Source organism: Sphingomonas sp. UBA978, assembly GCF_002292295.1.
Lineage (GTDB): Bacteria > Pseudomonadota > Alphaproteobacteria > Sphingomonadales > Sphingomonadaceae > Sphingomonas.
This window is the reverse complement of sequence record NZ_DBBS01000019.1, coordinates 77318-188845: the sequence shown is the minus strand read 5'-3', so window position 1 is coordinate 188845 and position 111528 is coordinate 77318. Positions and strand designations below refer to the sequence as shown.

The window sequence follows — 111528 nt, the reverse complement described above, 5'->3', positions numbered from 1 at the left end:
ATGACGGGAGCGCGATCGATGTCCGCATCGAAGATTATCATCGAGGATAACGGCCGCGTGCCTAACATCCATCCGGGGGAAATTCTGCGCGAGGATTTTCTGATCGGCAGCGACATCGCCGTCGCCGATGTCGCTGCCGGCGCCGGGATCGCGCTGGATGAACTTAATGCTCTTCTCGGGGGGGCGACTCCGGTCACGGCCGAAACCGCCCTGCGGCTGTCCCGATATTTCGGCCTGAGCGAACAGTTCTTCCTTGGACTACAGAACCACTACGACTTGGAGGAAGCAAAGCTGACCTACCAAGCCGATCTCGATCGTATAGTACGTCGCGCCGCGTGATTGCTTAACCCGTCGTCAGGTTCGCGCTGCTTACCCCGTAGTAGCTCGCGACGCGGTCGGCGTAGGCCTGATCGAACACCGGCGCGTTGTTCGCCCAGCTCGGGCCACCTTCCAGCATGCGGCGGTCGATCGTCACGACGTAGAGGTCGCGGACCGGATCGAATTGCAGCAGCTCGAAGGGCAAAGGGTAGAAGCTCTTGCCCATGCCGAGAAACCCGCCGAGGCTGAGCACCGCATGGGTCGAGCGGCCCGAGCCCTTGTGGACCATCAGCGCATAGACCGATCCGACCTGATCGCCGTCGCGGCTTTCCACTTTCAGCGAATGGGGGATGTTCGCCTGGACGAGCTGCTGCGTGGCGGTGGTGGTGGCCTGCGTATCGGTCGACATCGGATACTCCTGTTTGTTACGCCGGTGAACCGCCCGCCCCCCGCGCCGGTTCCACGTCGCGACGGGTTGAGGCAGGCCCGCCCTTCCCGCATAAGCCGCGGCATGCGTGCCATTCCCCGCCTCGCCACGATCATCGCCGCTTCGGGCGCGCTGCTGACCGCCTGCGTGCCCCAGCCGGTCGCGCCGCCGCCCGCGCCTGCGCCGGACCCCGTCGTCCGCACCGCACCGCCGCCGCCGGCCGCGACGTCGAGCGACTGGCGCGACTGGCCGCTGACGCCCGGTACGTGGGGCTATCGGCGCGAGGGCCGTGGCAGCATCGCCGCGTTCGGGGTCGCCGGCGCCGATCCGCGCCTGACGCTGCGCTGCGATGCCGATCGCCGTCAGGTGGTGCTGTCGGTCGCGGGCGGCGCGCCGGCGTCGCTGACCATCCGCACCACCAGCCTGACACGCGCCGTGCCGGTGCAGCCGACCGGCGGTGCGCCCGCGCAGGTCGCCGCGGCGCTGGCGGCGAACGACGGCCTGCTCGATGCGATGGGCTTCAGTCGCGGGCGGTTCGTGGTCGAGCAGCCGGGTGGTGCGACATTGGTCGTGCCGGCCTGGGCGGAGATCGAGCGGGTGACGGAGGATTGCCGCGGCTGAGCCTGCGGACGAAGGGCGGAAGGTCGTGCAAAACGCCGCGCAATACAAGTCTTGCATGTATCCGAAGCCATGCGCACATTGATCGCGTGATCGGACTACCGGTCACATGGCTATCAACAAGCGAAAGGAGGTGATCCGATGTCTCATGGTTCAGCAGTGGGGTCGGTTCAGTTCGTTCGGGGGATCGGCTTCTAAGCACCCGCTATACTCATGCCGGGGGGTATCCTCCCCCAATCAACGGCATGACGAGGGTTCGAAGAGGCCTCATGGTCTCCCGGGCTGGAGCTCTCCGGCCGCTGACCATGTTTGGGGGGTGTCGGGTCGCCGGGAGGCGCCCGGCACCCTCTTCTCATTTTGGCGGGGCGACATCCGCGGAGGACGCGGACGGGCATCGCATCCGGCTGCCCTGCTACCCGTGATGGGACGGGCCGCCTGTGCCACGGACGCGACACCTGCGTCCTCCGCGCCTCCGCGCGAACACAATCCTTTTCTCGCCGACCCGTCCCCGGGTCAGGACCGGACCGTCAGCCCTTAAAGGAACGACCGCGCACGGTTGAGCACGAGATTGCACATCTGCGTCTTGATCTGGCCGCGAAGCGAATCGAGCGACAGCGTCTGACCGTTCGCCGCCTGCACCTGTCCGGTCTGGCCCGCCTGATAGCCCGGCAGCGTGGTCACGTCCTTCTGCCCGGTCAGCCGGCCTAGCACACCTGCCGCGCCGGTCTGCCCACCGGTGGCGCCGAGCAGCTTGTTCTTGACGCAATAGCCGAGCAGCCCGGCGGCATTGCCGGCGCCGATCGTCCCCACCTGCGGCAATCCGCCCCCGAGCAGGCTGCCGGCCTGACCCAGCAGGCCGCCGGTGCGCGGCGTCGCGGCCTGTGCCGGGGCGGGAGCCGGCGCGGTCTGCGCGACCGCCAGCGCGGGGGTGACGAGCAACAGCGCGGAAAGGATCGTCTTCATGGCATGGGTCCCGGACATGATGAGAGGAGATCAGGCTCCAACCCCCCGCCACCCGGGCCGTTCCGCCGCGCCCTGTCCGGGCGCCGTGGCGATCAGGCGACGGTACGCTGTTTCGGCGGCGGCGGGATCAGCGCGTAGAGCACCGTCTCTTCCCGTCCGATCCGGTGGGTCAGCGCCTGCATGACGCGGCGCGTCTCGATCCCGAAGCCGGGCCATTCGGCGACGATCCGGTCCGACGACCAGTTGGCGACATAGTCGCGATAGGTCTGCGCGAGATCGCCCATCTCGTCGGCGAAGCGCGTCGCCAGCGCCGCGGCGCGCCGGTCGCTGCCCGCGATCAGCCGCGGGTAGAGCAACGTATCCTCCTTGGCGAGATGCGCGAGCAGCTTGCGCGTCATCTGCCAGCGCAGCTGCGCGATCCGTTCGGGCGCGGGTTCGGACGAGGCGACGCGGTCGAGCAGCGCCGCCGCCAGTTCCGCCAGCTCCCGATGTTCCGCGGACAGCATTTTCCGATCGAGCATCGCCTGTTCTCCCGCGGCGTCATCCCACTCCCCGCCTCCCCGAGCGGCGATACTTGATCGACGATAACAACTTCCGGGTTTCCAGCCGGTTAAGACGATCACGCCGGCTGGAGCAGGCCCTCCCGCGCGATCTTCTCGCGCCAGACGAGCGGCGCCAGCTGGTGGACGTTCTGGCCCGCGCTGTCGACCGCGACGGTGACCGGGAAATCCGCGACCTCGAATTCGTAGATCGCCTCCATGCCCAGATCCTCAAAACCGACGACCTTGCTGCCCTTGATCGCGCGCGCGACCAGATAGGCGGCGCCGCCGACCGCCATCAGATAGGCGCTCTTCGCCTCGGCGATCGCCTCGGTCGCCGCCGGGCCGCGCTCGGCCTTGCCCACCATCGCGAGCAGGCCCTGGTCGAGCATCATGCGGGTGAACTTGTCCATACGGGTCGCCGTGGTCGGACCCGCAGGGCCGACGACCTCCTCGCCGACCGGATCGACCGGGCCGACGTAATAGATCACGCGACCGGCGAAATCGACGGGCAGCGCCTCGCCCTTCGCCAGCATGTCAGCGATGCGCTTGTGCGCCGCATCGCGCCCGGTCAGCATCTTGCCGTTGAGCAGCAGTCGGTCGCCGTGCTTCCACGTCGCCACCACCTCCGGCGTCAGCGTGTCGAGGTCGACGCGGATCGCCGCCTTGTCCGGCGTCCAGTTCACCTGCGGCCAGTCGCTCAGCTTCGGCGCCTCCAGATAGACCGGGCCGGTGCCGTCGAGCGTGAAATGCGCATGGCGAGTCGCGGCGCAATTGGGGATCATCGCCACCGGCTTCGAGGCGGCATGCGTCGGCCAGTCGAGGATCTTGACGTCGAGAATCGTCGACAGGCCGCCCAGACCCTGCGCGCCGATCCCAAGGGCGTTCACCTTGTCCATGAGTTCGATGCGCAGCGCCTCGATGTCGTTCCGGGGGCCGCGGGCGCGCAGCTGGCCCATGTCGATCGCGCCCATCAGCGACTGCTTGGCAAGCAGCATCGCCTTTTCCGCGGTGCCGCCGATGCCGATGCCGAGCATGCCGGGCGGGCACCAGCCCGCACCCATTTGCGGGATCATCTCGAGCACCCAGTCGACGATCGAATCGCTGGGGTTCATCATCTTGAACTTCGACTTGTTCTCCGACCCGCCGCCCTTGGCCGCGACGTCGACCGACACCGTCGCGCCCGGCACCATCTCGACGTGCAGGACGCTCGGCGTATTGTCCTTGGTGTTGCGGCGGGTGAAGGCGGGGTCGGCGAGGATCGACGCGCGCAGCTTGTTCTCCGGGTGCAGATAGGCGCGGCGCACCCCCTCGTCGATCACCTCCTGCAGCGAGCGGTCGCCCTCCAACCGGCACTCCTGCCCCCATTGGACGAAGACGGTGACGATGCCGGTGTCCTGGCAGATCGGCCGGTGCCCCTCGGCGCACATCCGGCTGTTGGTCAGGATCTGCGCGATCGCGTCCTTCGCCGCCGGGCTCTGCTCCGCCTCATAGGCCTCGCCGAGCGCGCGGATGTAATCCATCGGATGATAGTAACTGATGAACTGCAATGCGTCGGCGACGCTCTCGATCAGGTCTGCGGCGCGGATCATAGTGGTCACAAGCGAGGCTCCTTCGTCGCCGCCTTTAGGACGCCGCCGCGCCCTCGCCAAGCACGCGCGCCCGGATGATCGCGGCCGTCGATAATTTGCGAGCGACTGCAAAGGTTTCTCAACCATCGTGGCTTATGGTCCGGATCATGCCGTATCTGGTTTCCCGTTCCCTGCCGGATACGCGCCGCGTCACCGCGTCGATATGGCAGCTGCTCGGGCTCAGCGGCGAGGGACCTGACCATCAGGCCCGACTCCATGCCACCCGCCTCGATGCGGTGCTGGCCGCCTGGCCGTTCGGGCTGATCGCGCAGGTCGTCGCCTGCGCCGTGCTGCTCGGCGCGACGCTCGCCGATACCACCCGCAACCTCGTCGAGGTCGCCGCCACCGCCCTGCTGCTGATCGTCCCCTCGCTCACCGCCTGGGCGATCCTGACCGCGCGCCGATCGCCCCGGTGGACGCCGCATTTGCGCGTCCGCTGCCTCGCGATCGCGGCGACGGGAATCGCGGCGGCGCTGTCGTCGCTGCTCTGGGCATCGACGCGGCTGCCCGCCGGACCCGTGCAGATCGGCTGTTTCGTCGCCGTCGCCGGCGCGATCGGCATGACCGCGATCGCGCTGCACCCGGTGCGCGCCGCGACGCTGGGGTTCGGCTGCGGCCTGGTGCTGATGCTGCCGATCCTGTCGGTCAGCATCCTGCCCTCGATCGTCGCCTGTGCCTTCCTCGCCTGCCTCGCGGTGGCGACGATCCGCCTCGCCCGCATCGATGCCTGCCACGCGCACGATCGCAACGCGGAATCGCGCGAGGGCCGGCTCGCCGCCAAGATGATCGCCGAATTCGAAGGCCATGGCACCGGCTGGTTCTGGGAGGCCGACCGCCACGGCCGGCTCACCTATCTGTCGGCGAAGGTCGCAGCGGAGCTGTCCGCGGCGCACCGCAACCCGGTCGGGCGGCTGCTGACCGACGTGTTCCGAATGGACAGCGCCGCGCCCGGCACCGAACGCACGCTCGCCTTCCACCTTTCCTCGCGCACCTCCTTTTCCGATTACACCGTCCGCGCCGCCGACGACGGCGACGGCGTCGAGGAACCGGAACGCTGGTGGTCGATCTCCGGCCGGCCCGTCGTCGACGAGCTCGACCGCTTCCAGGGCTTCATCGGATCGGGCAGCGACCTGACCGAGAAGCGCCGGTCGGATGCGGAGATCACCCGGCTCGCGCTGTTCGACGGGCTGACCGGCCTCGCCAACCGCCAGCGGATGCGCGCCAGCCTCGACAAGACGCTGCAGCAGCAGGTCGGCCCCTATCGCCCCGCCTCGCTGTTCCTGATGGACCTCGACCGGTTCAAGGCGGTCAACGACACGCTCGGCCATCAGGCCGGCGACGCGCTGCTCAAGCAGGTCGCGCAGCGGCTGCAACGCGGCGTCGGCGACGCCGGCCTCGTCGGGCGGCTCGGCGGCGACGAATTCCAGGTGCTGCTGCCCGGCATCGACAATCGCGACACGCTGGCGACGCTGGCGCGCGACCTGATCGGCGCGCTGTCGCAGCCCTATTTCATCGCCGGCGCCTCGGTGACGATCGGCTGTTCGATCGGCATCGCGATCGCGCCCCAGCATGGCGAGGATGCCGAGGAGCTGATCCGCAACGCCGATCTCGCGCTCTATGCGGCCAAGGCCGACGGGCGCGGCGTGCACCGTTTCTATTCCGAGGACATGCTGGCCGGCGCGCGCAGTCGCAAGGCGCTCGAGGACGACATGCGCACGGCGCTGAACGAGGGCGGCTTCGAACTCGGCTACCAGCCGGTCGTGTCGACGCGGACGACGCAGATCATCGGCTATGAGGCACTGCTGCGCTGGACCCATCCGACGCGCGGCCCAATCTCGCCCGCCGATTTCATCCCCGTCGCCGAGGAATGCGGGCTGATCGAGGCGCTGGGCGAATGGGTGCTGCGCACTGCCTGCGTCCAGGCGGCGCGCTGGCCGCGCGACGTCCGCATTGCGGTCAACGTCTCGCCGATCCAGTTCGCCAACCCGGCCTTTCCCGGCCTCGTCACCTCCGCGCTGGCGCATAGCGGCCTCGCCGCCGAACGGCTCGAGCTGGAGATCACCGAGGGCGTGTTCCTCGACGAATCGGGATCGACCGATGCGATGTTCAAGGCGCTGAAGGGGATCGGCGTGCGGCTGGCGCTCGACGATTTCGGCACCGGTTATTCGAGCCTCGGCTATCTGCGCAATGCGCCGTTCGACAAGATCAAGATCGACCAGAGCTTCGTGCGCGGCGCCGCACAGCCCGGCAGCCGCAACGCCGCGATCATCCGCGCGATCGTGACGCTGGCCGATACGCTCGGCATGGAGACCACCGCCGAGGGGGTCGAGGTGCAGGACGAGATCGAGCTGGTCCGCGCGCTGGGGTGCAGCCACATCCAGGGCTATGTCTATGGCCGCAGCGTGCCTGCGGACGCGGTGATCGAGCAGCTGGGCGGCGTGGTGCAGGTCGCGCCCGTCGGCCACAAGATCAGCCGCGCGCCGCGGACGACGATGCTGCGCTCGGCGAAGCTGGCGATCGGCCACAGCCAGGGCGACGTGCGCATTCGCAACATCTCGACCAGCGGCGCGATGATCGACGGCGTCGACATCGACGATGGGGCGATCGGCCTCGACGTGCTGATCGAGCTGATCGAGGACCAGATGTTCGCCGCCCGCGTCGCCTGGGCGAAGGACGGCAAGGCCGGCCTCGAGTTCGTCGAGGCGTTCAATCTCAACCGCCTCAACCAGTTGCAGCCCGGACGCGGCCAGCGCCGGGTGGTGTGACGCCGGCGGCGCCACGGCGCCGCCCGACCATCGCCGCGACGCTCAGGAAACGTCCGTTCCGCACCCACCCTTCGCACCGGCGGCCTTCCCCAAAAAATTTTCGTTGCCGCTCTGTTCCCTTGCGCTTTGCGAAACCCGCGGAAGTCCACGCGTCGTTCGCGGCGACCGATCGCGCCGGACCGGATCGCGGGGGAACGGCGTCGTCTCCGGATCATTACCCCCTTGCCTGCCGCGCCGCTTTGCCACAATTTGTGGGGGTTGAGTTCGGGGGCGGACCCAATTGCTGGTAGAGGGCAGGGCCGACACCCATATGGGACGTCGGCCCGACGCACGCCGCGACGCCGCGATGTGCTCATTTTGTTCTCTTCACGGGGCCGCCATGGTGGTAGTATGAAATACGCCGCCGATTCGAACACTTAGAGAACGCGAGGATCGGTTTCGATGGATTTCAGGGACACGCAGGGTGAAGCAATGAGCGACACGATCGAAGCCACCACCAGCGCCGTGACGCAGGACGTAGGCACCGGCAGCAAGGCCGTGCATGCGCGCCCCTATCCGGTCGAGGTCGACCACAGCCGCGACGCCCTGCTCACCGATTTCGGCAAGGAAACGCTGAACGACCGCTACCTGCTGCCGGGCGAAAGCTATCAGGACCTGTTCGTCCGCGTCGCCTCCGCCTATGCCGACGACGCCGCGCATGCGCAGCGCCTGTACGACTATATCTCGCGCCTGTGGTTCATGCCGGCGACGCCGGTGCTGTCGAACGGCGGCACCGGGCGCGGCCTGCCGATCAGCTGCTATCTCAATTCGGTGCCCGACAGCCTCAACGGCATCGTCGACACCTGGAACGAGAACGTCTGGCTCGCCTCGCGCGGCGGCGGCATCGGCACCTATTGGGGCAACGTCCGCGGCATCGGCGAACCGGTCGGCCTCAACGGCAAGACCAGCGGCATCATCCCCTTCGTCCGCGTCATGGATTCGCTCACCCTCGCGATCTCGCAGGGCTCGCTGCGCCGCGGCTCGGCCGCCTGCTATCTCGACATCAGCCACCCGGAGATCGAGGAGTTCCTCGAGATCCGCAAGCCGTCGGGCGACTTCAACCGCAAGGCGCTCAACCTGCACCACGGCGTGCTGCTGACCGACGCCTTCATGGAGGCGGTGCGCGACGGCGCCGAGTGGAACCTGCTCAGCCCGAAGGACCAGACCGTTCGGCAGACGGTCGACGCGCGCTCGCTGTTCCAGAAGCTGGTCGAGACGCGGCTGCAGACCGGCGAGCCGTATATCGTCTTCGCCGACCATGTGAACCGGACGATGCCCAAGCATCACCGCGACCTCGGCCTCAAGGTGTCGACCTCGAACCTCTGTTCCGAGATCACGCTGCCGACCGGCAAGGACCATCTCGGCAACGACCGGACCGCGGTCTGCTGCCTGTCCTCGCTCAACCTCGAGACGTGGGACCAGTGGAAGGACGACAAGGTCTTCATCGAGGACGTGATGCGCTTCCTCGACAACGTCCTGCAGGATTATATCAACCGCCACGAGCCCGGCATGGAGCGCGCCGCCTATTCGGCCGCACGCGAACGCTCGGTCGGCCTCGGCGTGATGGGCTTCCACTCCTTCCTCCAGGCGCGTGGCCTGCCGTTCGAGGGCGCGATGGCCAAGTCGTGGAACCTCAGGATCTTCAAGCACATCAACGCGCAGGTGAACGAGGCGTCGATGCAGCTCGCGGTCGAGCGCGGCCCCTGCCCCGATGCCGCCGACGTCGGCGTGATGGAACGGTTCAGCTGCAAGATGGCAATCGCGCCGACCGCGTCGATCAGCATCATCTGCGGCGGCACCAGCGCCTGCATCGAGCCGATCCCGGCCAACATCTACACGCACAAGACGCTGTCGGGCAGCTTCTCGGTCAAGAACCCCTATCTCGAAAAGTTGCTCAACGAGAAATCGAAGAACAGCGAGGCGGTGTGGAGCTCGATCCTCGAACATGGCGGTTCGGTCCAGCACCTCGACTTCCTCTCGGTGGAGGAGAAGGACTGTTACAAGACCAGCTTCGAGATCGACCAGCGCTGGCTGCTCGAACTCGCCGGCGACCGCACGCCCTACATCGACCAGGCGCAGTCGCTGAACCTGTTCATCCCGGCCGACGTCGAGAAGTGGGACCTGCTGATGCTCCACTTCCGCGCGTGGGAGCTGGGGATCAAGTCGCTCTATTACCTGCGGTCCAAGTCGGTGCAGCGCGCCGGCTTCGCCGGCAGCGGCGGAGTCGAGGCCGACAACACGATCGCCGCACCGACGTTCGAGATCGGCGAGACGACGGATTACGACGAGTGTCTGGCGTGTCAGTGAGCGGAGCGTAAGCCGGCTGTCCTCACCCTCCCACCCGGCCATGCCGGGCGGGCCCCTCCCTCTCCCGGAGGGAGAGGGGTGAAGGCAGACAATTCCCTCTCCCTCCGGGAGACGGAGGGAGCCGCGCAGCGGCGGAAGGGTGAGGACAGATGCGCCTCTATGCGAACCAGCCGGTCGGCACGGTCCCGCACGCCCGACAGTTGCGCAAAGCCGCCCCTGAACCCGAACGCCGCCTGCTCCGGGCATTGCGGGAATCGTTCCCGCATCTGAAGTGGCGTCATCAGGCGCCCATCGGCCCCTATTACGCCGACATCCTGTGCCTCGCCGAACACCTCGTCATCGAAGTCGACGGCGACACCCACGCCACCACGACCGCACACGACGCCACCCGCACCCGCTTCCTCCAGCACGAAGGCTACCAAGTGATCCGCTTCGCCAACAATGACGTGATGCAGAACTTGGACGGCGTGATCGCGCGCATTTTCTTCTCCCTCCGGGAGAAGGAGGGAGCGCCGGAGGCGCGGAAGGATGAGGGCAGCAGCACACAGAAAAAGGGCGGCACCGCATGACCGGCACCGCCCTCACCAACCGGCGTCCACGCCGCGCCGTCAGACGAAGCCAGCCATGCTGGCTCCGCTGCCCGCCGCGGTGGGTCCCGGGATTGCCAGAGCAATCCCGGGCCGCCCGCGCCTCACTCCGCCTCTTCAAACATGTCCACCGCGTTGGCGGCGGTGGCCGACAGGCGCACCGTGTCGCCCTCGATCTCCGCGACCAGGCCGGCGGGCAGGTAATGGTGCTTGCCGCCCGTCCCGTCCTGCGTGCTCGGCGAATCGTTCTTGGTCAGCTTGATGCGCTCGCCGTCGACATGGTCGACCGTGCCGACATGCACGCCGTCCGCGCCGATGACCGTCATATGCTCCTTGATGTTGCTGTGATCGTGCATCGTTCGTCTCCTGTGATGGGTTCGGATGTGCAACGAGCCGCCCGGCAATTGGATGCATCCACCGCCATCGGGATGCGCCGCTGATGCCGCTGCAAAGCCTCATCATGTTCGCGGTCGCCGCGGTGTTCGGCCTTGCCGGCGCGTGGATGCTGCTGCAATTGCGCCATGCCCAGCCACCCGCGCGCGTCTACGTCTATCGCATGGCGGGCATCATGGCGGTCAGCCTCGCCATCGTCCTCGCCTTTTCCGCCCATGCCATGTGGCAGTGGAGCGTCCCCGCCTCCCCCCTTTCCTGAAATTCCGTCGGAGTACCCCCCATGTCCCTTCTCGCAGCCTCCAAGCAGTACAAGCCGTTCGAATATCCCTGGGCGTTCGAATTCTGGAAGCGTCAGCAGCAGCTCCACTGGCTCCCCGAAGAGGTGCCCTTGGGCGAGGATTGCCGCGACTGGGCGCAGAAGCTGACCGATCACGAACGCAACCTGCTCACCCAAATCTTCCGCTTCTTCACGCAGGCGGACGTCGAGGTGCAGGATTGCTACCACGAGAAATACGGCCGCGTGTTCAAGCCGACCGAGATCAAGATGATGCTGACCGCGTTCAGCAACATGGAAACGGTGCACATCGCCGCCTACAGCCATCTGCTCGACACGATCGGCATGCCCGAGAGCGAATATGGCGCCTTCCTCGAATATGCCGAGATGAAGGAAAAGCATGATTACATGCAGAACTTCGGCGTCGACAGCGACGAGGACATCGCGCGCACGCTCGCCATGTTCGGCGGCTTCACCGAGGGCGTGCAGCTGTTCGCCAGCTTCGCGATGCTGATGAACTTCCCGCGCTTCAACAAGATGAAGGGCATGGGCCAGATCGTCACCTGGTCGATCCGCGACGAGAGCCTGCATTGCGAGGGCATCATCAAGATGTTCCACACCTTCTGTCAGGAGCGCCAGTGCCTGACCAAGGCGGTGAAGGACGACATCGCCGACGTCTGCCAGACCACCATCCGGCTCGAAGACAACTTCATCGATCTCGCGTTCGAAATGGGCCCGGTCAACGGCATGACGCCCAAGGAGATCAAGAAGTACATCCGCTACATCGCCGACTGGCGGATGGGGCAATTGGGCCTAAAGCCGATCTACATGATCGACGAACACCCGCTGCCGTGGCTCGCGCCGATGCTGAACGGCGTCGAGCACGCCAACTTCTTCGAACAGCGCGCCACCGAATATTCGAAGGCCGCGACCAAGGGCCAGTGGAACGACGTCTGGGATTCGTTCGACAAGCGCCAGAAGGCGAAGATCATCCGTCCGACCGAGCAGGATCTGGGGCTGCTGGAAAGCGGGGACATGTTCTCGCGCGCTGGCGTGGCGGCGGAGTGAGACGATGATCAAAAAGGCGGAACCAGCGACTAGCGAAGCTCAAGTAAAAAAGCCTAGGCGCGTTCCGCCTAAACGTAGTTATCCACGCACGCCGCTAGAAACCTGCGTTAAACTTACAGAGATTATTAAAGAGAAAAACGGCGGGAATCCATGGCCGCCAAGCGAGGTCTCCCGTGCACTGGGCCTCGGAACTAAATCAAGCAATCTTGACATATATACTGCCTCGGCTGCTCAATACGGCCTCACAGAGGGCACTCGATCTTCCGCCAGTATATCGATTACGCCGCTTGGTCGCGATATTGTATATGCGGATAGTCCAGAGAGAGAACTTGCTGCAAAAAGGAGTGCATTTCTTTCCGTTGACCTTTTTGCGAAGGTTCTCGACCACTATGGTGGAAATGAACTTCCGGAAAACAGTATCTATCAAATACGCTTCTAGATAAATTTACCATTCCGCTTGAACTTCAAGACGAATTTGTCGACGTATTCCAAAATAACTGCGAGTATACAAAGATTGGAGCGCGGTGGACAGCAAGCCCTCCCGACTCTCGTGGCAAGATCGATCACAGCCTCCCTATAATAAGAAGTTCTCCCGCCAATGGGAATGAACTTAAGTGCTTCGTAATTATGCCATTAGCTGAGCGCGATGGCATACGATCCTCTGGATATTTTAAAGAGGTATACGAAAGCATTATCAATCCGGCCGTCAAACAAGCTGGTTTCATCGCTCAGACGGCAATCCGAACTGGCAGCGACTTAATTCATTCTACGATTATTAACGAAATTGCCGATGCCGATATCGTTCTAGCCGATTTAACAGATCATAATCCGAATGTTCTATTTGAACTCGAATTACGCATGGCTCAAAATAAACCTGTCGCAATAATAAAATCAGACGACACGGGAAGAATTTTCGACGTAGATAATTTGCTGCGCGTGCACGAGTATGACGCCAACTTATGGCCTTCGACGGTCGCTCATGACGTGCCTAAGATAGCGGATCATGTCAAAGCAACCTGGGAAAATCGAGATACCGGCAGATCATACATAGACATTTTGCGAGGGCGATAATGCTCACTCCTACTCCACCATCGCCTCATTCCCGGCAAACCCCAGCCGCGTGATCCCCGCGCGCTTCACCTCGGCGAGCACGCATCGAAGCGATCGTAGCGCGCCTCCGGGTCGGTGCGCATCACCAGCAGGGCGGTGGGGTCGGCGCGCAGCGCCCCGAACCGCGCCGGCATCGCCGTATCCGTCAGCGCCATGCCGTCCAGCGTCACCGTACCGTTCCGCGCCAGCACCAGCGGGTGCGTCACCGTTTCGGAGGGCGGCGCGCTGCCCTGCGGCAGGTCGACCGCGACCTTGTGCAGCACCGTCGGCAGCGTCAGGATCATCATCACCAGCAACACCAGCATCACGTCGATCAGCGGCGTGATGTTCAGCTCCGACAGCGGCTCCTCGAACGCCGGCGATCCGGCGAAACGGCGGGCGGGGGAGAAGGCACGCGGACGTGGCATCGGAGATCTCCTGGCTATGTGATGGTATGTCATCACGCTTTCCGCCGACCGTCAAGCGCGGTTAACCGTCCCGGCTAACCCGGCGGCAAGGCCGGTTGCGCCATGCTGCCGCAGGCGATGCTCCCCTCCCCCCGCCTCTTCCGCAGCCGCTGGACGGCGTTGCTCTGGGCCGGCGGCATCCTGTGGCTCGCCTATGACGTCGCCGGATCGGCACCGGGCGGCACGGACAATGCCGCCGCGCTGACCGATGCCGATGGCGACGCCGTCAACGCCGCCGACCTGCGCGCGCTGGCCAACGTCATCGCCGAATAGGATCGCCCCGGCGCCGCGGCCCCGGATTACCCTCGTTGCATCGCCCTCGCCACGATTTTGCTGTCCTACACGTCGCGCCCCGGCTTAGCCTCTCCGTCGCGGCGTCGCTCCGGCGCGTTGCCGCACGGCTCTTTGCTATCGTCACAGAAACGGAAACGATCGGAGACGATCGTTCGCGCCAAGGTGTTCATGTTGTCCCTGTTGCCGCGGTCCGCCGCCGCTCAGGTCCAGCCGCACCAGCCGCGGCGGTGGCCGCCGTCGTAGCGGCGCGCGAGCCCTTCCGCGACCAGCCGATCGCCGAGCGAGGCGCCGTCACGCGTCACCAGCGCCAGCCGCCGGCCATAGCGGTCGTGCGGGCGCTTGTACGGTGCGATCGTCACCGGCCCGGCGTTGAGCAGCTCCTGCATCCGCGCGGTCGCGCGCTCGCCGAGCCGCGCCTCGCGCGCGCAGCGCGGCGGATGAGTCTCCGGCGTGTCGATATCGGCGATGCGGATCGTCTCGCCGGCGAACTTGAAGGTATCGCCGTCGACGACGCAATCGCCAGCATGGCCGCGGCGGCAGCGCGCGAATTGCGCCGTCACCGCCCCCGCCGCTTCGCCCGTCGTGCCCGCTCCATCCGTCGGACCCGCCGGCGCGGTGCGCGGCAGCGTCGGCACGGACAGGCCGGCGGGCAGCGGCGGCAGCGCGATCGCGCCCGCGGGCCATGTCACCCGGCCGGGGCGGGGCAGCTCGACCGTCATCCCCGCCGGCAGCAGCGCCTGCCAGTCGGTGCCGCGCAGCGACGGTATGGCCAGCCCGAGCATCACCCCCAGGATCGCGATCCGCAGCTGCGCCCATGCATCCGCGCCCTGTCGCCGCCGCCCGCGACTCGACGCCCCGCCGCTGATCGCGCGAGCAAAATCAAAGACATACTCCATGGGACCGGCATGGACATAAAAGACTGAAGGATCAATGACCGGAACGAATCGGGGACGATTATCGTCGGCGGCGGACCGGCGCGGTGAAGTCCGCAGGCTTGTCCGCGATCCATGCCGCGAAGCGCGCGATGCCCGGATGCGCCCGCAGCGCCGCCGGATCGGCATAGGTCCGCGCGAGCTCGGCATTGGGGATCAGCGCATGGACGGTGCGGTGGCAGATGGGGTGAACCGCGGCGGTGATCCGTCCGCCCTCCGCCTTGGGCACCAGATGATGCCATTCCACCTTCGCCTCCAGCGGCCGCTCGCAGACCGGGCATGGCGGGATCGCGACCTCGCGCGCCGCCCGTGCCGCCGCCTCCGCCAGTCCCGCCTTGCGCTTCACCCGTCCGACCATGTCGCACGATATAGGGACGCGCGCCGCCGCTTGAACGGCAAAGGGCGGGCCTGCCGAAGCAGACCCGCCCTCATGTCTTGCCCGGTTGCGGGACTTAGAAGTGCGCGACCACACCCGCCATCGGGCGGAAGCTGTTCGCGTCGTCGAAAGTCGAAACCTCCATGCGCAGGCGGAGGCCGGAATTGCCGGTGATGCCGCCCAGGCCGATGTCCTTCGGGCCGATCTCGGCGCCGATGCCATAAACGGTCGCGTGGTAATCGCGGTTCAGGTCGCCGGCGACGCCCGGCGCGAACTTGTCGAAGTTGTTCCAGCGATAGCCGACCTTGCCGTAGAACAGGCCGCTGTCGCCGGCGCGGAAGCCGAAGCGGCCATAGGCGCCATACTGCCAATCGATGTCGCCCGACACGCCCTTGGCGACCGAACCTTCGGCACCGACGAAGACGGGGCCGAGCGGCACGTTGACGCCGACGATGCCCTCGACCAGCGCGCCGTCCAGCTTGTAGCCGCGCGGCTGCGCGGGGATGCCGGCGACCGCTTCACGGTCGAACTGCTCCCAGCCGCCCATCACGGCGACGTACGGCTCGATGCCGAACGCGCGGGTGCCATCCGGTGCCCTGGGGGCGGTGTCGATCTGCGCATCGGTAGCGACGGTGGTGTCGGTCGTGCCGGTGGTCGACATGTCCTGCGCGAAGGCGGGGACGGCAAAGGACGCGGCCGCAACGGCGGCCGCGAGGGCGAACTTACGCATGTGTGATTACCTTGTATTGCCTCAACTCGGGCCGCGACGACGCATCGTCGATCAACCCAGGCCCGTCCAAACACCAGGATTACGGCTTTGTTGCACCGCATTGTCGCATTTGGACCGATGCCCTGAAACTGTTGCGTTCACGCAACACTTCCTGTCGCCCCGATGAACGAAGTGGCGGAATTGCGTGGATCAGCGCTCCGCCATCCGGGACGATGAGGGCCGCGGTTTCATCTCGCTGCTGCGAATGCGCCACGCCTGCGTATGCGGATCGTCGCTCTCGATACCGTCCGCCGCCTTGTGCAGGACGACCGGTCCCTCCAGCCGGAACGGACCGCCCGAGGTCAGCGTGCCGGTGACGGTGACCGGCACCGTGATATAGCGCTGGCCGGCACCGGCATCCGCGTCGAACGGCGTGCCGACCGTGGCGCGATAGCTGGCATATTTGGCAAAGCTCGCCGCGAATGCCGCCTGCGTCATGCCGGACGCGCCCCCGTCCTCGTCCCACAAGGCCCATGCCTCGTCGTAACGGCGGGCGGCGAGCGCATCGGTGTAGCGTCGGACGACCGCTTCGGGCGCGGCGTCATCCGGCAGCGGTACCGCGGTGGCTGCGGATGCGGCGACCGGCGTGGCAGAGGGGGCGGGCGTCGGCGCGACCGCTCCGTGCGGCGGTGCGGCGGCGTAATTGGCGATGTCGGACTGGGCCTGCGAGGCCGCCGCCGCGACGTCGACGCTGTTCGTGCCGCGCTCGTCCGGACCGGAGCAGCCCGCCGCAGCGAGCATCAGGCCGAGGCAGACTGGCGGCAAGATAGGGGATCGAGAGATACGCATGGGGCCGTTCCGATACTCAGGAAGGCAGCACGAACGCCGCCCCTGCCGCATCGTTCCGCCCGCCGGCCGGGGATCGTCCCCCGGCCGGCGGCACGGGATCAGGGCCGCAGGGCGACGTCGTCCGCGTCCGTGACGTCCGCATCGTCAGCGCTGGTGCCGGCGTCGAAATCGTCCTGCGCGTCATCCTCGTCCATGTCCTCTTCGTCCATGGTGACGCTGGCGTCGCTCTCGCCGACCTCGGTCGAATCCATGTCGAGGTCGTCGATCGATTCCTCTTCGGCGTCGTCGTCGCCCAGATCGGGGTCGAGATCGGTCAGGACGATGCCGTCGCTGGGGCCGTTGCGCGTCGCCTCGAGGATTTCGGCGCGCTGGCTCTCGTCATAGCCTTCCTCGTCGTAGCCGTCGTCGCCCGATCCATGGCCCATGACCTGATGTCCACCCATTGCAACCTCCATATGTGTGAAGTGCGAACGGCGGGACGGGGACGGCGGTTCCGCGGGCTTGCGTCAGGCCGACCGGAACAGGCGACCGCGCTCGGTCACCGCGACGACGGTCAGCGCGACCGCGCCGCAGATCAGGAAGCCGGCGGCAAGCGGCGCGGTGCTGCCGTCGAACGCCTGGCCGATGACGACGCCGATGACCGCGCCGAAGGTGACGCTGGTGAAGCCCTGCACGCTCGACGCGGTGCCGGCGATCCCGCCCATATTCTCCATCGCCATCGACGAGAAATTGGAGGTGGCTAGACCGAAGCAGCCCATTGTCAGCGCCTGCAGCACGACGAAGCCGACCAGCGTCTCGTAGCCGGCGAGCGCGATGGCGAGATGGATGGCGCTCAGCACCACGAGCGCGGTCACCGCGCTGTGGCTGATGAGCCGCGTGCCGAGCCGCATCACGAGGCGGGCGTTGGTGAGATTGGCGGCGGCCATCAGCATCGCGGTCAGCGCGAACATCACCGCGAGCAGCTTCGGCTTCTCGAACGTGTCGAACATGATCTGCTGGACCGAATTGAGATAGCCGTAGAGGGCGCCCATCAGCGAGGTCGAGGCGAGCGTGTAGCCGAGCGACCAGCGGTCGCCCAGCGTCTGCTTCCACCCCGCCACGATCCGCGCGACCGACAGCGGCTGCTGCGCATCGACGTGGAGCGTTTCAGGCATCCGCACGAAGAACCACGTCCAGATGCCCATGCTGAGCGCGCCGACCACCCAGAAGATGCCGCGCCAGTTGGCGAACAATAGCACCGTCTGGCCGAAGGCGGGGGCGAGCACCGGCACGATCATGAACACCATGAACGCGATCGACATCACCCGCGCCATCGGCCGGCCGTGGTAGCAGTCGCGCACCATCGCCACCGTCGCGACGCGCGTCGCGGCGACCATCGCGCCACCGAACACGCGCGCGGCGAGCAACAGCGTGAAGCTCGCCGAGATCGCGCAGGCAACGTTGGCGATCGCATAGCCGCCGATCGCCCAGAGCAGCACCGTGCGCCGGCCGAAGCGATCCGCCAGCGGCCCGTGCGCGAGCTGCGCGATGCCGAAGCCGAGGACGAAGGCGGTGATGATGAACTGGCGCTGGTTCTCGGTCGCGATGCCCAGCGCAGTGCCGATCGCGGGCAGCGCGGGCAGCATCGAATCGATGCCCAGCGCCGCCAGCGACATCAGCGCGGCGACCAGCGCGACGAATTCGGCGAACCCGATCGGCGCACCGGCGGGGCCGGGGGCGACGTCGGGATCGGCACCGGCATCGGCCGGCGCGGTGGATTTGGGCATGGTCGTCACGATGGCCCTCCCCTACCGGCATCGGGCCGCCTCCGGAACCCCGCTTGAACCGGCCGGCACGCGCGACTACGTGTATTGTATCGTCAACACACAAGGGATAAGCCGATGACGCGCCTGCTCCTCCTCGCCGCCACGCTGGCGCTGCCGCTCGCCGCCTGCGACCGTTCGGGCGACGGCACGTCGGTGTCGATCAACGCCGACGGCGGCAACGCGCTCGGCTCGATCGACGCGACATCCGGCGAGGTGAAGGTCGACGTGCCGGGCTTCTCGGGCCAGTTCAAGCTGCCGAAGGTCCAGCTCGACGCGACCGATTTCGACCTCAACGGCGTGCGCCTCTACCCGGGATCGACGATCGACACGGTCAACGTCGCGACCGCCGGTCGTGACGGAGGGCTGCGGCTCGGCTTCACCAGCCCGGCCAGTGCGGAACAGGTCCGCGGCTGGTTCCAGGAGCGGCTCGCCAAGGCGGGCTTCACACTGAAGCAGGACGGCCGCGGCCTCACCGGCACCACCGAGGAGAACAAGCCCTTCCGCCTCGAATTCGACGGCAGCGGCGGCGACACCGCCAAGGGGACGATCGTCCTCGGCGGGTGATCGCCGCGCGCGCCTAGAGTGCGTGCACCGCCTCCAGCACCGCGGCGGCATGGCCCGGCACGCGCACCTTGCGCCATGCCTTCGCCAGCCGCCCGTCGGCGCCGAACAGGAAGGTCGCGCGTTCGATCCCCATATAGGTCTTGCCGTACATCTGCTTCTCGCCCCAGACGCCGAATGCGTCGCAGGCGCTGCCATCCTCGTCGCTGGCGAGGCCGACGGTCAGGCCGTGCTTGGCGATGAACTTGCCGTGGCTGGCGGGCGGGTCCTTGCTGATCCCCAGCACGCTGGTGCCCGCCGCGGCGAAACCGTCCGCCAGCGCGGAAAAGTCCTGCGCCTCGCGGGTGCAGCCCGAGGTATCGTCCTTCGGATAGAAATAGATCACCGCCGGCAATACGAGGTCGACCAGCCGGATCGGCGTGCCGTCGGGGGTGGTGACCGTCACCGCGGGGATCGTCGCACCGTCATCCATTCGTCTCTCCTGTCATGCTGGTCCAGACCGCCGCGACCTCCTGCCGCGTCGCCGCGAAGGCGGCAAGCACCGCATCCCAGTCGTCGCGCCGCAGCACCTGCGCGATCAGCGCGCGCGTCGCCGGCGGCGGCTCGGCGGAGTCGGGCGCGACCAGCCGCAGCGTCACCAGCAGGCGGGTGAGCAGATCGTTCGCCGCCGCCAGCCCCGGCGGCAGCAGTCCCGTATCGACCAACGCCGCGATCGCGGTGCCGAGATGCGGGGCGAAGCCGGTGCGATGGCGCAACTGCGTCAGGTGGACGGCGAATTCGAGGTCGACCAGCCCGCCCGGCAGCAGCTTCGCATCGAGCGGCCCCGCCGGCGGCTTGTGCCGCGCCATTTCGGCGCGCATCCCCGCCGCCTCGCCGGCGAGGTCGCGATCCGGGCGGGCGCCGTCCAGCACCTCGGCGATCACCGCGGCCGCTGCCGCCCGCGCACTCGGCGACCCGAACACCGGCCGCGCGCGGGTCAGCGCCATATGCTCCCACGTCCACGCCTCCTCACGCTGGTAGCGGGCGAAGGATTCGAGCGAGACGACCAACGGCCCCTGCGTCCCCGACGGGCGCAGGCGGGTATCGACCTGATAGAGCGGCCCCGCCGCGGTCGCCACCGACAGCGCCGCGGTGATCCGCTGCGCCAGCCGGTTGTAGTAGAGCGTCGCGCCCAACGGCTTCGCCCCGTCCGATTCGGCGCTGAAGCTGCCGGTGAACAGATAGACGAGGTCGAGGTCGCTCGCATGGGTCAGTGCGCCGCCGCCGAGCCGGCCGAAGGCGAGGATGACCAACTCGCTGTCCGCCACCCGGCCGTGCGCCTCGGCAAAGCTGGCGATCGTCGCCGCCGCCAGCACCGCGATCGCCGCCTCCGCCAGCCGCGCATAGCCCGCCGCGGCATCGAGCGGGTCGGCGGCGCCGGCGACCACCTGCGACCCCAGCGCGAACCGTTTTTCGCCGACGCAGCGGCGGACATGGTCGAGCAGCGCCTGATAATCGCCGCCGTCGCCGCCGCGCATCTCCACCGCCAGATCGGCGACGCTGCCGAGCGGTTCGAACGCGCTGGCATCGATTAGCCAGTCGATCAGCTCGGGCCGGACGGCGAGCGCATCGGCGAGCGGCGCGGCATGGCTGAGGATCGTCGCCAGCAGGTTTGCCAGCCCCGGCCGTGCCTCGAGCAGGCGCAGGATGTTGATCGCGCTCGACAAGCGTTCGAGCAGACGGTCGAGCCGCAACAGCGCCGCCGCCGGATCGGGCGCGCCGGCGAGCGCCGGCATCAGCACGGGCAGCACCGCCTCCAGCGCCGCGCGCGCCGCGGGGCTGCGCAATGCCGGATAGCGGCCGGCCCGCCAGTCGGCGATGCGCGCCGCGGCCGCGTCCCCGTCGCCGAAGCCGGCCTCGCCCAGCGCCTGCGCCAGCGCGCCCGCCTCATGCGGCAGGCCGGCGGAACGACCTTGGTCGAGCGCGTCGTAGATACGGCCCGCTTGCTCGACCGGGCCGCGCAGCAACGCTACTAGCATGTCCCCGTCGGCCAAGCCGTGCAACCGCGCCACGCGATCCAGCGCATCGCCGGTGGGCAGGGTGTGCGTCTGCCGGTCGTCGATCATCTGGACGCGATGCTCGATCGTGCGCAGCAGGGTATAGGATTCGGTCAGCGCCGCCGCCTGTTCCTCCGCGATCCACCCGGCGGCGGCGAGTTGCGCCAGCGCGTCGCGGGTCGCGGGCGCGCGCAACGCCGGATCGCGGCCGCCATGGATCAGCTGATGGATCTGCGCGAAGAACTCCGCCTCGCGGATACCGCCGCGCCCGCGCTTGAGGTCATAGCCGGGCCCGAGCGCCTGCCCGCTCGCATAATGATCGCGGATGCGGCGCGACAGGTCGCGGATCTCGCCGATCGCACCGAAATCGAGGCCGCGCCGCCACACGAACGGCCGGATCGCGTCGAGGAAGTAGCGCCCCAGCGCCAGATCGCCCGCCGCGGCACGCGCGCGGATGAAGGCGGCGCGCTCCCACGCCAGTGCCTGCGATTCATAATAACCGATCGCGCCCTCGACCGGCAGGGCGATCGGTGTCACCTCCGGCGAAGGGCGCAGCCGCAGGTCGACGCGCAGCACATAGCCGTCGCCGTCGCGCGCCTGCAGCAGTTCGACGACGCGCTTGCCGATCCGCACCGCCGCCTCTTCCGGCTCCTCGCGGGGCCGGTGCGGCAGGGTGCGGGGATCGAAGATCAGGATCGGATCGATGTCGGAGGAATAGTTGAGCTCGCGGCTGCCCTGTTTGCCCAGCGCGATCGCGGCGAAGCCGCGCGGCTCGGCCCCCGGCGTTCGCTCCTCGATCGCGGCGCGGATCGCCTGGTCGAGCGCACGGTCGGCGAAATCGCTCAGCGCCTGGGTCACCGCGGTCAGGTCCATCGCGCCGGACAGGTCGCCGATCGCCACCGTCAGCGCCAGCGCCCGCCGGTCGAGCCGCAGCCGCCGTGCCGTGGGCATATCGGGTGTCGCGCTGGTGAAGGCAGGATCGCATTGCCCCGCCGCGAGCCGCGCCGCGAGGACCGGTTCGCGATCGAGCAGTAACGAAAGGAAGGGCGCATTGGCCCGCGCCCGGGCGAGCGCGCCGCTTATGTCCGGCAACATTGCCGTATACGACAGTAAGACGGGCGCAACGTTTCGGTCAGCCGGTCGTTGGAGGGAACATGAACATCGAAATGCATCTGTCCGGGAAGGCCAAACACGGCGATTACGTCGTGCGCACCCCGCGCCCGACCGATGCGCTCGGCCACGCGTTGCGCGGCGTGTTCAACGACACGCCGCTGCCCGACGACCTTCGGGCGCTGCTGGATCGACTGGATCGGGTGACGCACTAGCCGATCCGCCGCAGCCTCAATGGCCGCGGCTGAGTTCGTCGACTTCGCCCATGATCGTGTCGAGCGCCGTCTTGTTGACGTCGGTCTCATGCTCGCGCCGCGATGGCAAGGATCCGTCGTTGAGGATATTCTCCAGCGCGACACGACCGCGGGCGACCCGGCTCTTGATCGTGCCGACCGCGACCTGACAGATCTCCGCGGCTTCCTCATAGGCGAAGCCGCCGGCGCCAACGAGGATCAGCGCCTCGCGCTGCGGCTGCGGCAGATGCAGCAATGCGCGCTGCATATCGCCCAGTTCGACGTGGCGATCCTGGCTTGCCGGCGCCGCGAGAATCCGGTCGGCGACCAGATCGTCCCACTCACCCTTAAATCGCGCGCGGCGCATCTGCGACAGATAGAGGTTGCGCAGAATGATGAAGGTCCAGGCGCGCATGTTGGTGCCGGCCTGGAAGCGCTGGCGCGCCGCCCATGCCTTCAACAGCGTTTCCTGCACCAGATCGTCGGCGAGGTCGCGACTGCCCGACAGCGAACGGCCGAAGGCGCGCAGGTGTGGAATGACCTGCGCCAGCTGTTTCTTGAATTCGGGGTCGGACAGCGCAACGTGTTCGACGGGCTCTACGGGCGCGTCGTCATCTTCGTAATCGTCGTCACGCGGAGCGGGCTGGGTCATGCAAATCCGTTCGAAGCCGGGGACATCATTGCCGCCTGTGACGGCAAGATAAGAGCCCTCTCCGGCAAATGCCAGTGAAGCGTCGGAAGACGCTGCGTTATCGCAGGATCAGGAAGGCGAAGATCGCGATCACGAGAACCAGCGATATGCCAAGGACATAGCGCGTTACGCCCGGTGTCGCGCCTGCACGCGCTTCGGTGGTGGTCACATGCACGGTTTCGTCAGGATCAGCCATGATCGTCAAACCCTCGAAGTCCGTTTTGGGTCCGTAACTTTCTGCGCCGGGCGGTGATCGGGCACCCTGCCGGGCCCCCGATCACGCCACCGATCAACTACCTGGTCAGGCCATCGCCGCCGGGATCGTCGCCTCGTCGAAGAACAACGCCTGGCTGATCGCCGCCTTCACCGTCGACCGCTGGAACGGCTTGGTGATGAGGAAGGTCGGCTCGGGCCGCTCGCCGGTCAGCAGGCGCTCGGGGAACGCGGTGATGAAGATCACCGGCACCTCGAATTCGGCAAGGATGTCCTTGACCGCGTCGATGCCCGAGCTGTCGTCTGCCAACTGGATGTCGGCGAGCACCAGACCAGGACGATCCTCCATCGCCAGTGCCACCGCCTCGTCGCGGGTCACGGCGACGCCGGTCACCTCATGACCGAGGTCGCGGACGATCGTCTCGATATCCATCGCGATGATCGGCTCGTCCTCGATGATGAGCACGCGGGCGCGCGTCTGCTTCTCGATCTCGGCCAGCGCCTCGGCAACCAAGCTCTCGACCTCGCTGGTGTCGACCTCGATCAGATAGGCCGCGTCCTCGGGCGTGAACCCTTCCATCGCGGTCAGCAGCAGCGCTTGGCGCGACAGCGGCGTCATCCGGGCGAGACGCGCACGGGCCACCGCCTCGGTGCCTTCCGCGTCGTTCGGCGACGTCTGTTCCTCGCCGTCGACGTTCGCCGATGCCCAGATGCCCTGGAACATGCGGTACAGGCCCAACCGCGGATCTACGTCGCGCGGGAACTGGTCGGGCGCCGCGACGATCGCTTCCAGCGTGGCGCGGACATATTTGTCGCCCTGGTGCTGGCTGCCGGTCAGGGCCCGGCCGTAGCGCCGCAGGAAGGGAAGATGCGGTGCGAGTTGCTGTCCAAGCGACATGGGTGGTAATCACTCCCTGAGATTCTGAGCGGACGCCTGATCTGTGCTTGCGTCCGCGGCTTTGCAACGATGTTTGTCGAAGAACCCACCCGCCCCCTCGGACATGCGGAATTTTCGCGCGTCGATGGAACCAACGAACGCGAATTTGGTTTCATCGGCCATTGATTGGGTAAACCGCTTCGTCGAAAGCGGCCCCAAGTTGCGTTTGCGTCGATGCCCGGACCGCCGGGCCACCAGGGGGACATGTTGGAATTGCCCAGCGACAAGGTCACGAAAACGTCTTCCAAGAAGTCTCCTGCCAAGGTTCAGAGCAAGGATCGCGACATGGGCGCGGCCCTGCGCTCCGCCTATCAGCGGACGGTCGACGAGAGCGTTCCCGATGAAATGCTCGACCTGCTGAACAAGCTCGCCTAGCAGGGGGCATGGCCTCCACCTTCGACGCCGCCTCCTCCACCCGACGCGCGGCCATGGTCCCCGTGTCGGCGCTGTCGCGCCTACCGACCGGGGCCAAGCTGTTCATCACATTGAGCATTGCGTTGCTGCTGCTCGCGCTGATCGCGATCGGCGCGACGCTGCAGACCGGCCGCACCGCCGATGCCGAGGCACGCGCGCGGCTGCGGATCGCCGCCAACGAAAGCGCGCGCAGCATCGCGATCGAGCTGATCGGCGACATGACCGCGCTCCGCGTCGCGGTGAACGCGCTGCAGGTCGATGCCGCCGACGCGCCCAGCTGCGCCCGTGCGCAGGGCGTCTTCGCGCAGCAGGCGACCACCGGCACGCGTTTCTCGATTGTCGATCGCAACGGGCGCCTGCTCTGCGGCGAACCGCTCGACGCCACCGTGCCACTCGATGCCGGCACCGCGGTCGGTGCGACGGTGCTGCCCGATAAGGGACTGATCCTCTCCGTCGCCGGTCCCCGCCGCGGCCCGAGCGCGCGTGTCTTTTTCCCACAGGCTTTCCTCGCCCGCCTCGCGGCGCCGGCGAGCCGGGCGATGCCGCTGGCGAGCGCGCTGATCCACGACGACGAGGCGTTACAACTCGCCACCATCCCCGATCTCGGCCGGCTGGATCGCGTCGAGACGGTCGAGACCGATCTCGGCCTCGGCGGACTGGCGCTGCGCACCAGCATCCGCAGCGCGCCGATCACCTCGTCCTTCCTCGTCGCGCTGCTGCTGCCGCTGCTGATGTGGGCGGCGGCGGCGGGGCTGTCGTGGTTCATCGTCGACCGGCTGCTGATCCGCCCGCTGCGCCTGCTGCGCGCCAGCGTCGCCGCCTATACGCCGGGCGAAGTGATCGATCCCGGCAAGCTCGGCCCGCTTCCCGCGCAGGAGATCCGCGAACTCGGCGACACCTTCCGCGCGATCAGCCGTACCGTCGCGCTGCACGAGGCCGGCCTCGCCGAGGCGGTCGTCCGACAGACCAAGCTGACGCGCGAGGTCCACCATCGCGTCAAGAACAACCTGCAGGTCATCTCCAGCCTCATCAACTTCCACGCGCGCGGCGCGCCCAGCCCGGACGCCACCGCGGCCTATGCCTCGATCCAGCGCCGGGTGGACGCGCTGGCGGTCGTCCACCGCAACCACTTTGCGGAGATGGAGGACAATCGCGGCCTCAACCTGCGTTCGGTGATCGGCGAACTGTCGTCCAACATCCGCGCCACGGCCCCCGAAGGCGCGACCAGCCCGTCGATCGCGCTCGACATCGATCCCTATCTGGTCAGCCAGGACGTCGCGGTCGCGGTCGCCTTCCTCGTCACCGAGACGATCGAACTGGCGATGAGCTGCGATCCCGCCGCGCAGATCCGCGTCGCGGTCAAGCCGGGCGACGACGACAAGAAGGCCAAGCTGCGCGTCGTGTCGCGCGCCTTCGTCGAGAGCGAGACGCTCGAGACGCTGCTGTCGACCCGCTACGGCCGCGTGATCGAGGGGCTGTCGCGCCAGCTGCGGGCGCCGCTGCACCATGATCCGATGACCGGCGCCTATGAGATCGCGATCGCGATATTGGGCCGCGACTGACGGCCTAAAAAGATTCGCAAAAAGTGCGGAACAGGCGGAACCGGGTCGCCGGGTCGGGGTTATGCAATACGGATCGCGACCTTATGCCCCCCCGCTCTCGCGATCCACGACATAGGCCCGAAAGCATCCACCCTCCCCCCCCCGGTGATGCTTTCGGGCCTTCTACGTTTCAGCGATATCGCATGACGTCGGCGAACTGCCGGTCCGGCCTGATCGATGGGTTGCGCAGCCGGAACGAATGGCCGTGCCGAACATTTCATCCCCGGCATTCATGCATCAGGAGGTTCTATGCGTAAGGTTCTCGGATTGGTCGTCGTCGCCGGCGCGCTCATGGTCAGCGCTTGCAACACGGTCGAAGGCGTCGGCAAGGACGTGAGCTCCGCCGGCAGCACCGTCGCCAAGACCGCCGACGACGCCAAGTAAGCGCGTTTCGCCTCACCCGGCTGGAAAGCCCTCGCTCGCAAGAGCGGGGGCTTTTTTCATGGCGTGCGCCGTCGTCCGCCGTCTGCCGACGGTCCGCGCGTCACGCCTCGACGATGTCGGTGCCGGCGTCCTTCTGCCGCTTGCGCTCGGTGAACCAGATGCCGATGATCGCCACCTCGTAGAGCAGGATCAGCGGCACCGCGAGCAGCACCTGGCTCATCAGGTCGGGCGGCGTCAGCACCGCCGCGATCGCGGTCGCGCCGACGATCGCATAGCGCCGCGCCGCGATCAGCTGCTGACGCGTCACGATCCCCGCCCGCTCCAGCAGCATGAGCAGCACCGGCAGCAGGAAGGCGAGGCCGAAGGCGAACAGGAACTGCATGACGAAGGAGAGGTAGTTGCCGATCGCCGGCAGGGCCTCCTGCTGGACGCCGCCGACATTGCCCTGGAAGCTCAGCAGGAAATGCAGCGCCATCGGGATCGCCATATAATAGGCCAGGGCCGCGCCGCCGATGAACAGCACCGGCGTCGCCAGCAGGAACGGCAGCAGCGCGCGCTTTTCCTTGCGGTACAGGCCGGGCGCGATGAACTGCCACAACTGGTTGGCGATCACCGGGAAGGAGATCATCATCGCCGCGAAGAACGCGACCTTCACCTTGACGAAGAAGGCCTCGAAGATCTGGGTGTAGATCACCGTCTTCTGTCCCGCCGACAGCAACGGCTGGACGAGGAAGGCGAAGATGTCCTCGGCGAAGAAATAGCTGACGCCGAACGCCACCACCAGCGCGGCCATGCAATAAAGCAGGCGCCGGCGCAGCTCGATCAGGTGATCGAGCAACGGCGCGCGGCTGGCGTCGATCTCGTTTTCGATCTCGGGTTCGCTCATGACGGGGTGCTATCAGGGCGCGGGGCCGGCTGGTGTTCGGGTGCGGGCGCCACGACCGGCTTTTCGACCATCACCGGCGCATGGAGTTCAGGCTCGGGCTCAGGTGCGCGCTCCGGCTGGTCGGCGACCGGCTCGGCGGCGGCGAGCGATTCGGCATCGGACGAGGCGGGATGTTCCGCCATGATCCGCGCATTCTCCGCCGCCCAGCGCTTCTCCATCTCCTCCAGCTCGGCCTCGCGAACCATATTGTCGAATCCCTGGCGGAACGAGCGGCTGACGCCACGCGCCTTGCCGACCCAGTAGCCGACAACCCGCATCGCCTTGGGCAGGTCCTTGGGTCCGATCACCACGAGCGCCACGATGGCGATCAGCAGGAATTCGGACGAATCGACGCCGAACATCGGGCGCTATAGCTCTGTATCGGGTCTGGCTTAGCGGTCGTCGCGGACGCGCTCGCCGTCGCGGTCGAACGCGGGCTCGGCCGCCTTCTTCGCCTCGATACGGGGCGCGGGCTTGGCGGGGACGTCGTCGTCCTGTTCGGCCATGCCCTTCTTGAAATTCTTCACGCCCTTGGCGACGTCGCCCATCAGGCTGGAGAATCGACCACCACCGAGCAGCAGGATCGCAACGACGGCGAGAACGAGCAGATGGATCGGGCTGAAGCTGCCCATGGCATATCTCCTAGAATGCCGTTCCATCTAGTCGCTATCGCTGGCCTTTTCCACCTCCAAAGCGGCGTCCAGCGCACCTTCCAGTGCAACGTCGACGGGATCGAGCAGTCCCGCCGCCCTGAGGTCGTCGACGCCCGGCAGATCGCGGCGGCTGGCCAGCCCGAAATGCGCAAGAAAGCCCGGCGTCGTCGCGAACATCAGCGGGCGTCCCGGCACCTCGCGCCGCCCCGCCGGGCGCACCCAGCCCGCCTCCATCAGCACGTCGAGCGTGCCCCTGGCGGTCTGCACCCCGCGGATCGCCTCGATCTCCGCGCGGGTGACGGGTTCATGATAGGCGATGATCGCCAGCGTCTCGATCCCCGCCCGGCTGAGCCGGCGCGGCTCGTCGGATTCGCGGCGCAGCAAATGCGCGAGGTCGGGCGCGGTCTGGAAATGCCAGCGCTCGCCGCGGCGGACGAGCGCGATGCCGCGGCCGGCGTAATCCCGTTCCAACCGGGCGAGCGCGGCGCGCACATCGATGTCGCCGACATAGGCGCGGATCGAGTCCACGCTCATCGGCTCGGGCGCGGCGAACAGCAGCGCCTCGACCGCGCGCACGTCGGCGTCGGGCGGGCTCATCCGATCGCCCGCAGGTAGAGCGGGGCGAAGGGCGCATGCTGGCGCAGCTCGACCTTGCCCTGCTTGGCGAGTTCCAGCGCGGCGAGGAAGGACGAGGCGAGCGCCGAGGTGCGCAGCCGTCCCGATCCATTGGGAAGGAAGCTGTCCAGCGTCGCCCAGTCGATGCGGCTGCCGACCAGCCGCGACACGCGCTCCAGCGCCGCCTCCAGCGTCATGACTTCGCGGTCGGCGACGACGTGCATCACCGGCCGGGTGCGCGCGCTGACCCGGCCATAAGCGGCGATCATTTCGTAGATGTCGGCCTGCCAGCGGGCGCGCCGCACCACCCGCAGCCCTTCGGGCGCGCGCCGGGCGAAGACGTCGCGGCCCAGCCGGTCGCGCGCCATCAGCCGTGCGCCCGCCTCGCGCATCGCATTCAGCCGTTCCAGCCGGATCTGCAGCCGCAGCGCCAGCTCCTCGGGGTCGGGTTCGACGCCGGGATCGCGCGGCAGCAGCAGCGCCGATTTGAGATAGGCGAGCCACGCCGCCATCACCAGATAATCGGCGGCGACCTCCAGCTGCACCGTCTGGCGCTGGTGGATGTAGCGCAGATATTGCTCGACCAGAGCGAGGATCGAGATGTGGCGCAGGTCGACCTTCTGCGACCGCGCCAGCGTCAGCAGCAGGTCGAGCGGCCCTTCCCAGCCGTCCAGATCGAGCGTCAGCTGTTCGGGCGCGCTCATCCCATCAGGCGAGCGCGAGGAAGGCGTCGCGGCGGGCGATCAGTTCGGCGACATCGCCCGTCGGCGCGCCGACGCTCGCCATCGCGCGATCGAGCCGCGCGCGCGCGGCCTCGCCGATCGGGCCGAGCCGGTCGGCGATCGCCACCATCTCGTCCATCCGCGCCCAGCAATCGAGCACGAGGTCGCAGCCCGCGGCGATCGCGCCCGCCGCCTTGTCGCCGGCAGTGCCGGACAGCGCCTTCATATCGATGTCGTCGGTCATCAGCAGCCCGTCGAAACCGATCGCACCGCGGATCACCCGGTCGATGACGACCGGCGACAGCGTCGCCGGGCGCTCGCGGTCCCACGCCTCGAAGACGATGTGCGAGGTCATCCCCATCGGCGCGTGGGCGAGCGTGCGGAAGGGTTCGAGGTCGACCTCCAGCGCGGCGGCGTCGGCGGTGACGGTGGGCAGCAGGTGATGGCTGTCGACGCGTGCACGGCCGTGGCCGGGCATATGCTTGACCACGCCGACGACGCCGCCCACCGCCAGCCCGTCGAGCATCGCCCGGCCCAGCGCGGCGACCTGCATCGGCTCGCTGCCATAGGTGCGGCAGCTGATCGCCTCGGTCGTATCGGGCTGCGCGACGTCGATGATCGGCGCGCAATCGACTGTGATGCCGACCTCGGACAGCATCAGGCCGAGCGCCTGCCCGTTGGCGCGCATCGCCTGGATCGCCGACATCGGCGCCTTTTGGTAGAGCGCATCGAACGCCGGTCCGCCGGGAAAGGCCGGCCATTCCGGCGGCCCCATCCGCGCGACGCGCCCGCCCTCCTGATCGATCAGGATCGGCAGGTCGGCCCGCCCCGTCAGGTCGCGCAGGGAATCGGTCAGCGCCCTGACCTGGGCGCGGGTCTCGATGTTGCGTTTGAACAGGATGTAGCCGGCGGGCTCCGCCGCGGCGAAGAAGGCGCGCTCGTCGGGAGTGAGCGCGAGGCCGGCGATGCCGAAGATGACGGGCTTCATGGCCGCGTGGTTAGCTGGTTGCCGGGGGCGACGCTAGGTCGGGCTTGCCGCAAGCGACGCTCCATTCCTCCCCGGCACGGGCGGCTGGACAATGCCCGCCACCCGTACTCGGATGGACGGCCTAGCTCGCGACGAAGCAGCTTTCGCCCGCGACGCGCAGGCGGCCGCAGATGTCGGCGGCCTGGTTGGCGCTGCCCGCGTTCACGCGCAGCCGGTACAATGTGCGGCCGCCGGTGGCGACCGACTGGACCGACTTGCCGAGCGGGGCGAGATAGCTGAACCGCTTCGAAAAGCCGTTCCATGCCGTGTCCGCCGCCGCCTGCGTCGGATAGGCGCCGAGCTGGACCAGCGATCCGCTGCCCGCCGCATTCGCCGTCGCGTTGCGCTGCACCGTCACCGGCTCCGCGGCGACGAGGCGCCCGCCCGATGCCGGCACCTGCGCGACGGCGTTGCTGCCGCCGGTCGCGGCCGGCTTCGCGCTCGGCGCGACGCGGCGGCCCTCGACCGGCTTTTCCGGCACCGCATTGAGGTCGATCGAGCCGTTGCCCGCCTTGCCGTCGCTGGTCGCGATCGCGGCATCGCCCTCGCCCTTGACCTTCAGGCCGCCGGGATCGTCGGGCTTGACCTTATAGTCGCCCGCCTGCGCCGCGATCAACTGGCCGTCCGCGGCCTGCCGCGCCTGCAGCGCGTAGATGCCGTAGATGATCGCCGCGAGCACGGCGAGGCCGAGCACGACCAGCGCGATCACCTTGCCGATCGGCGCGCCGCGATCCTCGTCGGGCTCGACGGTTTCGAGCCACGGCAGCCGGTCCTCCTCGCGCAGGTCCATGTCGTCCGCCATCACTTCATCTCCGAAACCGCGACCACACCCATGATGCTCAGCCCGTTACGGATAATCTGTGCGACCGCCGTCGCCAAGAACAGACGTGCACGCGTCGCATCATGATCCTCGACCACCAGGAAGCGGCGGTCGGGGCGGTCGTTGCCGACGTTCCACAGGGCATGGAAACCGGCAGCCAAGTCATAGAGATAGAACGCAATTCTATGCGGCTCGCGGGCCGTCGCAGCGGTTTCCACGACACGCGGGAATTGCGCGGCGAGCTTCACCAGCGCCAGCTCCTCCGTGTCAAGCCGGGACAGGTCGGCCGCCCCCGCGGCGATCCCCGCCTCGCCCGCGCGGCGGTGCAGCGAGGCGATCCGCGCATGCGCATACTGGACGTAGAAGACCGGATTGTCCTTCGACGCCTCCACCACCTTGGCGAAGTCGAAGTCCATCTGCGCGTCCGAGCGCCGCGTCAGCATGGTGAAGCGCACCACGTCCTTGCCGACCTCGCGCACCACGTCGGCGAGCGTCACGAAGTTGCCCGCGCGCTTCGACATCTTCACCGGCTCGCCGCCGCGCAGCAGCCGCACCATCTGCACGAGCTTGACGTCGAAGCGGGTCTTGCCGCCGGTCAGCGCCGCGACCGCCGCGACGATGCGCTTGACGGTGCCGGCATGGTCGGCGCCCCAGATGTCGATCAGCTGGTCGGCCGACTGGCTCTTCTGGAAATGATAGGCGAGGTCGGCGCCGAAATAGGTCCATTGCCCGTTCGACTTCTTGATCGGCCGGTCCTGGTCGTCGCCGAACTGCGACGAGCGGAACAGCGGCAGCTCGACCGGCTCCCAATCGTCGGGAGTCTCGCCCTTGGGCGCCTCAAGTACGCCATCGTAGACGAGGCCGCGCGCGCGCAATTCCGCCTCCGCCGCCTCCGGCTTGCCCGCCGCCTGCAGCTCCGCCTCCGACGAGAACAGGTCGTGGTGGATGCCGAGCAGCGCGAGGTCGTCCTTTATCATCACCAGCATCGCCGCGACCGCGCGGGTGCGGAACAGCGCGAGCCATTCGTCCTCGGGCGCCGCGACGTAGCGGTCGCCATAGTCTGCGGCGAGTTCCTGCCCGATGCCGACGAGATAGTCGCCGGGATACAGCCCCTCGGGGATCGCGATCGTCTCGCCCAGCGCCTCGCGGTAGCGCAGGTGCGCGGAGCGGGCGAGCACGTCGACCTGCCCGCCGGCGTCGTTGACGTAATATTCGCGGATGACCGTATGCCCCGCGAATTCGAGCAGGCTGGCGAGCGCATCACCGACCACCGCGCCGCGGCAATGGCCCATGTGCATCGGCCCGGTCGGGTTGGCCGAGACATATTCGACGTTGACGGTCACCCCCTGCCCCAGCGTCGAGCGGCCGTAATCGTCGCCGGCGGCGTCGATCTGCGTCAGTTCGTCGCGCCACGCGGCATCGGTCAGCGTCAGGTTGATGAAGCCCGGGCCGGCGACACTCGCCGTCGCGACGTCGTCCAGCTTGCCGAGTTCGGCCGCGAGCGCCTCGCCCAGCGCACGCGGGTTCATGCCGGCGGGCTTGGCGAGCACCATCGCGGCGTTGGTCGCGAGGTCGCCATGGGTGACGTCGCGCGGCGGCTCGACCGTCACGTTCCTGCGATCGAGGCCGTCCGGCAGCGTGCCGGCGGCGGTCAGCGTGTCGAGAGCCGTCGCGACATGCGCGGCGAAGCGGGTGTAAAGCGTCATGAGCGTCCGTTCGGCAAAAGCGCCGCGCTCTACCCCACAACGGAGGCGGGTTCAAATCTATAGCCGCTCAGAGATCGCGGTCCAGCGGCCGAGCTCTACCCACAACGGGGGCGGATTCAAATCAGCTGCGCAACAATCCCCCGGTCGCCGCGGTTCGCGCGCTGGCGGGGAACAGCGCCGCCATCGCCCGGGCGGGGTCGACCGCGAAATGGTCCGCCACCGCGCCGCCGATGAACGCGTCGAGCTGCATCGTCGGCCTGAGGTCGCGCGCCTCGTACAGGCTGGCGGCGGCAAGGCCGGGCCAGTCGGCAACGACGCGCCCGCCCTTGACCGTGCCGCCGAACAGCATCGCCGCGGTGCCGGTGCCGTGATCGGTGCCGCCGGTGCCGTTGACCGCGACGGTGCGGCCGAATTCGGTCGCGACCAGCACCAATGTATCGTCCCACACCGGGCCGAGCCCCGCCTGCAGCGCGCCGATCATCGCATCGAGCCCCTTCAGCTGCGCCGCGAGCCGCCCGCGCTGGCCGGCATGCGTGTCCCAGCCGCCGGTCTCGATCATCGCGATCCGCGCCCCGTTGGCGGGGGCAAGCAGCCGCGCCGCCAGCGCACCCGTGGCGGCGGCGTTGCGGCCATTGTCCTGCGCCAGGTCGCCGGTCAGCTGCCGCGTCGCCAGCGCCTCGCCCCACAGGGCATGCAATTGTGCATCGCCCTGATACAGCTGCGTCACCCGCGCGAGCAGGTCGTCGGAGGCGTCAGGCAGCGACGAGGGCGCATAGCTCGCCACCTCGCGTCGCCCGCGCAATGCCATCGGTACGGTCGCGGCGATGGCGATCGCGCGCGCATCGTCGGTCGGGACAACGCCGAGCAGCCGGTTCAGCCAGCCGTCCTTGAGCTGATACGCGCCCGTCCCGCCCGTCTCGAGCACGTTCTGCCCGTCGAAATGCGACCGGTCGCGATAGGGCGAGGCGATCGCATGCGCGAACAGCGCCTGCCCCTTGCCGTACAGGCCGGCGGCATTGGCCATCGCCGGGTGCAGCGCGAACATCGCGTCGAGCTTCGTTCCCGCGGTCAGGTCCGCCGCGAGGTCGCCGCGCGCGCCGACGAAGGCGGGGTCGCCGATCGCCCCGATCGTGCCGAGCCCGTCGGCGGCGCCGCGCTGGATGACGAAGACGAAGCGCTTCGCGGTCGCTGCCCTGGCGAAGGCGATCCGGGGCGCGAAGCTGCCGAGCAGGCCGGCGGCGATGAAGGCACGACGGTCCATGGGATTATCTCCGCATCATTTCGGGGGATACCAGCAGCAGCGCGAGCGCCTGGCCCGGGCTTTCGGCACGCGCGAGCGCCTGCGTCGTCGCGGGCGACACCGCGGCGGGGAACAGCCGGGGGGCGAGCGCGCGGGCGTCGACGCTCGCGCCCGATCGCGCGGCGAAGCGCTCCGCCGCCTCGACCCGGCGCATGATCGCATCGGGTCCGGCCCATGACGGCGCGGTGTCGTCATAGCCGATCGGCTGCCCCGGCTTCCACACCGGCTGGCCGAGCTGGTTGAGCAGGCCCAGCACCGTCTGCGGCCGCACCTCCGCCAGCCCGAGCGCGCGATAGGTCGCGATCGTCCATTCCCACGGCGTGCGGAACTTGGCGGGCGCCGGCGTCCATGCCTCGGGCGAGGCGATCAGCGCGCGATAGACCGTCGGCAGGTCGCCGCCCGACGACAGGAACGCCCGCTCCAGCCGTGCGACCATCGCCGGCGGCGGCGTGTCGCCGGCGAAATGGCAGGCGAGCTTGGTCGCGACATGGCGCGCGGTGGCGGGATGCACCGCGAGATCGGCGAGCACCGCCTGCGCCTGCGCCTCGCCGCCCTCGGGATATGTCCGGCCGATGATCGTGCGAGCGCCCGGCTGATGGATCGGCGCGGCGAAGACGAAGCTGCCCGGCGTCGCCTCTCCGGCAAGGCGCGCGCCGGGACCGCCGCCGATGCCGCCGACCGTCCAGCCCGTCATCGCGCGGGCGAATTCGGTGACGTCGGCCTGGGTATAGCCGGTGCGCACGCCGAGCGTGTGCAGCTCCATGATCTCGCGCGCCAGATTCTCGTTGAGCCCGACCTTGCGCCGGCCGCGCCCGGCGATGCGCGCGCCGAGCGGGCTGTCGGGACCGACCGACACCGCCTGGTCGAGGTAGAGCAACATCGCCGGATGCCGCTCGACCGCGAACAGCATGTCGGCGAAGCGGCCCATCACATGCGGGCGGATCGCCTCCATCTCCAGCGTGCCGGCGAGGCCGACCAGCTCCAGTTTGTCGGCGGAGACGGCGAAATGGTTTGACCAGAAATGGACGAGCCGCTCGGCGAACGGCGTGTCGGTGGCGACCGCCGCGGCGGTGCGCGCGCCGACGAGCGCGACGTAGCGGTCCTGCGCGACGCGCCGCGCCGCCTGTCGCGCCGCCATCCGGGCGTCGCGCGCCGGCGGGACCGCGGGCGCCACCGCGGGCTGCATCGCCTGCCCCGCCATCATCGGCTCCGGCGCCACGGCGGGCAGAGGCGCGGGCGCCCCCGTCGTCTGGCGGATCGTGCGCTGTTCGGCCTGATAGGCGACGAGATCGGTCGCCACCGCCGCGCTGGTCGGGGCCGCGGCGACCGGCGGCGGCGCCGGGCGATAGCGTGCGATCTGCGCGGTCAGCCAGCCGCGCGGATCGTCCGCGAGCGGCTGATCCGGTCGGGCACCGAGACCGAATCGTTGCAAAGCGATGGCAGCGTCAGACACATCATGCTCCTCGCCCCCGGAACATGCCCTGCGCCCGAAATGTCGCAGAACTATGCCAGCGCCGCGACGCGACGTACGATTGCGATAAATGCACGCGCAGGCCGATCGCTTTGCATTTGATCGCCTTGCTGCACTGCAATATCCGCTGCACTCGAAAGTTGGGAAGGACCTGATCTGGCTCGACGCACACAATTGCGGGAGACGATCATGCGCAAGACCATTGCTATTCTGGCCACCGTTGCGGCCACCCTCACCTCGACCATCGGTATGGCCCGCGAGGGCGAACGGTCGTTCCAGCACGAGGGACAGACCTATGTCTACACGACCTCGGTCGCCAACGACCGTCAGGTCATCAGCGGCCGTCGCTATCCGTCGGGCGCGCCGTTCCGCCTCGTCGTTCGCGGCAACCGCGTGACCGGGACCGCCGGTGGCGTGCCGGTGTCCTTCCGCACCGCCGACGCCAAGGGCGCGGTGCGCGGGACGCAACTCGCGCTGCGCTGAGCGCGGCCGACACGACCCACTTCCGGCCGTTCGGCTGCTCGTAAGAGCGGCCGAATCCGGAATGTCATGGCGCATCCTCAGGCGTGAGCAGCCTATCCGCTAGCGCGACATTGCGATAGCGCTCACGCCTCGAGCGCGATCTGCTCTTCCTCATTCGGAGAGACGATCCTGACGCCGACCGGGCTCGAAGCCTGTCCTGCTTGCGCCGCCCCGACCCAGGCAAGACCTACCAGCTTCCAGACGGCGTCCCTGCCGCGTATCGTTATAAGATGCGTGACATCAGAAACATCGTCGTCCTGACCGGTGCGGGCATCTCCGCCGAGTCGGGCATCGCCACCTTTCGTGGGCCGGGCGGATTGTGGGAAGGCCATCGCGTCGAGGACGTGTGCACGCCCGAGGCGCTGGCCGCCGATCCTGCGCTGGTGCACCGCTTCTACGATGTGCGCCGGGCGGCGCTCGCCGGGGTCGCGCCCAATGCGGCGCATGTCGCGCTGGCGCGGCTGGATCGGGAATGGGCCGGCGACCTGCTGATCGTGACGCAGAACGTCGACGACCTGCACGAGCGCGCCGGTACGCGGCGGATGCTGCATATGCACGGCGAGTTGCAGTCGGCGCTGTGCGCTGGCTGCGGGGAGCAGCGTACGTGGCGCGATCCGCTGCCGGTCGGCTCCGTCTGCCCGGCATGCGGGGCGGCGGCGTTGCGGCCGGACATCGTCTTCTTCGGCGAGATGCCCTATCACATGGAGCGGATCGAGGCCGCGCTGGCCGGGGCCGACCTGTTCGTGTCGATCGGCACGTCCGGCGCGGTCTATCCCGCGGCCGGTTTCGTGCAGCTCGCCGACGCTTATGGTGCGGCAACGCTCGAGCTCAATCTCGAACGATCGGCCGGCAGCGGTTTCTTCGCGGAGACGCGGCTAGGACCGGCGGCGAAGTTAGTGCCGGAATGGATCGACCACGCGTTGACTATCTTACCTCACTAATCTTACGGTGTCCTGATCGGAGGAATCGTGACACCATACCTTCAACTTGCAGGGCAACTGGCGTGGCCAATCACCGCACTGATAATCATGATTGTGCTGCTTAAGGAAATTAAGAGTGGCATTGTCACCAAGATAATTCCGCCAGGCGGATCATTCCGTTACGGCGACTTTACTATCTCGCGGGAGATACAGCAAGCGCAACAAGCCATTGCCTCGACGGACGTCGAGCTCGAAACACCAGACTATGCACAACCGACGCACGATGAATACGACGACGAGCAGCTTACCCCATACGAGATTGTCATGAAGTCTTATTCTGGCATGTCGACGGCTCTGGCAGAACTGGCATCCCAACACGATGGTTGGAACGATCAGCGCTATGTTCGCGACAACATCGAACTATTGCTGAAGAAAAGGGTAATCGACGGCGGATTGTTTGGTGCGATCCGATCTTCCCAACAAGCTCGCAACAGCATCCGCCGCCTCGGTGAAAGCGCCGTTACCGAGGAACAAGCGCGCGCATATGCAGAGACCGCATACTCTGCGGAACGAGCCTTGCGTGAGAAGATTGTGCCAGCCTGATTAATCGACCCAGTCGAGTCCCAGGTCCTTGTAGACGTCGCGGTCCTCGTCCCAGCCGGGCTTGACCTTGACGTGCAGGTAGAGGTGGACCGGCCGGTCCATGATGCCGGCGAGTTCGGTCCGCGCCCGCGCGCCAATTTCCTTGATGCGGCTGCCGCCCTTGCCGAGCACGATCGCGCGCTGGGTCGGGCGTTCGACCAGGATCTGCTGGTGGATCTCGACCGAGCCGTCCTCGCGCTCGCTGTATTTCTCGGTCTCGACGGTGCTGGCATAGGGTAGCTCGGCGTGGAGCTGGAGGTAGAGCTGTTCGCGGGTCACCTCGCTGGCGAGCGCGCGCTCGGTGGCGTCCGACACCTGATCTTCGGGATAGTGCCACGGACCCGCCGGCATGGCGGCGGCGAGCGCCGACTTCAGCTCGGCCAGCCCGTCGCCGGTCTGCGCACTGACGAACCAGGTGTCGGCGAAATGCATCAGCGCGTTGAGCTTTTCCGCGTGGAGCAGCAGCTTCGGCTTGTCGGCGACGTCGACCTTGTTGAGGATCAGGATCTTGGGTTCGGGGCGATCCTTGAGCGCCTCTGCGATCGCGATGACCTTCGACCCGATCCCGCCCTTGCCATCAACGACCAGCGCGATCATGTCCGCGCCCTCGGTGCCGCTCCACGCGGCGGACACCATCGCGCGGTCGAGCCGGCGTTGCGGTTCGAAGATGCCGGGGGTGTCGACGAGCAGGATCTGCGCATCGTCCTGAATCGCGACGCCGAGCAGCTTGGTGCGCGTCGTCTGCGCCTTGGGGCTGACGATCGCGACCTTCTGGCCGACGAGCGCATTGACGAGGGTGGACTTGCCGGCATTGGGGGCGCCGACGACGGCGACGAGGCCGCAATGTTGGGTCTGGGTCATGATCTCTTCCTTGGCGGTCATGCCGCGGCAGGGCAAGGCGCACACCGCACGCTGGCGCGGAGTGCACGGTGGCTCATCCCGTCAGCTTCGCCAGCAGAGCCTTCGCCGCGGCGGTTTCCGCCTCCTGCTTGTTCGCGCCCGCGGCGGTGGCGTCGGCATAGGTGCCGATCCTGACCTGGACCGTGAAGCGGGGGGCGTGGTGCGGGCCGGAGCGGTCGATCACCACATATTCCGGCGTGCGACGCCCCGCCGCGGCGGCCCATTCCTGCAACGCCGACTTGGGATGCTGCGGCGGCTTGTGGCCGCTCTGGACGCGGGCGCCCCAGGCGGTGCGGACGAACTGGCGCGCGCCGTCGAGCCCGGTTTCGCGATACCAGGCGCCGATCAGCGCCTCCATCACGTCGCCGAGGATATTGTCGCTTTCATGCGCGCCGTCGTCGCGCGCCTGCTTGCCGAGACGCAGATGCGCGCGCACGCCGAGTTCGCGCGCGACGTCGGCGCAGACCGCGCCGGTGACCAGCGCGTTGAGCCGCTTCGACAATTGCCCTTCGGGTTCGTCGGGGAACAGCTCCCACAGCCATTCCGCCATGACGAGGCCGAGCACGCGGTCACCGAGGAATTCGAGCCGCTCGTAATTCTCGGCGGCCTGGCTGCCATGAGTCAGCGCGCGTTCGTAGGGCTTGGCATCGGCGGGCTTGCGGCCAAAGGTCGCTGCGAGCCAGCCGGACAGGTCGGTGTTCAGAAGCCCTCTCCTACGCGGCTCCAGCGCGCGGCGGAGAACCAGCTGACCGGATTGATCCACGACGCATTGCCGTCGGTGGAGAAGAAGGTGACGACCGCCTTGCCTTCGATCCGCTCCATCGGGATATAGCCCATGCCGATCGGTGCCGGGAAACGGCTGTCGGCGCTGTCGTCGCGATTGTCGCCCATCAGGAAGACGTTGCCCGCGGGCACGGTGTAGAGGCCGGTGTCGTCCGCCTGCGGGATGTCCGCCTGGTCGAGGACCATGTAGCTCTTGCCGTTCGGCAGCGTCTCGCGGAAGCGCGGATAGCGGCAGACCGGCACGCCGGCGGCGTCGACATCCTGGAAGGTCGCGCCGCATTTCTGTGCGTCGAAATTGGCGGTGAGCGGCAGCACGAAATCGGCGACGCGCTGTTTCGGGATCGCCTTGCCGTTCAGGATCACCTGCCCGCGACGAACCTGAATGGTATCGCCGGGCAGGCCGATGACCCGCTTGATGACGTCATGGTCGGCGTGCGCGGGGTCGGTATCGCCCGGTGCCGGATCGGGCGAGCGGAACACGACGACGTCGCCGCGGGTTGGATCACGCCCGAAGATACGGCCTGGGATCGGCGGTACGCCATAGGGCAGCGACCAGCGCGAATAGCCGTAATTCCATTTGGTGACGAACAGATAGTCGCCGATCAGCAGCCGCGGCAGCATCGATTCCGAGGGGATCGAGAAAGGCGCGAACAGGAAGCTGCGCAGGATCAGCACCGCGAGCGCCAGCTTCAGCAGGAAGCGGACCGTTTCGTTGAGCTCCGAACGCGGCTGTTTCGGTTTCGCAGGAGAGATTGCCATAGACGGGGAGCCTTAGCGCTCCCCGCGCGTCCTGAGTAGTCGTTCCCGTCGCCATCGTGGGGGCTTGGCCCGATGCGGATGGATCGATACGGGACTGTCACGATCAGCCTCCCCAAAGGACGGATACCATGAGCGACTGGACCGCAATCGAAGCCCTGCCCTCCCCCAGACTGGTCGACCTGTTCGACCAGGACGATAGCCGCCTGCAGCGGTTCAGCCTCGACGTGGCGGGCATCCATTTCGACTGGTCGAAGACGCATCTGACCAAGGACGCGGTCGAGGCGTTCGTCGCGCTGGCACAGGCGCAGGACCTTGCCGGTAAGCGCGACGCGATGTTCGGCGGCGAGCATGTCAACGTCACCGAGGATCGCCCGGTCGAGCATACCGCGGAACGCTACGAGGGCAATCCCGACAGCGTCGCGCGCGCGCGCAAGTTCCACGAGCGGATGCGCTCACTGATCGACGCGATCGAGGGCGGCGCGCTGGGCGACATCCGCCACGTGCTGCACATCGGCATCGGCGGTTCGGCGCTCGGGCCGCACCTGCTGGTCGACGCGCTGGGCCGCGAGGATTCGCGCTACGACGTCGCGATCGTGTCCAACGTCGACGGCGTCGCGCTGGAGGATGCGATCAAGGATTTCGATCCGGCGGCGACGCTGCTGGTGCTGGCCTCCAAGACCTTCACCACCAAGGAAACGATGCTCAACGCCGAATCCGCGTTGCAGTGGATGAAGGAGCATGGCGTCGAGGACCCGTACGGGAAGGTCATCGCGCTGACCGCCGCGCCCGACAAGGCGATGGAATGGGGCGTCGACGAAACCCGCATCCTGCCGTTCAGCGAAGGGGTCGGCGGGCGCTATTCGCTGTGGTCCTCCATCGGCTTTCCGGCGGCGATCGGGCTCGGCTGGGGCGCGTTCGAGGAACTGCTGGAGGGCGCGGCCGAGATGGACCGCCATTTCCGCCTGACCGCGCTGCACGAGAACGCACCCGCGCTCGCCGCGTTCGCCGACCTTTACTACACGCAGGTGCGCCATGCCGAGACGCGCGCGCCCTTCGCCTATGACGAGCGGCTGCGGCTGCTGCCGAGCTACCTCCAGCAGCTGGAGATGGAATCGAACGGCAAGGGCGTGAAGACCGACGGCTCGCCGGTCGGCCGCCCGACCGCGGCGATCACCTGGGGCGGGGTCGGCACCGATGCGCAGCATGCGGTGTTCCAGCTGCTGCATCAGGGCACGCACCTCGTGCCGGTCGAGTTCATCGCGGTGATCGAGGCGGGCGACACGCTGGCGCCGGACCATCACCGCGACCTGCTGCTCAACGCCTTCGCGCAGGGTGCGGCGCTGATGAAGGGCAAGCAGGCCGAGGACCCCGCGCGTTCGTACAGCGGCGACCGGCCGTCGTCGACGCTGCTGCTCGACGTGCTCGACGCGCGCACGCTGGGGGCGCTGATCGCCTTCTACGAACATCGCGTATTCGTGAACGGGGTGCTGCTCGGCATCAATTCTTTCGACCAGTTCGGCGTCGAGCTGGGCAAGGAAATGGCAAAGGCGGCCGACCAGGGCGGCCAGTCGTTCGACCCCTCGACCGAAGACCTGATCCGCCGCGCCGGTCTGGATTGATCGCAGCGGGATCGCTATGTGTATGGCTCTGCGGAGCCATACACATGCGGACCAATATCGAGATCGATGAAAACCTGATGGCGGAGGCGATGGAAGCGCTCGGTACCACGACCAAGCGCGACACGGTGATTGAGTCGCTGCGGCGAACGATCAAGGCGCGCCGGCAGCTGGCGGCCCTGCGCGGACTCGAAGGTTTGGGCTGGGACGGTGATCTAGATGATATGAGGACCAGCAAATATCTGCCGGCCGAGAAATGATCCTCGTCGACAGCAGTATCTGGATCGACAAACTGGCGCGCCGGCGCAATCTGCAGACGCAAGCATTGGAAGCGCTCATCATCGCCGGGCAGGACATCGGTGTCGGCGATCTGATGCTGGTCGAGGTGTTGCAGGGGACGCGAGACGAACGCACCTATCGCGCCGCGCATGCGCGTCTTTCCGAGTTCGCCACGGTCCAGATAAGCGACCATCGCGTCGCCGTGCAGGCCGCGCGGCATTATCGCTGCCTGCGCGGGCTCGGCATCACGATCCGCAAGACGATCGACACGCTGATCGCCACGCGCTGCATCCTTGACCGCCTTCCGCTGTTATACAGCGATCGCGATTTCGACCCTTTCGTCCAGCATCTCGGCCTCCGGTCGGCGCTCGCGGACCCGGAGTAAGATACCATGGCCGACTATGACTACGACCTCTTCGTCATCGGTGCGGGGTCGGGCGGGACACGGGCGAGCCGCGTCGCCGCCGCGCATGGCGCGAGGGTCGCCGTCGCCGAGGAATATCGCGTCGGCGGCACCTGCGTCATCCGCGGCTGCGTGCCCAAGAAGCTGCTCATCTACGGCGCGCATTTCGCCGAGGACCTGAAGGACGCCAAGCGCTTCGGCTGGCAGGTGCCCGACCAGTGCGACTTCGACTGGAAGACGCTGCGCGACAATGTGCTGGAAGAGGTCGACCGGATCAACGGCGCCTATACCCAGACGCTGGAGAACCACGGGGTCGAGATCATTCACAGCCGTGCGGTCGTCACCGGGCCGCACAGCGTCCGCCTCGCCGACGGGACGGAAAAGACCGCGGAACGCATCCTGATCGCGGTCGGCGCGCGGCCCGCGGTGCCGGAATGTCCGGGTGCCGAACACGGCATCACCAGCAACGAGGCGTTTCATCTGGATGCCTTGCCGAAACGGGTGCTGATCGCCGGGGCCGGCTATATCGCCAACGAATTCGCCGGCATCTTCCACCAATTGGGCTCGCACGTCATCATCATGAACCGGACGCAGGACATCCTGCGCGGCTACGACCTGTCGATCCGCGACCGGCTGCTCCAGATCAGCATGATGAAGGGGCTGGAGTTCAAGTTCGACGCCAATTTTGAGGGGATCGACAAACAGGAGGACGGCTGCCTGACGGTGCGTATGTCCGGTCACGAACCGGTCACCGTCGACATGGTCATGTTCGCCACCGGCCGCGTGCCGAACACGGAAGAGCTGGGGCTGGAGGATGCGGGCGTCGCGCTGGAGAAGGGCGCGATCGTCGTCGACGCGCACAACCGGTCGAACGTCGAGAGCATCTTCGCGATCGGCGACGTCACCAACCGCATCCAGCTGACCCCGATCGCGATCCGCGAAGGCCAGGCGTTCGCCGACACCTTCTATGGCAACAAGCCGACGACGGTCGACTATACCAACATTCCGTCCGCGGTGTTCAGCCATCCCCCGCTCGCTGGCGTCGGCATGACCGAGAGCGAGGCGAAGCAGAAGCTGGGGTCGGTCAGCGTCTATTCGTCCGATTTCCGGCCGATGAAGAACGTGCTGGCCGGCCGCAACGAGCGAGCGCTTTACAAGATGGTGTGCGATGGCGAGACGGGGCGGATCGTCGGGCTGCACATGATCGGGCCGGACGTGCCGGAGATCCTGCAAGCCGCGGCGATCGCGGTGAAGGCTGGGCTGACCAAGGCGCAGTTCGACGAGACGGTCGCGCTGCACCCGACGATGGCGGAAGAGCTCGTGCTGATGAAGTGACCGCGATCAGCGACCGGTGAAGTTTCCCGGTCGCCGCTCGTTCACCGCGCGCACGCCCTCGGCGAAGTCGGCGGTCTTTTGCAGCCATGCCTGTTCGGCGAGTTCGTGGTCGGTCTGGCGCTGGACCAGCGCCAGCAGATTGCCGCGGATCGTCGCGCGGGTCGAGCCCACCGCGAGAGGCGCGCCCGCCGCGATCTCCCGCGCCAGCGCCAGTGCCTCGGCGCGCAGGCGGTCGGCGGGCACCAGCACATCGACCAGCCCCCATTCGGCCGCCTGTTGCCCCTTGATGCGGCGGGAGGTGAGATTCATCAGCAGCGCGCGCTGGCGGCCGATCACGCGTTCCAGCACCGCCGATATGCCGAAACCGGGATGGAAGCCGAGCGCGACAAAATTGGCGACGAAGCGCGCCTCGGGCGCGGCGACGCGGAAGTCCGCGACCAGCGCCAGGCCCAGCCCTGCCCCCACCGCCGATCCCTGTACCGCGGCGACCACCGGCGTCTGCACCGCGAACAGCTGCGCCGCGGCGACGTAGAAGGGGTTGCGCGTGCCGGCCGGCAAATCCTCCGCGACCGGATTGTCGCGGGCGAGATCGGCGCCCGCACAAAAGATCCGCCCGTCCGACTGGAGCACGATCGCGCGCACCTGCGGATCGGCATCGCAGGCGGCAAAGGCCGCCCCAATCGCCTCGATCAGCGCCAGATCGGCGAAATTATGCGGCGGGCGGGCGAAGGTGAGGATGGCGACATGGCCATCCTGCGCGACGGAAACAGGGCTCATGCCGACGTTCTGCCCGCCGCGGGCGCTTCGCGCCAGCCCCGGGGACCCGTGATAGATTTGCAACAGACACGGATGGAAACAATCCGCTTCGGAACCGTAACGTTCGTCACCGCTTTACGATGGAACTGCCGGTGACACGCTTCTAAGGGAGCCAACCCGACAGCAGAGAGGCGGCGAACCGCCCGAGGAGACAGGGACGGAGCCGATGGCTCCACCTTGGGGAGGATGCCGGAAGGACTCTGGCGAGACCATTGTCCTTCGCATGGCCGAACAGGATCGGCCGCAGCACCATCCCCGGGCGCGTGAGATCAGGAAGCACGGGCCATGGCGGCGCCGCGCAGGGGAAAAGACATGAAGACCACCATGATCGTGGCGCTCCGCGCCGCGCTGGCCACCACCACCATTCTCGGCGGGGTCGCGCTGACCGCGCCCGCCTATGCGCAGACGACGACCGCCAGCGTGCGCGGTCAGGTTCGCGGGGCCGATGGCGCGCCGATCGGCGGCGCGAGCGTCGTCGCGGTCAGTACCGGTACCAACCAGACGTTCCGCGCGACCAGCGACGCCAGCGGCAATTACTCGCTGCGCGGCCTGCGCCCGGGCGAATATCGCGTCACGATCACCGGCGCGGAGGGCGCGACGTTCGAGCGCGTCGTCGCGATCGGCATCGGCCAGTCCGCCTCTCTGGACGCGACGCTCGGCGCGGCGGCCCCAGCCGCCGGCACGGCGGAAGCGGGCACCGAGACGACGACGTTCGCCGGCTCCACGAATACCAACGAGGGCGGCGACATCGTCGTCACCGGCAGCCGGCTGGTCGAGACGCGCACCAGCGAGGTCGCGACCAACGTCAGCCAGGCGCAGATCCGCACGCTGCCGCAGACCGATCGCAACTTCCTGAGCTTCGCCGCGCTCGCGCCGGGCGTGCGCTACAACGACAGCGAGACCAACAAGGGCTTCCAGGCCGGCGCCTCGACCGCGAGCCAGGTCAACGTGTTCATCGACGGAGTCAGCCTCAAGAACAAGCTGCGCGAAGGCGGCGTCGCCGGCCAGCAGAACAGTCGCGGCAATCCGTTCGGCCAGCTCGCGGTGCAGGAATTCCGCGTCCTGACCCAGAATTACAAGGCCGAATACGAACAGGCCGGCTCCGCGATCATCACCTCGGTGACCAAATCGGGCACCAACGAATTCCACGGCGAGGTATTCGGCCAGTATACCGACCGCTCGCTCAGCGAGATCGGCTATTTCGATAAGCAGGACGGCAACGGCAAACCCGCGTTCAAGCGCAAGCAATATGGCGCCGCTCTGGGCGGTCCGATCATCAAGGACAAATTGTTCTTCTTCGCGACCTATGAAGGCAACGATCAGGATCGCGCCTTCAACGTCAACCCGAGCCGCACCGCCGATGCCACTGCGATCAGCGAGTTCGAGCGCTTTTCCGGCCGCCGCCTCAGCGAGTTCGAGGGATCGTTCGTCAGCCCGTTCCGCGGCGATTTCTACTTCGGCAAGCTGACGCTGACGCCGGATTCGAACCAGGTGTTCGACCTGTCGTACAGCCGCCGTTCGGAAACCGACATCCAGAATTTCGGCGGCACCGTCAGCTACGAGAACGCCGAGAACAAGCGCAATACGGTCGACACCTATCTGTTCAAATGGACCTATACGGGCAGCAGCTTCGTCAACGAATTCAACGTCAATTATCTGAACTATGCGTTCAATCCGGTGTCGATCAACCCCGACCTGCCGACCTTCGACTATGCCGGCGTCATCATCTTCGGCGGCAAGGATTCGAGCCGGCGCGAAGTGCAGCAGAGCTACACGATCCGTGACGATTTGACCTATACCGGCTTCGACGGCCATGCGTTCAAAGTCGGCGCGCGCGTCGAGATCACCGACATCGAATTCACCAACAACGCCTATCTGCAACCGCGCTACACCTTCCAGCGCGCCGACAACGCCAACACGCCCAACGACCCGACCGACGATCTGACCTTCGCCTTCCCCGCCGAGGCACGCCTCGGCCTCGGCAACGGCCGCATCTTCGGCGCGAACACGCAGGTCGGCCTGTATGCGCAGGACGACTGGGACGTCACCGACAAGCTGCAGCTCAATCTGGGCGTCCGCTGGGATTACGAGACCAACGCCAAGAACAACAATTTCGTGACGCCATCGGGCGCCGCGGCGGCGCTGCGCTCGCTGCCCACGACCAGCTATTTCAATCCCGAAAACTACATCTCGACCGGCTCGAACCGCAAGCCGTTCGCGGGCGCGATCGCCCCGCGCTTCGGCTTCTCCTACGACATCAACGACGATCAGCGGACGGTGATCTTCGGCGGCGCGGGCCGCTATTACGATCGAAACAACTTCAACAACACCGTCGACGAACTCAGCCGCACGATCAACCCGGTCGGGCTGTTCCGCTTCTCGCCCAACGGCACGCTGCGCAACGGCCAGCCGACCACGGCGTGGAACAACCGCTATCTTACCCGCGACGGCCTGCTGTCGCTGCTCGCGAGCAACCCGGAGACCGGCCTGCCCGAGCTGCTGGTAACGCAGAACAATGCGAAGCCGCCGGTCAATGACCAGTTCTCGCTCGGCGTCCGGCAGAAGATCGGCATCTTCCAGGCCTCGGTCAGCGGATCGTACCAGCGCGGACGCAACGGCTATACCTATCTGTTCGCGACGCGGAACAATGCCGGTCTGGGCACCTGCTGCGACAATACGGCGCTGACCCGCATCCGCGGTCTGGGCTATTCGAACGTGCTGATCGGCTATGACGGGCTCGATACCCGCTACAAGGCGCTCTACGTCACGCTCGACAAGAACTACTCGAAGGCATCGGGCTGGGGCGTCAACATCTCCTACACGCTCGGCAAGGGCGAGAAGAACGGCGGCGACCTGTTCAGCCTCGATGAGGTGACGCCGGACGACTATGGCTGGCGCGCGTCGGTGGGCGACGAGCGGCATCGCGTCGTCCTGTCGGGCATCGTCGACCTGCCGCTCGGTTTCCAGTTCTCGACGCTGACGACGCTCGGCAGCGGCCAGGCGTACAATATCACCGACACCACCAACGGCACTGCGCCGGGCCAGCGCGTCTTCACCACCGGCTATCCGGAGAAGAATTGCATCAAGGGGCTGTTCGCCTTTTGCGAAGTCAATGTGACGCTGGCCAAACGGTTCGCCGTGTTCGGCAACGAGGACCAGCTCGAGGCCGCGGTCGACGTGCTCAACGCCTTCAACAACAAGAACTTCACCGGCTTCGACGAGGGTATCAACCTGAGCGCGACGCCGCCCGACACGCTGAAGCCGGCGGACGCATCGAGTGCATCGAGCCTGCTGACGCTGCCGCGGCGTATCCAGTTCCGGCTGGGCTACCGCTTCTGATGCGGCACGGGCGGCGTCCGGTGGGGCCCGCCCGTGTCCGGGGACACGCACCACCGCTCGCCCTGAGCCTGTCGAAGGGCATCGAGTCTCGGGGGTACTTCGACAGACTCGGCATGAGAGGCGGTGGTGATTTGGTTTAGGCGCGAGAGGCCGCTTTATGTTTGACAGACGACAGGTCCTCGGGAGTGGCGGGCTGGCGCTCGCAGGGCTGGCCGGCGGGTGCGCGACGACGCCCCGCCCCTCGCCTGCCGCAGCGCCACGCGACCTGATCCTCGATCTTCAGGAACGCAGTTTCCGCTTCTTCTGGGACACCACCGATCCCGCGACCGGGTGGGCGCCCGACCGCTGGCCGACGCCAAGCTTCTCGTCGATCGCGGCGGTCGGCTTCGCGCTGACCGCCTATCCGGTCGGCGTGGTCAACGGCTGGATCACCCGCGACCAGGCGCGCGCGCGGACGCTGGCGACGCTGGAATGGTTCTCCGCCGCACCGCAGGGGCCGGGCAGCGACGATGCCAGCGGCCACAAGGGGTTCTTCTATCACTTTCTCGGCGTCACCAAGGGGCTGCGCTTCGCCCGCGCCGAACTGTCGACGATCGACACCGCGCTGCTGATCGCCGGCGTGCTGTTCGCCGGCACCTGGTTCGACGGCGACGATCCGGTCGAGGCGCGGATCCGCACGCTCGCCGACCGACTGTACGCCGCGGTCGACTGGACGTGGATCGTACCGCGGCCGCCGTTCCTGTCGATGGGCTGGCACCCGGAAAGCGGGTTCATCCCGTCGGACTGGAACATCTACAACGAGGGGATGCTGATGTATCTCCTCGCCATCGCCTCGCCGACGCATCCGCTGCCGCCCGAAACCTGGGGCGCGCTGACGCAGCGGTTCGAAGCGGCGTGGACGGATCGCTGGGGTGAGCCGTACCTCCATTATCCGCCGTTGTTCGTGCATCAATACAGCCACGTCTGGGTTGATTTCCGCGGCATCCAGGACCCCTTCATCAAGGGCAAGGGCATCGATTATTTCGAGAACAGCCGGCGCGCGGTGCGCAACCAGCGTGCCTATGGCATCGCCAATCCGGGCGGCTGGGCCGGATATGACAAGGATTGCTGGGGCTGGACCGCGTGTGACGGCCCGGGGGACTTCGTGCTGACGCTGCGCGGGCAACGCCGGCAGTTCTTCAGCTATTCGGAGCGCGGCCCCGGCACCCGCGACGACGGCACGATCGCGCCGACCGCGGCGGCGGGGTCGATCGCGTTCGAACCGGAGCTTGCCACGACCTGCCTCCACACCATGCACCAGCGTTATGGCGAGGGCATCTACGATCGATACGGATTCCTCGATTCGTTCAATCCGACGCTGACCGATCCGACGGCGCCGCTGAAGCACGGCCGGATCGTCCCCGGCATCGGCTGGGTCGACAAGGATTATCTCGGGATCGATCAGGGTCCGATCGTCGCGATGATCGAGAACCAGCGCACCGGGCTGATCTGGAAGACGATGCAGAAGAATCCGCACCTGCGTCGCGGGCTGGAACGCGCCGGCTTCCGCGGCGGCTGGCTGGGATAACCCCCCTTCCAAAGCATGCGCCACCGGACTAGAGGACAGCCATACCCGATCCTCGAAAGGTTTGCCCGATGCGTGAAGCTGCGATCGTTTCCACCGCCCGGACCGCGATCGGCAAGGCCTATCGCGGCGCGTTCAACGCGACCGAGGCGCCGGTGCTCGCCGGCCATGTGATGAACGCCGCGGTCGAACGCGCAGGCATCGACCCCGCCCGCATCGACGACATCTTCTGGGGCGTCGGCAACCAATGGGGGACGACCGGCGGCAATGCCGGCCGCATGGCGGTGTTCGCCGCCGGCCTGCCGCAGAGCGTGCCGGCGTTCACGCTCGACCGCAAATGCGGCTCCGGCCTGACGTCGGTGGCGCTGGCGGCGCGGACGATCATGTGCGGCGAGGCCGACGTGGCGCTCGCCGGCGGGATGGAATCGATCAGCCATACCGTAACCAAGGACGCGCCGCGCTACGTCAACCGGAGCGTCGTCGATCGCGAGCCCGCGGCGTACATCCCGATGATCGAGACGGCGGAGATCGTCGCCACCCGCTACGGCATCACGCGGGCCGCGCAGGACGCCTATGCGGCGGAGAGCCAGCAACGCGCCGCCGCCGGGCTGGCGCGCGGCGCCTTTGCCGAGGAGATCGTCCCCATCACCGTCGAGCGGGCGCTGTTCGACAAGGCAGGCAACCGTACCGGCAGCGAGACGATCACCGTCTCAGCCGACGAGGGCATCCGCGCCGGCACGACGGTGGAGGCGCTCGCCGGGCTGAAGACGGTGTGGGGCGGCGGCGAGTTCACCGGGCCGGGAACGAACGTCACCGCAGGCAACGCCAGCCAGTTGTCGGACGGCGCCTCGGCGCAGCTGCTGATGGATCGCGCCACCGCGGAGGCGGAGGGCAAGCCGATCCTCGGCATCTATCGCGGCTTCCAGTCCGCCGGATGCGGGCCGGAGGAGATGGGCATCGGCCCGGTCTTCGCGGTGCCCAAGCTGCTCAACCGCGCCGGCCTGTCGGTGGCGGACATCGGCCTGTGGGAGCTGAACGAGGCCTTCGCCTCGCAATGCCTCTATTGCCGCGACACGCTTGGCATCGATCCGGCAAAGTATAACGTCAACGGCGGCGCGATCGCGGTCGGCCATCCGTTCGGCATGACCGGCAGCCGGCTGATCGGCCATGCGCTGATCGAGGGCCGCAAGCGCGGCGTGCGCTATGTCGTCGTGACGATGTGCACCGCGGGCGGCATGGGCGCGGCAGGGCTGTTCGAGATCGTCTGACCGGACGCGGCAACACAGCCGGCTACGCTGCGGCCATTTCGGACATTGTTTACTCTCATCGTGTAAGAGCCGCTGCCTATGCGGGGCGGCTCCTCTTCTTGCGCGATCATCGCCGCGATCTTGCTGGCCGGTTCGGCACATGCCGCACCGGCCAGCGAACGCGACCGGATGTATGCGGCGAAGGGCGCGGAACAGCAGGCCTATTTCACGGCGCGGCTGGCGCGGCTGGCCGAGGCGATCGACCGGCACAAGCGGACCGGCGCCCTGCCTCGCGGCCCGGCGACCTTCATGCGGCAGGACCTCGACCGGGTCTGGTCGGAGATGGACCGGATCATCGAACAGGACGGACGGCTGCGCCCGCAACAACAGGCGAGTTGTGCCGCGATGCTGTCGCGCGTCGAACGCCGCCTGCTCCAGACCGACATGCGGCGGCGTATGGGACCGATACCGCTTCGCGTCAGTCGGCGAAGAGCAACACCGGGGTTTCGAGCTGCTTTTTGAGCGCCTGGACGTAGCTCGCCGCATCCCAGCCGTCGACGACGCGATGGTCGCAGCTGATCGACAGGTTCATCAATTTGGCCCGCCGGATCTCATCGCCGCGACCGGTGAAGACGGGGCGTTCGACGATCTTGTTGGGGCCGATGATCGCGACCTCGGGCCGGTTGATGACTGGTGTGGTCGCGATACCGCCGAGCGGGCCGAGCGACGTCACCGTGATCGTGCCGTTGCCGAGTTCGTGCGGCGCGAGCTTGTTGGCGCGCGCGGCTTCGGCAAGGCGGGTGATCTCGGTGGCGAGCTGCCAGACGTTGCGATCCTGCGCGTCGCGAATGACGGGGACGGTCAGCCCCGCATCGGTCTGCGCCGCCATGCCGAGGTGGACGCGACCCGACCGCGTGACCACGCCCGCCTCGTCGTCGTAGCGCGCGTTGAGCATCGGAAACTCGGGCAAGGTCCGGCAGATCGCGACGATCAGCAGCGGTAGCATCGTCAGCTTGGGACGCGCGCCGCGATGGTCGTTGAGATCGGCCCGCATCGCCTCCAGCGCGGTGACGTCGATCTCGTCGACATAGGTGAAATGCGGGATGTTGCGCTTCGATGCCGCCATATTCTCGGCGATGCGGCGACGCATGCCGATGACGCGGACCTGCTCATCGGCCCGCGCGCGCGATGCGCCCGGGGCCTGATAGCCCTGCCCGGCATTGTAGCGCAGGAACGCGTCGAGGTCGGCATGACGGATGCGATCGGCGTCGGTCTTGACCTGTGCGAGGTCGATACCGAGGTCGCGCGCGCGGGCGCGGACCGCCGGGGATGCGAGGACATGGGGCTGCGAAGGCACCCTGTCCTCCGTTCGCCCCGCGCCGGTCGAAGGGCCGCCCGCCGCGGGCGCCGCGCTTGCGGCGCGTGCTTCGACAGGCTCGGCACGCAGGGGGGATGGCTCGGCGCTCTCGCCCGATCGCGCCGGGGTGGTCGAACCGGCGCTGCCGGCTTCCTCGACCCCCGGATTCTCCGCCTCATATTGTTCGGCAACTTCCGCCTGCTCGGACGAAGGCGGCGCGACGGCCGCTTCAGCCTCACCCTCGCCCGCATCCTCCGTCTCGATCACCACCAGCGCAGCGCCGATCGCGACCTGGTCGCCGACCTCGCCGGCGCGTTCGACCACCGTTCCGGCGACCGGCGACTCCATCTCGACGGTGGCCTTGTCGGTCATCATGTCGGCGATGTTCTGGTCTTCCTCGACCCGGTCGCCGACCGCGACGTGCCAGGCGACGATCTCGGCCTCGGCGATGCCTTCGCCGATGTCCGGCAGCTTGAAGGTGAAGCGGCCCATCCTATGCGTCCTTCATGATCTTCTTGAGCGCCTGTCCGATACGGACCGGCCCCGGGAAATAGGCCCATTCCAGGCTGTGCGGGTAGGGCGTGTCATAGCCGGTGACGCGCTCGATCGGCGCCTCGAGGTGGTAGAAGCAGCGTTCCTGCACCAGCGCCGACAGCTCCGCACCGAAGCCGGAGGTGCGCGTCGCCTCATGGACGATCATGCAGCGACCGGTCTTCTTCACCGATGCCTCGATCGTCTCGATGTCGAGCGGCACCAGCGTGCGCAGATCGACGATCTCCGCGTCGACATTGTGTTCGGCCATCACCGCGGTGCAGACGTGGACCATCGTACCGTAACACAGGACCGTCAGCGCCTCGCCCTCGCGGACCACCGCCGCCTTGCCGAGCGGGACCTTGTAGTAGCCGGTCGGCACGTCGCCGCCGGGATGCTTCGACCAGTTTTCGGCGGGCTTATCCCAATAGCCGTTGAACGGGCCGTTGTAGATTCGCTTGGGTTCGAAGAAGAGGACGGGATCGTTGTCCTCGATCGCCGAGATCAGCAGCCCCTTGGCGTCATAGGGTGTCGCCGGGATCACCGTCTTGATGCCGGAGACGTGGGTGAAGATCCCCTCCGGCGACTGGCTGTGCGTCTGGCCGCCGAAGATGCCGCCACCGAACGGCGAGCGCACCGTCATCGGGCTGATGAACTCGCCCGCCGACCGATAGCGCAGCCGCGCCGCTTCGGACACGAGCTGGTCGAGCGCGGGATAGATGTAGTCGGCGAACTGGATTTCCGGCACCGGGCGCAGGCCATAGGCGCCCATGCCGATCGCAACGCCGATGATGCCGGTTTCGGTAATCGGCGTATCGAAGACGCGGGTCTTGCCGTATTTCGCCTGCAACCCCGCGGTCGCGCGGAAGACGCCGCCGAAATAACCAACGTCCTCGCCCATCACCAGCACGTCCGGATCGCGACCCATGCAGATGTCGAGCGCGGAATTGATCGCCTGGATCATGTTCATGCGGGTGGTGCCGGTGTCGGCGGTGTCGGCGGCAGGTTCGCCCTGCATCGCGGTGTCGGTCATACAAAACCCTTCGTCATCCCCGCGGAGGCGGGGATCCAGACGCGCAGGTGGAAAGGAGAACTGCAAAGGTCGCGGCTATGGATCCCCGCCCGCGCGGGGATGACGGATCGGCGGGGCGCAATCACGACTTGGGTGCCCATGGCCGGCCGCTCGCCTCTTCTTCCGCCATCATCTGCGCCTGCTGTTCGCGCAGATGCCAGGGCATGTCCTCGAACACGCCGTCGAACAGCGTGTCGAGCGGCTGGTGCAGGCCGTGGCCGAGGATGCCGTTCTTCTCGGCCTCCTTCTGCTCGGCACGGACATATTCGGCGAGCTCCTTGTCCTGCGCGGCGTGGCGTGCCTCGTCCCATTCGCCGATGGCGATGAGGTGGTGCTTCAGGCGCGCGATCGGATCGCCGAGCGGCCATGCCGTCGGCTCGCCCGCGCTGCGATATTGCGAGGGATCGTCGGAGGTCGAATGCCCCTCCGCGCGATAGGTGAAATGTTCGATCAGCGTCGGCCCGGCATTGGTGCGCGCGCGCTCCGCCGCCCACAGGGTCGCGGCATAGACGGCAAGCGCGTCGTTGCCGTCGACGCGCAGGCCGGCGATGCCATAGCCGATCGCGCGCGCCGCGAAGGTCGTCGCCTCCGCGCCGGCGAAGCCCGAGAAGCTGGAGATCGCCCATTGGTTGTTGACGACGTTGAAGATCACCGGCGCGCGATAGACCGCCGCAAAGGTGCAGGCGGAGTGGAAGTCGCCCTCCGCGGTCGATCCCTCGCCGCACCAGGTCGCGGCGATGCGCGTATCGCCCTTCGCCGCCGACGCCATCGCCCAGCCGACCGCCTGCGGATATTGCGTGGTGAGATTGCCCGAGATCGAGAAGAAGCCGTGATCGCGCGCCGAATACATGATCGGCAGCTGCTTGCCCTGCAGCTTGTCGCCACGGTTCGAGTAGATCTGGTTCATCATCTCGACCAGCGGATAGCCGCGCGCGATGAGCAGGCCCTGCTGGCGATAGGAGGGGAAGCACATGTCCTCGAAATCGAGCGCCTGCGCCGCCGCGACCGCGACCGCCTCCTCGCCCGTCGCCTTCATGTAGAAGCTGGTCTTGCCCTGCCGCTGCGCGCGGAACATGCGCTCGTCGAAGGCGCGGAGCAGCGCCATGTTGCGCAGCATCTTGCGCAAGGCATCGGGGGAAAGCTTCGGATCCCACGGGCCGACCGCCTGCCCGTCCTCGTCGAGGACGCGGACCATCGTATAGGCGAGGTCGATGAAATCATGCGCGGAATCCGCCGTGTCCGGTCGCCGTGCCGCGCCCGCGGCGGGCACGTCCACCGCGGCGAAGTCGACGGCGTCGCCGGGCCGGAACTTGGGTTCCGGCACATGCAGCGTCAGCGGCTGCAAATTGGCGCGAGGGTGCTCGCTGGCCACTCTTCTCTCCTCTGCGTCCGGCGAGAGTCGCCGACGGTGTTGTTTGATCCTGTTGCGCCGTTGTAATTAAATTTCAAGCGTGATTTGCGCGTGCAGGGACGTGCCGTGGGGAACGCAGGATGTGCGGCGATGCTCCTCCCCGATGCGGGGAGGCGTGCGCATCACTCCACCGTCTGTTCGATCACGCCGAAGATCGGATGGTGGCGGTCGTCTTCCGCCCAGATCCGCACCGTGTCGCCCTTCTTGAGGAACGGCGTCACCGGCGTGCCGCCGGCGATCGTCTCGATCGTGCGGATCTCGGCGAGGCAGGAATAGCCCACGCCGCCCTGCTCGATCGTCTTCCCCGGCCCGCCGTCCGGCCCGCGATTGGAGACCGTTCCCGAACCGACGATCGTACCCGCGCACAGCCGCCGCGTCTTCGCCGCATGCGCGACCAGCGTGCCGAAATCGAAGGTCATGTCCTCGCCCGCCTCGGCGCGTCCGAACGGCTTGCCGTTGAGGTCGACCATCAGCCGGCGGTGCAGCTTGCCGTCGCGCCACCAGTCGCCGAGCGCATCGGGGGTGACGAAGACCGGCGAGAAGGCGCTGGCCGGCTTCGACTGGAAGAAGCCGAAGCCCTTGGCGAGTTCGCCCGGGATGAGACTGCGCAAGGACACGTCGTTGGTCAGCCCGACCAGCCGCACTCCTGCCAGCGCCTCGTCGCGACTTACGCCCATCGCCACGTCGCCGGTGACGACCACCACCTCCGCCTCGAGGTCGCAGCCCCAGGCTTCGTCGGCGAGTGGGATCGGATCGCGGGGGGCGAGAAAGCCGTCGGAGCCGCCCTGGTACATCAGCGGATCGTGCCAGAACGTCTCGGGCATCTCCGCGTTGCGCGCCTGCCGCACCAGCGCGACATGGTTCACATAGGCCGATCCGTCCGCCCATTGATAGGCGCGCGGCAACGGCGACGCGGCGTCATGCTCGTGGAACCGTTCGCGCGGGATCACCGCATGGTCGAGGTCGGTGGCGAGATTGCGGAGATCGGGCAGCAGCCGGTCCCAATCGTCCAGTGCCGCCTGCAACGTCGGCGCGATATGGCCCGCATCGGCATACCAGGCGAGATCGTTGGAGACGACGACGAGCTTGCCGTCGCGTCCATGCTTCAGGCTGGCGAGTTTCATGCGGGCATCCTCTTTGTCGTTGGACCAACTGTGTATCGGCTCCGTCGGGCGCGTGCACCGGAAAAAGTTACAGCGGTTACGATCCCGTCCATAACATTTGTTATTTTGCACTTGACGGACGTCGACGCGGATCGCAGCCTCGCCGGCAAAACGGGAGAGAGGCATGACGCTCGACGACGTCGCGGGACGCTCCGCATATCACGAGGATCACGAGGCATTCCGCCAGACGGTGCGCAGCTTCCTGCGCAAGGAGGGCGTTCCGAACGTTGCCGAATGGGAGGCGAACCGGCTGGTCCCGCCAAGCTTCTGGCGGCAGGCGGGCGAGGTCGGCATGCTCTGTCCGACCGTGCCGGAGGCCTATGGCGGCCTCGGCCTCGATTTCGGCTACAATGCGATCGTCAACGAGGAACTGACCTACAACGGCGTGCCGGCGGGGTTCACGCTGCAATCGGACATCGTCGTCGGCTATCTGGAGCATTACGGGTCGGAGGAGCAGAAGCGCCACTGGCTGCCGCGGATGGTGTCCGGCGAGACGATCAGCGCGATCGCGATGACCGAGCCCGGCACCGGCAGCGACCTTCAGGCGATCCGCACCACCGCCAGGCGCGACGGCAACCATTATGTCGTCAACGGCAGCAAGACCTATATCACCAACGGCCAGAACGCCGATCTGGTGCTGGTCGTCGCCAAGACCGATCCGACCGCGCAGCCCGCATACAAGGGCATGTCGATCATCCTGGTCGAGGCGGACCGCGAGGGGTTCCGCCGGGGGCGCAAGCTCGACAAGATCGGGCAGGAGGCGGCGGACACGTCCGAACTGTTCTTCGACGACGTGCGCGTGCCGATCACCCATTGCCTCGGCGAAGAGGGCAAGGGCTTCGTCTATCTGATGAGCCAGCTGCCGCAGGAGCGGCTGTCGATCGCGGTCGGCGCACAGGCCTCGTCGCAGAAGGCGTTCGACGAGACGGTCGCCTTCACCAAGGATCGCAAGGCGTTTGCAGGCGTCGTCTTCGATTTCCAGAACACGCGTTTCGTGCTCGCCGGGCTGGCGACGAAGCTGCAGGTCGGCTGGGCGCACCTCGACTGGGCGATCCGCCGCCATCTCGATGGACAGCTGACCAACGAGGAGGGCGCCGCGGCGAAGCTGTGGCACACGGAGTTGCAATGGGAGGTGATGGACGCCTGCCTGCAGCTCCACGGTGGCGCGGGGTATATGAACGAATATCCGATCGCCCGCGCGTGGCGTGCCGCCCGGGTGAGCCGCATCTATGGCGGGACGAACGAGATCATGAAGGAAGTGATCGGGCGCAAGCTGTAGCTTTTGCCCGCATTCCATGACCTGCGACGATCGATCGCAGCAGTCGGGAAATGACGAGGGCCGCCCCTCCCGATGGGAAGGGCGGCCCTGCCTTTTAACCGATGACGCAGATCAGAATTTGAACTTGATCGCGCCGCGATACGCCTGGTTGCGTACGTCCTTGCGCTCGACGGTCGTGTCGGCGCTGACCGACAGTTCGAGCATCCCGGTGGAATAGGACAGGCCCGCGGCGATCTCGCCCCAATTCTGGTCCTGGCTGCTCAACCGGAAGCCCGCCGGGGCCGTACCGCCGAAGAAATTGGCGGTGAAGACGCCCGGCTGGTCCTTGAAGTCATGGACGAAATAGGCCGAGGCGAAGGGCTTGAGCGTCTGGCCGCCGGCGATCTGCAGACCGGCACGGCCCTGAACGCTGTTGAGGTCGTACTTGCCGAAGCGCAACGCCCCGTCGCCACCCGTCTCCAGCGTCGGCGTGAAGCCGATGTGGTTGACGCGACCGGCGACGCGCGGCCCGATCTTGAAACCGCCCACGTCGAACATCTGCGCGAGACCGACCTCCGCCGACACCGCGAGCGCATTGTCGCGGCTGCGCAACGTCGAGGTGGTGTTGGCGATCGCCACCGTCCGACGCGTGCTCGCCTGGAACACGCCGCCGCCGATCTGCGCGTCGAGCACCTGTCCGGTCAGGCTCTGCGCCTTGGCGAACAACGTACCCTGGAACAGCTCGCCACGCGCGCTCTGCGCCACGCCGCCGGTCGTGCCGTCAAGCTTGGTATAGCCGACGCCGAAACCGACCACCCCGCTGTCGCCGACCTTGGCTTCGAGGCCGCTGACTACGTAGAAGCCATCGAAGTTGTCTCTTCCGCCGAAGGGGCGGGCGTCGCGGAGGCTGCGGCTGTCGCCGTCGACATAGCCGCCGGCGATGAAGACGTTGACGTTCTCAGGCAGCACGCCCTCGCGCACCGTCGTCGAGGTCGTGTCGCTTGCCGTCGCCTGCGTCGTCGGCAGGTCGCTCGCCATCAGCGAGGCGAACTGCAGCGGCTGGCCGGTCATGGTCAGCGTGCCGCCCGGCGTCTCGGCGGGGTCGATGCCGGCGAGATGCTGGCGATAGAAGCGTGACATGTTCTCGGTCGCGACCGTCCCCATGCCGTACTTCAGCGGCGTGGTACGCGGCGCAAGGCCCTCCAGCGTCGACTGGATCGTCGCCGCATTCTGGATGTCGAGCGTGCCGTACAGCCCCGACAGCGCATTGTAGTTGCTGGCGCGGTTGCGATCGAGCAGCCCGGCGAAGGCGGTCTGGATCGGCGTGTTCGCGACGACGCTGGCATAGGTGCCGGCGACGATGCGGGCCTGCACCGCATTCGCCGAATAGACGAACTGCGGGGTCAGGATCGCCGAGAGCGGGCTCGCCGTCTGGAAGGCGCCGGTGATGCCCCCCGCCGCGGTGACGATCGTATAGACGTCGTTGTAGCGGATCGTGTGTCCTGCAACCGGCGCGAAGCCGACCCGGCCGCCGACATTGGCGATACCGTCGGCGGTGCCGTTGCGCACCACCGCGACACGGTCCGAGGTGCCGTTCGGCCCGACATCGACCAGCAGCGTCCCCGCCGAGGCGAGGATGAGGTTGCCGCCGACGGTGAGCGTGCCGATCGTTCCCGCCGTCCCCGGCGCGATCATGCCCGACACGTTGGTGAAGAACGGCGCGTTGAAGCGGCCCGAACCGGTGATCGTGCCACCGAGGTTCATGTAATCGCCGCGGCTGGTGACGATGCCGTTGTTCTCGACGACGCCGGTGACCTGCGTGATGCCCATCAGGCTGGTCAGCGAGCCGGTCGAGGTCACCGCGAGCTTCGCCGTGCTGCCCGCGACGGTGAAGCGATCGATCGTCACCGCGGTGTTAAGCGTGGTGGTGCCCGCCGCCGTCAGCGACACATCGTAATAACGCGCCGCCGTTTTGGTGACGCGGTTGGGATCGACGTTGTTCGGCACGAAATTCGTCGCGCCGGGCAGGCCGTTGGCCAGCGTCGGTGCCGGCGTCGCCACGACGGCGGCCGGAGTCGCTTCACCGGCCTGCGCGACATTCTCGCCACCGGTCAGCAGGTCGGTTCCGACCTTGGTCGGCTGGCTGGCATTCACCGCGGCGGTGCCGAGCGTGGCACCGTCGCTCGTCGGGGTCGTGCCGGTGCCGGGCACCGGCTGGCCGTTTACATATTCGATGCCGGTCCTGATATCGACGCAGTCGCTCAGCGTCGCGCTCTCGAAGCAGACCTTGCCGAACTTGTTGGCATCGCCCGCGATTCCGGCCCCGGTCGTGGTCGGAACGCCGTTCGCGAGCTGGCCGCTGACGACGATCTGATAATTGGGATCGAGCGCCGTCACCCAGCGCGATGCGTCGGTCCACAGGCCGTCACCCGCCTTGGTCTGCGCATAGCGATACGGGTTGTTGGCGACGACATAGTCCCAGAACAGGTAGAGCGGCTGGTAGAAGCTCTCCGTCCCGTACGAACCGAACGGCTGCGCGCCGTAGAAGCGGCTGCCGCCCGAGAGCACGCCGATCACGACCTGCTTGGCGAAGGCGCGATCGAGGATCAGCGGACCACCCGAATCGCCGCCCGCCGTGGTGCCTTCGTTGGGAAGCGCATTGTCCTTGAAAAGGTTGAAATCATACGGGCTCTTGGCCGTCGTGCCGCGGCGCGGATCGTCCATGTCGAGCTGGTACAGGTTCTGCGGCAGCGTGCCGTTCGTCCCAAAGATAAAGGCGTCGCGGTCGTTGAACGAGCCCAGGATGCCGATCGTGTTTTCGGCGATACGGCGGCGGTAATCCACCGCCAGCGTGTCGCCGGTGGTCGTCGTCGCGGTGCCACTGCGGCCATAGCCGGTGATCGTCACGTGATAGCCGGTGCCGGTCGTGTCGCTGATCGTGGCGGGCGCCGGCAGCACCGAGAACAGCAGCGCCCAGGTCGGCACGTTGGCGGCGGGCGTGTCGAGCGTCGCGATCGCAACGTCGGCCTGCAGGAAGTTCTGCGCGAGGCCGAGCTTCAGCGAGTCGGCGTTATAGACGACCTGATTGACGTTGTAGAGGAAGTTGGCGGTGTTGGTCTTGAACTGATCGGGGTTGGCCGCGCCGCCGGTGACGGTCGGCAGATACCATGCGCGCACCGCGGGCAGGTTGTTCGCCTGGAAACCGAAAGCGATCGGAATGCCGCCGCCGGCCGAACCATATTGCCAAGGGTCCTGCGCACCGGTGCCGGCACTGTTCTCGTTTACGCAATGCGCCGCGAAGATCACGGTGCGGGGATTGATGAGCGTGCCGGTGCAGATTCCGATGCCGTCGGCATAAGCGATCGTCATGTTGCCGACGCCGTTGACGCTGGTGCCGAGATCGAGCGAGGTCGTCGAGGTGCCGGGCTGGCGGATGACGATGTTCGGCTCATTCTCGAGCGACGACAGCGGCAGCGCGCGATTCTGCTCGACCATCGCATCCAGATTGGCGAGCGGAGTCAGAGTCGCGCCATGTGCGATATCTTCGGCGAAGCTTGGCCGCTCGGAAAGGGCGATCGTTTCCAGACCGGACAGCGGCAGGCGCGCACCCGATTGCGCGATATTTTCGACACCGGTCGGCGCGCTCTGCGCCTGTGCGGCGGTCGGCAGTACGATGAGCGCGGTCGATGCAAGAAGCGCGCGACGCGCGACGCCACGGAATACGTTCCCAGACATGATGATTTCGGACCCCTGTACTTCCGGCCGCTCTCCCGCGCGGCCTGGATATTCGGGAGCGTATCGGCGGGACTATCCAAGTCAAGACGGGATCATTCCGATCGGCCGATGCGACCATTTTGGGTGAGACTGTAGACTGGAGGCCACACATCCGCCGCCGGACGTGGCACCTTGACTTTTGCCGCAGCGCAGCGCACATGGCGCATTATCGAGGCGTCATGCAGCGTGAACGGGTCGGCGCTTGCCAACCCCGGCTCCGCCTCGGTCGATATGCTCAGGGCTTCCCTATTCACGCGGGGTGTCATTTTCCCCGCCCCCTGCGAGCCGTTTCCCTGTCGACCAGGGATTCCGGCGCGCGGGTCAGGCCCGTTTTGAAGGTTATCATTTCATGTCATTCGCAAACCTCGGCCTCGCCGATCCCCTCGTCCGTGCGCTCGAAGCCAAGGGCTATACCACCCCCACCCCGATCCAGGCGCAGTCGATCCCGATCCTGCTCGAGGGCGGCGACCTGCTCGGCATCGCGCAGACCGGCACCGGCAAGACCGCGGCGTTCGTGCTGCCGTCGATCCAGCGCCTGACCGAGGCGAGCAAGCGCGTGCTGCCGACGCATTGCCGCATGCTGGTGCTCGCGCCGACGCGCGAGCTCGCCAGCCAGATCGCCGACAATGCGCGGGGCTATGGCCAGTTCAGCAAGCTGTCGGTCGCGACCGTGTTCGGCGGCACCAGCATCAACAAGAACCGGCAGGACCTGAGCCGCGGCGTCGACATCCTCGTCGCCACGCCGGGCCGCCTGATCGATCTGGTCGAGCAGGGCATTTGCAACCTGTCGATGATCGAGATCCTCGTGCTCGACGAAGCCGACCAGATGATGGACCTGGGCTTCATCCATGCGCTCAAGAAGATCGTCCGCATGATCCCGCGCAAGCGCCAGACCTTGTTCTTCTCGGCGACGATGCCGGTCGCGATCCGCGAGCTGGCCAACCAGTTCCTGCACGAGCCGAAGACGGTGTCGGTCGTTCCCGCATCGACCACCGCCGAGCGCGTCGACCAGTATGTCACCTTCGTCAATCAGTCGGAAAAGCAGGCGCTGCTGACGATCGTGTTGCAGGATCCGTCGATCAACCGCGCGCTGGTCTTCACGCGCACCAAGCATGGCGCCGACCGCGTCGTGAAGCTGCTCGCCGGCAACGGCATTCCGGCGAACGCGATCCACGGCAACAAGAGCCAGGGCCAGCGCGAGCGGGCCCTGGGCGAGTTCAAGGACGGCAAGACCAAGGTGCTGGTCGCGACCGATATCGCGGCGCGCGGCATCGACGTCTCGGGCGTCAGTCACGTCATCAACTTCGAACTGCCCAACGTCGCGGAGCAATACGTCCACCGCATCGGCCGTACCGCGCGTGCGGGGGCGAGCGGCATCGCCGTCGCCTTCTGCGCGGATGACGAGCGTCCGTACCTGAAGGACATCGAGAAGCTGACCCGCCAGAAGGTGGCGGTGCGGCCGTTGCCCGACAATTTCCAGGGCCTGTCGAACGAGATCAAAGCGACGCGCGTCAAGGCGATCGGTGCCGATCCCGCGCCGCGTGCCGACCTGCCGCGCGGCCAGCGCCAGCCGGCGCGCCCGCGCGCCACGCATGCGCCGACGGCGACGCGCAACTATGCCAATGCCAGCCGTGGCGGTGCCCGCGGCGGCAGCGGCGGCGGTTCGGGTGGCGGCCGTGGCGGTCGCTCGGGCGGCGGCGGCGGCCGCGGTCAGGGTGCCGGCGCGACGCGCTGACCCTTCCCGTTTCGCGGTGACGAACGGCCCGGTGAGCGACGCTCGCCGGGCCGTTTGCCGTCGGGGATGGCACCGGACGCGACGTTCAGGCATTCTTGCCTGAAAGGAGAGCCTTCATGGACGTATCCACCACCCCGCTTCCCGAACGCATCGCCCGCGTGCTCGCCGGGCAACGGATCAGTGCGAACGCCGGCGGCGATTGCGAGAGTGCGGGCGAGCAGGTGGACAGCGCCTGGCGCGATTATCTCGCCGATGCGCGCGCGGTGCTGCGGACGCTGCGCGAACCCGACCAGAAGATGGCCGCGGCGGGCGATCCGGCGATCTGGGAACGGATGGTGCTGGCGGCGATCGAGGAATCGAAACCGGTGACGGTGGTGCTGTAGGCGGCGCCTATGCCACCACGCTGAGCCACTCCGCCGTATCCGCCCGCCCGGCGCGCAGTGCGTTGGCGGGTGCGGCGACATCCTCGAACCCGATCGCGACGCCGCAGAACAGCATCCGCTCCGCCGGCAAGGCGAGCAGGCGTCCGACCGTCTCCGGATACATCGCCCAGCATTCCTGCGGACAGGTCGCCAGCCCGGCGTCGACCGCGAGCAGCATCAGCGTCTGCAGATACATGCCGAGGTCGGACCATTGCGGCGGCCCCATGGCGCGATCGACCGTACAGAAAAAGGCCGCAGGCGCGCCGAAGAAGCGGAAGTTGTCCGCGAACCAGCGCCGCCGCGCGTCGCGATCCGCGCGCGGGATGCCGAGATGGCCGTACAGCGCCTCGCCGATGTCCGACCGCCGCGTGCGATAGGGATCGTCGAGCGCGGGCGGATAGACCGGATAGGCCGGGGTTTCCGTCTCGCCCCGCGCGAGCTTCGCCGCCATGTCCGCCTTAAGCCGCGCCATCGCATCGCCCGCGACGATATGCACATGCCAGGGCTGGAGGTTGCCGCCCGACGGCGCCCGCGCCGCCGCCGCCGCCAGTTCGTGGAGGACGCTCATGTCCACCGGCGCATCGAGGAACCCGCGCACCGATCGCCGCGCCGCTATCGCCTGTCGCACCTGCATCCCGATCCCCTTTGCGATCCCCTTGCACTCGCCCCCGGATTAGGCGACACAGCATCGCAATAACAAGAGTTATGGAGAGGATGCGATGGCGGAAGCCTATATCGTCGAGGCGGTGCGGACCGCCGGCGGCCGGCGTGGTGGACGGTTGGCGGGGTGGCATCCGGCGGACATGGCGGCCGCGGTGCTGGATGCGATCGTCGCTCGCAGCGGCATCGACCCGGCGGCGGTCGAGGATGTCATCATGGGCTGCGTCAGCCAGGGCGGCGAACAAAGCTTTCAGGTCGGGCGCGGCGCGGTGCTGGCCTCGACCTTGCCGACCAGCGTGCCGGCGGTGACGATCGACCGGCAATGCGGATCGAGCCAGCAGGCGATCCAGTTCGCCGCGCAGGCGGTGATGAGCGGCTCGCAGGACGTGGTGATCGCCGCCGGCGTCGAGAGCATGACGCGCGTGCCGATGGGGTCGACCGGCGCGCTGTTCGCGCAGGCGGGGCTCGGCCGGGCGAAGAGCCCGCGGCAGGAGGCGCGCTTTCCCGACGTGCAGTTCAGCCAGTTCATGGGCGCCGAGATGATCGCGCGCAAATACGGTTTCGATCGCGCCGCGCTCGATGCCTATGCGCTGGAGAGCCATCGCCGTGCCGCCGCGGCGACCCAGGCGGGCGCCTTCGCGGACGAGATCGTCGCGCTGGAGGTGGAGACGCCCGACGGGGTGGTGCTGCACGACACCGACGAGGGCATCCGCTACGACGCGAGCGCGGAGACGATCGGTGCGGTGAAGCTGTTGCAGGAGGGCGGGACGGTGACCGCCGCCAATGCCAGCCAGATCTGCGACGGGGCGAGCGCGGTGCTGGTGGTCAGCGAGGCGGCGCTCAAGGCGCACGGGCTGACGCCGCTGGCGCGCATCCACAATCTGACCGTCACCGGCGGCGATCCGGTCATCATGCTGGAAGAGCCGCTGTTCGCGACCGACAGGGCGTTGCGCCGTGCGGGCATGCGGATCGCGGACATCGACCTGTACGAGGTCAACGAGGCGTTCGCGCCGGTGCCGCTCGCCTGGTTGCAACATGTCGGCGGCGATCCCGACCGGCTCAACGTCAACGGCGGGGCGATCGCGCTGGGCCATCCGCTCGGCGCGAGCGGCACCAAGCTGATGGCGACGTTGGTCCATGCGCTGCGCGCGCGCGGCGGACGCTATGGCCTGCAGACGATGTGCGAGGGCGGCGGGATCGCCAATGTGACGATCGTCGAGCGGCTGTGAGAGGGGAAGAGCAATGACCATCATCACCGACACCACCGCCGCGGTCGTCACCGGCGGGGCCTCCGGGCTCGGCGCGGCCACCGCGCGGGCGCTCGCCGCCAAGGGCGCGAAGGTCGCGATCTTCGACCTGCAGCGCGAGAAGGGCGAGGCGCTCGCGGCCGAGATCGGCGGGCTGTTCTGCGCGGTCGACGTCACCAGCGACGAGAGCGTCGATGCGGGCTTCGCCCGCGCACGCGACGCGCATGGCCAGGAATCGGTGCTGGTCTGCTGCGCCGGCACCGGCAATGCGGTGAAGACCGCCAGCCGGTCGAAGGAGGACGGCAGCGTCCGGCATTTCCCGCTGGAGGCGTTCAACTGGCTGGTCCAGATCAACCTCGTCGGCACGTTCCGCTGCGTCGCCAAATCGGCGGCGGGGATGCTGACGCTGGCGCCGGGCGACCATGGCGAGCGCGGCGCGATCGTGATGACCGCCAGCGTCGCCGCGGAGGACGGTCAGATCGGCCAGGCGGCCTATTCGGCGTCGAAGGGCGGCGTCGTCGGCATGACGCTGCCGATCGCGCGCGACCTGATGGGGGAAGGCATCCGGATCAACACGATCCTGCCGGGCATCTTCGACACGCCGCTGTTGCAGGGCGCGCCGCAGCCGGTGAAGGATGCGCTCGCCGCCAGCGTGCCCTTCCCCAAGCGGCTCGGCGATCCGACGGAATATGCGCACCTCGCGCTGACGCTGATCGAGAACGGCTATTTCAACGGCGAGGACATCCGGCTGGACGGCGGGATCCGGATGGCGCCGCGGTAACCCAAGCGTCTCACCCTCACCCTTCCGGCGCTACCGCGCCTCCCTCCCTCTCCCACCGGGAGAGGGAAAAAGACGGCGAAGCCGGCGAGAGGGTGAGGGTGAGGGTGAGGGTGAGGGTGAGGGTGAGGGTGAGGGTGAGCGCGTGGCGCCGCCCTCAATCGACGAACACCGGCGGTCGCTTGCCCATGTTGGCGGCGACCGCCTCCATCATGTTGGGCTTGCCGATCACCTTGAGCTGCTCCTCCGTCTCCGCCGCGAGCATGGCGCGCGGATCGGCGTCGTGCGCCATGTTGAGCAGCCGCTTGGCGCCGCGCACCGCATGCGGCGAGCGCGCGACGATCGCCTGCGCCAGCGCCATCGCCTCCGCCAGCGGGTCGGCCGTCAGCCGCGTCACGAAGCCGTGGCGCAGCGCCTCGTCGGCGTCGAATTCGCGTGCGGTATAGACGAGTTCGCGCAGCACGTCGTCACGGACCAGCCCGCGCCAGATCGGGAAGCCCGCCATGTCGGGCACCAACCCCCAGTGGGTTTCGCGGATCGCAAAGCGCGTCGTCGGCGCGGCGATGCGGATATCGGCACCCGACATGATCTGGAAACCGCCGCCGAACGCGACGCCATGGACTGCGGCGATCACCGGCATCGGCAATTGCCGCCAGCCCCAGGTGACGTGCTGCGGCAGGATGCTGCCTTGCGCGTTGCGCTCCTGCGAGGTGCCCGAACCGCCGCGCGCCATGCTCTCCATATCCAGGCCGGCGCAAAAGCCCCTGCCCTCGCCCGACAGGACGACGCAGCGTACGTCGGTGCGGTCGGCGAGCGCATCGATCGTCGCGCCGATCCCCTCGAACATCGCCGGGTCGATCGCGTTCATCTTGTCGGCGCGCGCGAGGCGGACGTCGGCGATCCCGCCGGTGACGGTGAGCGTGACGCGGTCGTTCATGGCATCTCTCCTTTTGCCGGCCTTGCTAGGCCAAGCGCCTGCGTTGCGCTACCGCCGTCAGCGTGTAGAGGAACCGGCATGAGCGGCTTCAACATCGACGCCTTCATGGCGCACCGGTTCGGTGGCCATGCCGGGACCCTGGGCATCGTCTATCACGGGCGCAGCGACGACAGCGCGAGCGACCGCTGGGTCGAACTGGCGCTGCCCTATGCCGAGACGCTGATCGGCGATCCCGCCAGCAGGGTGCTGGCCTCGGGACCGATTATCGCGCTGATGGACATGGCGACCAGCGTCGCGGTGTGGGTGCAGCGGGGAAAGTTCGCACCGCAGGCGACGCTGGACCTGCGCGTCGATTACCTCCGCCCCGCGGTGCCGGGCCGCACCGTGATCGGCCGCGGCGAATGCCTGAAGCTGACCCGATCGATCGCCTTCGTGCGCGGCATCGCCTATGACGAAAGCCCCGACGATCCGCTCGCGCATGTCGCCGGGACGTTCATGCTGATGGACGCGCCCGCGCCGGGGGCGAAGGCATGACGCCGCTGCTGACCCTGCCGCCCTATGCAGACCTGCTCGGCGTGACGCTGGAACCGCGCGAGGGCGAGGCGCCGGTGCTGGTCATGCCGTTCCGCGACGATGTGCTCGGCCGCCCCGGCTTCCTGCATGGCGGCGCGATCTCCGGCCTGCTCGAGGTCGCGGCGATCGTGTCGTTGCAGCATGCGCTGGCGGCGGAAGGCGGCGCCAAGGAACCGCCCGCCCGTATCAAGCCGGTCAACGTCACCGTCGACTTCATGCGCGGCGGCCGCGACAAGCCGACACATGCGGAAGGGATCGTCACCCGCCTCGGCACGCGCGTCGCGAATGTCGAGGCGATCGCGTGGCAGGACGATCGCACCAAACCGATCGCGCATGCGCGGATGAACTATCTGATCGCACGCGACTGATCCCCGTCGAGAGCCCCTCCTCTTCTCGAATCAGATGACATCAGATCGATCCGCATGTTCGTCATTGCGAGCGCAGCGAAGCAATCCAGAGCCGTACCAGGACGCCCTGGATTGCTTCGCTGCGCTCGCAATGACGGATCAGTTCGATGTCATCCCGCTCGAGCGAGAGGCTTTCGGAAGATCATCCCCGCGCCACCGCGGCCGCGTCGGCGATCTGTGCGTCGGTCGGGGTGACGCCGGTGTAGAGCACGAACTGCTCGACCGCCTGCAACGTGCCGATCGCAATGCCGGTGATCGTCCGCTTGCCCGCATCGCGTGCCACGCGCAGCAGCGGCGTCTCGGGGGGCAGCGCCACCGCGTCGAGCACCAGATCGGCGCTCGCGATGGTATCGCGTTCGAACGCCAACGCATCGGCGTCCGCGCCCTCCATGCCGAGCGGCGTGACATTGGCGAGCAGGCCCGCTGTCAGCGATCCGACCTCTGGCGCCCAGTCCCAGCCGACCGAATCGGCCAGCGCCCACCCGGCGGGTTCGTTGCGCGCCACGATCGTGCCGCGGGTCAGGCCGGCGCCGCGCAGCGCGGTCGCCACCGCCTTGCCCATGCCGCCCGATCCGCGCAGCAAAACGGTCGTATCGGCGGGCAGAGCGGCCTGTTCGACCAATGTCTTTACCGCGGAATAATCGGTGTTGTAGCCGGTCAGCCGGCCGCCATCGTTGACGATCGTGTTGACGCTGTCGATCGCCGCGGCCGAGCCCTTGAGCCCGTCGAGCAGCGGGATCACCGCCTCCTTGAACGGCATCGACACCGCGCAGCCCCTGATGCCGAGCGCACGGATGCCGCCGATCGCGGCGGGCAGGTCGGTGGTCGAGAAGGCCTTGTAGACGTAATCGAGCCCGGTCAGCTCGTAGAGCCGGTTATGGAACCGCGTGCCGAAATTGCTGGGGCGTGCCGAGAGCGACATGCACAGCAACGTGTCGCGGCCGATGAGGGGTTTGGTCATGATCGTCTTTCGTTCGGTTACGGCATGGTCCCCGGTTTTGCGCGCGAGGGCACGGCAAAGCGCTATAAGGCCGTCGTGTCCTCGCGCGCAAAACCTGATGCGCAGCCTGAACGACGACCGTCCTATTTCGCGGTCAGCCGGATCAACCGTCCCTGCGACTTGCCGCCGTCCTCGATCACCCAGATCGCGCCGTCCGGCCCCTGTTCGACGTCGCGGATGCGCGCGCCCATCGGCCATTGGTCGCCCTTCTTCGCGGTCTGCCCGTCGAGATCGACGCGGATCAGCGCCTGCGACGACAGACCGCCGATGAAGGCGTCGCCCTGCCATTGCGGGAACATCGACCCCGAATAGATCATCAGCCCGCCCGGCGAGATCACCGGATTCCACCAGACCTTGGGCGGTTCGTAACCGTCGCCCGGCGCATGATCGGGGATGTCGCGGCCATCGTAATGGCTGCCGTTCGACACGTTGGGATAGCCGTAGTTGCGGCCCGGCATGACGAGGTTCAGCTCGTCGCCGCCCTTCGGCCCCATCTCCTGCTCCCACAGCCGCCCCTGCGCGTCGAAGGCGATGCCGAGCAGGTTCCGATGGCCGTAGCTCCAGATTTCCGGCGCGAAGCCCTTAGCGACCAGCGGGTTGCCCGGCGCGGGCTTGCCGTCCAGCGTCAGGCGCAGCACCTTGCCGAGCGTCGCCTGCGGGTCCTGCGCGGGCGTGAACTTCTGACGTTCGCCGTTGGTGAAGAACAGCGAACTGCCGTCCGGCGAGAAGGCGATCCGGCCCGAATAATGGCCGCCGCCCGACACGAACGGCCGCGCGCGGAACAGCGCCTCGATCTCGCCGAGCCGCTCGCCGCCCGTGCCGCCGCCGTCGGGGCGCAGGCGCCCGCGCGCCAGGATCACACCCTTGCCGCCCTCACCCGCCGCGGAATAGCTGAAGTAGATGCGCTTGCTGGTCGCGAAATCGGGCGCCGGCACGACGTCCATCAACCCGCCCTGCCCCTCGGTATCGACGGTGATGGTGGCGATCGTCTGGCGGCGCTTGCCGTCGGCGGACAGCAGGATCATCTGCCCTGCCTTCTCGGTCACCAGAATCCTGTCGTCGGGCAGGAACGCCAGCGCCCAGGGCGAGACGAAGTCGGCGACGACCGTCTCGCGGAACGGCTTGGCGGAGGGAGGCGTCTCGCCCGCCTGTGCGCCGTCGCCGGCGGCGGGCGCGTTGCCGGAACAGGCGATGAGGGCGATCGGCAGGGTGGCGAGCAGGCTGAGGCGCATGGAGGTCTCCCGGTTGGTTGTGCGGCGAACGCGCGAGGGGTGCGATGGATGCTTGTTTCCACACCGGGTCGCGCGTATATGGCTCGTGCCTTCTCTAACATCGTCAGGTGAAAGAGGCTGCGGGGGACCCTCCCGCGGCGGCGAAAACCTGTATCCCCGCGGCGGGGCAACGCCGCATGACCGGAGCCTGCATGGCGGATATCGCCCTACTCACGCAATTGATCGAACCCGAAGCCCGGGCGCTGGGCTTCGACCTCGTGCGCGTGAAGATGTTCGGCGGCAAATCCGACCCGACGTTGCAGGTGATGGCCGAGCGTCCCGACACCGGCCAGCTGACGATCGACGATTGCGCCGAGCTGTCGCGCCGCATCTCCGACGTGCTCGACGCGCTGGAGGCCGAGGGCCGCGACCCCATAGAGGACGCATACCGGCTGGAAGTGTCGTCGCCCGGCATCGACCGCCCGCTGACACGCCCGCAGGACTATACCAACTGGGCCGGGCATGAGGCGAAGATCACGCTGGTCGAGAAGATCGACAACCGCAAGATCCTGACCGGCGACCTCGTCGGCATCGACGGGGACAAGGTTTCGATCGACGTGCGCGGCCACACCCGCATGACCGTCGGCCTCGATGCGATCCACGACGCCAAGCTGACGATCACCGACCGCCTGCTCGCCGCCACCGCGCCGCTTTCGAGCGAAGGTGCGGACGAATTCGAAGAATCAGACGACAACGACGCCCTTAGCGAAGGACAGAAGTAAGATGGCCACCGTCGCCACCGCCAACCGCGCGGAACTGATCGCGATCGCCAATTCGGTCGCCTCGGAAAAGATGATCGACAAGAGCATCGTCATCGAGGCTCTGGAAGAGGCGATCCAGCGCGCCGCCAAGACGCGCTACGGCATCGAAAACGACATCCGGGCGAAGCTCGATCCCGTCAGCGGCGACCTGCGCCTGTGGCGCGTCGTCGAGGTGGTCGAGGCGGTCGACGATTATTTCAAGCAGGTCGACGTCACCCAGGCGCAGAAGCTGCAGCCGGGTGCGGTCGTCGGCGACTATATCGTCGATCCGCTGCCCCCGATCGAATTCGGCCGCATCCAGGCGCAGGCCAGCAAGCAGATCATCTTCCAGAAGGTGCGCGATGCCGAGCGCGAGCGCCAGTATGAAGAGTTCAAGGATCGCCAGGGCGAGATCATCACCGGCGTCGTCAAGCGCGTCGAGTTCGGCCATGTCGTCGTCGATCTGGGCCGCGCCGAGGGCGTGATCCGCCGCGACGCGCAGATCCCGCGCGAGGTGGTCCGCGTCAACGACCGTATCCGCAGCCTGATCCTCAACGTCCGCCGCGAGAATCGCGGGCCGCAGATCTTCCTGTCCCGCGCGCACCCCGACTTCATGAAGAAGCTGTTCGCGCAGGAAGTGCCGGAAATCTACGACGGCATCATCACCATCCAGGCGGCGGCCCGCGATCCCGGCAGCCGCGCGAAGATCGGCGTCATCAGCCGCGATTCGAGCATCGATCCGGTCGGCGCCTGCGTCGGCATGAAGGGCAGCCGCGTGCAGGCCGTCGTGCAGGAGATGCAGGGCGAGAAGATCGACATCATCCCCTGGTCGCCCGACATCGCGACCTTCGTCGTCAACGCGCTGCAGCCCGCCAGCGTCAGCCGCGTCGTGATCGACGAGGAGGAAGAGCGCATCGAGGTCGTCGTTCCCGACGACCAGCTGAGCCTCGCCATCGGTCGCCGCGGCCAGAACGTCCGCCTCGCCAGCCAGCTGACCGGCAAGGCGATCGACATCCTGACCGAGGCCGATGCCTCCGAGAAGCGCCAGAAGGAATTCGTCGAGCGCACCGAGATGTTCCAGAACGAACTGGACGTCGACGAGACGCTGGCGCAGCTGCTGGTCGCCGAGGGCTTCGGCGCGCTGGAAGAGGTCGCCTATGTCGAGCTCGACGAGATCGCCGACATCGAGGGCTTCGACGAGGACCTGGGCCAGGAGCTGCAGAGCCGCGCGCAGGAAGCGCTCGACCGCCGCGAGGCCGCGAACCGCGAGGAACGCCGCGGTCTGGGCGTCGAGGACGCGCTGATCGACATGCCGTACCTGACCGAGGCGATGCTGGTGACGCTCGGCAAGGCGGGCATCAAGACGCTCGACGACCTCGCCGATCTCGCCACCGACGAGCTGGTCGAGAAGAAGCGCGTCGAACCGCGCCGCCGCAACGAGGATGCGCCCAAGCGTCCCGAGCCGAAGGGCGGCATCCTGAGCGAATACGGCCTGTCCGACGAACAGGGCAACGAGATCATCATGGCCGCGCGCCAGCATTGGTTCGAGGACGATGCGGCGCCCGCCGCCGAGGACGCGCCGGCGGCCGACGCCGGGGAGGCGGAGGAGGCCTGATGCCCTTCGTCTCGATCCGACTGGCGGGCAGTGCGACCCGCGACCAGAAAGCGGGGATCGTCGCCGACGTGACGGCCTCGCTGGTGACGCGGCTGGGCAAGAACCCGGCCGCGGTGCAGGTCGTGATCGAGGAAATCTCGACGGAGAATTACGGTGCCGGCGGGCAGCTGCTCGCCGACCGCGATGCCCCCGAACCGAGGGAGGACGCGCATGCGGTTCCCTCACAATGAGCCGCTAGCGCTCCATCAGGTTCGCGCTGTGCGTGGCGACTCGCGGGTGACCGCGGGAATGCCCGTGCGTGCTTGCGCTCCGGCATCGGGAGGGGTCGCATGACCGATCCGATCCGCAAGTGCATCCTCACGCAGGATCGCGACCAGCGCGACAATCTGGTCCGACTCGCACTCGCGCCGGACGGGACGATCCTGCCCGACGTGCGCGCCAAGGCGCCGGGGCGTGGCGCGTGGATCGGCGTCACCCGGGTCGCGCTCGAGGAGGCGATCGCAAAGAAGCGCCTGCGCGGCGCGCTCGCGCGGGCGTTCAAGGGCGAGGCGCTGACGATCCCCGACGACCTGCCCCAGCGGATCGAGGCGGCGCTCGAACGCAATGCGCTCGATCGGCTCGGCCTCGAATCGCGCTCCGGCGGCCTGTTCACCGGCTCCGAGAAGATCGAGACCGCGGCGCGTTCGGGACAGCTCCACGCTCTGTATCACGCCGCCGATGCCGGCACCGACGGCAACCGCAAGCTCGACCAGGCGTGGCGGATCGGATCGGATCGCGAAGGCTCCGCGCTGAGGGGCTTGGTATTACCTGTACCGCGCACCATATTGTCGTTGGCGCTAGGCCGCGAGAATGTGGTACATATCGGCCTGACCGACCGCGCTGCCGCCGCGCGGGTGAGCGACGCGCTCGACCGCTGGCTGCATTTTATCGGACCTGAACCCACCCCCGTGCCTTGCGAAACGGCCTCGCAGGGCGCATCGGCGCCCGGACTTTCCCCCGAGACTCTTGGGGCTGTATCCGACGGGCATCGACCGGCCGTAGACGTAAACGAGGAATTTGAGTGAGCGACACCGACAACGAGAAGCCGAAACTTGGCATGCGCACGCCTTTGGGGGTGAAGCGCACGGTCGAGACCGGCCAGGTGAAGCAGAGCTTCAGCCATGGCCGGTCCAACACGGTGATCGTCGAAACGAAGAAGCGGCGCGTGCTCGGTCGTCCGGGTGAGGCGCCGGCCGCACCCGAGCCGCAGGTGCAGGCGCCCGTCGCCGCACCGGCGCCGGTCGCCGCGCCCGCCCCTGCCCCGCGTCCCGCGCCGTCGAACGAGACGGCGCAGGAGCGTCAGGCACGGATGCTGCGCGAGGCCGAGGACCAGCGCATGCATGCGCTGGAGGACGCGCGCCGTCGCGAAGAGGCCGCGCGTGCGCAGGCCGCCGAGGACGCGCGCCTCCGCGCGGCCGAAAAGGCGGCCGCCGCTGCGGCGCCTGCCCCGGCGCCCGAGCCCGCCCCCGAACCGACCCCGGCGCCGGTCGCGGCGGAACCCGCCGCACCGCAGGCGGCACCCGTCGTCGTGCCGACGCCGGCCGGCCGTGGCTTCCGTCCGGTCGAGCGGCCCGTGCCGCCGCCCGCACCGGTCGAGGCGCCGGCGCCCGAACCGGTCGCTGCCCCGGCGCCTGCGCCGGTCGAGGCGGCCGCTCCGGCGCCCGCCCCCGCACCGCGTCCGGCTGCACCGGCGCCCGCGCCGGCACCGACGCTCCAGCTCGGTCGCGATCCGTCGATGCCGGCCCCGCGCCGCTTCTCGCCGGTCGCCCGCCCCGAAATCCCGAAGCCGCAGCCCAAGCCCGAACCGGCTCCCGCTCCCGCGGCGGCACCGGCGGCGGCTTCCGCGTCGTCCGCGGGCGGCGCCGCATCGCGCAGCCTGCCATCGGGTCAGGCGACCCCGCGCAACGCCCCGCCGAGCCGGCCGACGCAGCGCGACCGCAAGGGCGACGAGCGTCGCGGCGGCAAGCTGACCGTCAATCGTGCGCTGGGCGACGATGGTGCGCGCTCGCGCAGCCTCGCCGCGCTCAAGCGTGCGCGTGAAAAGGAAAAGCGTCACTTCGGCGGCCCGCGCGAGCAGCAGGCCAAGCAGATCCGCGACGTCCAGGTGCCCGAGGCGATCACCGTCCAGGAACTCGCCAACCGTATGGCGGAAAAGGGCGCGGATCTGGTCAAGACGCTGTTCAAGATGGGCATGCCCGTCACGATGACGCAGACGATCGATCAGGACACCGCGGAACTGCTGGTGACCGAATTCGGCCACAACATCGTCCGCGTCAGCGACAGCGACATCGATCTGGCGCTCGACACCGGCGAGGATGCCGACGACCAGCTGCGTCCGCGTCCGCCGGTCGTCACGATCATGGGCCATGTCGATCACGGCAAGACCTCGCTGCTCGACGCGCTGCGCGGCACCGACGTGGTGCGCGGCGAGGCCGGCGGCATCACGCAGCATATCGGCGCCTATCAGGTCACGCTGAAGGACAAGTCGAAGGTCACGTTCCTCGACACGCCGGGCCATGAGGCGTTCACGCAGATGCGTGCGCGCGGTGCGGACGTCACCGACATCGTGGTGCTGGTGGTCGCGGCCGACGACGGGCTGATGCCGCAGACGATCGAGGCGATCAACCACACCAAGGCGGCCGGCGTGCCGATGATCGTGGCGATCAACAAGATCGACAAGTACGAGGCCAATGCCCAGCGCGTGCGCGAGCGCCTGCTGAGCGAAGAGGTCGTGGTCGAGGAAATGGGCGGCGACGTCCAGGACGTCGAGGTGTCCGCGCTCAACAAGACCGGGCTCGACACGCTGATCGAGAAGATCCAGCTGCAGGCCGAGCTGCTCGAACTGCGCGCCAACCCCGATCGCGCCGCCGAAGGCACGGTGATCGAGGCGAAGCTCGACAAGGGCCGCGGCCCGGTCGCGACGATCCTCGTCAACCGCGGCACGCTGAAGGTCGGCGACGTCTTCGTCATCGGCGCGGAAAGCGGCAAGGTCCGCGCGCTGATCGACGACAAGGGCCGTCAGGTGAAGGAAGCCGGCCCGGCGATGCCGGTCGAGGTGCTCGGCATGACCGGCGTCCCCTCGGCGGGCGATCCGTTGCAGGTGGTCGAGAGCGAGGCCCGCGCCCGCGAGGTTGCGGAATATCGTCAGGGCGTGCTGACGCAGAAGCGCACCACGACCGCGCCGGCGAGCCTCGAGAGCATGTTCTCGGCGTTGAAGGCCAATGCGGCGATCGAATATCCGCTCGTCGTCAAGGCCGATACGCAGGGGACGGTCGAGGCGATCGTCGCGTCGATCAACAAGATCTCGACCGATCTCATCAAGGCACGCGTGCTGCACGCGGGCGTCGGCGGCATCACCGAGAGCGACGTGACGCTGGCGGGTGCCAGCGGCGCGCCGATCATCGGCTTCAACGTCCGCGCCAATGCGAAGGCGCGCGAGATCGCCGATCGGCAGAAGGTGGCGTTGAAATATTACGACGTCATCTACGACCTGACCGACGAGATCCGCGCCGGCATGGCCGGGCAGCTCGGGCCGGAAGCGTTCGAGACCGTGGTGGGGCGTGCGGAGATCCGCGACGTCTTCTCGGCGGGCAAGCACGGCAAGGCCGCCGGTCTGCTCGTGGTCGAAGGCGTCATCCGCAAGGCGCTCAAGGCACGCATCACGCGCAACGACGTCATCATCTATCAGGGTGAGATCGCGTCGCTGCGTCGCTTCAAGGACGACGTTCCCGAAGTGCGCGCCGGTCTGGAGTGCGGCGTGACGTTCACGTCGAACTTCGTCGACATCAAGCCGGGCGACTTCCTCGAAACGTTCGAAGTCGAGATGCGCGAACGGACGTTGTAATCCACTCTCCCTCTCCCGGCGGGAGAGGGAGGGAGCCGGTTATGCCGGCGGAAGGGTGAGGGCAGGTGAGGTGGCAGGCGCCGCCCTCACCCTCCCACCCGGCTGCGCCGGGCGGGCCCCTTCCAGTATCAGATAAGCAGCGCCCCGCGCCGTTTAGTCTATGCTGGGAGCATGGACGGCCTGATACTCCCGTCGGGAGAGGGATGAGATGAACAAAGAACCCCAGGAAAAGTCCGTCCGCACGTTGCGCGTCGGCGAACAGGTGCGCCACGTCCTGTCGGAGATCCTCGCCCGCGGCGACGTCCACGACGCGACGCTGGAAAAGCACATGGTGTCGATCACCGAAGTCCGCATGTCCCCCGACCTGCGTCACGCGACGGTGTTCGTGAAGCCGTTGCTCGGCAAGGACGAGGACAAGGTGCTGAAGGCGCTGCGCACCAACACCGCCTATCTGCAGCGCGAGGTCGCGCACCGCATCCAGAACAAATATGCCGCCAAGCTGAAGTTCCTCGCCGACGAGAGCTTCGACGAGGGCAGCCATATCGACGCCCTGCTCCGCAAGCCCGAGGTGGCGCGCGATCTGGGCGAGACGGCCGAGGATTGACGCGGCTGTCAGTAAGACGCATCTTACTGCTATGAACGCCAGAACCACAATGTCTGCCAAGGGTCAGGTTGTCATCCCCAAGGATGTGCGTGACGCTCTGGGTCTGAAGCCTGGTCAGGCACTGGATGTCACGCACACCGCCGGCGGTGTGATGCTGCGCCCCGTAGCGCAGAAGAGCGGGCGTTCGTTCGAGGAGATCACGGCAGATATCCGCGCCCGGATCAAATACGATGGTCCTCCCGTGTCGATTGAGGACATGAACGTGACGATCCGGCAAGGTTGGATTGATGCAGCCGGCAGGAGTGATCGTGCGGGCGATCGACACTAACATTCTTGCAAGGTATTTGCTGGAGGACGACCCTCATCAATCCCCCATCGCGGTCGGGATCATGGCGACCGACGTATTTATACCCGTCACTGTTCTGTTGGAACTTGGCTGGCTATTGATGTCGCGGTATCGCCAATCCCGGCTCGATACCGCCGCCGCCTTGCGCGACATCATAGATCTTCCTTCCGTAACGGTTGCCGATGCCGCCCGGATACGCTGGGCAATCGTACGCTTTGCAGAGGGTGCCGATATTGCAGACATGATTCATCTGACTTGCTCGATCCCGGCAGGTTCGTTTGCGACGTTCGACAGCGACATTTACCACGCTGCGGGAGAAGACACTCCGGTCAAAATCGAAACGCTCCGGTGATGGCCAAGCTCTATTTCTACTACGCCAGCATGAACGCGGGAAAATCGACGACGCTGTTGCAGGCGGACTTCAACTATCGCGAGCGGGGGATGGAGACGATGCTGTTCACCGCGGCGGTGGACGATCGCTTCGCGGCGGGCACCATCACCAGCCGAATCGGGCTGGAGGCACCGGCGACGCCGTTCGATGCGGCGACCGACCTTGCGGCGTGCGTCGCCGACCGGCTGGCGACCGGCATGCTCGCCTGCGTGCTGGTCGACGAGGCGCAGTTCCTCACCGCCGCGCAGGTCGCACAGCTGGCGCATATCTGCGATTCGCTCAACGTGCCGGTGCTCGCTTATGGTTTGCGCACCGATTTCCAGGGGCGGCTGTTCGAAGGATCGGCGCGGCTGCTCGCGACCGCCGATGCGCTCATCGAGATCAAGTCGGTGTGCGTGTGCGGGCGGAAGGCGATCATGAACCTGCGCGTCGATGCCGAGGGCCGCGCGATCGCCGAGGGTGCGCAGACCGAGATCGGCGGCAACGACCGCTATGTCGCGCTGTGCCGGCGCCATTTCACCGAGGCGCTGGGGGTCTGACCACGCCGCGCCATTGCGAGCTAAGCGCGACATCCTGAGCCGCATCGCGACGCTGTGGATTGCTTCGCTACGCTCGCAATGACGGATACTGGCGTATGACCCCGCGCCACGCCATATCCCGCCCATGAACCCCGACCATATCGTCTACCGCACCGCCGTGTGGATCATCCCGCTGGTCATCGCGATCGTCTTCCACGAGGTCGCGCACGGCTGGATGGCGAAGTGGCTCGGCGATCCGACCGCGCAGGAACAGCGGCGGCTGAGCTTCAATCCGATCCGCCACGTCGATCCGGTCGGCACGCTGATCCTGCCGCTCGGCCTCGCCATCGCCGGCGCACCGGTGTTCGGCTGGGCGAAGCCGGTGCCGGTTATCGCGCAGCGCCTGCGCAACCCGCGCTGGGGCATGGTCGCGGTCGCGCTCGCCGGACCGGGCATGAACCTCGTGCTGGCGACCGTCGCCGCAGTCGCGATCGGCGTCGCCGCGGCGCTGTCGGGCGGGGTCGCGCCCACGGGCGTCGCCGCATTCGTGCTGGCGAACCTCATCAACTTCCTGCTGGTCAACGTCTTCCTCGCGCTGTTTAACCTGCTGCCGATGCCGCCGTTCGACGGCGGGCACGTGGTCGAGGGGCTGCTTCCCCGCCCGCTCGCGGCACAATGGGCGAAGATCGGGCGGTTCGGCTTCCTGCTGCTGATCCTCGTGCTCGTCGTGCTGCCGATGATCGTCCCGGGCGCCAATGTCGTCGGCCGGATCGTCGGCCCGCCGGCGGAAGCGGTGGTCGGCTGGTTTCTGGCGTTGGCGACCGCCATCGCCTAACGGCGCCCGATGCACGGTTGGATCATCATCGACAAACCCCTGGGGCTGGGCAGCACGCAGGTCGTCTCCGCGGTCAAGCGCGCGCTGCGGCAGGGCGGCTACGGCAAGTTCAAGGTCGGCCATGGCGGCACGCTCGATCCGCTGGCGACCGGGGTGCTGCCGGTCGCGGTGGGCGAGGCGACCAAGCTCGCCGGGCGGATGCTCGACAGCGACAAGGTCTATGCGTTCACGATCCGCTTCGGCGCACAGACCGATACGCTGGATGCGGAAGGACCGGTGATCGCGACGTCGGACGTGCGCCCGACGGCGGCGCAGGTGGCAGCGGTGCTGCCGCGCTTCACCGGCCCGATCGCGCAGGTGCCGCCGGCCTATTCGGCGCTCAAGGTGGATGGCGAGCGGGCCTATGATCTGGCCCGCGCCGGCGAAGAGGTGGTGCTGGCGAGCCGCAACGTGACGATCCACAGCCTTGCCCCCGCCCCCGCCCCCAGCGGGCCGGAGGGAGAGGTGCAGGAGGCCACCCTCACCGCCCATGTTTCCAAGGGCACCTATATCCGCAGCCTCGCCCGCGACATCGCTCTGGCGCTCGGCACGGTCGGCCACGTCACCATGCTCCGCCGCCTGAAGGCCGGCCCGTTCGACCTCGCCCCCGCGATATCGCTGGACAAATTGGCTGAGGCCGGTATGGCGCGCACCCTTGAACACTTACTCCTGCCGTTGAGGGCGGGGCTGGACGACATCCCGGCTCTACCCCTCTCCCCGGATCAGGCAGGGGCGCTCCGCCAGGGGCGCGTGCTGACCGGGATCGCTGCTGACGATGGCCAATATTTCGCGTGTGAGGGGGACACCCCGATCGCGCTGGTAGAGGTCGAGGCCGAAGAGGCCCGCGTCGTCCGCGGTTTCAACGTTTCGATGTCGAGGACCGAACCATGACCATTACCGCAGAACGCAAGGCAGAAGTCGTCAAGGAACACGCGCGCCAGGAAGGCGACACGGGTTCCCCCGAGGTGCAGGTCGCGATCCTGTCGGAGCGCATCCGCAACCTGACCGAGCATTTCAAGGGTCACAAGAAGGACAACCATTCGCGCCGCGGGCTGCTGATGATGGTCAACAAGCGGCGCTCGCTGCTCGACTATCTCCGCAAGACCGACGGCCAGCGGTATCTGGACCTGATCGCGAAGCTCGGCCTTCGCAAGTAACGATGAGGGCGGCCTTCGGGTCGCCCTTTTCTTATGGCCGTGCTACACGCGGCCATCGCAGTTTCACCCATACCGGCATGAGCCGGGTACGCGGAAACGGGCAATTCGGCCCCGATCCCCCGGAGCGACAAGACGCTCCACACCGCCGCGGGCCGGTTTAGCCCGCGAGACAGGCCCCCCGACGCATCTGGCGCGGGGAGTGAAGGAAAATACATGTTCAATGCCAAGAAGGTAGAGATCGAGTGGGGCGGCCAGACGCTGACCCTCGAAACGGGCAAGGTCGCCCGCCAGGCCGACGGCGCGGTGATCGCGACGCTCGGCGAGACGGTCGTGCTGTGCGCCGTCACCGCCGCCAAGAATGTGAAGGAAGGCCAGGATTTCTTTCCGCTGACCGTTCACTATCAGGAAAAGTTCTCCGCCTCGGGTCGCATCCCCGGCGGCTTCTTCAAGCGCGAGCGTGGCGCGACCGAGCGTGAGACGCTGGTCAGCCGCCTGATCGATCGTCCGATCCGCCCGCTGTTCCCGGAAGGCTTCTACAACGAGATCAACTGCATCGCGCAGGTGATGAGCTATGACGGCGAGAACGAGCCCGATCTGCTGGCGATGATCGCCGCATCGGCCGCGATGACGCTGTCGGGCGTGCCGTTCATGGGCCCGATCGGCGCCGCGCGCGTCGGCTACCAGAATGGCGAGTACATCCTCAACCCGTCGGACACGCAGGTCGCCGAGGGCGAGTTGGACCTGATGGTCGCCGCGACCCACGACGCGGTGATGATGGTCGAATCGGAAGCCAAGGAGCTGTCCGAGGACGTCATGCTCGGCGCCGTCATGTTCGCGCACAAGGCGTCGCAGGACGTCATCAAGGCGATCATCCGCCTCGCCGAACAGGCCGCCAAGGAGCCCTGGGAGCTCAAGGTCCAGGACGACAAGGCCGAGGTGAAGGCCAAGCTCAAGAAGCTGATCGGCAAGGATCTGGAGGCGGCCTACAAGCTGACCGACAAGCAGCAGCGCCAGACCGCGATCAACGAGGCCCGCGCCAAGGCGCGCGACGGCATGGCGGACCTGAAGGACAGCGATCCCCAGGCCTATCTCGCCAGCCTGAAGCTGGTGAAGAAGCTGGAAGCGGACATCGTCCGCACCGCGATCCTGAAGACCGGCCGCCGCATCGACGGTCGCGACACCACCACCGTCCGTCCGATCGAATCGGAAGTCCACTTCCTGCCGCGCGCGCATGGCTCCGCCCTGTTCACCCGTGGCGAGACGCAGACGATCGCGACGACGACGCTCGGTACCCGCGACGCGGAGCAGATGATCGACGGCCTCAACGGCCTGTCGTACCAGAACTTCATGCTCCACTATAACTTCCCGCCCTATTCGGTCGGTGAAGTCGGCCGCTTCGGTGCGCCGGGTCGTCGCGAAGTCGGTCACGGCAAGCTCGCCTGGCGCGCGCTGCACCCGGTGCTGCCGACCAAGGAGGAATTCCCCTACACGATCCGCGTCACCAGCGACATCACGGAGAGCAACGGCTCGTCGTCGATGGCGACGGTGTGCGGCGGTTCGCTGTCGATGATGGACGCCGGCGTGCCGCTGAAGCGCCCCGTCTCGGGCATCGCGATGGGCCTGATCCTCGAGGGCAAGGACTTCGCCGTCCTGTCGGATATCCTCGGCGACGAGGATCACCTCGGCGACATGGACTTCAAGGTCGCCGGCACCAGCGAGGGCATCACCGCGCTGCAGATGGACATCAAGATCTCCGGCATCACCGAAGAGATCATGAAGGTCGCGCTGAAGCAGGCCCACGAAGGCCGCGCGCACATCCTGGGTGAGATGGCCAAGGCACTGGGCGAAACCCGCTCGGAACTGTCGGCGCACGCACCGCGCATCGAGACCTTCACGATCGACAAGTCGAAGATCCGCGAAGTCATCGGCACCGGCGGCAAGGTGATCCGCGAGATCGTCGCCACCACCGGCGCCAAGGTCGACATCGACGACGAGGGCGTCATCAAGGTGTCGTCGTCCGACCCGACGCAGATCGAAGCCGCGATCAAGTGGATCAAGGGCCTCGTCGAGGAAGCCGAAGTCGGCAAGGTCTATGACGGCAAGGTCGTCAACCTGGTGGACTTCGGTGCGTTCGTGAACTTCATGGGTGGCAAGGACGGCCTCGTCCACGTCTCCGAGATCAAGAACGAGCGCGTCGAAAAGGTGTCGGACGTCCTTTCGGAAGGTCAGGCCGTCAAGGTCAAGGTTCTCGAGATCGATCCGCGCGGCAAGGTGCGCCTGTCGATGCGCGTCGTCGATCAGGAAACCGGCGCCGAGCTGGAAGACACCCGTCCGGCCCGCGAGCCGCGCGAGGGCGGCGACCGTGGTCCCCGCGGCCCGCGCAGCGGCGGCGGCGATCGTGACGGCGGTGGCCGCGGCGACCGTGGCCCGCGTCGCGACGGTTCCGGCCGTGACGGCGGTGGCCGTGGTCCCCGTCGCGACGGCGGCGACCGTGGTCCCCGCGGCGAGGGCGGCGATCGCGCGCCCCGCAACGGTGGCGGCAACGACGACGGCCCCGCGCCCGAGTTCGCGCCGGCCTTCCTGACCGGCGATCGCGACTGATCCTCGGCCACTGGCTGACACAGGAAGGGGTTCGGCAGCGATGCCGGACCCCTTTCGCGTTCCGGGGGGCGCCCGTGTCGACCGATGCGATACGGCCACGCCGATCGTGCCGGAATAAACGGGATTACATGGCGTTAACCGCAGGGAGCGCGCATAGCCGGTGCATGCCGGTACAGCGCGACACGTCCCCGGCGCCGACCGGTCATCCCCTGCTCGCCCGGTTGCAGCATTATGTGCGGTTCACCGGGGAGGAACGGCTGGCGCTGGAGGCGCTGTCGGCCGGTCCCGCGCTCACCGTGCGCCAGCGCCGCGATCTGGTGCGCGAGGGCGACCGGCCGCGCGGCGTCATCCTCATCCTCGACGGCTGGGCGTTCCGCTACAAGACGCTGGAGGACGGGCGGCGCCAGATCATCGCCTTCCTGCTGCCGGGCGATCTGTGCGACGCACATGGCTATATCCACCGGCATCTCGACCATTCGATCGGCGCGGTAACGCAGGTCCGCTATATCGAGGTGCCGCGCGAGCGGATCGAGGCGCTGGCGGTGCTCGGTCCCCGCCTCGCGCAGGCGCTGTGGTGGGACGCCTCGGTCACCGCGTCGATCCAGCGCGAATGGACGATCAACCTCGGCCAGCGCGACGCGATCGAACGGCTGGCGCATCTGTTCTGCGAACTCGTCTACCGCCTGCGCGCGACCGGACTGGCCGCCGGCGACCGCTGCGATATCCCGCTGACCCAGACCGATCTGGCCGAGGCGACCGGCATGACCCCCGTCCACGTCAACCGCATGGTGCAGGATCTGCGCGCGCGCGGGCTGATCCGCTGGAAGGGTCATGATTTCGAGATGCTCGATCTTGCCGGCCTGTGCTCGGTCGCGATGTTCAATCCCGGCTATCTCCATCTCGATCACGAAGGGCGCCTGCTCGACGCCGCTGGCTGACCTGCCGCGGACATTGATCCAATTAAGCGAAGTGCGCGGATCATTTCGTTACAAGGCAGAGGCTTGCGACGCGTCGCCCGTTGGCAGCAAGCTGGTGTTCATCATGGATCCCGAGTCATGCCGACATCTGCCGACCTCGTTTTCTACCGCCGCCGCGAACAGCAGGAGCGCGAGCTCGCGGCCCGCGCCCGCCATCCGGAGGGGCGCTGCGTCCACCTCGAACTGGCAGGCTGCTATGCCCGCATGATCGAGGAAATGGAGGCCGGCCCCGACTCCGGTCCGGCGCTGCACATGCCGCTGTCCGGCTAGCGCCGTTCCGATCCGCGCCTGACGGCACCGATCGGATCGTCCTACGTCGGCTGGCGACCGTCGCCCGTCGATCGCGGAAAGCCGATCTGTCGCAACCATGCCGCCGCCAGCACCGGCCATGCCGACACCGGCAGGCCGACCGTGTCCAGCGCGAAGCCGTGCGGCGCATCGGCGAAGACGTGCAACTCCGCGGCACCCCCGACCGCCAGCCACGCCGCGTGCAGGCGGTGCGCATTCTCCACCGGCACGACGGGATCGTTGCCGGCATAGACGATGAACGCCGGCGGCGGCGCGGGCAGCAATTGCGCGTCGGGCTGGAGCGCGTCGTACAGCGCCTGTTTCTCGACCGGCGGCAGCGGCGGCTTGTCGGCGACGATCGTCCGCCCCGCGGCGTTGGTCGAGATGGGCGCATAGCCGATGACCATCGCGTCGGGCCGGTCGGGCGCCGCGCCGGGCCAGTCGGCGGGGCGTGCCGCGGCAAGACAGGCGGCGAGATGCCCGCCCGACGACAGGCCGACGACGCCGACCGCATCGAACCCCGCCGCCCGGATCATGCGCAGCGCCTCACCCGCATCGTCCAGCGGCGCGGCCGGGCCGTGCCGCGCATCCGGAAAGCGATGGATCAGCACGAACGCCGCATAGCCCAGCGTATTGAGCCAGCGCGCGACCTGCACCCCCTCCCGCCCCGCCATCAGCGCGACGTACCCGCCGCCGCCCAGCACCAGCATCGCCGCGCCATTGGGTACGGCGGGGCGGAATGCGAGCAGCACCGGTTGCGCGACCGCGCTCACCACCGCCTGATCGTCGCTACGATCCGGCTCGAACGTCACGCCGCCGTCGACCAGCGTTTCGCCCCGCAGCGGCAGCACCGCATCCGCGCCCAGCATCAGCATCCCGGTGTCGCTCCATCGAACGAGGAATGGCCCGCGACGCAGGGGTGCGTCGGATAGGCCTCGCCATCCAGCTCGGTCGCCTCGCGCACCACCGACAGCCGGTCGCCATCGTCGCGCATCTCGTACAGCTTGCCGAGCGCATGGTTGAACGGGCGGTGCAGGATCATCATCAGTCGCCCGTCGAAGGCGCGGAACAGCATGCCATGGCCGCTGTCGCGCTCCACCAGCGTGCCGAGCTGCTCCCACGGCCCCGCGATCCCGCCGGACACCGAGCGCGCCTGCGCCTCGACATAGCCCTTCCTGCCGTAACTCGACCACAGCATCAGCAACTTGCCGGTCCGGCTGCGATACAGTTCGGGGCCATCGGTGACGTAGACCGTGTCGCCGTCCGGCTGTTTCTGCCCGACCGCCCAGGGGGCGTCGCTCGCCTTGAACAGGGTAAGCGGCGGACCGGCGGCAGCGAGGTCGTCCGTCAGCGGCACCGCCTCCATCGTGCCGACGCCGGTCTGCCACCATTCGTGCGCATAGACGAGCCACGGCCTGCCCTTCGGATCGACATAGAGCGATCCGTCGAGCGTCATCCGGTCGGCCGCGACGATCGGTTCGCCGCCGCGCACCAGCCGGTACGGCCCGTCGATCCGGTCCGCCACCGCCAGCATTGTGCCGCGGCGATAGGTCGCCCGCTTGCCGCTTTTGCCCAGGGTCGCGGCGGGATCGTGAAAGGTGGTGAAGAGGTAGTATTTCCCCTTCCACGCATGCACCTCGGGCGCCCAGCTGCCCGCCTTCGCCCATGTGTTGGGCGGCAGCGCGAAGACCAGCTTCGGCCGGGTCCAGTGCTTCAGGTCGCGGCTGGCGTACATCATCGTGCCGAGCCGGGTGTCGCCGGTCATCGCCGCTTCGTTGCGGGTGAACAGATAATAGGTGCGGCTCGCGGTGTCGGCGACGATCCACGGATCGTGCAGGTGCATCGCGGTCATCACCAGCGGCGCCTCCGCCGCGGGCCGCACCGGCGCCGCGCCGGTGAATGCCAGCAGCGCGGCGGCGAGCGCCAGCCGGATCACGCCGCCGGGCCCGTCATGCGATGCTGTTGCCGTAGCCAATCACGATTGTCGCGATCAGCAGCAGCGCGACGCCGCCCCAGACGATGCCCTTGATCCGCACGCCGACGTCCTTCCATTCGCGGAAGGCGAAGCCCCAGAGCGTGCCGAAGATGATGATCGACGCCATGTGCAGCGTCCAGCTGGAGAAGCCGAGCCGCCCCATCTGGCTCTCCCCCATCGTGTAGAAGAAGAACTGGAAGTACCAGGTGACGCCCGCCAGCGCGCTGAGCACGTAGTTGCGCAGCAGCGGCGGGCGTTCGATGCCGGGCTTTGTCCGCCCCAGCCATTCCGCGCCGCTGCGGTTGCGGACGACGAGGATCGAGCACCAGACCAGATTGGTGACGAGCCCGCCGAACATGACGAGGCACAGCACCGGCAGTCCGGTCCACAGCGGCCCGGTGCCGGCGGCGGCGGACAGGCCCTTGATCGGCTCGCCCGCGGCGAGGCCGAAGGCGAAGCAGGCGGACATGATGCCGGCGAAGATCGCGACCGCGATGCCCTTCCTGAAGTTGAATTCGGCGACCACCGCGGCCTTCTGTTCGGGGCTGAGCAGCGCGTCCTTCTGCGCACCGGCGATGGCGACGACGACGATGCCGAGCACCGTCAGGCCGATCCCCGCGAGCACGATATTGCCCGACGTGGTCGCCAGCAGCTTTGCGTGGAATTCGCCGGTGAACAGCGGCGGGATCAGCGTGCCGAACACGGTGCACAACCCCAGCACCACCGCCATGCCCAGGCTCAGCCCGAGATAGCGCATGACGAGGCCATAGCCGAGGCCGCCGAAGCCCCACAGCAGCCCGAACAGGATCGGCCACCAGAAGGCCGGCGCCGGCGCACTGCCGAGCACGCCGAGCAGGTCGTTGGTTTGGAGCGACGCGAAGAACCATGGCGCGAACACCCAGGAGAAGATGCCCCCGGTCAGCCAGTAGATCTCCCACGACCAGCGCTTCACGCCGCGATAGGGAACGTAGAAGCTGGCGGAGGCGAGCCCGCCCAGCCAGTGATACATTACGCCGAGCAGCGGATTGGGGGTCATGGATTCAGTCCCAGTCGATAGAGGCGGTTCGCGTTGCGACCGAACAGGTCGCGGCGCTCGGCATCGGAAAAATCGGCGGCGATGGCGTGGTAGGTTTCGAGATAGCGGTCGATCGGCGCGAACAGCGTGTCCGTCGGCGCATCGCTCGCGAACAGGCAGCGGTCGGGACCGAACAGGTCGATCGCCTCCAGCAGGATCGGCCGCACCCGCTCGAACGTCCAGTCGCGCCAGATGAAGCCGAGGCCCGACAGCTTGACCGCGACGTGCGGCAGCGCGGCGAGCGCGCGCATCCCGTGGCGCCAGTCGGCGAGGCCATCGGGATCGCTCATCACCGGCATGCCGAGGTGGTTGACGATCACCGGCACGTCGGGATGGCGCGCGAACAGCGGCACCAGCCCGGGCATCTGCCCCGGATAGCATTGCAGGTCGAACGACAGGCGATGCGTCGCCAGCCGCGCGAACCCCGCCTGCCACGCCTCGTCGCGAGTCAGGTCGCGGGGCGTGTAGGTCCGCTGCGCGTCGGCGTGCCAGTTGACGATCTGGCGGATGCCGCGGACGCGGGGATGCGCGGCGTGCTGCGCCAGCAGCGCGTCCGCGCCCGGATCGGCGAAATCGGCATAAGCGACGATGCCGGTCGGCAGGCCGGTGTCGGTGGCGAGGCCCTCCAGCCATTCGGTTTCGCGCAGGGAGTGTGCCGCATCCGCGCCGGCATCGATATGCACCGCGCCGACGACGTTCCAGCGGGCGAGCGCGGCGCGATAGTCGGCGACGCTGTAATTGCGCGCGATCGCCTCGGCGCTGCCGTTGGGGCCGTCGCCGTCGAACGGCGGGGTCAGCCACGGATAGCGGATGTGGTTCAGGTCCCACAGGTGGATGTGGGCATCGACGAACGGGATCGCGGTCATCCGTCTCTCCGGCAAAGGCCCGCGCCGTCTCGTGCCGGACGGCTGCGGAATATGGAAAACACCGCGTTCCGCCCTGCCCTCACCCTTCGCCGGCTTCGCCGCCTTTCCCTCTCCCATCGGGGAGAGGGAGGGCGCCGCGCCAGCGGCGGAAGGGTGAGGACGGGCGGAAACGTCAGTAGGTCGTCCGCCCCCCGGACGTGTCGAACACCGACGCCGTCGTGAAGCTGCATTCCTCGCTCGCCATGAAGCAGACCATCGCGGTCGATTCGTGCACCTCGCCGAGGCGGCCCATCGGGATCTTGGAGCGCATGTAGTCGACCTGGCTCTGCGGCAATTGCTCGAGGATCGGGCTTTCGAACGTCGCCGGGGTCAGTGCGTTGGCGATCACCCCCTTGCCCGCCAGTTCCTTGCCGAGGCTCTTGGTGAAGCCGATCACGCCCGCCTTGGTCGCGGAATAGGCCGACGCATTGGGATTGCCCTCCTTGCCCGCAACCGAGGCGACGTTGACGATCCGCCCGTAGCCGTTCGCCAGCATCGCCGGCACGATCGCCCGGTTGCAATAGAACAACCCGTTGAGGTTGACGCCGACGACCTTGAGCCAGTTGTCGATCGGAAATTCGTGGACCGGCACCGTCGCACCGGTGATCCCGGCCGAGCAGACCAGCACGTCGACCTTGCCGAGCGCCGCCAGCGTGTCCGCCGCCGCCTGCGCCACCGCATCCGCGTCGGACACGTCGAGCGCGGCGACGTGCGCCGCGCCGATCTCGTCCTTCGCCGCCGCCAGTGCGTCGGCGTTGAGGTCCCACAGCGCGACCGTGCCGCCCTCGGCGACGATGCGCTTCGCGACATCCTTGCCCAGACCCGAAGCGCCACCGGTAATCACCGCGTGGCGCCCCTCGAACCGTCCCGCGAAGGTCATGCCGCGGTTCCGGTCCAGGCGACGAAGTCCTGGCGCTGCTGCCCGAGCTTCTCGATGCCGAGTTCGACGACGTCGCCGGCCTTCAGATACCAGGGCTCGGGCTTCTGGCCGAGGCCGACGCCCGGCGGCGTGCCGGTGGTGATGATGTCGCCGGGCAGCAGCGTCATCAGCTTCGAGACATAGGCGACGATCTCGGCGACGCCGAAGATCATCGTCGCCGTGCTGCCGTCCTGCACGCGCTTGCCGTTGACCGACAGCCACATCGACAGCGCCTGCGGATCGCCGACCTCGTCGCTGGTGACCAGCCACGGGCCGACCGGACCGAAGGTCGGGAAGCCCTTGCCCTTGTCCCACGTCGGCCCGCGCTCGGTCTGCCAGTGCCGCTCGGACACGTCGTTGACGACGATGAAGCCCGCGACGTGGCGCAGCGCATCGGCTTCCGACACGTTGTTGGCGGCGGTGCCGATGACGATGCCGAGTTCGACCTCCCAGTCGGTCTTGAGCGAATCCTTCGGGATCGTCACCGGATCGTTCGGCCCCTGCAGGCACGAGATCCACTTGTTGAACACGACCGGCTCGCCGGGGATCGGCAGGTTCGATTCGGCGGCGTGGTCGGCATAGTTGAGGCCGATCGCGACGAACTGGCGGGTGCCGCTGAACGGCACGCCGTAGCGCGGATCACCCTCGACCACCGGCAGGTCGTCGACCGGCAGCGCGGCGAGGCGCGCCAGCCCCTCGGGCGACAGCTCGGCGGGCGAGATGTCGGCGACATGCGCGGACAGGTCGCGGATGCGCCCCTGTGCGTCGATCAGGCCGGGCTTCTCGGCGCCCGGCTGGCCAAAACGGCAAAGCTTCATGGGGAGGATCTTTCTCGAAGGATCAGTGGGTGTAGGGACGGTGCATCGCGATCTCGCGGTTCAGCTCGACGCCGAAGCCGGGCGCGTCGAGCGCGCTCGCCTTCAGCCGTCCGTTCTGCGGCACCGGCTCGCCGATCAGCTGCGGATGGAACATCGGCACCACCTCGGTCGGGCCGGGGTGCATCATCAGATATTCCGCGAACGGCGAATTGTGGCGCGTGATGACGAAGTGATAGCTGTAGACCGACGATCCGTGCGGCACGACCATCTTGCCGTGCGCATCGGCGAGCGCGCTGATCTTCAACAATTCAGTGACGCCGCCGCACCAGCCCACGTCCGGCTGGATGATGTCGCAGCAGTCCATCTCCATCAGCATGCGGAAGCCCCAGCGCGTCGCCTCATGCTCGCCGGTGGTGACCAGCATGCCCTTGGGCACGTTCTTCTTCAGCTGCGCATAGCCCCAGTAATCGTCGGGGCTGATCGCCTCCTCGATCCACTTCAGGTCGTAGTCGTGCGCGGCGATGGCGAGGCGGGTGGCATAGTCGACGTCGAGCGCCATCCAGCAATCCCACATCAGCCAGAAATCCGGCCCGCATTTTTCCCGCATGTCGGCGAGCTCGGCGATATTCTTCTTCAGGCCCTCGATCCCCTCGGCGGGGCCGTGGTGCAGCGGCATCTTGCCGCCGATGAAGCCGAATTCCTTCGCCTTGTCGGGCCGCGCGCCGGTCGCGTAGAATTGCAGCTCGTCGCGCACCGCGCCGCCGAGCAGGTGATAGACCGGCTCCTGCCGCAGCTTGCCGATGAGGTCCCACAGCGCGAGGTCGACACCGGAGATGGCGTTGATGACCAGACCCTTGCGCCCGTAATATTGGGTCGAGAAGTACATCTGGTCCCAGATCTTCTCGTATTCGGTCGGGCTGCGCCCCTCGAGGAAGCGGGCGAGATGCTTTTCGACGATGTAGCAGGCGGGCTCGCCGCCGGTCGTCACCGCGAAGCCGATCGTGCCGTCCTCCGCCTCGATCTCGACCACCAACGTGCCGAGCACGTTGATGCCGAAGCTCTGCCGCGACTGGCGGTATTCGGGGTAACGCGACATCGGCGTCGCGATGTGGTTGTCGATCCAATGGCCTTCGCCCTGGTCGTGGTAATCGGCACCGCCGCCGCGCACCGTAAAGGCGCGGACATGCTTGATCTTGGGCAAGGACACGATTCCCACGCGAAACTCCCGTTTGTCGCCAGTATCAGTCCCGGGCCGGACACCGCCGATGGCGGTACGAGCATCCCTCCCGAGCTTGTTACTTTTTTCACTTTATGGGATAGCTCGTTACGTGATGAGAAAAGCCGCGTCAAACGGAGACTCGGGACAGGTGAGGAAAACGAGCTTGAGCCGACGATCGCCACCGTCCCTGCGCCCGCCAGAGCGCCGTCCCTGCCGGAAGGGCGGACGATGACCGCCCCCCGCGTCGCGCTGTTCGTCACCTGCCTCGTCGACCTGATCCGCCCGCAGATCGGCTTCGCCGCGATCACCGCGCTGGAAGCCGCGGGTTGCGAGGTGATCGTGCCCGAAGCGCAGACCTGCTGCGGCCAGCCCGCGCTCAATTCGGGCGACCGCAAAACCGCCGAGGACCTCGCCCGCCGCGCCATCGCCGCGCTCGAGCCCTACGATCATGTCGTCATCCCGTCGGGCAGCTGCGCCGCAACGATCCGCGTCCATTATCCCGAGATCCTCGACCATGACGCGACATGGGGACCGCGCGCCACCGCGCTGGCGGCGAAGACGTGGGAGATCATGGCCTATCTCGACGAGGTGCGCGGCTGGAAACCCGAGGGCGTCGCTTTGCCCGCCACCGCCACCTATCACGACAGCTGTTCGGGCCTGCGCGAACTCGGCATCAAGCGCCAGCCGCGCCGCCTGCTCGCGGCGGTCGACGGCCTTGCGCTGACACCGCTCGACGGCGCGGAAACCTGCTGCGGCTTCGGCGGCACCTTCTGCGTCAAATATCCCGCCATTTCGAACGCGATCGTCGCGGAGAAGGCGAGCGCGATCGACGCGACCGGCGCCGACCTGCTGCTCGCGGGCGATCTCGGCTGCCTGATGAACATGGCGGGCAAACTGCACCGCGAGGGATCGCCGGTGCGCGCCTTCCACGCGATCGAGCTGATCGCCGGCATGGGCGACGGCCCCGCGATCGGGGAAGATTCATGAGCTTCGCCGCCCGCGTCGACGAGGCGCTCGCCGACCGCAACCTCAAGCTCGCGGTCGAACGCACCGCCGGCACCGCCGAGGCGAAGCGCACGATCGCGGTCGACGCCTTCCCCGATTTCGACGCCGCGCGCGACCGCGCCGCCGCAATCAAGGACCATGTCGTCGCCAACCTCGGCTTCTACCTCGAACGGTTCGAGGCGAACGCCACCGCCGCCGGTGCGACGGTGCATTGGGCGCGCACCGCGCAGGAGGCGTGCGACATCGTCATACGACTGTGCACGGCGGCGGGGGCGAAGAGCGTCGCGCGCTCCAAGTCGATGCTCGGCGAAGAGATCGGCCTGCCCCATGCGCTCGCCGAGGCGGGGATCGGCCGGATCGAGACCGACCTTGCCGAACATATCATCCAGCTGAGCGGCGAGCGTCCGTCGCACATCATCTGGCCGGCGATGCACAAGACGCGCGAACAGGTGTCGGCGCTGTTCAAGGCGAGCCATCGCGCGCCGCACGAGGAGGAGACCATCGCCGCGATGGCGGAAAGCGCGCGGCGCCACCTGCGCGAGGGCATGCTCGCCGCCGATGTCGGCATCTCCGGCGCCAACTTCCTCGTCGCCGATACCGGCGCGGTCTGCACCGTCACCAACGAGGGCAATGCCGAGCTGTCGCTGGTGCCGCCGCGCATGCATATCGTCACCGCGGGGATCGAGAAGATCGTCCCCTCGACCGGCCATGCCGTCCATATGCTGCGCATGCTGTCGCGATCGGCGACCGGCGCGCCGCTGAGCCAGTATACCACCTTCTACACCGGCCCGAAGCGCGCGGGCGACCGCGACGGGCCGGAAGAGATGCACATCGTGCTGGTCGACAACGGCCGCACGACGATGCGCGAGGAGGGGCTGGCCGAGATGCTGCGCTGCATCCGCTGCGGCGCCTGCATGAACCATTGCGTCGTGTTCCGGCAGATCGGCGGCCACGCCTATGGCGGCACCTATCCCGGCCCGATGGGCGCGGTGCTCACCCCCGCGTTCGACGGGCTGAAACAGTCGCGCGACCTGCCCAACGCCTGTACGCTCAACGGCAAATGCCAGGAGGTCTGCCCGGTGCGCATCCCGCTGCCGACGCTGCTGCGCGGCTGGCGCGAGAAGAGCTGGCGCGAGGGGCTGGAGCCCGCCTCGCTGCGATCGGGCCTCGGCGCCTGGGCGTGGTTCGCGCGCCGGCCGCGGCTGTACCGCGCCGCGACCGCCGCGGCGCTCCGGTCGATGCGGATGATGGGGCGGACCGGCTGGCTGACCCGGCTGCCGCTCGCCGGCGGCTGGACCAGGTACCGCGACATGCCCAGACCCGCCGCGGAGAGCTTCATGGCGCAATATCGCAAGGGGCGTCGCTCATGACCGCGCGCGAGGCGATCCTCGCCCGGCTCGGCGGCACCGCCACGCCCGCGGCGATCGACGGCACCGCGGCGACGCTGCTGGTCGCGCCCGAACGCCCGCCGGTCGACCCGGCCGCGCTGGAGGAGACGTTTCTCGCCCGGCTGACGCTGCCGAGCGTCGCCGCGACCGTCGACCGCATCGCCGACATGGCGGAACTGCCCGCGGCGATCGCCCGCTATTGCGCCGGTCAGGGCCTCGCGCAGACGCTCTGCGTGCCGCCCGATCCGCGCCTGTCCGGCTGCGACTGGACCGGCTTCACGCTGCACGACAGCGCCGCACCCGACGAGCCGGCCGCGCTCGCCATCGCGCGCTGCGGGGTCGCCGAGACCGGCAGCCTCGTCTTCGAGACCGCACCGGACGCGCCGATGCTGCCCAATTTCCTTGCGCTCCATCATATCGTCGTGGTGCCGGCGGTGGTGGCGTATCTGGAGGATGCGATGCTCGCCGGCCGCCACCCGCGCGCGCATTACTGGGTCACCGGCGTGTCGGGCACGACCGATATCGAGGGCACCTATGTGCGCGGCGCGCACGGGCCCCGCTTCCTCCACGTCATCCGTCTGGCCTGACGGACGCTGCCGTTCCGCCCGTTTGTACGTTATCGGTTGCGGTTACGGCCGATTCGGGCAACGCGGAACGGCCGTCTGGGAGAGACCGTGAAGTGACCACCACCGCCATTGTGCGCCGGCCCGCCGCCGAGGATGCGCCCGAGGAAAGCCGCGCCGCCAAGGCCGGCACGCAGACGCTGGATCGCGGGCTCGACCTGCTCGAGCTCGCCGTGCAGGAGCCGGCGACCGTCATCCAGCTGGCGGAGCGCAGCGGCCTGTCGCGCGCCATCGCCTATCGCCTCGTCGGGTCGCTCGCCTCGCGCGGGTTCCTCGCGATGGGGCCGAACAACCAGGTCCGCGGCGGCCGCCTGCTGCTGCGCCTGCGCCATCTGGTGCAGGACCAGACCGACCTCGTCGCGCTCGCCCGGCCGCAGCTGGAATGGCTGGCGCAGGAAAGCGGGATGAGCGCGTTCATGGGGCGGCGCGAGGGCGACGAATCGGTGCATATGCTGCGCGTCCCCGGGCGCGAGCGCGTCGCCGTCACCACCCAGCCCGGCACCCGCCGCCGGCTCGGCGAGACCGGGCTCGGCAAGGCCCTGCTGCTCGACGATGGCGAGGGATCGTGGCGCCGCCTGTTCGGGCAGGTCGACGCGCCCCATCGCCGCCCCGACTGGCTGGCGGAAATGACCGCGGCGGCGGCGCGCGGCGTCGTGCTGCAATGCGGCCCCGCCCCCGATCACATCCATTCGGTCGCCGCGCCGGTCCGCGACGCCGCCGGCGGCATCGTCGCCGCGATCAACGTCGCCGCCGCCGCGCCCTATCTGGATGCGGACCGCATGCAGGAGCTGGTGCCCCTGCTGCGCACCGCCGCCGCGGAGATCGGCGCCGCGCTGGGCCGCGAAGGCGCCGCGGGTTGACCGCGTCCGGCGGGATTCCCCGATCATGAACCGCCTGTCCCCCGACGCGGACGACGCGCGGTTCATCCGTCGCGTCCTCTACGTCCTCGTCATCGCCGCGGTGGCGGCGGCGCTGTTCAAGGCGGGCAACCTGCTGATCCTCGCCTTCGGCGCGATGCTGGGCGCGATCGCGATCCATGCGCTCGCCGATTTGTATCGCGACCATCTGCGCGTCCCCGAAAAGGCGTCGCTCGGCCTCGGCATGGCGACCGCCTTCGGCATCGTCGGCTTTCTCGTCTGGCTGTTCGGCGTCCAGTTCCGCGAGCAGGTTAACGTGCTCGTCACGCAGCTGCCGACCCTGCTCGACCAGCTCGCCGCCTGGGCATCGCAAAGCCCGGTCGGCGCCAAGATCGTCGATGCGGTGCAACAGGCCTATGCGGGATCGAAGGTCGCGCAGGACGTCGGCGGCCTCGTCACCGGCGCCGGCGAGCTGCTGCTCAACTGCATCCTGCTGCTGGTCGCCGCGGCTTTCTTCGCCGCCGATCCCGGCATCTACCAGCGCGGCTTCCTGTTCCTGATCCCGCCGACCAAGCGCCCCGCGATCGAGGACGCGCTGTTCGACGTCGGGTCGACGTTGCGGCTGTGGCTGCGTTCGTCGCTGATCCTGATGACCAGCATGGGGGTGCTGATCGGGCTCGGCCTGTGGATATCCGGCGTGCCGTCCGCCGCCGCACTCGGGCTGCTCGCCGGCCTGTCGGAGTTCATTCCCTATATCGGCCCGACCGCGGCGATGGTCCCGGCGCTCGGCCTCGCCGCGACGCAGGGGACGGGGCCGCTGATCGGCACGCTCGTCACCTATGCGCTCGTCCGCCTGATCCAGACCAACTTCATCACCCCCTACGTCCAGGCCCGCGTCATCTCGATCCCGCCGGCGATCACCGTCTTCGCGATCATCGGCATCGGCGTGATCTTCGGCATCTTCGGCCTGTTCTTCTCCGCCGCTTTGCTGGTGGTGATCTTCACGCTCGTGCGCAGCCTGTACCTGCGCGAGGTGCTGGGCGAGGACATCCCGCGCAGCCGCCACCAGACGCTGCTCGGCCCCGACCTGACGCCGCACGATCCGGAGGCGTGATTCGCGGCCCGACTCGCCGGAAACCCTCGATTAAACCCAAATTAACCTTTTGCCTTCAGATGTTCTTTGGTTAATGAATCTCGGCCAGCCGCGAGCAGGGGTGCTTGCGGTCTCGCCAACAGGGGACTTCGCGATGCGGGTGTTGTTGATCGAGGACGAGCCGACCACGGCCAAGGCGATCGAGCTGATGCTCGGGACCGAAGGCTTCAACTGCTACACCACCGACCTCGGCGAAGAGGGTCTCGATCTCGGGAAACTCTACGACTACGACATCATCCTGCTCGACCTCAACCTGCCCGACATGCACGGTTACGACGTCCTCAAGAAACTGCGCGTCGCGCGCGTGTCGACCCCGGTGCTGATCCTGTCGGGGATCAACGAGATGGACAGCAAGGTGCGCAGCTTCGGCTTCGGCGCCGACGATTACGTCACCAAGCCGTTCCACCGCGAGGAACTGATCGCGCGTATCCACGCCGTCGTCCGCCGCTCCAAGGGCCACAGCCAGTCGGTCATCCGCACCGGCAAGCTGGCGGTCAACCTCGATGCCAAGACGGTCGAGGTCGACGGCAGCCGCGTCCACCTGACCGGCAAGGAATATGCGATGCTGGAGCTGCTGTCGCTACGCAAGGGCACGACGCTGACCAAGGAAATGTTCCTCAACCACCTGTACGGCGGGATGGACGAGCCGGAACTCAAGATCATCGACGTCTTCATCTGCAAGCTGCGCAAGAAACTCAGCCTCGCCTGCGAGGGCGAGAATTACATCGAGACCGTCTGGGGCCGCGGCTATGTGCTTCGCGAGCCAGAGGAAATTACCGCGGTCGCCTGATCGCCACACATCTTCCCCGAGTATCGGGAAAGAGGCCGCGACATCGGGGGGTGTCGCGGCCTTTGTTGTGATTCCGCCAGCCGGATCATGCACGTACGTCATTGACGTTTTCTTATGACCATTGTGGACATAAGATCCGGACCCGAGGCAAGGGATACGGATCATGGTCGACCATCGCGCATCGCCCGCGCCTGCGGGCGGGACGGGCATAGCGCACAGCCGGCGCGGCAGCGTGATGGTGATGTTCGCGCTGTTCCTGACCGTGCTGGCCGGTGCGACCTCGTTCGCGCTCGACCTGTCGAACCTCTATCTGGTCCGCCAGGAACGCCAGATGGTCAGCGATCTGGCGGTGCTGGGCGCGACCAGCACGGCCGCGCCGATCGCCGGATCGGTGCCGTCGGCGACCGCGCTGGCGACGGCCCGGGCGATCGTCGCCGCCAACGGCCTCGATGCCGGCGCCACGACCCTGACGGTGACGCCATCGCCGGCGCGCAGCGGGGCACAGGCGCTGAAGGCGACGATCGGCGCGCCGGTGGCGCTGCCGATCGGCCTGCTGTCGCTCGGCAGGCCGCCGACCGTCAACGTCGCCTCCTGGGCCGAACCGTCCGGCACCGGCGCCTGCTTCCGGTCGCAATACGGCCCGACCAACATCTACAACAATGCGGTCGTCACCGCCCCCGCCTGCACGGCCGAGGCCAAGACCTTCTTCTATTCCTGCGGCAAGTCGCAGACCGTGCTCGCCAATGTCGCGACCGGCTATACGCCGCTATCCGAAGCGCCCTATCTCTGTCCGACGGCGAGCCTCCAGCCCAATGCCGCGGGCTTCGATTATAGCGCGACCGTCACCGACACGATCGCCGGCACCGCCCCGGTCACCGGCATGCTGGCCCATCTCGACGCGATGGCGGGCGGCTGGCCCTATGGCACGCGATCCCCGGTGCGGCCGTCGATCCCCGCCGGCACGACGACGAGCCCGTCCTATAGCGGCCAGACCGCCACGATCGCCGCGAACGCGCGTCTCGGGTCGTTGACCGTGTCCAATTCCAGCCTGTCGTTCCAGGGTGGCGGCGCCGATCCGCGATGCACGGCGCCGACCACGATCGCCGCGACGCTGACGCTGAGCGGCACCAATTTGCTGACCTTCGGCTCGGGTTGCTACGTCTTCGGGGCCGCGGTCAATGCGGCGACGGGGTCGACCAGCAGCCTCGCGGTCGCCCCGGGCGCGTCGGTGGTGTTCGTCTTCGCGGGCGGCACGCTGACCGTTGCCAGCGGCGCGACGCTGGTGTTCGGCGATGCTGCCGTCTATGTGAACGGTGGATCGATCGCCAATTACGGCACCCGCCTGTCGTTCGGCAACGGCCCCTTCTACCTGTGGGGCGGCACGATCTACAATGTGCTGGCTACATCGACGCTGACCTTCGGCAACGGGCCCTTCTATTTCTACGGCGGCAGCGTCTCGAACATCGGGACGATGACGCTGGGCAACGGGCCGTTCGACTTCCAGGGCGGTTCGCTCGCGCTTATTTCGGGATCGACGACCAGTTTCGGGGTCGGCGACATGAGCTTCTACGGCGGCACCGTGATCGCGGGGGGCAAGTCGGTCACCTTCGGCGCGGGGGGATCGGCGACCACCGGGTCCGGCACGGTCGCGATGCATGGCGGGTCGTTCGCGTTGACGGCGGATTCGCTGACCGCGATCGGCACCAGCTTCGGCTTCAAGGGCGGCACGCTCAGCCTGCTCGGGATCGGCACGATCAAGGCGACCGCGCCGACCGACGCCAACCCGAGGCTCGGCTATCGCAACCTGCTGTTCGCGGTGTGGGGCGGCGCGTTCAACCTGTACCAGTCCGGGGGACAGAGCGATACGATGTCGGGGCTGGTCTATGCGCCGGCCACCAACGCGTCGATCTACGGATCGCAGACGATCACGCCGCCGCCGGGGGGCTGTTTCGGCGTGGTGTCCGGCGTGCTCGACATCTACCAGAATGCAACGATCAATGGCGCGCCCTGTGCCGGCCTGACCGGCAATACCGCCGGGCGCGCGGTGCTGGTGCAATGACGACGCCGCGTGCCACGTCCTCCATGCGGCTGGCGGCCGACCGCCGGGGCGTCGCGCTGATCGAATTCGCGCTGGTGCTGCCGCCGCTGCTGCTGCTCGTCGCGCTGATCGTCGATATCGGCTTTGCCTATAACGCCCGCCTCAACACGCTGCGCGGCGTCAGCGCCGGCGCGATGTACGCCTTCGAGAATGGCGGCGACGTCGATGCCGACAGCGCGGAGGCGTTCCGCCAGACGATCGCCACCATCGTCCAGCAGGGCGCGGGCGCGACCGCGCCGACCGTGACGGTGCTGGTCAACAACGTCGCCGGGCCGGGCGCCGCCGACGGTTATTACTGCACCAGCGGCACCCCGACCCAATGGCGCTCGACCGGCATGACGCGCAGCGCCTGCGGGGACGGCACGATGTCGGCCAAGTTCGTGACCATCCGCACCACGGGGACGCCCGTCGCGATCATCCCCGTCGCCGCGATCGGCGCGCGCCTGTTCCCGCTGACCGAAACCGTAGTGGTGCGGGCGAAATGATCCGCTGCCTGTCGCGTGACATCAAAGGAGCGACCATCGTCGAATTCGCGCTGGTCGCGCCGGTCTTCTGCGCGATCGCGCTGATGATCGTGCAGGCGGGGATCGCATTCCAGCGCTGGAATGCGATGCAGTCCACCGCGCATACCGTCGCCCGCTGCCTCGCGATCGCCTCGCCGCGCTGCACGGTCCCGGCGTCGGGCAGCGGCGTCGATCACGCCATCGCCTATACGCTGCAGGTCGCCGCCGCCAACGGGATCGGCATGGTGACCGCCGACCGGGTGCGGACCGAAACGACGGCACCGATCGGCGGCCTGATCTACAAGCAGGTGTCGATCACGCTGCCCGTCTCGATCCTCGGCATCGGCTTCACCCTGCAGGCCAGCGACCGCTTTCCGCAGGTCTAGGGTCGATCGACATTCAGCCCTGACGGCCTGCAAACGGCGGTTTCGCGCGCTTCCGGTGCTCACGTACCGAAAGTACGCTGCGCTCCGGGTCACGCAAAACCACCGTTTTCGGCACGTCATCATCTGAATGGCCATCGGCCCTAGAAAGGGTCCCGCGCCGGTTCGAACACCGACCAGCCGGTGCGCTGCACCAGCCGCTCGAGCGCCAGCGTGCCGAGCTGCGAATTGCCGCGGGCGTTCAGGCCGGGCGACCAGACCGCGATGCTCGCCCGTCCCGGCACCACCGCGAGGATGCCGCCGCCCACCCCGGATTTGCCCGGCAGGCCGACGCGGAAGGCAAATTCGCCCGAGCCGTCGTAATGGCCGCAGGTCAGCATCAGCGCATTGATCCGCCGCGCCCGCTGCGCCGACACGATCCGCCGCCCGGTCGTCGGCAGCATGCCGTCGGCCATCAGATAGCGGCCGGCGAGCGCCAGCTGGCGACAGCTCATCGCCAGCGCGCATTGGTGGAAATAGACGCCCAGCGTCCGTTCGACGTCATGCCGGATATTGTCGAACGATCGCATGTAGCTCGCCAGCGCGCGGTTGCGATCACCGGTCGCCAGCTCCGCCTCCGCCACCGCGCGGTCGATGACGATATCCTCGTCGTCGGTCAGCATCCGGACGAAGCGCAGGATCTCGCCGATCGCTTCGCGCGGCTGGTGCTGGCCGAGCAGCACGTCGGCGACGACGATCGCACCCGCGTTGATGAACGGATTGCGCGGGATGCCGTGTTCGAATTCGAGCTGGACGATCGAATTGAACGCGCTGCCCGACGGCTCGCGCCCGACGCGTTGCCACAATTGGTCGCCGACATGGCCCAGTGCCAGCGTCAGCGCGAACACCTTGCTGATCGACTGGATGGAAAACGCCTCCTCGGCATCCCCGGCCAGATGGCAGCTGCCGTCGGCCTCGATCACCGCCATGCCGAACCGGGCGGGATCGACGCAGGCAAGCGGCGGGATGTAATCCGCCGGCGTGCCGCGATCGGGCGCCGCGGCCATTTCCGCGGCGATCTCGGCGACGATCGCGGAAAGGTCTATTTCCGCTCCCACACCTTCTCGCCTCCGACCCACGTCTCCTGCACCTTGGTTGCGCGCAGGTCGGCGGGCGAGGCGAGCAACGGATCGCGATCGACGACGATGAAATCGGCGCGCAGCCCCGGTGCGAGGCGGCCGATGCGATCCTCGGCAAAGCCGGCATAGGCCGCGCCGCCGGTGAACGCCCACCACGCCTGTTCGCGCGTCACCGCCTCTTCGGGGCGCCAGCCGCCGAACGGCTGGCCGTCGGCGTCCTGACGGGTGAAGGCCGCGGCCCAGCCCGCCCAGGGATCGGGCTTCTCGACCGGAAAGTCGGACCCGAACGCGAGCTTCGCGCCATTCTTAAGCATCGACGCCCAGGCATAGGCCCCCGCCAGCCGCTGCGGCCCGAGCCGCGCCTCCGCCATCACGCGGTCGCCGGTCTGGTGCGTCGGCTGCATCGAGGCGATCGTGCCGTATTTGCCGAAGCGCGGGAGGTCGACGGGGTCGACGATCTGCGCATGTTCGATCCGCCAGCGCCGGTCGCCCTTGTAGGTCTGCGCCATCTCCTCGATCGAATCGAGCGCCTCGGCATTGGCGCGGTCGCCGATCGCGTGCACCGCGACCTGATAGCCGTCCATCGCCGCCCGGCTCATCAGGTTGCGCATCACGGTATCGTTCATGAAGCCCGCGCCCGACTGGCCGGGGGCGTCGGCATAAGGCGCCTTCAACCACGCGCCGCGCGAGCCCAGCGCGCCGTCGGCGTACAGCTTGACCCCGACCAGCTTCAACCGGTCGTTATACAGCCACGGCGACGGACCGACCGCGCCGATCTGCACCGTCGTGTCGACCCCCGCGCCATAGCTCATGATCCGCACGCGCAGGCCGCCCGCATCGCCGATCCGGCGATAGGTCAGCCAGTCGTCGATGCTCGTCCCCATGTCGGCGGTGGCGGTGATGCCATAGCTCAGCAGGATCGCCTGAGCCTTCAGGAAGGCGGCGTTGCGGTCCTTGCCGAGCGGCTGCGGCACGACCCGGGCGACGAGACCCTGCGCCGCATCGACGAACACGCCAGCGGGCAGCCCGCCCGCGCCCTTCTCGATCCGCCCGCCGGGCGGCGACACGCTCTTCGCGGTGACGCCGGCCGCCTTGAGCGCGGCGCTGTTGCCCCAGCTTGCATGGCCGTCCGCACGCGACAGCCAGACGGGGCGGTTCCCGACCGCGGCGTCGAGGTCGGCGGCGGTAGGGAACCGGCCGAGTCCCCACGCCTCCTGATTCCAGCCGCCGCCGATGATCCAGGATTTATCCGGATTGGCCTGCGCATAGGCCGCGATCTTCGCCTGCGCCTCGGCGAGGCTTTTCGTGTCGGAGAGGTCGAGCTCCAGCGCGCGGAAACCGAGTTCCATCACATGGCCATGCGCGTCGATCATGCCGGGCAGCAGCGTCCGCCCCTTGAGATCGGCCCGCCAGTCGAGCTTCTCCGGCCGTTTGTCCTTGGCCGACAACAGCTTGCTCACCTTGCCATCGGGCGTCACCAGCAGCGCCTGGAACCGGACGACCTTGCCGTCCTTGTCGAGGGTCATGCCGTTGACGTTGTCGACGATGCCGTCGGCGGATGCCGTGACGGGCAGCATCGTGCCGGTCAGCGTCGTCATCGCCAGTGCGATCGCGGTCGTCGTGAAAGCCGTTCTTGCCATAGCCGCCCGCATAAGCGGTGTTCCCCCGTCGCACCAGATGGTCTAGCGGCTGGCCATGGCCACCAAACACGCCGCAGCATCCTCCGCCATCCCCGTCACCATCGACGACGTCCGCGCCGCCCATGCGCGCATCCGCGACGCGATCGTGCGCACGCCGACCCTCGTCAGCAAGACGCTGAGCGACATGACCGGCGCGACGGTGTATCTGAAGTTCGAAAACCTGCAGTTCACCGCCGCCTATAAAGAGCGCGGCGCGCTCAACACGCTGCTGCAGCTGTCGCCCGAGGCGCGCGCCAAGGGCGTGATCGCCGCATCGGCGGGCAATCATGCGCAGGGCCTCGCCTATCATGCCAACCGGCTCGGCATCCCTGCGACGATCGTCATGCCGCGCACCACGCCGACGGTGAAGGTGACGCAGACCGAAGGCCACAAGGCGAAGGTGGTGCTGGAAGGCGAGACGTTCGACGCCGCCTATGCCCATGCCCGCGTGCTGGAGGCCGAGTGCGGCTATACCTTCGTCCATCCGTTCGACGATCCGCGCGTCATTGCCGGACAGGGCACCGCGGCGATCGAGATGCTGGAGGACGTGCCCGGCCTCGACACGCTGCTGATCCCGATCGGCGGCGGCGGCCTGATCTCCGGCACCGCCGTCGTCGCGCGCGCGGCGGATCATCCGATCGAGATCGTCGGCGTGCAGGCCGAGCTGTTCCCGTCGATGTACAACCGGATCCGGGGCACCAACCTGCCCTGCGCCGGCGATACGCTGGCGGAGGGGATCGCGGTCAAGGAGCCGGGCGGGATCACCAGCGGCATCATCGCCGATCTGGTCGACGACATCGTGCTGGTCGGCGAACGCAACCTCGAGGAAGCGGTCAGCCTGCTGCTCCAGATCGAGAAGACGGTGGTTGAGGGCGCAGGAGCCGCCGGCCTCGCCGCGTTGATGGCCTATCCGGAGCGATTCCGGGGTCGTACCGTCGGCATCGTGCTGTGCGGCGGCAATATCGACACGCGGCTGCTCGCCAACGTGCTGCTGCGCGACCTTGCCCGTTCCGGCCGCCTCGCGCGGCTGCGCGTGCGGCTGCGCGACCAGCCCGGCGCCCTGTTCAACGTCGCGCGGATATTCGACCAGCAGCGCGTCAACATCATCGAAATCTATCACCAGCGCATTTTCACCTCGCTGCCGGCGAAGGGGCTGGTCACCGATATCGAATGCGAGGCGCGCGATCGCGATCACCTCAACCGGCTGATCGCCGCGCTGCGCGATGGCGGCTACGAGACCAGCATGGTCGAGCAGGCGTAAACCACGGCGCGTCTACGGGAACGCCCGAACGAAAACGGGGGCCACGCTTGCGCGCAGCCCCCGTTCGAAACGATGTCAGAACAGCTTAGTTGCTGTCCGAGTCACCGTCCTGCACGATCGCGACGACGCCGATGGCGACGACGCCAGCAGCGATCAGCGCGGCCAGCAGGCCACCGCCGGCGAGGTTGTTCTTCTTGGCCGACGGTGCGCTCGCGCGAACCGACTTGGCCACCGACAGCGACGCCGCCGGGTTGGCAGGCGCTGCGAACGCCGGCGTAGCCGCCAGCGGCGCAACGGTCATAGCGAGCGCAGCAATGGAACCTGCGATTTTCTTCATATACAATTCCCACCTAATTGGACTGCGGAAACGTTCTTTTCGACCATTTGTTCCTGCAATGCAACATCGTCCCGATTCGGGGCCATGACCGCACCGATCAACATCCCATGCACGAGATTAACTCTCTTTGGCCGGAATGCCGCTTTTCAGACCGCATCCGCTTATTCATATGTCGCTGGCGCCGCGTCGCGGATCGCCCCTGTTTCTGGAGGACTGCCGGCGGTGACCGCGCCATTTCGTTTCCCGCGCTTCTTCGTCACCACGCCCGCCCCCTGCCCCTATCTGCCCGGGCGGCAGGAGCGGAAGGTGTTCACCGAACTCAGCGGCCCGCATGCGACCGAGCTCAACGACGCGCTCGGGCGGATCGGGTTCCGCCGGTCGCAGGGCGTCGCCTATCGCCCGTCCTGCGCGGGCTGCGCCGCCTGCGTGTCGGTGCGCGTCGTCACCCAGCAGTTCGCCCCCAATGCGACGCAGCGCAAACTGCTCCGCCGCAACGACGACCTCGAGGTCACCGCCTGCCGCCCCTGGGCGACGGACGAACAGTTCCAGCTGCTCCGCCGCTATCTGGCGGCGCGTCACCCCGGCGGTGGCATGGCGGGGATGGACGAGGACGATTACGCCGACATGGTCGAGCATTCGCCGGTCGATTCGATGATCCTCGAATATCGCACCCGGTCGACCGACGGCGGGCGCGGGCGGCTGGTCGGTGCCTGCCTGACCGATCGTCAGGCGGACGGGCTGTCGATGATCTACAGCTTCTTCGCCCCCGACGACGATGGCGGCGCCGACGCACGGCCCGGATTGGGCAACGTCATCATCATGGATCACATCACCCGCGCCCGCGCCGCCGGCCTGCCCTATGTCTATCTCGGCTATTGGGTGAAGGGGTCGGCACGGATGGCGTACAAGACCCGTTATCGGCCGCTGGAAGTGCTCGGCCCGAGCGGCTGGCGCCCCTTCGTCGAGGATGAGGACGCGCCGGCGCCGGCGATCCGCCGGGTCGAACTCACGGCCTGAACCGGCTCAGGTCGGATCGGTTTCCTCGCCGATCGTCGCGCCGTCGGTGACGATCGTCCGCGGCGCCTCCGCCCCCAGATGGACGCGCACGCCCGACACCATCGTCATCCGCGCAGGGCGGACGGCAACCGCGGTCGGCGCGTCGGCGCTGGCGGCCACTGGCGTCATTTTGCCGCGGTGGACGTTGACCCCGCCATCGGCGCTGCTGTCGCGATAGAGCGCGGCGGTCTGCACGGCGGAATCGCCGGGCGCAAACGTTGCCGCACCGGGTTCGACCCCGGCATAAGCGGCGCGGAAGCTCAGCGCCCCCTCCATCGCGCCACGCCAGCGATAGAAGATATGCGCGCCGACCGACCCGATCCGCGCGAGGCTGGACGCCCACCACGGCAGGATCGCGCTGGTGTGATAGAAGGTCGCGCCACCGACCGGCGCATAGACGCTGCCCGCCAGCGCCGCCTGCGCGACCAGCTGCGCGCGCGCCCATGAGGCCGGATCGCGGCGATAGGCCATCGACCCGTCGCAGGTGAAGGAGAACTGGCAGCCGGTACGGCGGTTCGAACCCTGGAAGACGACGCCGCAGACGCTGTGCGGGAAGGCGCGATCGCGCACGCGATTGAGCACGACCTGCGCCACCGCGCGCTGTCCGTCCACCGATTCCGACCGTGCCTCGTAATAGACCGCCGCGGTCAGGCATTCGGTCGCGCGTTCGGCATCGCTCTGGCTTTGCATCTGCGCGAGAAACGGCGGCGCCGCGGCGGCGAGCGCCGGTGCGGCATCGTCGTCGACCTTGGCGCGCAGCGAGGCCGGCAGACCGGCGAGCCCCGGCAGGTCGCCGGGAACGTCGAGCGCGAGGTCGCGGAGCAGCTGGCGCGGCGTCGGCGGGGGCACGGCCTGCCCCACGCGGGTCGCCTGCCCGCGCGGCGGAACGCAGGACGATGCGGCGAACAGCGCCGCCGCAAGGGCCACCTGCCCTGAAGAGGAAATACGAAGCCGCCCCACGCTATGCGGCGTAGCGGGGGCGGCTTATGATAGGGTTAATGCTCGGGTGGCGTCACCCCGGACCGGGCCGGGGTGACGGCCGGAGGTTATGCCAGGGTGCGGACGTTCGGCTCGCGGTCCCAATAGCGCTGCTTCGCCGCCTCGACGAAGCCCTTGAGGTCGGTAACCCCTTCGTCCGGCTCGACGCCCGCCTTGTCGAGCAGCGGCTTGGCGGCGGCATTGTGGCCGATCGCCTTGAGGTGACCGAAGGCGTCCATGACCCATTGGACCGCAGCGCCCTCCTTCACCAGCTTCGCACAGGCCTCCTTCGACAGGATCACCGCACAGGCATCGACGGTGACCGAGGGCTGGCCGAACAATTGTGCGTCCGCCGCGACCGACGACCCGTCCGACAGCGGCACCTTGCCGACCTTGGGCGCGATCGTCAGCGGGGTGCCGCCGGCGGCCTTTACCGCGTCCTTCACCGCATTGAGTTCACCGGCGTCGGTGCCGTCGGCGAACAGGATGCCGACGGTGCGACCCTCGAGCATGTGCTTCTCCAGAGGCCCGCGGATGATCCGCAGCGCGGGTGACGGGTCCATGTCGAGCACCGGTGCGGCGGTCGGCGACGCCGCGGGCAGGTCCATCGCCAGCCCGTCGGCGACGCGCTGCGCCAGCGTTTCATCGACGTTGCGCAGGTTCGCCATCACCGCGACGCGGATGTGTTCGAGGCTGACCTTGGACAGTTCGAACACGAGGGCGGACGCGATATGCGCCTGCTCCGCCGGGTCCATCGAGCGGAAGAACAGCCGCGCCTGGCTGTAGTGATCGGCGAAGCTTTCGGGGCGGATGCGCAGCTTCTGGCCCTGCTCCTCGGACGGGAAGGTCTTGTAGCCGCCCTCCGGATCCTCGCGCGCGCCAGCCTCTTCGCCCGCTTTGGCGAGGCTGTTCGGTTCGTAATTGGCGCGGCCCTTGGGCACCGCCATCTGCATATGGCCGTCGCGCTGCTGGTTCAGGAACGGACAGCCCGCCGCTGCGGCGCGACCCTTGGCGGCGTTGATCGGCAGCTGGTGGAAGTTGACCGAGCCGAGGCGCGACAGCTGCGTGTCGGTGTAGCTGAACAGCCGGCCCTGCAGCAGCGGATCGTTGGAGAAGCCGATGCCGGGAACGACATGGCTCGGCACGAACGCTGCCTGTTCGGTTTCCGCGAAGAAATTGTCGGGATAGCGATCGAGCACCATCCGCCCGACGATCTTCACCGGCAGCACTTCCTCGGGGATGATCTTGGTCGCGTCGAGCACGTCATAGGGCTGGCTGTTGGCGAAGTCCTCGTCGAACAGCTGGACGCCCAGCTCCCAGGTCGGGAAGTCGCCGCGATCGATGCTCTCGAACAGGTTGCGGCGCTGGAAGTCGGGATCGGCGCCGGCGATCTTGACCGTCTCGTCCCAGATCGTCGAGGCGAGGCCCGCCTTCGGCTTCCAGTGGAACTTGACGAAGGTACTCTTCCCCTCCTTGTTGATGAAGCGGAAGGTGTGGACGCCAAACCCTTCCATATTGGCGAAGGTGCGCGGCAGCGTGCGGTCCGACATCGCCCACATAATCATGTGCGTCGATTCCGGCATCAGGCTGATGAAGTCCCAGAAGGTGTCGTGCGCGGTCGCCGCCTGCGGATAGCCGCGGTCGGCCTCCATCTTGGCGGCATGGATCAGGTCGGGGAACTTGATCGCATCCTGGATGAAGAACACCGGGATGTTGTTGCCGACGAGATCCCAATTGCCCTGCCGCGTGTAGAATTTGACCGCGAAGCCGCGCACGTCGCGCGGCGTGTCGACCGAGCCCGCGCCGCCGGCGACGGTCGAGAAGCGGGTGAACACCTCGGTCCGCTGCCCCTTCTTCTGGAACAGGTCGGCGACGGTGATATCGGCGAGGCTCTCGGTGCATTCGAAATAGCCGTGCGCGGCCGAGCCGCGGGCGTGGACGATCCGCTCCGGGATGCGCTCGTGATCGAAATGGTTGATCTTCTCGCGATAGATCTCGTCCTCGAGCAGGACGGGGCCGCGCGCACCCGCCTTGAGCTGGTTCTGGTTGTCCGCGATCGGCGTGCCGTGGTTGGTGGTCAGCACCGGGTGATCGGCGTCGGTGACCTGATGCGTCTCGCCGCCGTTGCCGGCGTTCAGGGCTTTGGTATCGGTCATGGGGGTACTCGCGTCGGAGGATGCTTACCCCCCTCAACGATCCGGTACGACGGCAGTGCCTTGGCGAACCAAGTTTAGTTTTCCGGCTATTGCGCCGCCGACACCTTTACCGCGACGTCCATCTCCTCCTCGCCCTCGCCGAGGCGCGATCCGGCGACCGGGGCGGCGCCCGAGGCGTCGAGCGCGGCGGCGACGCGCACGCTCTCCTCCTGCGGCGAACGGCCGGTGCAGGGATCGAAGCCGACCCAGCCGAGCCCGTCGACATGCGCCTCCGCCCAGCCGTGCGGCGTCGGCCGCAGCGATCCCTCGACGATGCTGTACCCCGACACGTAGCGCGCCGGGATGCCGAGCGAGCGCGACGCGACCACGAACATCTGCGCCAGATCGCGCGACGTCGCGGTCGGCTTCAGAAACGCGTCCGCGGCGCTGAGGCCCGGTTCGGGGCGGACCCGGTCGAGCCCGAAACGGCCGTTGAACGCCCGGTTGAGCCGGTGCAGCATGCCGATCGGGCCGGTCGCGCCGGCGCTCGCCTCGACCGCGAAGGCGGCGATGGCGGGATCGCGCGGCGTCGCCTCGGTCGCGCGCAGGAACACCGCGGGCGGCAGCACCTCGGCGACGCCGCGGACGACGCCGTCGGAATGGCTGGTCAGTACCTCGCCGCGCACCGCGATCTCGATATCGGCGATCGGCCCCTCGCAATAGAGCATCGTCACCGCATTCCCGAAACCGTCGCGCCCGCGCCGCATCGTCGCGTCGCAATCGACGTCGATCCGCCAGCGCGCGACCGTCTGGTCGTGGCTTGCCTCCGGCGTCATGCGCAGCATCTGTACCAGCCGGCTCTGCGGCTCGCTGAACCGATAGACGGTGCGGTGATCGATCGAGAGTCTCATGCGAAGGACTGGCGCATCAGCCGAACCTGAACTGGCGACCGATCGCCTCGTGCAGTTGGCCGTTTTCGCGGATGAACGCCTGCAGATACTGGTGCAGGCCGCTGGCGATCACCTCGCCCGACCGCGTCTTGCCAAGCCGCGCGGCGCGCATCCGCGCCATCCGGTCCGCCTCGCCATGGCTGCCGGTGCGCTCGGCGAGCAGGCCGAGGATGTCGACCGTGATCTCCGCCGAGGCGACGAGGCTGCGCGGCAGTTCGCGGCTGGCGATCAGCAGGTCGATGACGTTCGCCGGGGTCAGCCCGTCCGAATAGAGCCAGCGATAGGCGGTCACCGCCGAGACGACCTGCAGGATCGTCGTCCACTGGTCGCGATCGACGACGCCGCCGACCACTTCCCCCTCGGGCAGCAGGATATGGTATTTGACGTCGAGCAGCCGCGCGGTGTTGTCGGCGCGCTCGACCGCCTGCCCCAGGCGGATGAACCAGTGCGACTGGTTGCGCAGCATCTGGTGGACCGCACCCTCGAAGCCGCGCGTCTCGTTCTTGACCGATTCGACGAGGCTGAGCGTCGCCTGCGTGTCGCCGACCTGCCCGCGATTCTCGAACACCAGCCACGCGCGGTTGATCGCGGTCCATGCCTCGCGGCTGAGCGCGGTGCGCACCGCCTTGGCATTGTTGCGCGCGCGGTCGAGACAGCGAATCAGCGAACCGGGATGGCTGGTGTCGACGGTGAGGAAGCGGACCACGTCGGTCTGCGTCATCGCGCCGCCGCTGGCGAGGAAGTCCGCCTCCGTATCGGTGACCGCCAGCGCCGACGACCACGCCACCTCGCCCGCCGGGCGCGACGACATCACGTCGAAGCGCACGGTTGCCTCGATCAGCCGCGCGAAGAAATCGGCGCGTTCGATGTAGCGCCCCAGCCAGTAGAGCGAGGAGGCGGTGCGCGAGAGCATCATGCCCCGAACCCCTGCGACTGCGTCATCCCGCCGATCGTCTGGCTCTGGCTCTGGTTGCGGGGTTCCGCCATCAGCACGAAACTGTCCTTGGTGCCGCCGCCCTGGCTCGAATTGACGACCAGCGACCCCTCCTTCAGCGCGACGCGGGTCAGCCCGCCCGGCACGACCTGCACCCCCTTCGATCCGGTGAGGACGAAGGGGCGGAAATCGACGTGGCGCGGGCTGAGGCCGCTGTCCGCCAGCGTCGGCACCGTCGACAGCGCCAGCGTCGGCTGCGCGATATAGCGATGCGGCTCAGCGATCAGCGCGCGGCGGAAATCCTCGATCTCCTGCCGGCTGGCAGTCGGACCGACCAGCATGCCGTAGCCGCCCGATCCGTCGACGAGCTTCACCACCACCTGATCGAGGTTGTCGAGGACATATTGCAACGCCTGCGGTTCGCGGCAGCGCCACGTCTCCACGTTCGGCAGCTTCGCCTCGCCGCCCGAATAGAAGCGCACGATTTCGGGCATGTAGCTGTAGATCGCCTTGTCGTCGGCGATGCCGTTGCCCGGCGCGTTGATGATCGCGACGTTGCCCGCCGCATAAGCGGCGATGAGGCCGGGGACGCCGAGCATCGAATCGGCACGGAACACCAGCGGGTCGAGATAGTCGTCGTCGACCCGCCGATAGATGACGTCGACCTGCACGCGCCCGGCGATCGTCCGCATCCAGACGCGGTCGTCGTCGACGACGAGGTCGGCCGCCTCGACCAGCTCGATACCCATCGAATCGGCGAGGAAGCTGTGTTCGTAATAGGCCGA

116 protein-coding genes (1 of these 116 running past the window's edge) are annotated in these 111528 nt (G+C 67.8%); 60 read left to right on the top strand and 56 right to left on the bottom strand.

Features of this window, described 5'->3' with window-relative positions:
- Nucleotides 1-50, top strand: partial view of a type II toxin-antitoxin system RelE/ParE family toxin gene (locus tag B2515_RS17305; protein ID WP_349676246.1) — the final stretch only. Its footprint begins 70 nt before the window's first position; 50 of the gene's 120 nt are visible here — the last part of the coding sequence; the start codon falls outside the window, past its left edge; it ends in the stop codon at nucleotides 48-50.
- The gene (locus B2515_RS12365) at nucleotides 19-339 is read left to right on the top strand and encodes a HigA family addiction module antitoxin (RefSeq protein ID WP_293876719.1); all 321 of its coding nucleotides are present in this window, start codon (nucleotides 19-21) and stop codon (nucleotides 337-339) included. Before B2515_RS17305 ends, B2515_RS12365 begins: the two co-directional genes overlap by 32 nt.
- A 4-nt stretch (nucleotides 340-343) precedes the next feature.
- On the opposite strand, the gene B2515_RS12360 is transcribed toward B2515_RS12365, so the two are convergent.
- The gene (locus B2515_RS12360) at nucleotides 344-727 is read right to left on the bottom strand and encodes a PRC-barrel domain-containing protein (RefSeq protein WP_293876717.1); all 384 of its coding nucleotides are present in this window, start codon (nucleotides 725-727) and stop codon (nucleotides 344-346) included.
- 102 nt (nucleotides 728-829) lie between these two features.
- Here B2515_RS12360 and B2515_RS12355 point away from each other — a divergent pair, with 102 nt between their 5' ends.
- Nucleotides 830-1366, top strand: coding sequence for a hypothetical protein (locus B2515_RS12355; RefSeq protein ID WP_293876715.1), 537 nt, complete (start codon nucleotides 830-832; stop codon nucleotides 1364-1366).
- Between the two features lie 531 nt (nucleotides 1367-1897).
- Here B2515_RS12355 and B2515_RS12350 read toward each other — a convergent pair.
- The 3 genes from B2515_RS12350 to B2515_RS12340 all read right to left on the bottom strand — a co-directional run bounded on the left by B2515_RS12350 (nucleotide 1898) and on the right by B2515_RS12340 (nucleotide 4457).
- On the bottom strand, nucleotides 1898-2326 hold the full coding sequence (locus B2515_RS12350) for a DUF2501 domain-containing protein (protein WP_293876713.1): 429 nt from the start codon (nucleotides 2324-2326) through the stop codon (nucleotides 1898-1900).
- 92 nt (nucleotides 2327-2418) lie between these two features.
- Nucleotides 2419-2847, bottom strand: a complete 429-nt coding sequence (locus B2515_RS12345; RefSeq protein ID WP_293876711.1) for a hemerythrin domain-containing protein — start codon at nucleotides 2845-2847, stop codon at nucleotides 2419-2421.
- Nucleotides 2848-2945: 98 nt separating this feature from the next.
- Nucleotides 2946-4457: a fumarate hydratase gene (locus B2515_RS12340; RefSeq protein WP_414711393.1), complete on the bottom strand. Its 1512-nt coding sequence runs from the start codon at nucleotides 4455-4457 to the stop codon at nucleotides 2946-2948.
- A 146-nt stretch (nucleotides 4458-4603) separates the two neighbouring features.
- Here B2515_RS12340 and B2515_RS12335 point away from each other — a divergent pair, with 146 nt between their 5' ends.
- From B2515_RS12335 to B2515_RS12325, 3 genes are all read left to right on the top strand, one after another.
- Nucleotides 4604-7261 carry an EAL domain-containing protein gene (locus B2515_RS12335; protein WP_293876707.1) on the top strand — a complete coding sequence of 886 codons (2658 nt, stop codon included), beginning with the start codon at nucleotides 4604-4606 and terminating at the stop codon, nucleotides 7259-7261.
- A 441-nt stretch (nucleotides 7262-7702) separates the two neighbouring features.
- Nucleotides 7703-9607 (top strand): ribonucleoside-diphosphate reductase subunit alpha, encoded by a 1905-nt coding sequence (locus B2515_RS12330; protein WP_293876705.1) that lies wholly within the window; start codon nucleotides 7703-7705, stop codon nucleotides 9605-9607.
- Nucleotides 9608-9756: 149 nt separating this feature from the next.
- Nucleotides 9757-10176 carry an endonuclease domain-containing protein gene (locus B2515_RS12325; protein ID WP_293876703.1) on the top strand — a complete coding sequence of 140 codons (420 nt, stop codon included), beginning with the start codon at nucleotides 9757-9759 and terminating at the stop codon, nucleotides 10174-10176.
- 122 nt (nucleotides 10177-10298) lie between these two features.
- Here the strand turns inward: B2515_RS12325 and B2515_RS12320 are convergent, their stop codons facing one another.
- Nucleotides 10299-10550 (bottom strand): DUF2171 domain-containing protein, encoded by a 252-nt coding sequence (locus B2515_RS12320; RefSeq protein WP_293876701.1) that lies wholly within the window; start codon nucleotides 10548-10550, stop codon nucleotides 10299-10301.
- 83 nt (nucleotides 10551-10633) lie between these two features.
- Between B2515_RS12320 and B2515_RS12315 the strand changes: the two genes are divergently transcribed.
- The 4 genes from B2515_RS12315 to B2515_RS12300 all read left to right on the top strand — a co-directional run bounded on the left by B2515_RS12315 (nucleotide 10634) and on the right by B2515_RS12300 (nucleotide 13000).
- The gene (locus B2515_RS12315; protein ID WP_293876699.1) at nucleotides 10634-10846 is read left to right on the top strand and encodes a hypothetical protein; all 213 of its coding nucleotides are present in this window, start codon (nucleotides 10634-10636) and stop codon (nucleotides 10844-10846) included.
- 21 nt (nucleotides 10847-10867) lie between these two features.
- On the top strand, nucleotides 10868-11929 hold the full coding sequence (locus tag B2515_RS12310; RefSeq protein WP_293876697.1) for a ribonucleotide-diphosphate reductase subunit beta: 1062 nt from the start codon (nucleotides 10868-10870) through the stop codon (nucleotides 11927-11929).
- A gap of 4 nt (nucleotides 11930-11933) precedes the next feature.
- Entirely contained in the window at nucleotides 11934-12368 is a 435-nt protein-coding gene (locus tag B2515_RS12305; RefSeq protein ID WP_293876695.1) for a hypothetical protein, read from the top strand.
- A gap of 188 nt (nucleotides 12369-12556) precedes the next feature.
- The gene (locus tag B2515_RS12300) at nucleotides 12557-13000 is read left to right on the top strand and encodes a hypothetical protein (RefSeq protein ID WP_293876693.1); all 444 of its coding nucleotides are present in this window, start codon (nucleotides 12557-12559) and stop codon (nucleotides 12998-13000) included.
- Nucleotides 13001-13065: 65 nt separating this feature from the next.
- Here B2515_RS12300 and B2515_RS12295 read toward each other — a convergent pair whose 3' ends face one another.
- On the bottom strand, nucleotides 13066-13446 hold the full coding sequence (locus tag B2515_RS12295) for an ExbD/TolR family protein (protein ID WP_293876691.1): 381 nt from the start codon (nucleotides 13444-13446) through the stop codon (nucleotides 13066-13068).
- Nucleotides 13447-13563: 117 nt separating this feature from the next.
- Here B2515_RS12295 and B2515_RS12290 point away from each other — a divergent pair, with 117 nt between their 5' ends.
- Nucleotides 13564-13758 (top strand): hypothetical protein, encoded by a 195-nt coding sequence (locus B2515_RS12290; RefSeq protein ID WP_293876689.1) that lies wholly within the window; start codon nucleotides 13564-13566, stop codon nucleotides 13756-13758.
- Between the two features lie 221 nt (nucleotides 13759-13979).
- On the opposite strand, the gene B2515_RS12285 is transcribed toward B2515_RS12290, so the two are convergent.
- The 6 genes from B2515_RS12285 to B2515_RS12260 all read right to left on the bottom strand — a co-directional run bounded on the left by B2515_RS12285 (nucleotide 13980) and on the right by B2515_RS12260 (nucleotide 18411).
- Nucleotides 13980-14675, bottom strand: coding sequence for a thermonuclease family protein (locus B2515_RS12285; protein WP_293876687.1), 696 nt, complete (start codon nucleotides 14673-14675; stop codon nucleotides 13980-13982).
- 58 nt (nucleotides 14676-14733) lie between these two features.
- The gene (locus B2515_RS12280; RefSeq protein WP_293876686.1) at nucleotides 14734-15069 is read right to left on the bottom strand and encodes an HNH endonuclease; all 336 of its coding nucleotides are present in this window, start codon (nucleotides 15067-15069) and stop codon (nucleotides 14734-14736) included.
- 94 nt (nucleotides 15070-15163) lie between these two features.
- Nucleotides 15164-15817 (bottom strand): opacity protein, encoded by a 654-nt coding sequence (locus B2515_RS12275; RefSeq protein WP_293876685.1) that lies wholly within the window; start codon nucleotides 15815-15817, stop codon nucleotides 15164-15166.
- 189 nt (nucleotides 15818-16006) lie between these two features.
- Nucleotides 16007-16597, bottom strand: coding sequence for a hypothetical protein (locus B2515_RS12270; RefSeq protein WP_293876683.1), 591 nt, complete (start codon nucleotides 16595-16597; stop codon nucleotides 16007-16009).
- A gap of 146 nt (nucleotides 16598-16743) precedes the next feature.
- Entirely contained in the window at nucleotides 16744-17088 is a 345-nt protein-coding gene (locus B2515_RS12265; RefSeq protein WP_293876681.1) for a DNA primase, read from the bottom strand.
- 63 nt (nucleotides 17089-17151) lie between these two features.
- Nucleotides 17152-18411 (bottom strand): multidrug effflux MFS transporter, encoded by a 1260-nt coding sequence (locus B2515_RS12260; protein ID WP_293876679.1) that lies wholly within the window; start codon nucleotides 18409-18411, stop codon nucleotides 17152-17154.
- Between the two features lie 114 nt (nucleotides 18412-18525).
- On the opposite strand from B2515_RS12260, the gene B2515_RS12255 reads away from it, so the two are divergent.
- Entirely contained in the window at nucleotides 18526-19014 is a 489-nt protein-coding gene (locus B2515_RS12255; protein WP_293876677.1) for a hypothetical protein, read from the top strand.
- Nucleotides 19015-19027: 13 nt separating this feature from the next.
- Here B2515_RS12255 and B2515_RS12250 read toward each other — a convergent pair whose 3' ends face one another.
- Both B2515_RS12250 and glnE read right to left on the bottom strand, forming a co-directional pair.
- Entirely contained in the window at nucleotides 19028-19483 is a 456-nt protein-coding gene (locus B2515_RS12250) for a peroxiredoxin (RefSeq protein ID WP_293876675.1), read from the bottom strand.
- The gene (gene glnE, locus B2515_RS12245) at nucleotides 19476-22142 is read right to left on the bottom strand and encodes a bifunctional [glutamate--ammonia ligase]-adenylyl-L-tyrosine phosphorylase/[glutamate--ammonia-ligase] adenylyltransferase (RefSeq protein WP_293876673.1); all 2667 of its coding nucleotides are present in this window, start codon (nucleotides 22140-22142) and stop codon (nucleotides 19476-19478) included. Before glnE ends, B2515_RS12250 begins: the two co-directional genes overlap by 8 nt.
- A gap of 59 nt (nucleotides 22143-22201) precedes the next feature.
- On the opposite strand from glnE, the gene B2515_RS12240 reads away from it, so the two are divergent.
- Nucleotides 22202-22372 carry a hypothetical protein gene (locus tag B2515_RS12240; RefSeq protein WP_293876671.1) on the top strand — a complete coding sequence of 57 codons (171 nt, stop codon included), beginning with the start codon at nucleotides 22202-22204 and terminating at the stop codon, nucleotides 22370-22372.
- A 16-nt stretch (nucleotides 22373-22388) separates the two neighbouring features.
- On the opposite strand, the gene B2515_RS12235 is transcribed toward B2515_RS12240, so the two are convergent.
- The 3 genes from B2515_RS12235 to B2515_RS12225 form a co-directional block, all read right to left on the bottom strand.
- Nucleotides 22389-23042, bottom strand: coding sequence for a sigma-70 family RNA polymerase sigma factor (locus B2515_RS12235; RefSeq protein WP_293876669.1), 654 nt, complete (start codon nucleotides 23040-23042; stop codon nucleotides 22389-22391).
- Nucleotides 23043-23139: 97 nt separating this feature from the next.
- Nucleotides 23140-23277 carry a hypothetical protein gene (locus B2515_RS12230; protein ID WP_293876667.1) on the bottom strand — a complete coding sequence of 46 codons (138 nt, stop codon included), beginning with the start codon at nucleotides 23275-23277 and terminating at the stop codon, nucleotides 23140-23142.
- Between the two features lie 105 nt (nucleotides 23278-23382).
- On the bottom strand, nucleotides 23383-24192 hold the full coding sequence (locus B2515_RS12225) for a response regulator (protein ID WP_293876665.1): 810 nt from the start codon (nucleotides 24190-24192) through the stop codon (nucleotides 23383-23385).
- A 243-nt stretch (nucleotides 24193-24435) separates the two neighbouring features.
- On the opposite strand from B2515_RS12225, the gene B2515_RS12220 reads away from it, so the two are divergent.
- The 3 genes from B2515_RS12220 (at nucleotide 24436) to B2515_RS12210 (ending at nucleotide 26630) form a co-directional block, all read left to right on the top strand.
- A complete protein-coding gene (locus B2515_RS12220) occupies nucleotides 24436-24606 on the top strand; it encodes a NepR family anti-sigma factor (RefSeq protein ID WP_293876663.1) in 171 nt (56 codons plus the stop codon).
- Between the two features lie 53 nt (nucleotides 24607-24659).
- Entirely contained in the window at nucleotides 24660-26207 is a 1548-nt protein-coding gene (locus B2515_RS12215) for a sensor histidine kinase (RefSeq protein WP_293876827.1), read from the top strand.
- Between the two features lie 288 nt (nucleotides 26208-26495).
- Entirely contained in the window at nucleotides 26496-26630 is a 135-nt protein-coding gene (locus tag B2515_RS12210; RefSeq protein ID WP_293876661.1) for an entericidin A/B family lipoprotein, read from the top strand.
- A gap of 100 nt (nucleotides 26631-26730) precedes the next feature.
- Here the strand turns inward: B2515_RS12210 and tatC are convergent, their stop codons facing one another.
- The 11 genes from tatC to B2515_RS17350 all read right to left on the bottom strand — a co-directional run bounded on the left by tatC (nucleotide 26731) and on the right by B2515_RS17350 (nucleotide 36060).
- A complete protein-coding gene (tatC, locus tag B2515_RS12205) occupies nucleotides 26731-27516 on the bottom strand; it encodes a twin-arginine translocase subunit TatC (RefSeq protein WP_293876659.1) in 786 nt (261 codons plus the stop codon).
- The gene (gene tatB / locus B2515_RS12200) at nucleotides 27513-27917 is read right to left on the bottom strand and encodes a Sec-independent protein translocase protein TatB (RefSeq protein WP_293876657.1); all 405 of its coding nucleotides are present in this window, start codon (nucleotides 27915-27917) and stop codon (nucleotides 27513-27515) included. Before tatB ends, tatC begins: the two co-directional genes overlap by 4 nt.
- A 30-nt stretch (nucleotides 27918-27947) precedes the next feature.
- Nucleotides 27948-28187, bottom strand: a complete 240-nt coding sequence (locus tag B2515_RS12195) for a twin-arginine translocase TatA/TatE family subunit (protein WP_293876655.1) — start codon at nucleotides 28185-28187, stop codon at nucleotides 27948-27950.
- Between the two features lie 27 nt (nucleotides 28188-28214).
- Nucleotides 28215-28805, bottom strand: coding sequence for an SMC-Scp complex subunit ScpB (gene scpB, locus B2515_RS12190; RefSeq protein ID WP_293876653.1), 591 nt, complete (start codon nucleotides 28803-28805; stop codon nucleotides 28215-28217).
- A complete protein-coding gene (locus B2515_RS12185; protein ID WP_293876651.1) occupies nucleotides 28802-29527 on the bottom strand; it encodes a segregation and condensation protein A in 726 nt (241 codons plus the stop codon). The genes scpB and B2515_RS12185 overlap by 4 nt, the downstream gene beginning before the upstream one ends.
- 4 nt (nucleotides 29528-29531) lie before the next feature.
- Entirely contained in the window at nucleotides 29532-30533 is a 1002-nt protein-coding gene (locus B2515_RS12180) for a glycoside hydrolase family 3 N-terminal domain-containing protein (protein ID WP_293876649.1), read from the bottom strand.
- Nucleotides 30534-30654: 121 nt separating this feature from the next.
- Nucleotides 30655-31374: an SPOR domain-containing protein gene (locus B2515_RS12175; protein WP_293876647.1), complete on the bottom strand. Its 720-nt coding sequence runs from the start codon at nucleotides 31372-31374 to the stop codon at nucleotides 30655-30657.
- Entirely contained in the window at nucleotides 31374-33098 is a 1725-nt protein-coding gene (gene argS / locus B2515_RS12170; protein ID WP_293876646.1) for an arginine--tRNA ligase, read from the bottom strand. Before argS ends, B2515_RS12175 begins: the two co-directional genes overlap by 1 nt.
- 121 nt (nucleotides 33099-33219) lie before the next feature.
- On the bottom strand, nucleotides 33220-34359 hold the full coding sequence (locus B2515_RS12165) for a DUF1501 domain-containing protein (protein ID WP_293876644.1): 1140 nt from the start codon (nucleotides 34357-34359) through the stop codon (nucleotides 33220-33222).
- A gap of 4 nt (nucleotides 34360-34363) precedes the next feature.
- Nucleotides 34364-35851: a DUF1800 domain-containing protein gene (locus tag B2515_RS12160; protein ID WP_293876642.1), complete on the bottom strand. Its 1488-nt coding sequence runs from the start codon at nucleotides 35849-35851 to the stop codon at nucleotides 34364-34366.
- A 50-nt stretch (nucleotides 35852-35901) separates the two neighbouring features.
- Complete coding sequence (locus tag B2515_RS17350) at nucleotides 35902-36060, bottom strand: hypothetical protein (RefSeq protein ID WP_366001283.1); 159 nt, start codon at nucleotides 36058-36060, stop codon at nucleotides 35902-35904.
- Between B2515_RS17350 and B2515_RS12155 the strand changes: the two genes are divergently transcribed.
- The 3 genes from B2515_RS12155 to B2515_RS12145 all read left to right on the top strand — a co-directional run bounded on the left by B2515_RS12155 (nucleotide 36059) and on the right by B2515_RS12145 (nucleotide 37914).
- Nucleotides 36059-36352 (top strand): hypothetical protein, encoded by a 294-nt coding sequence (locus B2515_RS12155; RefSeq protein WP_293876641.1) that lies wholly within the window; start codon nucleotides 36059-36061, stop codon nucleotides 36350-36352. The genes B2515_RS17350 and B2515_RS12155 overlap by 2 nt on opposite strands.
- A gap of 269 nt (nucleotides 36353-36621) precedes the next feature.
- Complete coding sequence (locus B2515_RS12150) at nucleotides 36622-37332, top strand: NAD-dependent deacylase (RefSeq protein WP_293876639.1); 711 nt, start codon at nucleotides 36622-36624, stop codon at nucleotides 37330-37332.
- Nucleotides 37333-37359: 27 nt separating this feature from the next.
- Nucleotides 37360-37914 carry a hypothetical protein gene (locus B2515_RS12145; protein ID WP_293876637.1) on the top strand — a complete coding sequence of 185 codons (555 nt, stop codon included), beginning with the start codon at nucleotides 37360-37362 and terminating at the stop codon, nucleotides 37912-37914.
- Here the strand turns inward: B2515_RS12145 and era are convergent, their stop codons facing one another.
- The 3 genes from era to lepB form a co-directional block, all read right to left on the bottom strand.
- Complete coding sequence (gene era / locus B2515_RS12140) at nucleotides 37915-38814, bottom strand: GTPase Era (RefSeq protein WP_293876635.1); 900 nt, start codon at nucleotides 38812-38814, stop codon at nucleotides 37915-37917.
- 73 nt (nucleotides 38815-38887) lie between these two features.
- Nucleotides 38888-39556, bottom strand: a complete 669-nt coding sequence (gene rnc, locus B2515_RS12135; RefSeq protein ID WP_414711392.1) for a ribonuclease III — start codon at nucleotides 39554-39556, stop codon at nucleotides 38888-38890.
- Nucleotides 39553-40395, bottom strand: a complete 843-nt coding sequence (gene lepB / locus B2515_RS12130) for a signal peptidase I (RefSeq protein ID WP_293876633.1) — start codon at nucleotides 40393-40395, stop codon at nucleotides 39553-39555. The genes rnc and lepB overlap by 4 nt, the downstream gene beginning before the upstream one ends.
- Nucleotides 40396-40523: 128 nt before the next feature.
- Between lepB and pgi the strand changes: the two genes are divergently transcribed.
- The 4 genes from pgi to gorA are packed head-to-tail and all read left to right on the top strand — an operon-like array spanning nucleotide 40524 to nucleotide 44028.
- Nucleotides 40524-42014 (top strand): glucose-6-phosphate isomerase, encoded by a 1491-nt coding sequence (pgi, locus tag B2515_RS12125; RefSeq protein WP_293876631.1) that lies wholly within the window; start codon nucleotides 40524-40526, stop codon nucleotides 42012-42014.
- Between the two features lie 44 nt (nucleotides 42015-42058).
- On the top strand, nucleotides 42059-42271 hold the full coding sequence (locus B2515_RS12120) for a type II toxin-antitoxin system VapB family antitoxin (protein ID WP_293876629.1): 213 nt from the start codon (nucleotides 42059-42061) through the stop codon (nucleotides 42269-42271).
- A complete protein-coding gene (vapC, locus tag B2515_RS12115) occupies nucleotides 42268-42675 on the top strand; it encodes a type II toxin-antitoxin system VapC family toxin (protein WP_293876627.1) in 408 nt (135 codons plus the stop codon). The genes B2515_RS12120 and vapC overlap by 4 nt, the downstream gene beginning before the upstream one ends.
- 6 nt (nucleotides 42676-42681) lie before the next feature.
- A complete protein-coding gene (gorA, locus tag B2515_RS12110) occupies nucleotides 42682-44028 on the top strand; it encodes a glutathione-disulfide reductase (protein WP_293876625.1) in 1347 nt (448 codons plus the stop codon).
- Between the two features lie 6 nt (nucleotides 44029-44034).
- Here the strand turns inward: gorA and B2515_RS12105 are convergent, their stop codons facing one another.
- Nucleotides 44035-44805 carry an enoyl-CoA hydratase/isomerase family protein gene (locus B2515_RS12105; protein WP_293876623.1) on the bottom strand — a complete coding sequence of 257 codons (771 nt, stop codon included), beginning with the start codon at nucleotides 44803-44805 and terminating at the stop codon, nucleotides 44035-44037.
- A 351-nt stretch (nucleotides 44806-45156) separates the two neighbouring features.
- Here B2515_RS12105 and B2515_RS12100 point away from each other — a divergent pair, with 351 nt between their 5' ends.
- The 4 genes from B2515_RS12100 (at nucleotide 45157) to B2515_RS12085 (ending at nucleotide 51516) form a co-directional block, all read left to right on the top strand.
- The gene (locus B2515_RS12100; RefSeq protein WP_293876621.1) at nucleotides 45157-48183 is read left to right on the top strand and encodes a TonB-dependent receptor; all 3027 of its coding nucleotides are present in this window, start codon (nucleotides 45157-45159) and stop codon (nucleotides 48181-48183) included.
- Nucleotides 48184-48340: 157 nt separating this feature from the next.
- Nucleotides 48341-49750 (top strand): glucoamylase family protein, encoded by a 1410-nt coding sequence (locus tag B2515_RS12095; protein WP_293876619.1) that lies wholly within the window; start codon nucleotides 48341-48343, stop codon nucleotides 49748-49750.
- 68 nt (nucleotides 49751-49818) lie between these two features.
- Nucleotides 49819-51015, top strand: a complete 1197-nt coding sequence (locus tag B2515_RS12090; RefSeq protein WP_293876617.1) for an acetyl-CoA C-acyltransferase — start codon at nucleotides 49819-49821, stop codon at nucleotides 51013-51015.
- Between the two features lie 120 nt (nucleotides 51016-51135).
- The gene (locus tag B2515_RS12085) at nucleotides 51136-51516 is read left to right on the top strand and encodes a hypothetical protein (protein ID WP_293876615.1); all 381 of its coding nucleotides are present in this window, start codon (nucleotides 51136-51138) and stop codon (nucleotides 51514-51516) included.
- Here B2515_RS12085 and B2515_RS12080 read toward each other — a convergent pair.
- From B2515_RS12080 to B2515_RS12065, 4 genes are all read right to left on the bottom strand, one after another.
- The gene (locus B2515_RS12080) at nucleotides 51473-52843 is read right to left on the bottom strand and encodes a dihydrolipoamide acetyltransferase family protein (protein WP_293876613.1); all 1371 of its coding nucleotides are present in this window, start codon (nucleotides 52841-52843) and stop codon (nucleotides 51473-51475) included. The two genes, B2515_RS12085 and B2515_RS12080, sit on opposite strands and share 44 nt — an antisense overlap.
- Nucleotide 52844: 1 nt before the next feature.
- Entirely contained in the window at nucleotides 52845-53852 is a 1008-nt protein-coding gene (locus B2515_RS12075) for an alpha-ketoacid dehydrogenase subunit beta (RefSeq protein ID WP_293876823.1), read from the bottom strand.
- Nucleotides 53853-54036: 184 nt separating this feature from the next.
- A complete protein-coding gene (locus B2515_RS12070; RefSeq protein WP_293876611.1) occupies nucleotides 54037-55326 on the bottom strand; it encodes a thiamine pyrophosphate-dependent enzyme in 1290 nt (429 codons plus the stop codon).
- A 161-nt stretch (nucleotides 55327-55487) separates the two neighbouring features.
- Nucleotides 55488-56489: a fumarylacetoacetate hydrolase family protein gene (locus tag B2515_RS12065; RefSeq protein ID WP_293876609.1), complete on the bottom strand. Its 1002-nt coding sequence runs from the start codon at nucleotides 56487-56489 to the stop codon at nucleotides 55488-55490.
- A 163-nt stretch (nucleotides 56490-56652) separates the two neighbouring features.
- Here B2515_RS12065 and B2515_RS12060 point away from each other — a divergent pair, with 163 nt between their 5' ends.
- The gene (locus B2515_RS12060) at nucleotides 56653-57807 is read left to right on the top strand and encodes an acyl-CoA dehydrogenase family protein (RefSeq protein ID WP_293876608.1); all 1155 of its coding nucleotides are present in this window, start codon (nucleotides 56653-56655) and stop codon (nucleotides 57805-57807) included.
- Nucleotides 57808-57918: 111 nt separating this feature from the next.
- Here the strand turns inward: B2515_RS12060 and B2515_RS12055 are convergent, their stop codons facing one another.
- A complete protein-coding gene (locus B2515_RS12055) occupies nucleotides 57919-61521 on the bottom strand; it encodes an autotransporter domain-containing protein (protein WP_293876607.1) in 3603 nt (1200 codons plus the stop codon).
- Between the two features lie 388 nt (nucleotides 61522-61909).
- On the opposite strand from B2515_RS12055, the gene B2515_RS12050 reads away from it, so the two are divergent.
- Both B2515_RS12050 and B2515_RS12045 read left to right on the top strand, forming a co-directional pair.
- The gene (locus B2515_RS12050) at nucleotides 61910-63295 is read left to right on the top strand and encodes a DEAD/DEAH box helicase (protein WP_293876606.1); all 1386 of its coding nucleotides are present in this window, start codon (nucleotides 61910-61912) and stop codon (nucleotides 63293-63295) included.
- Between the two features lie 116 nt (nucleotides 63296-63411).
- Nucleotides 63412-63678, top strand: coding sequence for a hypothetical protein (locus B2515_RS12045; RefSeq protein WP_293876605.1), 267 nt, complete (start codon nucleotides 63412-63414; stop codon nucleotides 63676-63678).
- A gap of 7 nt (nucleotides 63679-63685) precedes the next feature.
- Here B2515_RS12045 and B2515_RS12040 read toward each other — a convergent pair whose 3' ends face one another.
- Nucleotides 63686-64351: a nitroreductase gene (locus B2515_RS12040; RefSeq protein ID WP_293876604.1), complete on the bottom strand. Its 666-nt coding sequence runs from the start codon at nucleotides 64349-64351 to the stop codon at nucleotides 63686-63688.
- 85 nt (nucleotides 64352-64436) lie between these two features.
- Between B2515_RS12040 and B2515_RS12035 the strand changes: the two genes are divergently transcribed.
- A complete protein-coding gene (locus B2515_RS12035; RefSeq protein WP_293876602.1) occupies nucleotides 64437-65606 on the top strand; it encodes an acetyl-CoA C-acetyltransferase in 1170 nt (389 codons plus the stop codon).
- A gap of 13 nt (nucleotides 65607-65619) precedes the next feature.
- A complete protein-coding gene (locus B2515_RS12030; RefSeq protein ID WP_293876600.1) occupies nucleotides 65620-66405 on the top strand; it encodes an SDR family oxidoreductase in 786 nt (261 codons plus the stop codon).
- Between the two features lie 154 nt (nucleotides 66406-66559).
- Here the strand turns inward: B2515_RS12030 and B2515_RS12025 are convergent, their stop codons facing one another.
- Nucleotides 66560-67339 (bottom strand): crotonase/enoyl-CoA hydratase family protein, encoded by a 780-nt coding sequence (locus tag B2515_RS12025; RefSeq protein WP_293876598.1) that lies wholly within the window; start codon nucleotides 67337-67339, stop codon nucleotides 66560-66562.
- Between the two features lie 78 nt (nucleotides 67340-67417).
- On the opposite strand from B2515_RS12025, the gene B2515_RS12020 reads away from it, so the two are divergent.
- A complete protein-coding gene (locus B2515_RS12020) occupies nucleotides 67418-67873 on the top strand; it encodes a PaaI family thioesterase (protein WP_293876596.1) in 456 nt (151 codons plus the stop codon).
- Entirely contained in the window at nucleotides 67870-68280 is a 411-nt protein-coding gene (locus tag B2515_RS12015) for a PaaI family thioesterase (protein WP_293876594.1), read from the top strand. The genes B2515_RS12020 and B2515_RS12015 overlap by 4 nt, the downstream gene beginning before the upstream one ends.
- A gap of 181 nt (nucleotides 68281-68461) precedes the next feature.
- On the opposite strand, the gene B2515_RS12010 is transcribed toward B2515_RS12015, so the two are convergent.
- Together B2515_RS12010 and B2515_RS12005 are read right to left on the bottom strand one after the other, a co-directional pair.
- Complete coding sequence (locus B2515_RS12010; protein ID WP_293876592.1) at nucleotides 68462-69280, bottom strand: shikimate 5-dehydrogenase; 819 nt, start codon at nucleotides 69278-69280, stop codon at nucleotides 68462-68464.
- Between the two features lie 122 nt (nucleotides 69281-69402).
- Complete coding sequence (locus tag B2515_RS12005) at nucleotides 69403-70551, bottom strand: PQQ-dependent sugar dehydrogenase (protein WP_293876591.1); 1149 nt, start codon at nucleotides 70549-70551, stop codon at nucleotides 69403-69405.
- Between the two features lie 191 nt (nucleotides 70552-70742).
- Here B2515_RS12005 and rimP point away from each other — a divergent pair, with 191 nt between their 5' ends.
- The 15 genes from rimP (at nucleotide 70743) to B2515_RS11930 (ending at nucleotide 84566) form a co-directional block, all read left to right on the top strand.
- Entirely contained in the window at nucleotides 70743-71312 is a 570-nt protein-coding gene (rimP, locus tag B2515_RS12000; RefSeq protein WP_293876590.1) for a ribosome maturation protein RimP, read from the top strand.
- Nucleotide 71313: 1 nt separating this feature from the next.
- Nucleotides 71314-72945: a transcription termination factor NusA gene (nusA, locus tag B2515_RS11995; protein ID WP_293876589.1), complete on the top strand. Its 1632-nt coding sequence runs from the start codon at nucleotides 71314-71316 to the stop codon at nucleotides 72943-72945.
- Nucleotides 72945-73175: a tautomerase family protein gene (locus B2515_RS11990; protein ID WP_293876588.1), complete on the top strand. Its 231-nt coding sequence runs from the start codon at nucleotides 72945-72947 to the stop codon at nucleotides 73173-73175. The genes nusA and B2515_RS11990 overlap by 1 nt, the downstream gene beginning before the upstream one ends.
- A gap of 99 nt (nucleotides 73176-73274) precedes the next feature.
- Nucleotides 73275-74009 carry a DUF448 domain-containing protein gene (locus B2515_RS11985; protein ID WP_293876587.1) on the top strand — a complete coding sequence of 245 codons (735 nt, stop codon included), beginning with the start codon at nucleotides 73275-73277 and terminating at the stop codon, nucleotides 74007-74009.
- Complete coding sequence (gene infB / locus B2515_RS11980; RefSeq protein ID WP_293876586.1) at nucleotides 74006-76828, top strand: translation initiation factor IF-2; 2823 nt, start codon at nucleotides 74006-74008, stop codon at nucleotides 76826-76828. Before B2515_RS11985 ends, infB begins: the two co-directional genes overlap by 4 nt.
- Nucleotides 76829-77036: 208 nt before the next feature.
- Nucleotides 77037-77432: a 30S ribosome-binding factor RbfA gene (rbfA, locus tag B2515_RS11975; protein WP_293876584.1), complete on the top strand. Its 396-nt coding sequence runs from the start codon at nucleotides 77037-77039 to the stop codon at nucleotides 77430-77432.
- 31 nt (nucleotides 77433-77463) lie between these two features.
- Entirely contained in the window at nucleotides 77464-77760 is a 297-nt protein-coding gene (locus B2515_RS11970; RefSeq protein ID WP_293876583.1) for an AbrB/MazE/SpoVT family DNA-binding domain-containing protein, read from the top strand.
- The gene (locus tag B2515_RS11965; RefSeq protein ID WP_293876581.1) at nucleotides 77741-78130 is read left to right on the top strand and encodes a type II toxin-antitoxin system VapC family toxin; all 390 of its coding nucleotides are present in this window, start codon (nucleotides 77741-77743) and stop codon (nucleotides 78128-78130) included. Before B2515_RS11970 ends, B2515_RS11965 begins: the two co-directional genes overlap by 20 nt.
- Nucleotides 78130-78708 (top strand): thymidine kinase, encoded by a 579-nt coding sequence (locus tag B2515_RS11960; protein ID WP_293876579.1) that lies wholly within the window; start codon nucleotides 78130-78132, stop codon nucleotides 78706-78708. The genes B2515_RS11965 and B2515_RS11960 overlap by 1 nt, the downstream gene beginning before the upstream one ends.
- 124 nt (nucleotides 78709-78832) lie before the next feature.
- Entirely contained in the window at nucleotides 78833-79522 is a 690-nt protein-coding gene (locus tag B2515_RS11955; protein WP_293876577.1) for a site-2 protease family protein, read from the top strand.
- 9 nt (nucleotides 79523-79531) lie between these two features.
- Complete coding sequence (gene truB / locus B2515_RS11950; RefSeq protein WP_293876575.1) at nucleotides 79532-80452, top strand: tRNA pseudouridine(55) synthase TruB; 921 nt, start codon at nucleotides 79532-79534, stop codon at nucleotides 80450-80452.
- Nucleotides 80449-80718 (top strand): 30S ribosomal protein S15, encoded by a 270-nt coding sequence (gene rpsO, locus B2515_RS11945; RefSeq protein WP_293876573.1) that lies wholly within the window; start codon nucleotides 80449-80451, stop codon nucleotides 80716-80718. Before truB ends, rpsO begins: the two co-directional genes overlap by 4 nt.
- 213 nt (nucleotides 80719-80931) lie before the next feature.
- On the top strand, nucleotides 80932-83319 hold the full coding sequence (pnp, locus tag B2515_RS11940) for a polyribonucleotide nucleotidyltransferase (RefSeq protein ID WP_293876571.1): 2388 nt from the start codon (nucleotides 80932-80934) through the stop codon (nucleotides 83317-83319).
- A 164-nt stretch (nucleotides 83320-83483) separates the two neighbouring features.
- A complete protein-coding gene (locus tag B2515_RS11935) occupies nucleotides 83484-84257 on the top strand; it encodes a Crp/Fnr family transcriptional regulator (RefSeq protein ID WP_293876569.1) in 774 nt (257 codons plus the stop codon).
- 117 nt (nucleotides 84258-84374) lie between these two features.
- On the top strand, nucleotides 84375-84566 hold the full coding sequence (locus B2515_RS11930) for a hypothetical protein (protein WP_293876567.1): 192 nt from the start codon (nucleotides 84375-84377) through the stop codon (nucleotides 84564-84566).
- 41 nt (nucleotides 84567-84607) lie between these two features.
- Here the strand turns inward: B2515_RS11930 and B2515_RS11925 are convergent, their stop codons facing one another.
- From B2515_RS11925 to rhmD, 7 genes are all read right to left on the bottom strand, one after another.
- Nucleotides 84608-85459: an alpha/beta hydrolase gene (locus tag B2515_RS11925; protein WP_293876565.1), complete on the bottom strand. Its 852-nt coding sequence runs from the start codon at nucleotides 85457-85459 to the stop codon at nucleotides 84608-84610.
- A complete protein-coding gene (locus tag B2515_RS11920) occupies nucleotides 85453-86520 on the bottom strand; it encodes a glycoside hydrolase family 43 protein (protein ID WP_293876563.1) in 1068 nt (355 codons plus the stop codon). Before B2515_RS11920 ends, B2515_RS11925 begins: the two co-directional genes overlap by 7 nt.
- A 13-nt stretch (nucleotides 86521-86533) precedes the next feature.
- Nucleotides 86534-87595 carry an L-rhamnose/proton symporter RhaT gene (gene rhaT, locus B2515_RS11915; protein WP_293876561.1) on the bottom strand — a complete coding sequence of 354 codons (1062 nt, stop codon included), beginning with the start codon at nucleotides 87593-87595 and terminating at the stop codon, nucleotides 86534-86536.
- A complete protein-coding gene (locus B2515_RS11910) occupies nucleotides 87592-88500 on the bottom strand; it encodes an amidohydrolase family protein (protein WP_293876559.1) in 909 nt (302 codons plus the stop codon). The genes rhaT and B2515_RS11910 overlap by 4 nt, the downstream gene beginning before the upstream one ends.
- Before the next feature lie 172 nt (nucleotides 88501-88672).
- Nucleotides 88673-89419 (bottom strand): SDR family NAD(P)-dependent oxidoreductase, encoded by a 747-nt coding sequence (locus B2515_RS11905; RefSeq protein ID WP_293876557.1) that lies wholly within the window; start codon nucleotides 89417-89419, stop codon nucleotides 88673-88675.
- Nucleotides 89416-90276 carry a fumarylacetoacetate hydrolase family protein gene (locus tag B2515_RS11900; protein WP_293876555.1) on the bottom strand — a complete coding sequence of 287 codons (861 nt, stop codon included), beginning with the start codon at nucleotides 90274-90276 and terminating at the stop codon, nucleotides 89416-89418. The genes B2515_RS11905 and B2515_RS11900 overlap by 4 nt, the downstream gene beginning before the upstream one ends.
- Nucleotides 90277-90298: 22 nt before the next feature.
- Nucleotides 90299-91483, bottom strand: coding sequence for an L-rhamnonate dehydratase (gene rhmD, locus B2515_RS11895; protein WP_293876822.1), 1185 nt, complete (start codon nucleotides 91481-91483; stop codon nucleotides 90299-90301).
- A 240-nt stretch (nucleotides 91484-91723) separates the two neighbouring features.
- On the opposite strand from rhmD, the gene B2515_RS11890 reads away from it, so the two are divergent.
- The 9 genes from B2515_RS11890 to B2515_RS11850 all read left to right on the top strand — a co-directional run bounded on the left by B2515_RS11890 (nucleotide 91724) and on the right by B2515_RS11850 (nucleotide 100298).
- Entirely contained in the window at nucleotides 91724-92482 is a 759-nt protein-coding gene (locus B2515_RS11890) for a (Fe-S)-binding protein (protein ID WP_293876553.1), read from the top strand.
- The gene (locus tag B2515_RS11885) at nucleotides 92479-93870 is read left to right on the top strand and encodes a lactate utilization protein B (protein ID WP_293876551.1); all 1392 of its coding nucleotides are present in this window, start codon (nucleotides 92479-92481) and stop codon (nucleotides 93868-93870) included. The genes B2515_RS11890 and B2515_RS11885 overlap by 4 nt, the downstream gene beginning before the upstream one ends.
- A complete protein-coding gene (locus tag B2515_RS11880; protein ID WP_293876549.1) occupies nucleotides 93867-94475 on the top strand; it encodes a LutC/YkgG family protein in 609 nt (202 codons plus the stop codon). Before B2515_RS11885 ends, B2515_RS11880 begins: the two co-directional genes overlap by 4 nt.
- A 92-nt stretch (nucleotides 94476-94567) precedes the next feature.
- Nucleotides 94568-95371 (top strand): IclR family transcriptional regulator, encoded by an 804-nt coding sequence (locus tag B2515_RS11875; protein ID WP_293876547.1) that lies wholly within the window; start codon nucleotides 94568-94570, stop codon nucleotides 95369-95371.
- Nucleotides 95372-95396: 25 nt separating this feature from the next.
- Nucleotides 95397-96482, top strand: a complete 1086-nt coding sequence (locus tag B2515_RS11870; protein WP_293876545.1) for an AI-2E family transporter — start codon at nucleotides 95397-95399, stop codon at nucleotides 96480-96482.
- Nucleotides 96483-96615: 133 nt separating this feature from the next.
- Nucleotides 96616-97311: a response regulator transcription factor CtrA gene (ctrA, locus tag B2515_RS11865; protein WP_293876543.1), complete on the top strand. Its 696-nt coding sequence runs from the start codon at nucleotides 96616-96618 to the stop codon at nucleotides 97309-97311.
- A gap of 163 nt (nucleotides 97312-97474) precedes the next feature.
- Nucleotides 97475-99370, top strand: a complete 1896-nt coding sequence (locus B2515_RS11860) for a pilus assembly protein TadG-related protein (RefSeq protein ID WP_293876541.1) — start codon at nucleotides 97475-97477, stop codon at nucleotides 99368-99370.
- Nucleotides 99367-99894: a TadE/TadG family type IV pilus assembly protein gene (locus tag B2515_RS11855; protein ID WP_293876539.1), complete on the top strand. Its 528-nt coding sequence runs from the start codon at nucleotides 99367-99369 to the stop codon at nucleotides 99892-99894. The genes B2515_RS11860 and B2515_RS11855 overlap by 4 nt, the downstream gene beginning before the upstream one ends.
- Nucleotides 99891-100298 (top strand): TadE/TadG family type IV pilus assembly protein, encoded by a 408-nt coding sequence (locus tag B2515_RS11850; RefSeq protein ID WP_293876537.1) that lies wholly within the window; start codon nucleotides 99891-99893, stop codon nucleotides 100296-100298. Before B2515_RS11855 ends, B2515_RS11850 begins: the two co-directional genes overlap by 4 nt.
- A gap of 140 nt (nucleotides 100299-100438) precedes the next feature.
- On the opposite strand, the gene B2515_RS11845 is transcribed toward B2515_RS11850, so the two are convergent.
- Together B2515_RS11845 and B2515_RS11840 are read right to left on the bottom strand one after the other, a co-directional pair.
- Entirely contained in the window at nucleotides 100439-101380 is a 942-nt protein-coding gene (locus B2515_RS11845) for a glutaminase (RefSeq protein ID WP_293876820.1), read from the bottom strand.
- Nucleotides 101377-103011: an amidohydrolase gene (locus B2515_RS11840; protein WP_293876818.1), complete on the bottom strand. Its 1635-nt coding sequence runs from the start codon at nucleotides 103009-103011 to the stop codon at nucleotides 101377-101379. Before B2515_RS11840 ends, B2515_RS11845 begins: the two co-directional genes overlap by 4 nt.
- Before the next feature lie 97 nt (nucleotides 103012-103108).
- Here B2515_RS11840 and B2515_RS11835 point away from each other — a divergent pair, with 97 nt between their 5' ends.
- On the top strand, nucleotides 103109-104353 hold the full coding sequence (locus B2515_RS11835; protein ID WP_293876535.1) for a threonine ammonia-lyase: 1245 nt from the start codon (nucleotides 103109-103111) through the stop codon (nucleotides 104351-104353).
- A gap of 85 nt (nucleotides 104354-104438) precedes the next feature.
- On the opposite strand, the gene B2515_RS11830 is transcribed toward B2515_RS11835, so the two are convergent.
- Nucleotides 104439-104690 carry a hypothetical protein gene (locus B2515_RS11830; RefSeq protein ID WP_293876534.1) on the bottom strand — a complete coding sequence of 84 codons (252 nt, stop codon included), beginning with the start codon at nucleotides 104688-104690 and terminating at the stop codon, nucleotides 104439-104441.
- Between the two features lie 222 nt (nucleotides 104691-104912).
- Here B2515_RS11830 and B2515_RS11825 point away from each other — a divergent pair, with 222 nt between their 5' ends.
- Nucleotides 104913-105707: an arginyltransferase gene (locus B2515_RS11825; protein ID WP_293876532.1), complete on the top strand. Its 795-nt coding sequence runs from the start codon at nucleotides 104913-104915 to the stop codon at nucleotides 105705-105707.
- A gap of 6 nt (nucleotides 105708-105713) precedes the next feature.
- On the opposite strand, the gene B2515_RS11820 is transcribed toward B2515_RS11825, so the two are convergent.
- From B2515_RS11820 to B2515_RS11800, 5 genes are all read right to left on the bottom strand, one after another.
- A complete protein-coding gene (locus tag B2515_RS11820) occupies nucleotides 105714-106673 on the bottom strand; it encodes a cell wall hydrolase (protein WP_293876530.1) in 960 nt (319 codons plus the stop codon).
- A 119-nt stretch (nucleotides 106674-106792) separates the two neighbouring features.
- Nucleotides 106793-108880: a catalase gene (locus B2515_RS11815; protein WP_293876528.1), complete on the bottom strand. Its 2088-nt coding sequence runs from the start codon at nucleotides 108878-108880 to the stop codon at nucleotides 106793-106795.
- An 86-nt stretch (nucleotides 108881-108966) separates the two neighbouring features.
- A complete protein-coding gene (locus B2515_RS11810; protein ID WP_293876526.1) occupies nucleotides 108967-109770 on the bottom strand; it encodes a transglutaminase family protein in 804 nt (267 codons plus the stop codon).
- A 16-nt stretch (nucleotides 109771-109786) separates the two neighbouring features.
- On the bottom strand, nucleotides 109787-110722 hold the full coding sequence (locus tag B2515_RS11805) for an alpha-E domain-containing protein (protein ID WP_293876816.1): 936 nt from the start codon (nucleotides 110720-110722) through the stop codon (nucleotides 109787-109789).
- On the bottom strand, nucleotides 110722-111528 hold an 807-nt coding region (locus B2515_RS11800), incomplete at its 5' end, for a circularly permuted type 2 ATP-grasp protein (protein WP_293876524.1). The genes B2515_RS11805 and B2515_RS11800, both read right to left, overlap by 1 nt.

Bases quoted from the DNA above. Each gene is read 5' to 3' on its own strand.
- B2515_RS12355 (WP_293876715.1), top strand. From the start codon at position 830: ATGCGTGCCATTCCCCGCCTCGCCACGATCATCGCCGCTTCGGGCGCG.
- B2515_RS12255 (WP_293876677.1), top strand. From the start codon at position 18,526: ATGACGCGCCTGCTCCTCCTCGCCGCCACGCTGGCGCTGCCGCTCGCC.
- B2515_RS12265 (WP_293876681.1), bottom strand. From the start codon at position 17,088: ATGGGTGGACATCAGGTCATGGGCCATGGATCGGGCGACGACGGCTAC.
- B2515_RS12285 (WP_293876687.1), bottom strand. From the start codon at position 14,675: ATGGAGTATGTCTTTGATTTTGCTCGCGCGATCAGCGGCGGGGCGTCG.
- B2515_RS11840 (WP_293876818.1), bottom strand. From the start codon at position 103,011: ATGACGACGCTGACCGGCACGATGCTGCCCGTCACGGCATCCGCCGAC.
- B2515_RS12120 (WP_293876629.1), top strand. From the start codon at position 42,059: ATGCGGACCAATATCGAGATCGATGAAAACCTGATGGCGGAGGCGATG.
- B2515_RS11880 (WP_293876549.1), top strand. From the start codon at position 93,867: ATGACCGCGCGCGAGGCGATCCTCGCCCGGCTCGGCGGCACCGCCACG.
- B2515_RS12165 (WP_293876644.1), bottom strand. From the start codon at position 34,359: ATGGACCGTCGTGCCTTCATCGCCGCCGGCCTGCTCGGCAGCTTCGCG.
- B2515_RS11850 (WP_293876537.1), top strand. From the start codon at position 99,891: ATGATCCGCTGCCTGTCGCGTGACATCAAAGGAGCGACCATCGTCGAA.
- scpB (WP_293876653.1), bottom strand. From the start codon at position 28,805: ATGAGCCCGCCCGACGCCGACGTGCGCGCGGTCGAGGCGCTGCTGTTC.
- B2515_RS12050 (WP_293876606.1), top strand. From the start codon at position 61,910: ATGTCATTCGCAAACCTCGGCCTCGCCGATCCCCTCGTCCGTGCGCTC.
- B2515_RS12030 (WP_293876600.1), top strand. From the start codon at position 65,620: ATGACCATCATCACCGACACCACCGCCGCGGTCGTCACCGGCGGGGCC.
- B2515_RS11855 (WP_293876539.1), top strand. From the start codon at position 99,367: ATGACGACGCCGCGTGCCACGTCCTCCATGCGGCTGGCGGCCGACCGC.
- B2515_RS12045 (WP_293876605.1), top strand. From the start codon at position 63,412: ATGGACGTATCCACCACCCCGCTTCCCGAACGCATCGCCCGCGTGCTC.
- B2515_RS11835 (WP_293876535.1), top strand. From the start codon at position 103,109: ATGGCCACCAAACACGCCGCAGCATCCTCCGCCATCCCCGTCACCATC.
- vapC (WP_293876627.1), top strand. From the start codon at position 42,268: ATGATCCTCGTCGACAGCAGTATCTGGATCGACAAACTGGCGCGCCGG.
- B2515_RS12340 (WP_414711393.1), bottom strand. From the start codon at position 4,457: ATGATCCGCGCCGCAGACCTGATCGAGAGCGTCGCCGACGCATTGCAG.
- rpsO (WP_293876573.1), top strand. From the start codon at position 80,449: ATGACCATTACCGCAGAACGCAAGGCAGAAGTCGTCAAGGAACACGCG.
- B2515_RS12175 (WP_293876647.1), bottom strand. From the start codon at position 31,374: ATGGCGGACGACATGGACCTGCGCGAGGAGGACCGGCTGCCGTGGCTC.
- B2515_RS12055 (WP_293876607.1), bottom strand. From the start codon at position 61,521: ATGTCTGGGAACGTATTCCGTGGCGTCGCGCGTCGCGCGCTTCTTGCA.
- B2515_RS12295 (WP_293876691.1), bottom strand. From the start codon at position 13,446: ATGCCACGTCCGCGTGCCTTCTCCCCCGCCCGCCGTTTCGCCGGATCG.
- pnp (WP_293876571.1), top strand. From the start codon at position 80,932: ATGTTCAATGCCAAGAAGGTAGAGATCGAGTGGGGCGGCCAGACGCTG.
- B2515_RS12320 (WP_293876701.1), bottom strand. From the start codon at position 10,550: ATGCACGATCACAGCAACATCAAGGAGCATATGACGGTCATCGGCGCG.
- B2515_RS12235 (WP_293876669.1), bottom strand. From the start codon at position 23,042: ATGACCCAGCCCGCTCCGCGTGACGACGATTACGAAGATGACGACGCG.
- glnE (WP_293876673.1), bottom strand. From the start codon at position 22,142: ATGTTGCCGGACATAAGCGGCGCGCTCGCCCGGGCGCGGGCCAATGCG.
- B2515_RS12310 (WP_293876697.1), top strand. From the start codon at position 10,868: ATGTCCCTTCTCGCAGCCTCCAAGCAGTACAAGCCGTTCGAATATCCC.
- B2515_RS17350 (WP_366001283.1), bottom strand. From the start codon at position 36,060: ATGATCGTCTCCCGCAATTGTGTGCGTCGAGCCAGATCAGGTCCTTCC.
- nusA (WP_293876589.1), top strand. From the start codon at position 71,314: ATGGCCACCGTCGCCACCGCCAACCGCGCGGAACTGATCGCGATCGCC.
- B2515_RS11925 (WP_293876565.1), bottom strand. From the start codon at position 85,459: ATGCTGATGCTGGGCGCGGATGCGGTGCTGCCGCTGCGGGGCGAAACG.
- B2515_RS11990 (WP_293876588.1), top strand. From the start codon at position 72,945: ATGCCCTTCGTCTCGATCCGACTGGCGGGCAGTGCGACCCGCGACCAG.
- B2515_RS11935 (WP_293876569.1), top strand. From the start codon at position 83,484: ATGCCGGTACAGCGCGACACGTCCCCGGCGCCGACCGGTCATCCCCTG.
- B2515_RS12230 (WP_293876667.1), bottom strand. From the start codon at position 23,277: ATGGCTGATCCTGACGAAACCGTGCATGTGACCACCACCGAAGCGCGT.
- B2515_RS12220 (WP_293876663.1), top strand. From the start codon at position 24,436: ATGTTGGAATTGCCCAGCGACAAGGTCACGAAAACGTCTTCCAAGAAG.
- B2515_RS11890 (WP_293876553.1), top strand. From the start codon at position 91,724: ATGACCGCCCCCCGCGTCGCGCTGTTCGTCACCTGCCTCGTCGACCTG.
- B2515_RS12185 (WP_293876651.1), bottom strand. From the start codon at position 29,527: ATGAGCGCGCCCGAACAGCTGACGCTCGATCTGGACGGCTGGGAAGGG.
- tatC (WP_293876659.1), bottom strand. From the start codon at position 27,516: ATGAGCGAACCCGAGATCGAAAACGAGATCGACGCCAGCCGCGCGCCG.
- argS (WP_293876646.1), bottom strand. From the start codon at position 33,098: ATGACGCTTTACACCCGCTTCGCCGCGCATGTCGCGACGGCTCTCGAC.
- B2515_RS12345 (WP_293876711.1), bottom strand. From the start codon at position 2,847: ATGCTCGATCGGAAAATGCTGTCCGCGGAACATCGGGAGCTGGCGGAA.
- B2515_RS12225 (WP_293876665.1), bottom strand. From the start codon at position 24,192: ATGTCGCTTGGACAGCAACTCGCACCGCATCTTCCCTTCCTGCGGCGC.
- B2515_RS12090 (WP_293876617.1), top strand. From the start codon at position 49,819: ATGCGTGAAGCTGCGATCGTTTCCACCGCCCGGACCGCGATCGGCAAG.
- B2515_RS12060 (WP_293876608.1), top strand. From the start codon at position 56,653: ATGACGCTCGACGACGTCGCGGGACGCTCCGCATATCACGAGGATCAC.
- B2515_RS12100 (WP_293876621.1), top strand. From the start codon at position 45,157: ATGAAGACCACCATGATCGTGGCGCTCCGCGCCGCGCTGGCCACCACC.
- B2515_RS11910 (WP_293876559.1), bottom strand. From the start codon at position 88,500: ATGACCGCGATCCCGTTCGTCGATGCCCACATCCACCTGTGGGACCTG.
- B2515_RS12250 (WP_293876675.1), bottom strand. From the start codon at position 19,483: ATGGATGACGGTGCGACGATCCCCGCGGTGACGGTCACCACCCCCGAC.
- ctrA (WP_293876543.1), top strand. From the start codon at position 96,616: ATGCGGGTGTTGTTGATCGAGGACGAGCCGACCACGGCCAAGGCGATC.
- B2515_RS12315 (WP_293876699.1), top strand. From the start codon at position 10,634: ATGCCGCTGCAAAGCCTCATCATGTTCGCGGTCGCCGCGGTGTTCGGC.
- B2515_RS12210 (WP_293876661.1), top strand. From the start codon at position 26,496: ATGCGTAAGGTTCTCGGATTGGTCGTCGTCGCCGGCGCGCTCATGGTC.
- B2515_RS12180 (WP_293876649.1), bottom strand. From the start codon at position 30,533: ATGAAGCCCGTCATCTTCGGCATCGCCGGCCTCGCGCTCACTCCCGAC.
- B2515_RS11870 (WP_293876545.1), top strand. From the start codon at position 95,397: ATGAACCGCCTGTCCCCCGACGCGGACGACGCGCGGTTCATCCGTCGC.
- B2515_RS12350 (WP_293876713.1), bottom strand. From the start codon at position 2,326: ATGAAGACGATCCTTTCCGCGCTGTTGCTCGTCACCCCCGCGCTGGCG.
- B2515_RS11860 (WP_293876541.1), top strand. From the start codon at position 97,475: ATGGTCGACCATCGCGCATCGCCCGCGCCTGCGGGCGGGACGGGCATA.
- B2515_RS12290 (WP_293876689.1), top strand. From the start codon at position 13,564: ATGCTCCCCTCCCCCCGCCTCTTCCGCAGCCGCTGGACGGCGTTGCTC.
- rbfA (WP_293876584.1), top strand. From the start codon at position 77,037: ATGAACAAAGAACCCCAGGAAAAGTCCGTCCGCACGTTGCGCGTCGGC.
- B2515_RS12015 (WP_293876594.1), top strand. From the start codon at position 67,870: ATGACGCCGCTGCTGACCCTGCCGCCCTATGCAGACCTGCTCGGCGTG.
- B2515_RS12080 (WP_293876613.1), bottom strand. From the start codon at position 52,843: ATGGGCCGCTTCACCTTCAAGCTGCCGGACATCGGCGAAGGCATCGCC.
- B2515_RS12365 (WP_293876719.1), top strand. From the start codon at position 19: ATGTCCGCATCGAAGATTATCATCGAGGATAACGGCCGCGTGCCTAAC.
- B2515_RS11960 (WP_293876579.1), top strand. From the start codon at position 78,130: ATGGCCAAGCTCTATTTCTACTACGCCAGCATGAACGCGGGAAAATCG.
- B2515_RS12215 (WP_293876827.1), top strand. From the start codon at position 24,660: ATGGTCCCCGTGTCGGCGCTGTCGCGCCTACCGACCGGGGCCAAGCTG.
- B2515_RS12075 (WP_293876823.1), bottom strand. From the start codon at position 53,852: ATGAACATGATCCAGGCGATCAATTCCGCGCTCGACATCTGCATGGGT.
- B2515_RS12095 (WP_293876619.1), top strand. From the start codon at position 48,341: ATGTTTGACAGACGACAGGTCCTCGGGAGTGGCGGGCTGGCGCTCGCA.
- rhaT (WP_293876561.1), bottom strand. From the start codon at position 87,595: ATGACCCCCAATCCGCTGCTCGGCGTAATGTATCACTGGCTGGGCGGG.
- B2515_RS12025 (WP_293876598.1), bottom strand. From the start codon at position 67,339: ATGAACGACCGCGTCACGCTCACCGTCACCGGCGGGATCGCCGACGTC.
- B2515_RS12065 (WP_293876609.1), bottom strand. From the start codon at position 56,489: ATGAAACTCGCCAGCCTGAAGCATGGACGCGACGGCAAGCTCGTCGTC.
- B2515_RS11970 (WP_293876583.1), top strand. From the start codon at position 77,464: ATGAACGCCAGAACCACAATGTCTGCCAAGGGTCAGGTTGTCATCCCC.
- B2515_RS12010 (WP_293876592.1), bottom strand. From the start codon at position 69,280: ATGACCAAACCCCTCATCGGCCGCGACACGTTGCTGTGCATGTCGCTC.
- B2515_RS12040 (WP_293876604.1), bottom strand. From the start codon at position 64,351: ATGCAGGTGCGACAGGCGATAGCGGCGCGGCGATCGGTGCGCGGGTTC.
- B2515_RS12005 (WP_293876591.1), bottom strand. From the start codon at position 70,551: ATGCGCCTCAGCCTGCTCGCCACCCTGCCGATCGCCCTCATCGCCTGT.
- B2515_RS12305 (WP_293876695.1), top strand. From the start codon at position 11,934: ATGATCAAAAAGGCGGAACCAGCGACTAGCGAAGCTCAAGTAAAAAAG.
- pgi (WP_293876631.1), top strand. From the start codon at position 40,524: ATGAGCGACTGGACCGCAATCGAAGCCCTGCCCTCCCCCAGACTGGTC.
- rimP (WP_293876590.1), top strand. From the start codon at position 70,743: ATGGCGGATATCGCCCTACTCACGCAATTGATCGAACCCGAAGCCCGG.
- lepB (WP_293876633.1), bottom strand. From the start codon at position 40,395: ATGGCAATCTCTCCTGCGAAACCGAAACAGCCGCGTTCGGAGCTCAAC.
- B2515_RS12270 (WP_293876683.1), bottom strand. From the start codon at position 16,597: ATGCTCGCTGCGGCGGGCTGCTCCGGTCCGGACGAGCGCGGCACGAAC.
- B2515_RS12280 (WP_293876686.1), bottom strand. From the start codon at position 15,069: ATGGTCGGACGGGTGAAGCGCAAGGCGGGACTGGCGGAGGCGGCGGCA.
- B2515_RS11810 (WP_293876526.1), bottom strand. From the start codon at position 109,770: ATGAGACTCTCGATCGATCACCGCACCGTCTATCGGTTCAGCGAGCCG.
- B2515_RS12105 (WP_293876623.1), bottom strand. From the start codon at position 44,805: ATGAGCCCTGTTTCCGTCGCGCAGGATGGCCATGTCGCCATCCTCACC.
- B2515_RS12330 (WP_293876705.1), top strand. From the start codon at position 7,703: ATGGATTTCAGGGACACGCAGGGTGAAGCAATGAGCGACACGATCGAA.
- B2515_RS11905 (WP_293876557.1), bottom strand. From the start codon at position 89,419: ATGACCTTCGCGGGACGGTTCGAGGGGCGCCACGCGGTGATTACCGGT.
- B2515_RS12260 (WP_293876679.1), bottom strand. From the start codon at position 18,411: ATGCCCAAATCCACCGCGCCGGCCGATGCCGGTGCCGATCCCGACGTC.
- B2515_RS11955 (WP_293876577.1), top strand. From the start codon at position 78,833: ATGAACCCCGACCATATCGTCTACCGCACCGCCGTGTGGATCATCCCG.
- B2515_RS11815 (WP_293876528.1), bottom strand. From the start codon at position 108,880: ATGACCGATACCAAAGCCCTGAACGCCGGCAACGGCGGCGAGACGCAT.
- B2515_RS12150 (WP_293876639.1), top strand. From the start codon at position 36,622: ATGCGTGACATCAGAAACATCGTCGTCCTGACCGGTGCGGGCATCTCC.
- B2515_RS11985 (WP_293876587.1), top strand. From the start codon at position 73,275: ATGACCGATCCGATCCGCAAGTGCATCCTCACGCAGGATCGCGACCAG.
- era (WP_293876635.1), bottom strand. From the start codon at position 38,814: ATGACCCAGACCCAACATTGCGGCCTCGTCGCCGTCGTCGGCGCCCCC.
- B2515_RS11885 (WP_293876551.1), top strand. From the start codon at position 92,479: ATGAGCTTCGCCGCCCGCGTCGACGAGGCGCTCGCCGACCGCAACCTC.
- B2515_RS12155 (WP_293876641.1), top strand. From the start codon at position 36,059: ATGCGCAAGACCATTGCTATTCTGGCCACCGTTGCGGCCACCCTCACC.
- B2515_RS12300 (WP_293876693.1), top strand. From the start codon at position 12,557: ATGCCATTAGCTGAGCGCGATGGCATACGATCCTCTGGATATTTTAAA.
- B2515_RS12335 (WP_293876707.1), top strand. From the start codon at position 4,604: ATGCCGTATCTGGTTTCCCGTTCCCTGCCGGATACGCGCCGCGTCACC.
- tatB (WP_293876657.1), bottom strand. From the start codon at position 27,917: ATGTTCGGCGTCGATTCGTCCGAATTCCTGCTGATCGCCATCGTGGCG.
- B2515_RS12240 (WP_293876671.1), top strand. From the start codon at position 22,202: ATGAACATCGAAATGCATCTGTCCGGGAAGGCCAAACACGGCGATTAC.
- B2515_RS11830 (WP_293876534.1), bottom strand. From the start codon at position 104,690: ATGAAGAAAATCGCAGGTTCCATTGCTGCGCTCGCTATGACCGTTGCG.
- B2515_RS11900 (WP_293876555.1), bottom strand. From the start codon at position 90,276: ATGAAGCTTTGCCGTTTTGGCCAGCCGGGCGCCGAGAAGCCCGGCCTG.
- B2515_RS11805 (WP_293876816.1), bottom strand. From the start codon at position 110,722: ATGCTCTCGCGCACCGCCTCCTCGCTCTACTGGCTGGGGCGCTACATC.
- gorA (WP_293876625.1), top strand. From the start codon at position 42,682: ATGGCCGACTATGACTACGACCTCTTCGTCATCGGTGCGGGGTCGGGC.
- B2515_RS12325 (WP_293876703.1), top strand. From the start codon at position 9,757: ATGCGCCTCTATGCGAACCAGCCGGTCGGCACGGTCCCGCACGCCCGA.
- B2515_RS12020 (WP_293876596.1), top strand. From the start codon at position 67,418: ATGAGCGGCTTCAACATCGACGCCTTCATGGCGCACCGGTTCGGTGGC.
- B2515_RS12275 (WP_293876685.1), bottom strand. From the start codon at position 15,817: ATGCGTAAGTTCGCCCTCGCGGCCGCCGTTGCGGCCGCGTCCTTTGCC.
- B2515_RS12360 (WP_293876717.1), bottom strand. From the start codon at position 727: ATGTCGACCGATACGCAGGCCACCACCACCGCCACGCAGCAGCTCGTC.
- truB (WP_293876575.1), top strand. From the start codon at position 79,532: ATGCACGGTTGGATCATCATCGACAAACCCCTGGGGCTGGGCAGCACG.
- B2515_RS11930 (WP_293876567.1), top strand. From the start codon at position 84,375: ATGCCGACATCTGCCGACCTCGTTTTCTACCGCCGCCGCGAACAGCAG.
- B2515_RS12035 (WP_293876602.1), top strand. From the start codon at position 64,437: ATGGCGGAAGCCTATATCGTCGAGGCGGTGCGGACCGCCGGCGGCCGG.
- B2515_RS12195 (WP_293876655.1), bottom strand. From the start codon at position 28,187: ATGGGCAGCTTCAGCCCGATCCATCTGCTCGTTCTCGCCGTCGTTGCG.